The organism is Ruegeria sp. CDSB013, assembly GCF_059611165.1.
Genome location: NZ_JBXWPA010000002.1, coordinates 392,130 through 501,318, shown reverse-complemented (window position 1 = coordinate 501,318; position 109,189 = coordinate 392,130). Strand labels below are relative to the sequence as shown.

General features: G+C 56.8%; 120 protein-coding genes, 1 tRNA gene and 3 pseudogenes (2 of these 124 only partly in view). 65 read left to right on the top strand and 59 right to left on the bottom strand.

Annotation, left to right across the window (positions count from 1 at the left end):
- The 8 genes in view from AC2FJF_RS06040 to atpD are tightly spaced (at most 11 nt apart) and all read right to left on the bottom strand, a layout consistent with a single transcriptional unit that may run on beyond the window.
- Positions 1-1,194 carry the 5' portion of a F0F1 ATP synthase subunit alpha gene (locus AC2FJF_RS06040; protein ID WP_496723815.1) on the bottom strand. It extends 330 nt beyond the left edge of the window, so 1,194 of the gene's 1,524 nt are visible here — the first part of the coding sequence; its start codon is at positions 1,192-1,194; its stop codon lies beyond the left edge, outside the window.
- Entirely contained in the window at positions 1,184-1,921 is a 738-nt protein-coding gene (locus tag AC2FJF_RS06035; RefSeq protein WP_496723813.1) for a F0F1 ATP synthase subunit delta, read from the bottom strand. Before AC2FJF_RS06035 ends, AC2FJF_RS06040 begins: the two co-directional genes overlap by 11 nt.
- Positions 1,922-1,925: 4 nt before the next feature.
- Complete coding sequence (locus tag AC2FJF_RS06030; RefSeq protein ID WP_019953286.1) at positions 1,926-2,171, bottom strand: F0F1 ATP synthase subunit C; 246 nt, start codon at positions 2,169-2,171, stop codon at positions 1,926-1,928.
- Positions 2,171-2,884 carry a F0F1 ATP synthase subunit A gene (locus AC2FJF_RS06025; protein WP_496723810.1) on the bottom strand — a complete coding sequence of 238 codons (714 nt, stop codon included), beginning with the start codon at positions 2,882-2,884 and terminating at the stop codon, positions 2,171-2,173. Before AC2FJF_RS06025 ends, AC2FJF_RS06030 begins: the two co-directional genes overlap by 1 nt.
- Complete coding sequence (locus tag AC2FJF_RS06020) at positions 2,881-3,171, bottom strand: N-ATPase subunit AtpR (protein ID WP_496723808.1); 291 nt, start codon at positions 3,169-3,171, stop codon at positions 2,881-2,883. The genes AC2FJF_RS06025 and AC2FJF_RS06020 overlap by 4 nt, the downstream gene beginning before the upstream one ends.
- A complete protein-coding gene (locus AC2FJF_RS06015; RefSeq protein ID WP_496723806.1) occupies positions 3,168-3,461 on the bottom strand; it encodes an AtpZ/AtpI family protein in 294 nt (97 codons plus the stop codon). The genes AC2FJF_RS06020 and AC2FJF_RS06015 overlap by 4 nt, the downstream gene beginning before the upstream one ends.
- Entirely contained in the window at positions 3,458-3,853 is a 396-nt protein-coding gene (locus AC2FJF_RS06010; RefSeq protein WP_496723804.1) for a F0F1 ATP synthase subunit epsilon, read from the bottom strand. The genes AC2FJF_RS06015 and AC2FJF_RS06010 overlap by 4 nt, the downstream gene beginning before the upstream one ends.
- Positions 3,854-3,864: 11 nt before the next feature.
- Complete coding sequence (atpD, locus tag AC2FJF_RS06005; RefSeq protein ID WP_496723879.1) at positions 3,865-5,325, bottom strand: F0F1 ATP synthase subunit beta; 1,461 nt, start codon at positions 5,323-5,325, stop codon at positions 3,865-3,867.
- 329 nt (positions 5,326-5,654) lie between these two features.
- On the opposite strand from atpD, the gene AC2FJF_RS06000 reads away from it, so the two are divergent.
- Positions 5,655-7,475, top strand: a complete 1,821-nt coding sequence (locus AC2FJF_RS06000) for a PHA/PHB synthase family protein (RefSeq protein WP_496723802.1) — start codon at positions 5,655-5,657, stop codon at positions 7,473-7,475.
- Positions 7,476-7,683: 208 nt separating this feature from the next.
- Here the strand turns inward: AC2FJF_RS06000 and AC2FJF_RS05995 are convergent, their stop codons facing one another.
- The 4 genes and pseudogenes from AC2FJF_RS05995 to AC2FJF_RS05980 form a co-directional block, all read right to left on the bottom strand.
- A complete protein-coding gene (locus AC2FJF_RS05995) occupies positions 7,684-7,866 on the bottom strand; it encodes a hypothetical protein (protein ID WP_496723800.1) in 183 nt (60 codons plus the stop codon).
- Between the two features lie 86 nt (positions 7,867-7,952).
- Positions 7,953-8,549 (bottom strand): annotated as a pseudogene (locus tag AC2FJF_RS05990) (TCP-1/cpn60 chaperonin family protein); the annotation flags it as partial.
- A 44-nt stretch (positions 8,550-8,593) separates the two neighbouring features.
- Positions 8,594-8,881 (bottom strand): co-chaperone GroES, encoded by a 288-nt coding sequence (locus tag AC2FJF_RS05985; RefSeq protein ID WP_496723798.1) that lies wholly within the window; start codon positions 8,879-8,881, stop codon positions 8,594-8,596.
- Positions 8,882-9,014: 133 nt separating this feature from the next.
- Positions 9,015-9,251, bottom strand: a complete 237-nt coding sequence (locus AC2FJF_RS05980; protein ID WP_496723797.1) for a hypothetical protein — start codon at positions 9,249-9,251, stop codon at positions 9,015-9,017.
- 149 nt (positions 9,252-9,400) lie between these two features.
- Here AC2FJF_RS05980 and AC2FJF_RS05975 point away from each other — a divergent pair, with 149 nt between their 5' ends.
- Complete coding sequence (locus AC2FJF_RS05975; protein WP_496723796.1) at positions 9,401-10,135, top strand: Crp/Fnr family transcriptional regulator; 735 nt, start codon at positions 9,401-9,403, stop codon at positions 10,133-10,135.
- A gap of 56 nt (positions 10,136-10,191) precedes the next feature.
- On the opposite strand, the gene AC2FJF_RS05970 is transcribed toward AC2FJF_RS05975, so the two are convergent.
- The 3 genes from AC2FJF_RS05970 to AC2FJF_RS05960 all read right to left on the bottom strand — a co-directional run bounded on the left by AC2FJF_RS05970 (position 10,192) and on the right by AC2FJF_RS05960 (position 11,430).
- Positions 10,192-10,380, bottom strand: a complete 189-nt coding sequence (locus tag AC2FJF_RS05970; protein WP_496723794.1) for a hypothetical protein — start codon at positions 10,378-10,380, stop codon at positions 10,192-10,194.
- A 214-nt stretch (positions 10,381-10,594) separates the two neighbouring features.
- Positions 10,595-11,008 carry a hypothetical protein gene (locus tag AC2FJF_RS05965; RefSeq protein ID WP_496723792.1) on the bottom strand — a complete coding sequence of 138 codons (414 nt, stop codon included), beginning with the start codon at positions 11,006-11,008 and terminating at the stop codon, positions 10,595-10,597.
- Positions 11,005-11,430: a hypothetical protein gene (locus tag AC2FJF_RS05960; RefSeq protein WP_496723790.1), complete on the bottom strand. Its 426-nt coding sequence runs from the start codon at positions 11,428-11,430 to the stop codon at positions 11,005-11,007. The genes AC2FJF_RS05965 and AC2FJF_RS05960 overlap by 4 nt, the downstream gene beginning before the upstream one ends.
- A gap of 274 nt (positions 11,431-11,704) precedes the next feature.
- On the opposite strand from AC2FJF_RS05960, the gene AC2FJF_RS05955 reads away from it, so the two are divergent.
- From AC2FJF_RS05955 to AC2FJF_RS05935, 5 genes are all read left to right on the top strand, one after another.
- Entirely contained in the window at positions 11,705-12,019 is a 315-nt protein-coding gene (locus tag AC2FJF_RS05955; protein WP_496723788.1) for a hypothetical protein, read from the top strand.
- Positions 12,016-12,360, top strand: a complete 345-nt coding sequence (locus tag AC2FJF_RS05950; protein ID WP_496723786.1) for a hypothetical protein — start codon at positions 12,016-12,018, stop codon at positions 12,358-12,360. Before AC2FJF_RS05955 ends, AC2FJF_RS05950 begins: the two co-directional genes overlap by 4 nt.
- A gap of 107 nt (positions 12,361-12,467) precedes the next feature.
- Positions 12,468-13,535 (top strand): FtsH protease activity modulator HflK, encoded by a 1,068-nt coding sequence (hflK, locus tag AC2FJF_RS05945; RefSeq protein WP_496723784.1) that lies wholly within the window; start codon positions 12,468-12,470, stop codon positions 13,533-13,535.
- Positions 13,532-14,620, top strand: coding sequence for a protease modulator HflC (hflC, locus tag AC2FJF_RS05940; protein ID WP_496723782.1), 1,089 nt, complete (start codon positions 13,532-13,534; stop codon positions 14,618-14,620). The genes hflK and hflC overlap by 4 nt, the downstream gene beginning before the upstream one ends.
- Positions 14,621-14,890: 270 nt before the next feature.
- Entirely contained in the window at positions 14,891-15,370 is a 480-nt protein-coding gene (locus tag AC2FJF_RS05935; RefSeq protein WP_496723780.1) for a hypothetical protein, read from the top strand.
- A gap of 10 nt (positions 15,371-15,380) precedes the next feature.
- Here AC2FJF_RS05935 and AC2FJF_RS05930 read toward each other — a convergent pair whose 3' ends face one another.
- Positions 15,381-15,506, bottom strand: a complete 126-nt coding sequence (locus AC2FJF_RS05930; RefSeq protein WP_496723778.1) for a hypothetical protein — start codon at positions 15,504-15,506, stop codon at positions 15,381-15,383.
- A gap of 231 nt (positions 15,507-15,737) precedes the next feature.
- Between AC2FJF_RS05930 and AC2FJF_RS05925 the strand changes: the two genes are divergently transcribed.
- The 3 genes from AC2FJF_RS05925 (at position 15,738) to AC2FJF_RS05915 (ending at position 17,390) form a co-directional block, all read left to right on the top strand.
- The gene (locus AC2FJF_RS05925) at positions 15,738-16,544 is read left to right on the top strand and encodes a transglutaminase-like domain-containing protein (protein ID WP_496723776.1); all 807 of its coding nucleotides are present in this window, start codon (positions 15,738-15,740) and stop codon (positions 16,542-16,544) included.
- Between the two features lie 86 nt (positions 16,545-16,630).
- Complete coding sequence (locus tag AC2FJF_RS05920; RefSeq protein WP_496723774.1) at positions 16,631-16,801, top strand: hypothetical protein; 171 nt, start codon at positions 16,631-16,633, stop codon at positions 16,799-16,801.
- Positions 16,802-16,877: 76 nt separating this feature from the next.
- The gene (locus tag AC2FJF_RS05915) at positions 16,878-17,390 is read left to right on the top strand and encodes a hypothetical protein (RefSeq protein WP_496723772.1); all 513 of its coding nucleotides are present in this window, start codon (positions 16,878-16,880) and stop codon (positions 17,388-17,390) included.
- Positions 17,391-17,440: 50 nt separating this feature from the next.
- Here AC2FJF_RS05915 and AC2FJF_RS05910 read toward each other — a convergent pair.
- The 3 genes and pseudogenes from AC2FJF_RS05910 to AC2FJF_RS05900 form a co-directional block, all read right to left on the bottom strand.
- Positions 17,441-18,013 (bottom strand): annotated as a pseudogene (locus AC2FJF_RS05910) (tyrosine-type recombinase/integrase); the annotation flags it as partial.
- 204 nt (positions 18,014-18,217) lie between these two features.
- Entirely contained in the window at positions 18,218-18,565 is a 348-nt protein-coding gene (locus AC2FJF_RS05905) for a hypothetical protein (RefSeq protein WP_157707882.1), read from the bottom strand.
- 82 nt (positions 18,566-18,647) lie between these two features.
- On the bottom strand, positions 18,648-18,965 hold the full coding sequence (locus tag AC2FJF_RS05900) for an HPF/RaiA family ribosome-associated protein (RefSeq protein ID WP_157707881.1): 318 nt from the start codon (positions 18,963-18,965) through the stop codon (positions 18,648-18,650).
- Between the two features lie 365 nt (positions 18,966-19,330).
- Here AC2FJF_RS05900 and AC2FJF_RS05895 point away from each other — a divergent pair, with 365 nt between their 5' ends.
- From AC2FJF_RS05895 to AC2FJF_RS05795, 21 genes are all read left to right on the top strand, one after another.
- Positions 19,331-19,642 (top strand): hypothetical protein, encoded by a 312-nt coding sequence (locus tag AC2FJF_RS05895; protein WP_496723769.1) that lies wholly within the window; start codon positions 19,331-19,333, stop codon positions 19,640-19,642.
- On the top strand, positions 19,639-20,502 hold the full coding sequence (locus AC2FJF_RS05890) for a hypothetical protein (protein ID WP_496723767.1): 864 nt from the start codon (positions 19,639-19,641) through the stop codon (positions 20,500-20,502). Before AC2FJF_RS05895 ends, AC2FJF_RS05890 begins: the two co-directional genes overlap by 4 nt.
- 139 nt (positions 20,503-20,641) lie before the next feature.
- Complete coding sequence (locus tag AC2FJF_RS05885) at positions 20,642-20,893, top strand: helix-turn-helix domain-containing protein (protein ID WP_496723765.1); 252 nt, start codon at positions 20,642-20,644, stop codon at positions 20,891-20,893.
- A gap of 1 nt (position 20,894) precedes the next feature.
- Positions 20,895-22,196, top strand: a complete 1,302-nt coding sequence (locus tag AC2FJF_RS05880) for a type II toxin-antitoxin system HipA family toxin (protein WP_496723763.1) — start codon at positions 20,895-20,897, stop codon at positions 22,194-22,196.
- 73 nt (positions 22,197-22,269) lie between these two features.
- On the top strand, positions 22,270-23,343 hold the full coding sequence (locus AC2FJF_RS05875) for a cell envelope integrity TolA family protein (RefSeq protein WP_496723761.1): 1,074 nt from the start codon (positions 22,270-22,272) through the stop codon (positions 23,341-23,343).
- A gap of 249 nt (positions 23,344-23,592) precedes the next feature.
- Complete coding sequence (locus AC2FJF_RS05870) at positions 23,593-23,790, top strand: hypothetical protein (protein WP_496723759.1); 198 nt, start codon at positions 23,593-23,595, stop codon at positions 23,788-23,790.
- A 145-nt stretch (positions 23,791-23,935) separates the two neighbouring features.
- On the top strand, positions 23,936-24,874 hold the full coding sequence (locus AC2FJF_RS05865) for a WYL domain-containing protein (RefSeq protein ID WP_496723757.1): 939 nt from the start codon (positions 23,936-23,938) through the stop codon (positions 24,872-24,874).
- A 3-nt stretch (positions 24,875-24,877) separates the two neighbouring features.
- Positions 24,878-28,441, top strand: a complete 3,564-nt coding sequence (locus tag AC2FJF_RS05860) for a DUF8742 domain-containing protein (protein WP_496723755.1) — start codon at positions 24,878-24,880, stop codon at positions 28,439-28,441.
- Between the two features lie 89 nt (positions 28,442-28,530).
- A complete protein-coding gene (locus tag AC2FJF_RS05855; protein ID WP_496723753.1) occupies positions 28,531-29,202 on the top strand; it encodes a hypothetical protein in 672 nt (223 codons plus the stop codon).
- Between the two features lie 13 nt (positions 29,203-29,215).
- Complete coding sequence (locus AC2FJF_RS05850) at positions 29,216-31,948, top strand: DUF1156 domain-containing protein (RefSeq protein ID WP_496723752.1); 2,733 nt, start codon at positions 29,216-29,218, stop codon at positions 31,946-31,948.
- 12 nt (positions 31,949-31,960) lie between these two features.
- A complete protein-coding gene (locus tag AC2FJF_RS05845) occupies positions 31,961-35,299 on the top strand; it encodes a DUF499 family protein (RefSeq protein WP_496723750.1) in 3,339 nt (1,112 codons plus the stop codon).
- Positions 35,300-35,814: 515 nt separating this feature from the next.
- Positions 35,815-36,693, top strand: a complete 879-nt coding sequence (locus tag AC2FJF_RS05840; protein ID WP_496723748.1) for an ArdC family protein — start codon at positions 35,815-35,817, stop codon at positions 36,691-36,693.
- Positions 36,690-36,893, top strand: a complete 204-nt coding sequence (locus tag AC2FJF_RS05835; RefSeq protein ID WP_496723746.1) for a hypothetical protein — start codon at positions 36,690-36,692, stop codon at positions 36,891-36,893. The genes AC2FJF_RS05840 and AC2FJF_RS05835 overlap by 4 nt, the downstream gene beginning before the upstream one ends.
- Positions 36,890-37,114: a hypothetical protein gene (locus AC2FJF_RS05830; protein ID WP_446719156.1), complete on the top strand. Its 225-nt coding sequence runs from the start codon at positions 36,890-36,892 to the stop codon at positions 37,112-37,114. Before AC2FJF_RS05835 ends, AC2FJF_RS05830 begins: the two co-directional genes overlap by 4 nt.
- Entirely contained in the window at positions 37,101-37,382 is a 282-nt protein-coding gene (locus tag AC2FJF_RS05825; RefSeq protein WP_496723744.1) for a hypothetical protein, read from the top strand. Before AC2FJF_RS05830 ends, AC2FJF_RS05825 begins: the two co-directional genes overlap by 14 nt.
- Positions 37,383-37,556: 174 nt before the next feature.
- Positions 37,557-38,147: a hypothetical protein gene (locus AC2FJF_RS05820; RefSeq protein ID WP_496723742.1), complete on the top strand. Its 591-nt coding sequence runs from the start codon at positions 37,557-37,559 to the stop codon at positions 38,145-38,147.
- On the top strand, positions 38,134-39,942 hold the full coding sequence (locus AC2FJF_RS05815) for a relaxase/mobilization nuclease domain-containing protein (protein ID WP_496723740.1): 1,809 nt from the start codon (positions 38,134-38,136) through the stop codon (positions 39,940-39,942). Before AC2FJF_RS05820 ends, AC2FJF_RS05815 begins: the two co-directional genes overlap by 14 nt.
- On the top strand, positions 39,935-41,827 hold the full coding sequence (locus AC2FJF_RS05810; RefSeq protein ID WP_496723738.1) for a type IV secretory system conjugative DNA transfer family protein: 1,893 nt from the start codon (positions 39,935-39,937) through the stop codon (positions 41,825-41,827). Before AC2FJF_RS05815 ends, AC2FJF_RS05810 begins: the two co-directional genes overlap by 8 nt.
- A gap of 250 nt (positions 41,828-42,077) precedes the next feature.
- Entirely contained in the window at positions 42,078-43,781 is a 1,704-nt protein-coding gene (locus AC2FJF_RS05805) for an ATP-dependent nuclease (protein ID WP_496723735.1), read from the top strand.
- Entirely contained in the window at positions 43,774-45,180 is a 1,407-nt protein-coding gene (locus AC2FJF_RS05800; RefSeq protein WP_496723734.1) for a UvrD-helicase domain-containing protein, read from the top strand. Before AC2FJF_RS05805 ends, AC2FJF_RS05800 begins: the two co-directional genes overlap by 8 nt.
- A gap of 178 nt (positions 45,181-45,358) precedes the next feature.
- Positions 45,359-46,228, top strand: coding sequence for an OST-HTH/LOTUS domain-containing protein (locus AC2FJF_RS05795; RefSeq protein ID WP_496723732.1), 870 nt, complete (start codon positions 45,359-45,361; stop codon positions 46,226-46,228).
- 101 nt (positions 46,229-46,329) lie between these two features.
- Here the strand turns inward: AC2FJF_RS05795 and AC2FJF_RS05790 are convergent, their stop codons facing one another.
- The 14 genes from AC2FJF_RS05790 to AC2FJF_RS05725 all read right to left on the bottom strand — a co-directional run bounded on the left by AC2FJF_RS05790 (position 46,330) and on the right by AC2FJF_RS05725 (position 57,145).
- Positions 46,330-47,328: a TrbL/VirB6 family protein gene (locus tag AC2FJF_RS05790; RefSeq protein ID WP_496723730.1), complete on the bottom strand. Its 999-nt coding sequence runs from the start codon at positions 47,326-47,328 to the stop codon at positions 46,330-46,332.
- A gap of 20 nt (positions 47,329-47,348) precedes the next feature.
- Positions 47,349-47,525, bottom strand: coding sequence for a DUF4177 domain-containing protein (locus tag AC2FJF_RS05785; protein WP_496723728.1), 177 nt, complete (start codon positions 47,523-47,525; stop codon positions 47,349-47,351).
- A complete protein-coding gene (locus AC2FJF_RS05780; RefSeq protein ID WP_496723726.1) occupies positions 47,518-48,513 on the bottom strand; it encodes an ATPase, T2SS/T4P/T4SS family in 996 nt (331 codons plus the stop codon). The genes AC2FJF_RS05785 and AC2FJF_RS05780 overlap by 8 nt, the downstream gene beginning before the upstream one ends.
- Before the next feature lie 2 nt (positions 48,514-48,515).
- Positions 48,516-49,829, bottom strand: coding sequence for a TraB/TrbI/VirB10 family type IV secretion system protein (locus AC2FJF_RS05775; protein WP_496723724.1), 1,314 nt, complete (start codon positions 49,827-49,829; stop codon positions 48,516-48,518).
- Entirely contained in the window at positions 49,822-50,517 is a 696-nt protein-coding gene (locus AC2FJF_RS05770; protein ID WP_496723722.1) for a TrbG/VirB9 family P-type conjugative transfer protein, read from the bottom strand. Before AC2FJF_RS05770 ends, AC2FJF_RS05775 begins: the two co-directional genes overlap by 8 nt.
- Positions 50,518-50,520: 3 nt before the next feature.
- Positions 50,521-51,171, bottom strand: coding sequence for a VirB8 family type IV secretion system protein (locus AC2FJF_RS05765; RefSeq protein WP_496723720.1), 651 nt, complete (start codon positions 51,169-51,171; stop codon positions 50,521-50,523).
- A gap of 4 nt (positions 51,172-51,175) precedes the next feature.
- Entirely contained in the window at positions 51,176-51,955 is a 780-nt protein-coding gene (locus tag AC2FJF_RS05760; RefSeq protein ID WP_496723718.1) for a type IV secretion system protein, read from the bottom strand.
- A complete protein-coding gene (locus AC2FJF_RS05755; protein WP_496723716.1) occupies positions 51,952-53,100 on the bottom strand; it encodes a lytic transglycosylase domain-containing protein in 1,149 nt (382 codons plus the stop codon). The genes AC2FJF_RS05760 and AC2FJF_RS05755 overlap by 4 nt, the downstream gene beginning before the upstream one ends.
- Complete coding sequence (locus AC2FJF_RS05750; RefSeq protein WP_496723714.1) at positions 53,093-53,251, bottom strand: hypothetical protein; 159 nt, start codon at positions 53,249-53,251, stop codon at positions 53,093-53,095. Before AC2FJF_RS05750 ends, AC2FJF_RS05755 begins: the two co-directional genes overlap by 8 nt.
- Positions 53,244-55,610 carry a VirB4 family type IV secretion/conjugal transfer ATPase gene (locus tag AC2FJF_RS05745; protein WP_496723712.1) on the bottom strand — a complete coding sequence of 789 codons (2,367 nt, stop codon included), beginning with the start codon at positions 55,608-55,610 and terminating at the stop codon, positions 53,244-53,246. Before AC2FJF_RS05745 ends, AC2FJF_RS05750 begins: the two co-directional genes overlap by 8 nt.
- Positions 55,600-55,878 (bottom strand): VirB3 family type IV secretion system protein, encoded by a 279-nt coding sequence (locus AC2FJF_RS05740; protein WP_024096577.1) that lies wholly within the window; start codon positions 55,876-55,878, stop codon positions 55,600-55,602. Before AC2FJF_RS05740 ends, AC2FJF_RS05745 begins: the two co-directional genes overlap by 11 nt.
- Before the next feature lie 7 nt (positions 55,879-55,885).
- Complete coding sequence (locus AC2FJF_RS05735) at positions 55,886-56,176, bottom strand: TrbC/VirB2 family type IV secretion system protein (protein ID WP_114885057.1); 291 nt, start codon at positions 56,174-56,176, stop codon at positions 55,886-55,888.
- Positions 56,176-56,754 carry a lytic transglycosylase domain-containing protein gene (locus AC2FJF_RS05730; RefSeq protein WP_496723877.1) on the bottom strand — a complete coding sequence of 193 codons (579 nt, stop codon included), beginning with the start codon at positions 56,752-56,754 and terminating at the stop codon, positions 56,176-56,178. Before AC2FJF_RS05730 ends, AC2FJF_RS05735 begins: the two co-directional genes overlap by 1 nt.
- Positions 56,755-56,818: 64 nt before the next feature.
- Positions 56,819-57,145 carry a hypothetical protein gene (locus AC2FJF_RS05725; protein ID WP_496723709.1) on the bottom strand — a complete coding sequence of 109 codons (327 nt, stop codon included), beginning with the start codon at positions 57,143-57,145 and terminating at the stop codon, positions 56,819-56,821.
- A gap of 163 nt (positions 57,146-57,308) precedes the next feature.
- Between AC2FJF_RS05725 and AC2FJF_RS05720 the strand changes: the two genes are divergently transcribed.
- Together AC2FJF_RS05720 and AC2FJF_RS05715 are read left to right on the top strand one after the other, a co-directional pair.
- Complete coding sequence (locus AC2FJF_RS05720) at positions 57,309-57,593, top strand: hypothetical protein (protein WP_496723707.1); 285 nt, start codon at positions 57,309-57,311, stop codon at positions 57,591-57,593.
- A gap of 284 nt (positions 57,594-57,877) precedes the next feature.
- Positions 57,878-58,312 carry a hypothetical protein gene (locus AC2FJF_RS05715; protein ID WP_496723705.1) on the top strand — a complete coding sequence of 145 codons (435 nt, stop codon included), beginning with the start codon at positions 57,878-57,880 and terminating at the stop codon, positions 58,310-58,312.
- A 471-nt stretch (positions 58,313-58,783) separates the two neighbouring features.
- On the opposite strand, the gene AC2FJF_RS05710 is transcribed toward AC2FJF_RS05715, so the two are convergent.
- Positions 58,784-58,996 carry a helix-turn-helix domain-containing protein gene (locus tag AC2FJF_RS05710; protein WP_496723703.1) on the bottom strand — a complete coding sequence of 71 codons (213 nt, stop codon included), beginning with the start codon at positions 58,994-58,996 and terminating at the stop codon, positions 58,784-58,786.
- A 157-nt stretch (positions 58,997-59,153) separates the two neighbouring features.
- Here AC2FJF_RS05710 and AC2FJF_RS05705 point away from each other — a divergent pair, with 157 nt between their 5' ends.
- Positions 59,154-59,795, top strand: coding sequence for a hypothetical protein (locus tag AC2FJF_RS05705; RefSeq protein WP_496723701.1), 642 nt, complete (start codon positions 59,154-59,156; stop codon positions 59,793-59,795).
- On the opposite strand, the gene AC2FJF_RS05700 is transcribed toward AC2FJF_RS05705, so the two are convergent.
- On the bottom strand, positions 59,792-62,638 hold the full coding sequence (locus tag AC2FJF_RS05700) for a UvrD-helicase domain-containing protein (protein WP_496723699.1): 2,847 nt from the start codon (positions 62,636-62,638) through the stop codon (positions 59,792-59,794). The two genes, AC2FJF_RS05705 and AC2FJF_RS05700, sit on opposite strands and share 4 nt — an antisense overlap.
- Positions 62,639-62,678: 40 nt before the next feature.
- Complete coding sequence (locus tag AC2FJF_RS05695) at positions 62,679-63,017, bottom strand: Arc family DNA-binding protein (protein ID WP_496723696.1); 339 nt, start codon at positions 63,015-63,017, stop codon at positions 62,679-62,681.
- Positions 63,018-63,101: 84 nt separating this feature from the next.
- Between AC2FJF_RS05695 and AC2FJF_RS05690 the strand changes: the two genes are divergently transcribed.
- The 3 genes from AC2FJF_RS05690 to AC2FJF_RS05680 all read left to right on the top strand — a co-directional run bounded on the left by AC2FJF_RS05690 (position 63,102) and on the right by AC2FJF_RS05680 (position 64,539).
- Positions 63,102-63,296, top strand: a complete 195-nt coding sequence (locus tag AC2FJF_RS05690; protein ID WP_496723694.1) for an Arc family DNA-binding protein — start codon at positions 63,102-63,104, stop codon at positions 63,294-63,296.
- Between the two features lie 23 nt (positions 63,297-63,319).
- On the top strand, positions 63,320-63,511 hold the full coding sequence (locus AC2FJF_RS05685) for a hypothetical protein (protein WP_027259529.1): 192 nt from the start codon (positions 63,320-63,322) through the stop codon (positions 63,509-63,511).
- An 80-nt stretch (positions 63,512-63,591) separates the two neighbouring features.
- Complete coding sequence (locus AC2FJF_RS05680) at positions 63,592-64,539, top strand: site-specific integrase (protein ID WP_496723691.1); 948 nt, start codon at positions 63,592-63,594, stop codon at positions 64,537-64,539.
- Positions 64,540-64,607: 68 nt separating this feature from the next.
- Here AC2FJF_RS05680 and AC2FJF_RS05675 read toward each other — a convergent pair.
- Positions 64,608-64,681 (bottom strand) — tRNA-Cys (locus AC2FJF_RS05675).
- A 228-nt stretch (positions 64,682-64,909) separates the two neighbouring features.
- Here AC2FJF_RS05675 and AC2FJF_RS05670 point away from each other — a divergent pair.
- From AC2FJF_RS05670 to AC2FJF_RS05660, 3 genes are all read left to right on the top strand, one after another.
- On the top strand, positions 64,910-65,563 hold the full coding sequence (locus AC2FJF_RS05670) for a protein-L-isoaspartate O-methyltransferase family protein (RefSeq protein WP_496723689.1): 654 nt from the start codon (positions 64,910-64,912) through the stop codon (positions 65,561-65,563).
- A 95-nt stretch (positions 65,564-65,658) separates the two neighbouring features.
- Positions 65,659-67,077 carry a TolC family outer membrane protein gene (locus AC2FJF_RS05665; RefSeq protein ID WP_496723687.1) on the top strand — a complete coding sequence of 473 codons (1,419 nt, stop codon included), beginning with the start codon at positions 65,659-65,661 and terminating at the stop codon, positions 67,075-67,077.
- Positions 67,078-67,151: 74 nt separating this feature from the next.
- The gene (locus AC2FJF_RS05660) at positions 67,152-67,916 is read left to right on the top strand and encodes a hypothetical protein (protein ID WP_496723685.1); all 765 of its coding nucleotides are present in this window, start codon (positions 67,152-67,154) and stop codon (positions 67,914-67,916) included.
- A gap of 3 nt (positions 67,917-67,919) precedes the next feature.
- On the opposite strand, the gene AC2FJF_RS05655 is transcribed toward AC2FJF_RS05660, so the two are convergent.
- On the bottom strand, positions 67,920-69,377 hold the full coding sequence (locus tag AC2FJF_RS05655) for a cobyric acid synthase (protein ID WP_496723683.1): 1,458 nt from the start codon (positions 69,375-69,377) through the stop codon (positions 67,920-67,922).
- A 60-nt stretch (positions 69,378-69,437) separates the two neighbouring features.
- Here AC2FJF_RS05655 and AC2FJF_RS05650 point away from each other — a divergent pair, with 60 nt between their 5' ends.
- Entirely contained in the window at positions 69,438-70,007 is a 570-nt protein-coding gene (locus AC2FJF_RS05650) for a cobalamin biosynthesis protein CobQ (protein WP_496723681.1), read from the top strand.
- 67 nt (positions 70,008-70,074) lie between these two features.
- Here the strand turns inward: AC2FJF_RS05650 and AC2FJF_RS05645 are convergent, their stop codons facing one another.
- Positions 70,075-70,395, bottom strand: a complete 321-nt coding sequence (locus AC2FJF_RS05645) for a DUF6280 family protein (RefSeq protein WP_008757056.1) — start codon at positions 70,393-70,395, stop codon at positions 70,075-70,077.
- 218 nt (positions 70,396-70,613) lie between these two features.
- Here AC2FJF_RS05645 and efp point away from each other — a divergent pair, with 218 nt between their 5' ends.
- Positions 70,614-71,177, top strand: coding sequence for an elongation factor P (efp, locus tag AC2FJF_RS05640; protein WP_496723679.1), 564 nt, complete (start codon positions 70,614-70,616; stop codon positions 71,175-71,177).
- A 58-nt stretch (positions 71,178-71,235) separates the two neighbouring features.
- Here efp and AC2FJF_RS05635 read toward each other — a convergent pair whose 3' ends face one another.
- Together AC2FJF_RS05635 and ygfZ are read right to left on the bottom strand one after the other, a co-directional pair.
- The gene (locus tag AC2FJF_RS05635; RefSeq protein WP_496723677.1) at positions 71,236-72,219 is read right to left on the bottom strand and encodes an ABC transporter transmembrane domain-containing protein; all 984 of its coding nucleotides are present in this window, start codon (positions 72,217-72,219) and stop codon (positions 71,236-71,238) included.
- Positions 72,220-72,286: 67 nt separating this feature from the next.
- Positions 72,287-73,024 carry a CAF17-like 4Fe-4S cluster assembly/insertion protein YgfZ gene (ygfZ, locus tag AC2FJF_RS05630; RefSeq protein ID WP_496723675.1) on the bottom strand — a complete coding sequence of 246 codons (738 nt, stop codon included), beginning with the start codon at positions 73,022-73,024 and terminating at the stop codon, positions 72,287-72,289.
- A gap of 74 nt (positions 73,025-73,098) precedes the next feature.
- On the opposite strand from ygfZ, the gene AC2FJF_RS05625 reads away from it, so the two are divergent.
- On the top strand, positions 73,099-73,773 hold the full coding sequence (locus tag AC2FJF_RS05625; RefSeq protein WP_496723673.1) for a TIGR04283 family arsenosugar biosynthesis glycosyltransferase: 675 nt from the start codon (positions 73,099-73,101) through the stop codon (positions 73,771-73,773).
- 7 nt (positions 73,774-73,780) lie between these two features.
- Here the strand turns inward: AC2FJF_RS05625 and AC2FJF_RS05620 are convergent.
- Together AC2FJF_RS05620 and AC2FJF_RS05615 are read right to left on the bottom strand one after the other, a co-directional pair.
- Positions 73,781-74,536, bottom strand: a pseudogene (locus AC2FJF_RS05620) (hypothetical protein); the annotation flags it as partial.
- Between the two features lie 78 nt (positions 74,537-74,614).
- On the bottom strand, positions 74,615-75,502 hold the full coding sequence (locus tag AC2FJF_RS05615) for a MurR/RpiR family transcriptional regulator (RefSeq protein WP_058275859.1): 888 nt from the start codon (positions 75,500-75,502) through the stop codon (positions 74,615-74,617).
- Between the two features lie 115 nt (positions 75,503-75,617).
- On the opposite strand from AC2FJF_RS05615, the gene AC2FJF_RS05610 reads away from it, so the two are divergent.
- The 10 genes from AC2FJF_RS05610 to AC2FJF_RS05565 all read left to right on the top strand — a co-directional run bounded on the left by AC2FJF_RS05610 (position 75,618) and on the right by AC2FJF_RS05565 (position 87,065).
- Complete coding sequence (locus AC2FJF_RS05610) at positions 75,618-76,394, top strand: N-formylglutamate amidohydrolase (RefSeq protein ID WP_496723670.1); 777 nt, start codon at positions 75,618-75,620, stop codon at positions 76,392-76,394.
- Between the two features lie 8 nt (positions 76,395-76,402).
- Positions 76,403-76,975, top strand: coding sequence for a TRAP transporter small permease subunit (locus AC2FJF_RS05605; protein WP_496723875.1), 573 nt, complete (start codon positions 76,403-76,405; stop codon positions 76,973-76,975).
- Positions 76,972-78,291 (top strand): TRAP transporter large permease, encoded by a 1,320-nt coding sequence (locus AC2FJF_RS05600; protein ID WP_496723668.1) that lies wholly within the window; start codon positions 76,972-76,974, stop codon positions 78,289-78,291. The genes AC2FJF_RS05605 and AC2FJF_RS05600 overlap by 4 nt, the downstream gene beginning before the upstream one ends.
- A gap of 50 nt (positions 78,292-78,341) precedes the next feature.
- A complete protein-coding gene (locus AC2FJF_RS05595) occupies positions 78,342-79,376 on the top strand; it encodes a TRAP transporter substrate-binding protein (RefSeq protein WP_058274157.1) in 1,035 nt (344 codons plus the stop codon).
- Between the two features lie 148 nt (positions 79,377-79,524).
- Entirely contained in the window at positions 79,525-81,210 is a 1,686-nt protein-coding gene (locus tag AC2FJF_RS05590) for a Na/Pi cotransporter family protein (protein ID WP_496723666.1), read from the top strand.
- Between the two features lie 50 nt (positions 81,211-81,260).
- A complete protein-coding gene (locus AC2FJF_RS05585; RefSeq protein ID WP_496723664.1) occupies positions 81,261-82,622 on the top strand; it encodes a glutamine synthetase family protein in 1,362 nt (453 codons plus the stop codon).
- A 94-nt stretch (positions 82,623-82,716) separates the two neighbouring features.
- Positions 82,717-84,099 (top strand): aldehyde dehydrogenase family protein, encoded by a 1,383-nt coding sequence (locus AC2FJF_RS05580; protein WP_496723662.1) that lies wholly within the window; start codon positions 82,717-82,719, stop codon positions 84,097-84,099.
- 67 nt (positions 84,100-84,166) lie between these two features.
- Complete coding sequence (locus tag AC2FJF_RS05575) at positions 84,167-85,312, top strand: iron-containing alcohol dehydrogenase (protein ID WP_496723660.1); 1,146 nt, start codon at positions 84,167-84,169, stop codon at positions 85,310-85,312.
- Between the two features lie 74 nt (positions 85,313-85,386).
- Positions 85,387-86,226, top strand: a complete 840-nt coding sequence (locus AC2FJF_RS05570; RefSeq protein ID WP_496723658.1) for an EamA family transporter — start codon at positions 85,387-85,389, stop codon at positions 86,224-86,226.
- Positions 86,227-86,294: 68 nt separating this feature from the next.
- On the top strand, positions 86,295-87,065 hold the full coding sequence (locus AC2FJF_RS05565) for an alpha/beta hydrolase (RefSeq protein WP_496723656.1): 771 nt from the start codon (positions 86,295-86,297) through the stop codon (positions 87,063-87,065).
- A gap of 18 nt (positions 87,066-87,083) precedes the next feature.
- Here the strand turns inward: AC2FJF_RS05565 and AC2FJF_RS05560 are convergent, their stop codons facing one another.
- From AC2FJF_RS05560 to AC2FJF_RS05545, 4 genes are all read right to left on the bottom strand, one after another.
- Positions 87,084-87,365: a hypothetical protein gene (locus AC2FJF_RS05560; RefSeq protein WP_496723654.1), complete on the bottom strand. Its 282-nt coding sequence runs from the start codon at positions 87,363-87,365 to the stop codon at positions 87,084-87,086.
- 284 nt (positions 87,366-87,649) lie between these two features.
- The gene (locus tag AC2FJF_RS05555) at positions 87,650-88,420 is read right to left on the bottom strand and encodes a hypothetical protein (protein ID WP_496723652.1); all 771 of its coding nucleotides are present in this window, start codon (positions 88,418-88,420) and stop codon (positions 87,650-87,652) included.
- Positions 88,417-90,375 carry a DNA topoisomerase IV subunit B gene (parE, locus tag AC2FJF_RS05550; RefSeq protein WP_496723650.1) on the bottom strand — a complete coding sequence of 653 codons (1,959 nt, stop codon included), beginning with the start codon at positions 90,373-90,375 and terminating at the stop codon, positions 88,417-88,419. The genes AC2FJF_RS05555 and parE overlap by 4 nt, the downstream gene beginning before the upstream one ends.
- 159 nt (positions 90,376-90,534) lie before the next feature.
- A complete protein-coding gene (locus tag AC2FJF_RS05545; protein WP_496723648.1) occupies positions 90,535-91,089 on the bottom strand; it encodes an NYN domain-containing protein in 555 nt (184 codons plus the stop codon).
- A gap of 190 nt (positions 91,090-91,279) precedes the next feature.
- Between AC2FJF_RS05545 and AC2FJF_RS05540 the strand changes: the two genes are divergently transcribed.
- Positions 91,280-91,888 carry a carboxymuconolactone decarboxylase family protein gene (locus AC2FJF_RS05540; RefSeq protein WP_496723646.1) on the top strand — a complete coding sequence of 203 codons (609 nt, stop codon included), beginning with the start codon at positions 91,280-91,282 and terminating at the stop codon, positions 91,886-91,888.
- Positions 91,889-91,894: 6 nt separating this feature from the next.
- On the opposite strand, the gene AC2FJF_RS05535 is transcribed toward AC2FJF_RS05540, so the two are convergent.
- Positions 91,895-92,770: an alpha/beta fold hydrolase gene (locus AC2FJF_RS05535; protein ID WP_496723644.1), complete on the bottom strand. Its 876-nt coding sequence runs from the start codon at positions 92,768-92,770 to the stop codon at positions 91,895-91,897.
- Between the two features lie 126 nt (positions 92,771-92,896).
- Between AC2FJF_RS05535 and ppk2 the strand changes: the two genes are divergently transcribed.
- The gene (ppk2, locus tag AC2FJF_RS05530) at positions 92,897-93,820 is read left to right on the top strand and encodes a polyphosphate kinase 2 (RefSeq protein ID WP_496723642.1); all 924 of its coding nucleotides are present in this window, start codon (positions 92,897-92,899) and stop codon (positions 93,818-93,820) included.
- Positions 93,821-93,925: 105 nt separating this feature from the next.
- On the top strand, positions 93,926-95,290 hold the full coding sequence (locus AC2FJF_RS05525; RefSeq protein ID WP_496723640.1) for an MATE family efflux transporter: 1,365 nt from the start codon (positions 93,926-93,928) through the stop codon (positions 95,288-95,290).
- Between the two features lie 11 nt (positions 95,291-95,301).
- Here the strand turns inward: AC2FJF_RS05525 and AC2FJF_RS05520 are convergent, their stop codons facing one another.
- Both AC2FJF_RS05520 and AC2FJF_RS05515 read right to left on the bottom strand, forming a co-directional pair.
- Positions 95,302-95,703 (bottom strand): hypothetical protein, encoded by a 402-nt coding sequence (locus tag AC2FJF_RS05520; protein WP_496723639.1) that lies wholly within the window; start codon positions 95,701-95,703, stop codon positions 95,302-95,304.
- Between the two features lie 10 nt (positions 95,704-95,713).
- Positions 95,714-96,916, bottom strand: coding sequence for a pyridoxal phosphate-dependent aminotransferase (locus AC2FJF_RS05515; protein ID WP_496723637.1), 1,203 nt, complete (start codon positions 96,914-96,916; stop codon positions 95,714-95,716).
- 91 nt (positions 96,917-97,007) lie between these two features.
- On the opposite strand from AC2FJF_RS05515, the gene AC2FJF_RS05510 reads away from it, so the two are divergent.
- The 3 genes from AC2FJF_RS05510 to AC2FJF_RS05500 all read left to right on the top strand — a co-directional run bounded on the left by AC2FJF_RS05510 (position 97,008) and on the right by AC2FJF_RS05500 (position 98,230).
- Complete coding sequence (locus tag AC2FJF_RS05510) at positions 97,008-97,400, top strand: helix-turn-helix domain-containing protein (protein WP_058274142.1); 393 nt, start codon at positions 97,008-97,010, stop codon at positions 97,398-97,400.
- A complete protein-coding gene (locus tag AC2FJF_RS05505) occupies positions 97,397-97,654 on the top strand; it encodes a succinate dehydrogenase assembly factor 2 (protein WP_496723635.1) in 258 nt (85 codons plus the stop codon). The genes AC2FJF_RS05510 and AC2FJF_RS05505 overlap by 4 nt, the downstream gene beginning before the upstream one ends.
- Positions 97,655-97,732: 78 nt before the next feature.
- The gene (locus tag AC2FJF_RS05500) at positions 97,733-98,230 is read left to right on the top strand and encodes a MarR family winged helix-turn-helix transcriptional regulator (RefSeq protein WP_186437453.1); all 498 of its coding nucleotides are present in this window, start codon (positions 97,733-97,735) and stop codon (positions 98,228-98,230) included.
- On the opposite strand, the gene AC2FJF_RS05495 is transcribed toward AC2FJF_RS05500, so the two are convergent.
- The 3 genes from AC2FJF_RS05495 to AC2FJF_RS05485 are packed head-to-tail and all read right to left on the bottom strand — an operon-like array spanning position 98,231 to position 100,079.
- Positions 98,231-98,953: a DUF1194 domain-containing protein gene (locus tag AC2FJF_RS05495; RefSeq protein ID WP_496723633.1), complete on the bottom strand. Its 723-nt coding sequence runs from the start codon at positions 98,951-98,953 to the stop codon at positions 98,231-98,233.
- Complete coding sequence (locus tag AC2FJF_RS05490; RefSeq protein ID WP_496723631.1) at positions 98,950-99,654, bottom strand: DUF1194 domain-containing protein; 705 nt, start codon at positions 99,652-99,654, stop codon at positions 98,950-98,952. The genes AC2FJF_RS05495 and AC2FJF_RS05490 overlap by 4 nt, the downstream gene beginning before the upstream one ends.
- Positions 99,651-100,079 carry a VOC family protein gene (locus AC2FJF_RS05485; RefSeq protein WP_496723629.1) on the bottom strand — a complete coding sequence of 143 codons (429 nt, stop codon included), beginning with the start codon at positions 100,077-100,079 and terminating at the stop codon, positions 99,651-99,653. Before AC2FJF_RS05485 ends, AC2FJF_RS05490 begins: the two co-directional genes overlap by 4 nt.
- A 175-nt stretch (positions 100,080-100,254) precedes the next feature.
- On the opposite strand from AC2FJF_RS05485, the gene thyX reads away from it, so the two are divergent.
- On the top strand, positions 100,255-101,166 hold the full coding sequence (thyX, locus tag AC2FJF_RS05480) for an FAD-dependent thymidylate synthase (protein ID WP_496723627.1): 912 nt from the start codon (positions 100,255-100,257) through the stop codon (positions 101,164-101,166).
- A gap of 229 nt (positions 101,167-101,395) precedes the next feature.
- On the opposite strand, the gene AC2FJF_RS05475 is transcribed toward thyX, so the two are convergent.
- A complete protein-coding gene (locus AC2FJF_RS05475; RefSeq protein WP_010439113.1) occupies positions 101,396-101,602 on the bottom strand; it encodes a cold-shock protein in 207 nt (68 codons plus the stop codon).
- A 215-nt stretch (positions 101,603-101,817) separates the two neighbouring features.
- Between AC2FJF_RS05475 and AC2FJF_RS05470 the strand changes: the two genes are divergently transcribed.
- Complete coding sequence (locus AC2FJF_RS05470; protein WP_496723625.1) at positions 101,818-102,135, top strand: ArsC/Spx/MgsR family protein; 318 nt, start codon at positions 101,818-101,820, stop codon at positions 102,133-102,135.
- Between the two features lie 39 nt (positions 102,136-102,174).
- A complete protein-coding gene (locus AC2FJF_RS05465; RefSeq protein ID WP_496723624.1) occupies positions 102,175-102,543 on the top strand; it encodes a hypothetical protein in 369 nt (122 codons plus the stop codon).
- A 1-nt stretch (position 102,544) separates the two neighbouring features.
- Here AC2FJF_RS05465 and AC2FJF_RS05460 read toward each other — a convergent pair whose 3' ends face one another.
- From AC2FJF_RS05460 to thrS, 5 genes are all read right to left on the bottom strand, one after another.
- Positions 102,545-103,063, bottom strand: a complete 519-nt coding sequence (locus AC2FJF_RS05460; protein WP_282169248.1) for a DoxX family membrane protein — start codon at positions 103,061-103,063, stop codon at positions 102,545-102,547.
- On the bottom strand, positions 103,060-103,821 hold the full coding sequence (locus AC2FJF_RS05455; RefSeq protein WP_496723623.1) for an HvfC/BufC family peptide modification chaperone: 762 nt from the start codon (positions 103,819-103,821) through the stop codon (positions 103,060-103,062). Before AC2FJF_RS05455 ends, AC2FJF_RS05460 begins: the two co-directional genes overlap by 4 nt.
- On the bottom strand, positions 103,818-104,675 hold the full coding sequence (gene bufB / locus AC2FJF_RS05450) for an MNIO family bufferin maturase (RefSeq protein ID WP_496723621.1): 858 nt from the start codon (positions 104,673-104,675) through the stop codon (positions 103,818-103,820). Before bufB ends, AC2FJF_RS05455 begins: the two co-directional genes overlap by 4 nt.
- A gap of 70 nt (positions 104,676-104,745) precedes the next feature.
- A complete protein-coding gene (locus AC2FJF_RS05445; protein ID WP_058275886.1) occupies positions 104,746-105,048 on the bottom strand; it encodes a BufA1 family periplasmic bufferin-type metallophore in 303 nt (100 codons plus the stop codon).
- Between the two features lie 222 nt (positions 105,049-105,270).
- Positions 105,271-107,229, bottom strand: coding sequence for a threonine--tRNA ligase (gene thrS, locus AC2FJF_RS05440; protein ID WP_496723619.1), 1,959 nt, complete (start codon positions 107,227-107,229; stop codon positions 105,271-105,273).
- 195 nt (positions 107,230-107,424) lie between these two features.
- Here thrS and AC2FJF_RS05435 point away from each other — a divergent pair, with 195 nt between their 5' ends.
- The 3 genes in view from AC2FJF_RS05435 to AC2FJF_RS05425 are tightly spaced (each overlapping or abutting the next) and all read left to right on the top strand, a layout consistent with a single transcriptional unit that may run on beyond the window.
- Positions 107,425-108,174 (top strand): alpha/beta fold hydrolase, encoded by a 750-nt coding sequence (locus AC2FJF_RS05435; protein WP_496723873.1) that lies wholly within the window; start codon positions 107,425-107,427, stop codon positions 108,172-108,174.
- Entirely contained in the window at positions 108,171-109,166 is a 996-nt protein-coding gene (locus tag AC2FJF_RS05430; protein WP_496723617.1) for an alpha/beta hydrolase, read from the top strand. The genes AC2FJF_RS05435 and AC2FJF_RS05430 overlap by 4 nt, the downstream gene beginning before the upstream one ends.
- A protein-coding gene (locus AC2FJF_RS05425; protein WP_496723871.1) for a VOC family protein crosses the window boundary here: on the top strand, positions 109,166-109,189 show its 5' portion. 405 nt of this gene lie beyond the right edge of the window; the window shows 24 of its 429 coding nt (coding positions 1-24); its start codon is at positions 109,166-109,168; its stop codon lies beyond the right edge, outside the window. The genes AC2FJF_RS05430 and AC2FJF_RS05425 overlap by 1 nt, the downstream gene beginning before the upstream one ends.

Here is a 109,189-nt window from a genome sequence, read left to right as displayed (position 1 = left end):
GAACCGGGTGAAGACCTCGAGCTCCAGAAACTGCGCATAGTCGAGCCGCAGCGTGCCGGCCGCCTTGCGCAGCACGGGCGCCTGGGTCTTGCCGCCAACACGGCTGACGCTCAGCCCCACATCCACCGCAGGTTTCTGCCCCTGATGAAACAGGCTCGAAGCCAGTACGATCTGCCCGTCGGTGATCGAGATCAGGTTGGTCGGGATATAGGCCGACAGGTTCCCGGCATCAGTTTCCGCAATCGGCAAGGCGGTCAAAGACCCGCCGCCACGCGCCTTGGACAGTTTGGCCGCCCGTTCCAGTAGGCGGGCATGGATGTAGAACACGTCCCCCGGATAGGCCTCGCGCCCCGGAGATTGCCGGGTCAGTAGGGCGATCTCGCGGTGGGTGGCGGCGTGTTTGGACAGATCGTCGATCACCACGAGGGCGTGACCGCCCTGGTCGCGGAAATACTCCGCTATCGTGACGCCGGCATAGGGTGCTATCCATTGCAGCCCCGGCGCCGAGGCGGAGCCCGCGACAATCACGATGCAGCGCGCGAAATTCCCATGCGCCTGCAGCGCGTCGATGGCGCGGCGTACGCTGGATGTCTTTTGCCCCACCGCGACATAGACGCAGATCATGTCGCTGTCGCGCTGCGCGATCATCGTGTCGGTGGCCAGTGTCGTCTTTCCGGTGGAATGGTCGCCGACGATCAACTCGCGCTGGCCCCGGCCAAGCGCGAACAGTGTGTCCATCACGAGTATCCCGGTTTGCACCGGCTGGGTCACGAGATCTCGTTCGATGATCGACGGCGCCGGGCGCTCGATCGGCCACCGCTCTTCGGCCTCAATTGCCCCCTTTCCGTCCAGCGGGCGGCCGAGCGGGTCGACGATGCGCCCGAGCAGCGCCTCTCCGACAGGCACGCTTACCACTTCGCCAGTGCCGAAGACGGCGTCGCCCGCCTCGACCTTGGTCGCCGCGTCGATGAACACGCAGCCAATCAGATCGGGGTCCAGAACCCGTGCGAACCCGAATTGACCGCCCTCAAACCGCAGAACCTCGTCCAATCGCACGTCGCGCAAGCCCGAGATCATCGCCACACCGTCCCCGATCTCTTCGACACGGCCTCTGTGTTCGGGTCTCGGACCCAGTGCTGCGCGACGCACTGCGCCTTGCGCCGAGGTGAACCAGTCTGGCGCGTCAGGCGGCATTCTCGACCTCCTTCAGGATATTCTCCAGATCGGCCCGCCAGCTGTTGTGAAGCACGAAATGCCCACTGCGGAGTTCCAGTCCGGCGATCAGGTCGGGATCGGTGACAAGACGAACGCTGGGCGTGCCGTCCAACGCATCCTTTACCGCTTGTTCGATCTTGGCCCTTTCCGCGTCCTCCGGGTTTGTCGCGGTGATGATCTCGATGTCGTCTGCCGAGGCTATCAGCGCCGCGCGGTCGGATGCGGACATGTCCGCGATCGCCTCGACAAGTTGCGCAAGAAACGTCGCCTGAACCGCAGGCGTGTTGAACCGGCCCAGAAGCCGGGCTGCAATTTCGACCGACAATTCGGCGGCCCTCGTTGCGTTCTCTTTCCGCGCTGTGTTTCTGTCGCGGTCAATGGCGGTGCGCGCGGCAGCGATCATGGCGTCCGCCTTGGTTTGAGCATCCTTCAGCGCGGCTTTCGCGACTTTGTCCGCCGCCGCCTTGGCCTCGACAAGTATGGCATCGCGTTCCGCCGTGATTCCTGCGCGGGTCTCAGCGACCTCTGCCAGCGCGGCATCGGCCTTCGCTTGAGCTGTCTTGCCTTCCTCCAGCATGACATGCGCCGCTTCCTGCCGCCGGGTGATGGCCCCGGCTATCGGCCGCCAGAACACGCGGCTGAGCAGCCAGACGAGGATCAGGACGTTGATGGCCTGAAGACCCAGTCCCCACCAATCGAGGGTCATGCGCTCATGCCAGTAGCGGGTTGGCGAAGAGCAGCAGGAGCGCAATCACCAGACAATAGATTGCCGTCGTCTCGATCATCGCAAGCCCGACGAACAGCGTGCGCGAAATCGTGTTTGCGGCATCGGGCTGTCGGGCAATGGCATCCATCGCCGCGGCAACGGCGCGCCCTTCGGCAAGTGCGGGTCCGATAGCGCCGAAGGCCACTGCAAAGGCGGCGCAGAAGATACTGGCCAAGCTGAGATAGTCCATCATGACTCCTTTTTCGTTGGGGAAGGGGCAAGGTCGGTATTCGGTGGGGTCCGCGCGCCGTCTTCGACCGCAGAGGTAATGAACACCATCGCCAGCACCGCAAAGATGTAGGCCTGCACCAGCCCGGTCAGCAGATCGAGCGCCATCAATGGGATCGGTACCAGCAGGCCCGCCAGCGAGGCGACGATGCCAATGACGAATACGCCGCTCATCACGTTGCCGAACAGTCGGACGAACATGGAAAAGACCCGCGTCAGGCTTTGCAGGATGTTCAGCGGGATCATCACCGGATTGGGCGCGGCGAAAGTTTTCAGCCAGCCGCCAACGCCGCCCGCGCGTATGCCGAACCAGATCACGGACAGGAACACCAGAACGGCGAGGGCGGCGTCGGTTTCAAGCTGTGCGGTCGGAGGGTCGACGCCCGGGACAAGCGAGGACCAGTTCGCCACGAGGATGAACAGAAAGAGCGTGCCGATGAACCCGCGATAGGGTGTGGGCGCGGCGCCCGTTGTCTCGGTGATCTGGGTGTCGAGCGTGGCGACCATCAGCTCAAGCGCGGCCTGCCGCCGCGAGGGTCGCAGACCTAACCGGCGCGTCATGGCAAAGGCGCCGATCACAAGGATGGCCATGATCGCCCAGGTTGTGACGATGGCCTGCGTGATCGCAACCGGTCCGAGCTGGAACAGGACGGTGGATTCGAGCGGAGAGTTCATGGTTGGGTTCCCCGCAGGTTGCGCAGCATGATCCACCGAGCGCAAAGAACGCCCGCAAGGGTCGCCAAAAGGGCAAGGCCGCCTGCCAGCACGGCGATGAAGAACCCGGTGGCCAGAAGCGTGATGCGCGCGAGGGTCAGGACGACCGCCCTGAGCGGTTGGCCACCACCGACGATCAGGTTCGCGGTCTCGCGGAGTGCGCGGAAATAGCCATATCCGATGAATAGCCCACCCAGAAAGCAGACGGGAAGAAGGACGATTAGCGGGAGAGTGGAGGGATCGGTCATCGTGCGTTCATCCATTTCCAAGCGGTCCAGCCGCCTATGCAAAGCCCGAGCAGCATCATCGGGGCGCTCCAGAAAATGCCCGTCTCAAATCGCGTATCGAGCCAGCGTCCGAAGAACAGGCCCGCCAGAGTCGGCACCACGAAAATCCAGCCCAGCACGCCGATCTGCGCCAAACGTCGACCGACGGACATGTCACCTTCGCGCAACCACTGCTCGCGCCGGCTGCGATGCTTGCGGATTTCCTCGACCAGAGGATCGGTTTCTGGGGGCTCAGATTGGTCTTCGGTCACCGGAACTTTCCCGTGTCTGCGCCCCGGCGCAACCCGCTGATCATCTGGCGGATGGCGTTCATTTGCAGTCGCATCGTCTCGACATGTTCGACCCGTTCTTCGTCGGCGTCGGTCTGAAACCGGGTCAAAACCTCCGCATCCAGCGTGGCCAGATCGTCGCCCGCCACGGCCTCGCGGGTGGCGATCGCGACACTGCTACCGCCAGTCACGGTCAGCACCCCGCCGCGCAATGCGCAGAACCGTTCGAGACCGGCGGTCTTCCAACTGAGGATGGAAACCGTGAGCGCGGTCAGGAATGGGGCGTGGCCGGGCCGAATGCCGAAGCTGCCACTGGCGTCCTCGGCCCGCAAGCTTTCGGCCTCCTCGTCCACAACGACGGATAGGGGGGTCACGATCCGCAATCTCATGCAGCGGCCTCGGCGTCGGTGGCTTCCAAGGCATTTGCGGCGGCCTCTTTCTTTCTTGCGTCCTCCAGAGTTCCGATCATGTAGAGCGAGCTTTCGGACCACTCGTCGGCTTCGCCGTCCAGAATGGCGCGGCACCCCGAGAGGGTCTCGGTGAGGGGCACGCTGGCGCCCGGTGTGCCGGTAAAGGCCTCGGTCACCATGAAGGGCTGGGTCAGGAACCGTTGCAACCGGCGTGCGCGTTTGACGATCAGGCGGTCGGCGGTGCCCAGTTCCTCGACTCCAAGCAGCGAAATGATGTCAGTTAACTCGCGGAACCTTGCTAGCGCCTGCCGGACCGCCTCGGCGGTCTGGTAATGCCCGTCACCGACAACCAGCGGATCGAGCAGCATCGATGACGAGCCCAGCGGATCAATCGCCGGATAAAACCCCTCGGAGGCCTGAGCGCGCGACAGCATGATGACACAATCCATGTGGCCGGAAATCGTGGTCACGGCGGGGTCGGTAAAATCGTCGGCTGGCACATAGACCGCCTGAATGGCGGTCACGGCGGAGCCCGCCACTGACGCTATCCGTTCTTGCAGCCCCGCCACTTCCGTGGCGAGTGTTGGCTGGTAGCCCACGCGCGAGGGCAGGCGGCCCAGCAAGCTCGATACCTCGGCCCCGGCCTGGACGAAGCGGAACACGTTATCCATCAGAAGAAGGACGTTCTTGTGCTTCTGGTCGCGGAAGTATTCCGAAATCGTCAAGGCTGTCAGCGGAGCCCGCCAGCGCGCTCCGGGTGGCTCGTTCATTTGGCCGTAGACCAGCACGGTGCGCTCCAGCACGCCCGAGTCCTGCATTTCGGTCAGCAGCTCATGCCCCTCGCGAGATCTCTCACCAACGCCCGCGAAGACGGAGATACCTTCATATTTCTCGACCATGGCGCGGATCAGTTCCATCACCAGAACGGTCTTGCCGACCCCGGCGCCGCCGAACATCGCGGCCTTGCCGCCCTGCGCCATCGGCGTCAGCAGGTCGATCACCTTGATCCCTGTCTCAAATACGTCGGTGGCGCCAGTCTGGGATTTCAGAAGCGGCGGCAGGGCATGGATCGAGCGACGTGGTGTATCCTCAGGCAAGGCAGGCCCGTCGTCCTGCGGACTGCCCACCACATCCAGAAGCCTGCCGAGAACGGCTTCGCCCACAGGCACAGTCACCGGCGCGCCGCTGGCCTGCACCGGCACGCCTCGGGCAAGCCCCGCAGTAGATTGGAACGCCACCGCACGGACGGTTTTCTGATCGAGGTGGCTGTGGACTTCGAGAGTGAGGACGGTCGGGCGATCCCATTTCACCAACAGCGCAGAATTGATCGGCGGCAGGTCGGACCCGGCAAAGACGACATCCACCACCGCCCCCCGGACGGCATGTACGACGCCACCAAGCGGGGCGTCAGGGTCGTTCGGGATATGAGGCCGCATCCCACCGGGCAGATCAGGGTCACCCACATCCGCGCCCGTCCCGGCACGGATAGAGCCGTTGTTCCATGGTTGATCTACGCGTGTGGATGTCAAACAGGGCCTCATTGTTCGTCTGGCGGCGGCAGCCAGTCAGAAAGCACTGCCTGCGGGGAAAACTTGGAAGAAGCATAGAAAGCTTAGCAAAGCTGGACGCTGATCTGGATCAATGCGATCGCCACAGGTTTCTGCCACACAGGGCACATGCCCTGATGCGGTTTGTGCTAGCGCGATCACAGCGACCCCGAGACCGGCATTCAGCAAAAAGGCACATCAGCATAGGATAGGTTCAGATGACCAAGCGCACGGCGCAGCCCAAGACACCTGCGAAAGACGCGCAGCAGGTCCAGCTTCCCGCCAAGATCGTCCCGGCGTCGCAGCCCAATGCCGGGCCGAGCGCGGCGCATCCGCACGAAAACCTGGATCGCGCGTCCCGTGCGGCGGTCGCGTATATGTCGGCAGGCGTGTCGCCCCATGCGTTCATCGAAGCCTGGAGCGATTGGGCCTTGCACCTTGCGCGGGCGCCAGGCCGCCAGTTTGAACTGGCCGAGCGTGCGCAGAAAAACATGACAAAGCTGTTGGGCCAGTCGCTTTTGCCAAACAGCGACGCGGAACCGGCCTTTGTGCCAAAGGCCTACGATCATCGTTTCCGGCACCCCGGATGGGAAAAGCCGCCGTTCAGAAACATGCAGCAGGGGTTTCTCGCGGTGCAGGACTGGTGGGATTATGCAACCGACCATTTGCGCGGATTGCGCCCCGAGGATGCAGACAGGACCCGCTTCATGGCGCGCCAGATGCTGGACCTGGTGTCGCCGTCCAATTTTCCCGCCCTCAATCCCGAGATCATCGAGGAAACGCGCAAGAGCAGCGGCAAGAATTTGGCGGGGGGTGCGCGCAACTTCCTGCATGATTTTGTAAGCACCGTTGCTCAGGTCCATGACCCCGCTCCAGAGGGCTTTGAGATCGGCAAGGATCTGGCCTGTACACCCGGCGAGGTGGTGTTCCGCAACGATCTTTTCGAGTTGATCCAGTATGCGCCACAGACCGACAAGGTGCAGGCCGAGCCGATCCTGATCGTTCCGGCCTGGATCATGAAGTACTATATTCTTGACCTTTCGCCGCACAATTCAATGGTCAAACACCTTGTGAATCAGGGGTTTACCGTCTTCATGATGTCGTGGTGCAACCCGACCGCCGATCAGGCAGACCTGTCGCTGGAGGACTACCGCGAACGCGGCGTGATGGCGGCTCTTGATGCGGTGAATGCCATCGTGCCGGAGCGCAAGGTTCATGCGGTCGGCTATTGCTTGGGTGGCACAATCCTCGCGATCGCGGCGGCCACAATGGCGCGTGAAAACGACGAACGGCTTGCGTCGATCTCGCTCATGGCAGCACAGGTCGACTTTGCCGAGGCGGGCGAGTTGCTGTTGTTTCTGGATGAAAGCCAGATCGCATTCCTCGAGGACATGATGTGGGAGAAAGGCTATCTTGACCGGCCCCAAATGGCGCGCGCCTTTTCTGCTATCAGGTCGGAAGACCTTATCTATTCCCGTGCCGTGCGGCGCTATTACCTTGGGAAAGAGGACCTGCCGACCGACATGGGAGTCTGGGTTTCGGACACGACCCGGATGCCAGCCCGAATGCATTCAGAGTATCTGCGCGGCCTGTTCCTTGAAAACCGGCTGACGGCAGGCCGGTTTGCCGTCAAGGGACGAGTTATTGCGCTCAAGGATATCTCGGCCCCGATATTCGCCGTGGGCACAGAAACCGACCACATCGCGCCGTGGAAGTCCGTCTACAAAACCCAATTGTTTACTGACAGCGATATGACCTTTGTCCTGACAAGCGGCGGCCACAACAGCGGTATCATCAACGAGCCGAGGCTCGGGCGCGGTCACCATCGGATCTCGCGTCGTGCTGCCGGGGCGCTTTATGTCGGCCCCGAAGCCTGGGTTGCGCACAATACGCCCCAACCGGGTTCTTGGTGGTCCGCGTGGACGAGCTGGCTGGAAGAGAAAAGCAGTGGTGTCGCGGCGGCACCCTCCATCGGTGCGCCAGACAAGGGCCTCGTCCCGATCGTGCAGGCACCCGGCACCTACGTTCACCAAATCTGATCCCAAGCCCGCTTTTGGCGGTGGTATGCCGCAGTGAGTGCACGCGTCATCGGGCCATGAAACGAAGCGGCGCGATTCATGAACCCCGTGCTGAGAGCTTTCAACCAAAGGCGGATTCTGGCCGACCGCACCGCACAGCAGCGAAGTGAAATGCATCATGCTGCTAACGCCGATCAGTGCGGCCAAGATTTACCTGCGGCACACAGAGTCATGTCGTCCAGCCTGGCGATGAAATGAGCGGAGAGGCACCATGATCGGATATGTCGCGAACATCGAAGAACTGACAGAAGAGAAGATCCGGATCGTTCTCTTCAGCAGAATACTGTTTGCGTGTTGCCCACTTGATGTCTTTGACGATCTTCTCGCCGGGGCTCTTACTTGTCTTTCTCATCGTCCACTCCTCAGTGGTTACGATGAGCCAAGAACACTCTCTTATCAAATACCGCTATTTGGACCCATAGGCGCTGACGTCAGACAATAGCCGCGGTCGAACTGCATGCCCTCGACCACTTTAGTCTCGGTCTCCAGTCCCTTGTTCTCCTCGACGGTGATCACGCCTTCATTTCCGACCTTGGCCATCGCATCGGCGATCTGGCGGCCGATCGCGACCTCTCCGTTTGCCGAAATGGAGCCGACCTTCGCGATCTCGTCGCTGTCGCCGACCGGTCGGGACATTGTCTTGATCTCGGCGACAACCGCGGCAACGGCCTTGTCGATCCCGCGCTTGAGATCCATCGGGTTCATGCCGGCCGCGACCGACTTCATGGCCTCCCGGACAATCGCATGGGCCAACACGGTGGCGGTCGAGGTACCGTCGCCAGCCTCGTCATTGGTGCGCTGCGCGACTTCCTTGACCATCTGCGCTCCCATATTCTCGAAATGATCCGACAGCTCGATTTCCTTGGCAACGGTCACACCATCCTTGGTGATGCGTGGCGCACCCCAGGATTCATCGAGAATGACGTTCCGGCCCTTGGGTCCAAGGGTGATCTTCACGGCGTTGGCCAGAGTGTTGATGCCTTTCAGCATGCGGTCGCGGGCGTCGGTACTAAACCGAACTTCTTTAGCGGACATTTCTTGGGTTCCTTGGACTGAGGGTGCAATGAGGGATTATGGACTCATGCGATCATGCCGAGAATGTCGCGCTTCTTCATGATCATAAGGTCTTCGCCATCGAGTTTGATCTCTGAGCCGGACCATTTTCCAAACAGGATCTTGTCTCCGGCTTCGACGTCCATCGGGATGCGCTCGCCGTCCTCGCGTCTTCCGCCGGCACCAACGGAGACGACCTCGCCTTCTTGTGGTTTCTCCTTGGCGGTATCGGGAATGATGAGACCTCCCTTGGTCGTCTCATCGCCTTCAATGCGACGAACAAGAACCCGGTCGTGGAGGGGAATGAATGACATCGACGTGCTCCTTGTCGAGGATTGTCGGGCGTAAGTACGTTGTTCGAATGCCCGGCTTGGATGCGCGCAAGGCGGCGACAACCTAGTGGGGCTATTCTTCGAGATTGCGGATCAAGACCGCCGCAGTATTGCTTCACGAGCGTCGAACCGAGTTTCCGCCAGCGATGATCGCGTTGATCAATTCGGCGACGGCCCGGTGGCTTTCTATTTCGAGTTCGGTGCCAACGGCATTCTCATGGGTCGCCGCGGCGTCGCGAAGAACCCCCACGATCTCATGCTCCGGCAGCAGTCCGCCATCGTTCATTGCAAGCAGAAGTGCTTCGCAGATTGAAAGGGCGGCCTGTCCTGAATGCTCGTTCGCCGTAGACATCTTCGGAATTCCCTTCTTGTTTCGCGATCTAGGCTGAATTCGCGCCGGACCTATCCGTACTTCTCGCACGAAATGAGCTATGCTGGACTGATCGAGAGCAGTTGAAGAAACGATTTCCACGCGGCTGACGGACCTTTCAGGGAGAAGCTATGACACCATTCGCGACCAGCCCGCTCACCCGCAAGCTTTCGGCCTTTGTCGCTTTGTCAAAGGCGGAGTTGGATGTGCTCGAGCGCCTGCACCAACGTCGCCGCTCCTTCGTTGCGGGGCGTGATATGGTGCATCAGGGCCAGTCGACTCAGGCCGCCTATATTCTATCCGCAGGTTGGGTCTGTTCCTACAAGCTCCAGCCTGACGGGACACGCCAGATTGTCGATTTTCAGGTGCCCGGAGATTTCCTTGGCTTGCGCAGCTTGCTGTTGCGCACCTCGGATCACAGTTTCGAACCTATCGTGGAAATTGAGGCCGCTGAAGTGTTGAAGAGCGACCTTCTTAATGCGTTTGCGCAGACCCCTCGCTTGGCGACCGCCATACTCTGGGCGGCGTCAAGGGATGAGGCGATGGTGGTGGAACATCTCGTCGGGATCGGCAGACGTGATGCTGACGCCCGCATGGCGCATTTTCTGCTGGAGCTGGGATCGCGGCTTGCGCTGGTGGGCATGGGGACTGAGGATGGGTATGATTGCCCGCTGACCCAGTATCACCTGGCAGATGCCTTGGGGCTTAGTGCCATTCATGTGAATCGCGTCCTGCGGCAGCTTCGCGAGAACGGACTGGTGACCTTTCGGGACGGCCGCGTGACGTTTCACGACTATGAGGGGCTGGTGGAACTTGCCGAGTTCGATCCGGCGTATCTGGATCAGAGCGGCCCGCTCCTGAAATGAGAGGGCCGCCCTCCGCAAGGCGAGGGGCGGCCAAGGTTTGCATCAGGTGTCGGATGTCACGAGAGCTTATCGCTCGCCGCATCGAGTTCCTTGTTGGTCTCGGCGTCGTTCTTCGCCGTGTTCGCCTTCTCGGCTGCCTCGTAGTGCTTCAGCGCCGCGTCCTTCTTCGGACCAGCGGGCGCCTCGTCCCACGCGGCTTTCACGGAGGTCATCTTCTCGGCAGTCTTGTTCTGTTCGGGAGTCATTGGAATTGTCCTTTCCTGGACGTTCCGAGAATAAGAAGCGCGCCGACATGCCGACCCTTTGGGGATCGGCACGCCCACACGCTTCTCGGGTACTCGGAAAAAGATGCGCCACCAAATATTCGGCGGGCACGTCTCATCTAACCGTGCCAGGGCCTCGCCGCACTGACGCAGGTTAGTCCCGGCGCCCGCGGCAGGTCGATTGCCTCTGCGGTTCTTAAATCACCACAGTTTGCTGGTGGGAAATCCTCAGCCAGGTGTCCTCATCGTTGAGGTACGTTGAGGCGCAAAGCGCTTTGTAGATCGGCACGTCGGTTTTTTCAGCCGAGACCCGGTAAGTGAGGATCGCGATGTCACCGCATCGCGTCACGCGCCGTTCGGCCATGACGACGGAACGCCAGCCGGTCCTTTCGCGAAGATGGGGCCAGATCTGGTCGCCCTGGAGGATGCCGGGCGGATAGGGGAAGACCATAACGGCGTTGGTTGCTGTGGTCGCCTGCGCACTGTCGGCGCCGCTGGTCCAGAACTGTTCCTCCATGTCCCAGAGTTTGCCCTGTTCGTGTGGAGAAAGCGTACCGGACTTGTACGCTGCATGGTCCGGTCTCCTCGCGGTCGCGGTTGATACGGTCATTCGCCTGACCCCGACCCGCCAACCATGAACATCTGAAACAGCACAAAGATGATCGCGAGCACCGCCCAGATCGCTCCGCTTGTTCCCGGGCGGCCATCGGCCACCGTCGAGGCAGTGCGCTGCAGGGCACCTGACGTCCGGCCTTCAGGAAGCAGCTGGCTCAAGTCTCGTGCGACCCTGCCATGATCGCTTGCGAGCGAGGGAACATCCTGAAACCGGGCAAGCAGCGTTCCCAACCGCGCGCGCGCGCCGTCGCGCCCCAGCGTGACCAGTTCAGCGGTTTCGTTCCATGGATCGAGGCCAAGCCGCGCGAGCGTGGAGAGCACAGTCACGGCATAGCCGTTCCGGTCCTCGCCGACGGTAGCATGGAGAAACCGATCAAACTCGGGCGGGTGCGGGTTGAGAACATTGAGGTCGGCCATCGCCAATCCTTTCAAGGGTTGCAGGAACGCAGATCGCCCCTGTTTCCCAAAGGATACACGCAGGTCGGTCTCGCCGCCCTTACACAGGTCAGTGTGGGCGACTGCCCAAAGGACGGGGTCGCAGCCGGTTCGGTGCCCGGGACTAACATGCGTCAGCACCTGTCGGACGATCCCGAGGTACAAGATACTAAATCGTTCGACTGGTCCGTCCCGGACTCCAAGGGGCCGTCAACAGTGGTGAGCGACGGATCTGCCAACATCGCGGAGACCAGAGATGAACATGCGGTCGACCAGATCGATGGTGACGTTTTCAAACCCGTTCACCTTGCCGGGATACCCGGGCGATTTGCCCGCGGGCGACTATGAGGTTCTCGTCGAAGAGGAGCTTCTCCAGGGGTTGAGCTTCGAGGCCTATCGACGGACGGCGACTTATATGACGGTGCGCGGCAAGGGTGCTCACGCGGGGCGAAGTGAGCTCCGATTGACGACCGAGAGCGACCTTAAGGAGGCGCTGGGCCGGGACGCGGACACGTCCGAAACGAACAATCACAGCGAAGCGGCGCTTTCTCCGCAGGAGGACTTGAAATGAACACTCCCGAATGGCTCAAACCCGGCGTCTATGGCGCGCTAATCGGCGCCGCCTTTGTCGGCATCGTCGGATTTTCCTGGGGTGGCTGGGTGACCGGCGGCACCTCGAACGACAGGGCGATGGCGATGTCCCGCGACAACGTTGTCGCGTCAATGGTCCCGGTTTGCCTCGATATGGCGCGGTCAGATCCGGCGCGGGTGGACAAGCTTGCAACGATCCGGGCAGCCTCAACCTACCAGCGGCGCGACGCTCTCATGACAGCCGGCTGGGCGACGATGCCAGGAACCGATGCCCCAGACCGAGACATTGCGCAAGCCTGCCTGAAGGAACTGGACCTCTGAGGTCATGCTGTTCAGAGCCGACGATGTGATGGCGCAAAACGGTTCGCACCGTCAAACGCGCGAGCCACGCATCGCCCCGAGTGCCAAAACCGAAATAGGAGCTTGCGATGCCTTCTGATAACAATGGACCGGAAGATCGCGGACCTTGGAAAAACAAGCAGACCCGCGTTCCCCCTGAGGTTGACGCAATTCTCAGGCGGGGCCGGGATCGGCTGCACGGCATCCTGCCGGACGGTCTGCCACCGGTGAAGCGTCTTGCAATCGGGGCCGCCATTGCGCTTGCGGCATTTGGGGCGTGGTCCTCATATTACACGGTGCCGAGCGACTCCGTTGCGATTGTCCAACGGTTCGGGAAGTACGCGGCCGAGGTCCCTCCGGGGCTGCACTTCAAGATCCCGTTCGGGATCGACGTGACCACGTTGGTCCCGGTCAAGCGCCAGCTGAAACAAGAGTTCGGGTTCACGACTCCGGGTGCCTCCGATCCCTATCAGAGCCCGACGGACGGTCGCCGCGAGACCGAGATGGTGACTGGCGATCTCAACGCCGCGCTCGTGGAGTGGGTGGTGCAGTACCGGATTTCCGAACCCCGGAAGTTCTTGTTTGAAGTGCGCGAGCCAAGCGCGACCCTGCGTTACGTCTCGGAGTCCGTCATGCGCGAAGTTGTGGGAGACCGCACAGTCGACGAGGTGATCACCGTCGGGCGCCAGGAAATCGAAAGCGAAGCCCTGATGAAGATGCAGGCGCTCGCGACCAAATACGCGATGGGCATCAGCATCGATCAGGTACAGCTGAAGAACATCAATCCGCCCCAGCCGGTTCAGGCCTCGTTCAACGAGGTCAACCAGGCACAACAAGAGAAGGAGCGGATCATCAACGAGGCCCGCCGCGAATACAACCGCGTCATACCTCTGGCCGAAGGCGAAAAGGACCAGCGCATCCGCGAAGCCGATGGTTATCGCCTGAGAAGGATCAATGAAGCCGAGGGCGATGCGGCCCGATTCACGGCCCTCCTGACGGAATACCGTCTGGCGCCCGAAGTTACCCGGCGCCGGATCTACATCGAAACCCTTCAGGATGTTCTGCCGGGAATTGGTTCCAAGATCATTGTCGACGGGTCCACAGCAAGCATCCTCCCGCTTTTGAATCTGGATCGACAGACAGGAGATCAACCATGAAGACCCTTTCGCTTATTGCCTCGGGAATCGCGGTTGCCGGGGTCGTCGCTGTGTCATCCGCCGTCTACACGGTCGGCGAGGTCGAACAGGCCATCATCACCCAGTTCGGCAAGCCGGTCGGCGCGCCGATCACCGAGGCTGGTCTCAAGTTGAAAATCCCCTTCGTTCAGGAGGTTAACCGGATCGACAGCCGGGTTCTGGAGTGGGACGGCTCGCCATCGGACATGCCCACCAAAGACAAGCTCTATATCTCGGTCGATCTCTTCGCGCGCTGGAAGATCACCGATCCTCTGCAGTACTTTCTGCGCCTGCGCGACGAGCGCAGCGCCCAGTCGCGCCTCGATGATATCCTCGGTAGCGAGACGCGGAACGCCGTCGCCAAGCACGAACTCATCGAGATTGTGCGCACGACCAGGGGCCGGACGCCGCTTCGGGACACGCTTCTGACTGATCAGGAGCTTGCGCAGGACATTGGCGCACTGGTTCCCATCACGAAGGGGCGGGCGCTGGTCGAGCAGCAGATCTTCGAGGCGGCGGCGGAGAAGGTGCGCGTCTTCGGGATTGAGCTTCTCGACATTCGTTTCAAGCGCATAAACTACAATGAGAGCGTGCGACCCAAGATCTATGACCGCATGATCTCGGAGCGCCGGCAGATCGCCGAAAGATTCCTGTCCGAAGGCAACGGTGAAGCGGCCCGTATTCAAGGCAACAGGGTGCGGGATTTGAACAAGATCCAGTCCGAAGCCTATCGCGCCGTCGAGGAAATCCGCGGTGCCGCCGATGCCGCCGCAGCAGCAATCTATGCGGGCGCCTACAATGTCGATGCCGTTTCGGTCGAATTCTACGATTTCACCCGAACCATGCAGGCCTACGGCGACATGATCTCGGACGACACGACGCTTGTCCTGACGACGGACAGCGATCTGTTCCAGTTCCTGCGCGGCATGCAGGGCGAGGCAAACCCAATCCGCGATCCGGGCAGCGTCCCAAGCGACGATGGCGTGGCGGCAATCGGCAGGGCCCGACCAGTGCAAGACCCCGCGACGCCAATCGTGACACAGACGGAGGTCGAAGCAGGCCGATAGGTTCATGTTGGAAGGTTTCAAACATGATTAGAGGGTATCAATCGGGAAGCACGTCAATGACACCTGGACCACCGAGGTCGGTTTCTTTCCGCTTCTGAGCAAGACACACCCACTTAAATTCCGTGCCCCTAACCTGCGTCAGCACCCGATGTCCGCCTGGCTGTAAGGTGGATGGCAAGATCTGGATCGCGATGAGGCGAGGGCCTGCCTGCCCACACTCAAGGACACGACATCCAGCGTCGCACCGCGCAGCGAGGAGGACAATACGCTATGACATCAGTGAAAAATCTAACCAGGACGGCCGCAGAAACGACCGATCTTGAACGGCGCGTGCTGGCCCATGAACGGATCCTGCAGGCCCTGATCGCCTACATGGCCCGTACCGAGCCGCGTTTCGTCGACCACCTGCGAGAACGGTTCGTAGAACCGATGAGATTGACCCAGCACGAACATGACCACCGCGAAACCGACGACTACGCGGAAGAATTCATTCGCGCCGTGATGCTTCTCGGAGAGGAGCGCGCGCCCATCGCGAAGGAGTCGAAATTGACCGACAAGAAACCCGTGTCGGCGAAAGGCAGAGGAGAAAAGGGGTCTTCCATGAACTGGCCACCGCACCGCGGTGGAGTTCAGGTGCGCGAAAGGAACGGCATCTGGGAGTTTAAGGTTGATGGCAAGTTCCGCGGCGACTACCACCAGAAGGAACATGCTCTTGCCGCTGCGGCCCTGCACAAGTTGTCGCCCCGGTGACCGGTCGTACTCATCGGACAGTTCCGCCGGACTTCGCGATCCAGGTGGCCGAGAACGAAGGAATGCCATCCAGATCGAATTCCAGAGGCTCCCCGCCGCCGCCTGTGCCCAAGTGACGGCTGACTGGAACGCTCACGCTTGGGCTATCGAAGGCTCGCGCGCCAACCGGCGGACTCTGGTCCGCCAAGGAGCAAGCGGCGATGAGACACCCGCTGGCAAGGTTGATCTCGAGGCTGGCCATCTTGGCTGGAGTGATAGCGTCCCTGGCCTTCCCCGTCCTTGCGCAGGATGGCACCGGCCCGATGCCTCGGGACGCTCTTCCTTGCAAGATAATCATGACATGCCCAGGCGCGGCCGTGTGTCTGGCATGCGGGTCAGCATCGGGTGTCGTCTGCGATACAGCCTCCCGCAGCCGACGCCGCTGATTGCGATGCTGAACGTCCACTACTCGCGCTTTGGCGATCTGGAGCGTGCCGATTACCTCGTGACGTCGCCAAGCGTGCCGCTCGAAAGCTACCGCGACGGCTTCGGCAACTGGTGTACGCGCCTCCTGGCTCCGGCGGGCGACTTCGCGCTGTCAACGGATGGCATCTTCCGCGACTATGGCCGACCCGACCCCGCGTCCCCTGGCGCGCAGCAGCACGCGGTCCAGGATCTGCCTTTCGAGACCCTCGTGTTTCTTCGAGGCAGCCGGTATTGCGATACCGATCTTCTTTCGGAGGAGGCGTGGCGTCTTTTCGAGACCACGGACCCGGGATGGTCCCGCGTTCAGGCGATCTGCGATTTCGTGCATGGGCATGTCCGCTTCGACTACATGCAGGCGAAAGCGACGCGCACCGCATCGCAGTCAATGGCCGAGCGACAGGGCGTCTGCCGTGATTTTGCTCACCTCGCTATCGCATTGTGCCGCTGCATGAATATTCCGGCACGCTATTGCACCGGATATCTGAGCGACATCGGTGAACCTCTGCCACATCCGCCCGGGGACTTTGCGGCGTGGATGGAGGTCTTTCTCGCGGGTGAATGGCACATGTTCGACCCGCGGAACAACAAGCCTAAGTTTGCGAGAATTCTGATCGCGCGTGGCCGCGATGCCGCCGATGTCCCTCTGACCCAGACATTCGGTCAGAACACGCTGACGGAGTTCAAGGTTTGGACCGACGACTTGGTGTGATCGTTGTCTTCTTGGCGGCGCGCCATCGTAAATTGGGCCGCCAGCCCCCATATAGGTAGTACCGACGCCAAGCATCCCGGTCCATCATGGACGAGGAGTTGGCGCCGGCCAATCAAAGGATCGATGATATGTCCTTCAAGGACCTGACCGCCAGGGCTGCGGCCGCAATGAAGCCGAAGCCTGCGAAGACCCCTGCCAAAGAGAACGAGTCCAAGGCCGTTGGCAAGGAAGCGCCAGCGAAATCCAAGACATCTTGAGATATGCACCAGCCACGCGCCCCATTCTTAACGCGCGCGCGGACCACCCACAGCAACAAGGGGGAGGACCATACTAATGGAAGAATTGACGAGCAAGACCGTTGCAGTTTTTTCCCGCCCGTTCACCGTTCCGGGCTTTGACGAGACGCTTCCTGCGGGAGAGTACGAGATCGAAACGGAATTGGTTTCACCCCCTGATCAACGGGATCCCGCAGCATGGAAAGCCTCCGTCCTTGTGAAGCTTCATCCCCGGATATCTCATCCGGGACTTGCACGGACTCTGACTGTTTCCCTTGCCGATCTGGACTATGCCCGCGCCAGGGACAAGCTGACAGGCAGGGCGTTGACCGACTTCTTCCTTGAGGAAATGCTGGCTGATCCGATGGTGCGCCTCGTTATGGAGGCCGACGGGGTCTCCCAGGCGCATCTGAGACATCTCTACTCCGGGCACCGAACGCCCCAGTCTGACAGGGATGTCCTGGACCGGAACCCGGCGCGTCTAGGTGCACGTGACATGGCGTCAATCCATGCCGCTGAAAACGAGGGCATGCCTCCACGACCGACAGGGACGTCGGCTATGGGAGAGTGAAGACCACGTGGAAGTGCTCAACCGTCAGCAAGTCTTCGGCCCGTGCCCCGATCGGGGCATGCCTCGCACCAATAGTCGCACAAAAGGTCGAGCAATCCGGGCGACAGCATCACCTTGCGATCCTTCCGCCCCTTGCCTTGCACAACATGGATCAGCATCTGATCACTTTCGATATCGCAGGTGGTGAGATTGCAGACCTCGGAGGTCCGAAGCCCCGCGCCATAGGAAATGCTGAGCGCCGCGCGGTACTTGAGCCCCGGATCGGGGCCGACCGCCAGAAGATCAGAAACTTCCTCGACTCTGAGCACCGCAGGTAGTTTGCGCGGTTCTGTGCGAAACTGCATGTACCGCTTCATCTCATCCCGCCCGCAGGTCATCGAGAAAAAGAAACGCAGAGCGGTGATGCGCCTGTTGTAGACTGAGGGCGTGACCTCGGTGTAAGTCATGTGAAGCTGATACCCGCGAAGCTCCTCCGGCGTCGCCGTGTCGGGCGAGCGCCCCAGAAAACCGGCAAAATCCTTGATCGCCCGGATGTGCGCCTGCTGGGATTTGTTCCCCAGGCCCCGAATACGCATGTCTTCGATCATCCGCTCCCGCAGCGGTGTGGTTCTCTCGCTGACCATGAAATCCTCCTGTCTGTCGATTGAGAAACCTCAATCGTCAAACAAGTCAGCCAGATCACAAAACGCGCGGTCCCTGAAGCATCGTGCAACACTCGCAACAAGCGCCATTGCCGCGGCAGCGGCTTCGTCCTGTGCCCTAATCGGACGTTGACCGTTCGGAACGCCACAGTCGCACAGCAAGCCTGTACAGCGGCCGTGGAACAGTTATGCTATGGGGCTTTGTTGGTGCAAAACTCGAAGCCATTTGCCTTCATCCCGCAGGTAGGTGGAAGTGCAAAGGGCTTCGTAGATCGGTGTGTCCCCGCGTTCTGCTGAGACACGGTAGGCCAAAACGGTAACATTCTTTTCTTGTTTATAGTAGCGCTCCGAAAATACGACGGACCGCCACCTCTGCGCGACTAAGCTCTCGCGCCACACAGTGTCGCCTTGAAGTATTCCCGGCGGATAAGGGAGAACAAATACGGCGCCCTTTGTCGTCATCTTCCGCGCATTGTCAGCGCCTTCCGTCCAAAACCGCTCTTCAAGTGCCCAAAGCTTGTCTTCGTCTGTCATAATCTAACTCCATCATTGTCAGATGCCTTATTGCCCGAGGGTGTAGATCGATCGGTGAAATGAAAGATTGATGCCGAATATGTTAGCGACGGTCCGTTAGTTTCCCGAGAGTGCTTTCTAGTGCGCTTTTCATCTTGCCGGCTGCGCCCCTCGTTGCCTGTTCTAAACTCGAGGCCGAATCCGTGACGGCCATAGGCTGCTGGCCTTTGAGCCGTGCTTCCAGAACACATTTTATATCATCTGGGCCGGACTTGTCGGCGTTGGCATCACTGAGATGGACCTCGATTCTGGTTATATGTTCTGCAAGGTAGGCCAGGTCGTTCTGTACCAATCCCGTAATTTGGGCCGTGATGGCTTCACTCCCCTTGATGCTGTTATCTGTACTGACTTCGATATGCATTTTGGCGTCCTTCTAAAAATCCCAAAAAATGAAAGGGATAACGTTGTGGAGCTTACAACTCTATCACGACAGGCAGCGCCGTGCGTTGCTTTGAATCAAATGTCGGGCCAATGGAGCTTCCCTGATGGCAGGTTTGTCCTGCACCGGACATTCGTTTGTTTCTCGATCAACGGCAGGGATGCTGAGATATTGCTTAAGAAGTCTGTGTGTTGGTCCTTTGTTTGCCCGTCAAGAGAAGGCAATAGCCTCGATTTTTCACACATGCGCTTTCGTTGCGAGTTAGAGCGGCAGGGGCGGCTCGGCGCTATAATTTCAAATATCCGTGTTTGAAATTCACGTATAGCTACAAGAATTCGGCTAAGTGATTGTTTTTAAATGGAGGCGAGTACCGGAATCGAACCGGTGTACACGGATTTGCAATCCAGAAAGAGCGTAAGCGAAAACAATGGCTTAAGGGTGCAAAACACACCCTGACAAAAAGTGAACAAAAAGCGAAAGTTTCAAAGCCAATTTCGCCGGTTCAAAATGAAAAAGGCCCCGTCACAGCGGCAACTGTGAACCGGGGCCAAATAGAAAAAGCCTGTCAGCTTTCACTGCACATTAGCATGGGTCAGTGCCGTATCGCAAATGCTCAGTCGGCTTTCTCCTGGCCTCTGACCGATGAGGTGATTCAATGAGTTGGCGCATCGCAAACGAATGCGCCGAGCGCCGCTTTGGCAGCGCTGCACGCAAGCAGATCATCATGTTCCTGGCCGATAAGGCGAGCGATGACGGCTCAGGCATCTGGTGCTCGAAGGGGACCATCCAGCGTCACACAGAGCTTAGTGAGAGCACGGTCAAGCGCACCATCATCGACTTCCTACGCGAAGGCATCTTGATCGAGACCGGGCGGCGACAATGCAAGAACGGCTACACCGTCATCTACCGCATCGTTCTGGAGCGCGTGGCCGCGCTCGAACCCACGGCTGAGCCCGACATTGAGACGGGGGTCACCGTGAACCCCGTCCAGTCTGAACCCGGTACGGGGTCCACGGTGAACGGGGTACGGGGTTCACGGTGGACCCCAAACCATCCAAAAACCATCCATAAACCACCTACGCGCAAGCGCGAGGCGGCGGAGGAGGTTGAAGATCTTGAATCTGAGAAGATCTTAGCGGCCTATCCCGAAGACAGGATCCGAGACCGGCGGACCAGTCTGCGCCTGATCGCAGCAGCTGTGAAGGCCGGAGTGAAGCCCGATGATCTGAGGCATGCGGTCCAAGCCTATGCCAAGGAAAGCGAGGGCTACACGCGCAGCAAGGTCTGTTTTTCGGACAACTGGTTCAGGATGCGCCGGTGGGAGAAGGGACTGGCCCAGATCCAGGCCGACCGCGAGAAGGCGCGAGAGGCCGAAGCTAAAGGGCGCGCCAGCCTCGCCGAGTGGATCCACGAGCGCCATCCTCTATGCCGCCACATCACAAACCGGCAGATCGAGTATTTGATCGCGTCAAAACTGGTGACGCCCGAGCAGGTGCGGGCGGCGGGGCTGCAGGCGTGAGAGGAATGGCGGAGACAGTGATGCAGCTACCAATGCTGTCGAGAATTATGATGCTTAGGTCATACGGCGACTTTATGACTTGGGGGTCATATTGACAATTTATGATTTAGAGGTCATATCCAATGGCAGGAGAACCACCATGAAGCACCTCGTTAGAACATCAAAAAACTTGGGCCACGCAATTCGCGAGTCTCGGAAGGCAAAGAACCTTACTCAGAGGGAACTCGCCTCGATGAGCGGTGTATGGCAAGAGACAATATCCAAGATCGAGAACGGCAGCGGCGGAGCCAAGCTGGAAACGGTATTCGATTTGATCGCGGCCTTGGAGCTCGAGATTACGGTGGCCGAGCGCAGCAAGGGTACATCAGACGGGCTTGAGGACATTTTCTGACATGGGCCGCAAGCGCAGCTACACACCCCTGAACGTTTTCCTGAACTCGCGGCTCGTGGGTCAATTGGTACGTGAGTCCTCAGGCGGCGTCAGTTTTGCCTATGCACGAGACTGGCTCGAGTGGGAGCACCGGATGCCGGTGTCGCTATCGTTGCCATTGCAGGAGAACCGCTACAGCGGCGCACCTGTGATGGCCGTCTTTGACAACCTGTTGCCCGATAGCGATGTCATCCGTCGAAGGGTCGCGGAACGTGTCGGGGCCGAAGGCGTCGATGCCTTCAGCTTGCTGTCACAAATTGGGCGGGACTGCATCGGTGCGCTTCAGTTTCTGCTCGACGGGCAAGAGCCACAGCCAATGTCCGAGCTAACTGGAGAACCTGTCAACGAGGCGCAGATCGGGGCCATTTTGAGCGACCTCGATCTAGCACCACTGGGTATCCGCCGAGAGAATGATTTCCGCATTTCTGTCGCTGGTGCACAGGAAAAAACCGCGCTGCTTCGTAAAGATGGCCAGTGGATAGAGCCAACCGGTACGACGCCAACCACGCACATCATCAAGCCGCAAATCGGCAGATTGCCCAACGGCATGGACCTGTCCGACAGCGTTGAAAACGAATACCTGTGCCTGAAGTTGATGGAAGCGTTTGGGCTTCGGGCTGCGAATGTCGAAATGGCTCAGTTTGGCGATAGGAAAGCCTTGGTGGTAGAGCGTTTTGATCGGCGCTGGACGTCTGATGGCCGCTTGATCCGTCTGCCGCAGGAGGATTGCTGCCAAGCATTATCCGTTGTGCCCACGCAAAAGTACCAGAACGAGGGCGGCCCCGGGGTCTCGGACATCATGGAACTCTTGTTGGGTAGTGATGACCCCAACAAAGACCGGTACGATTTTTTCAAAGCGAATGTCCTTTTCTGGTTGCTGGGCGCGACAGACGGACATGGTAAGAACTTCAGCGTCAGCCTCTTACCCGGCGGTCGCTTTCGCATGACACCGCTTTACGACGTGCTGACGGTGCAGCCGACCGTCGACGCCCGGCAGATCGAGAGAAAATACTTCAAGCTCGCTATGAATTTCGGAAACTCAAACCACTACAAAGTGGCAAATATCGTAGGCCGCCACATCGTGGAGACAGGAGTTCAATCCGGCTTGTCCCGCGCGGTCGTGCAGGGCCTGTTTGAAGAGCTGCAGGAGACTTCGCACGCGATCGTTGAGGCTACATTTAATCAGCTTCCGGAAGGTTTCCCTGAGGCGTTGCTTGCTTCGATCGATGGCGCGCTGAGGAGTCGCCTAACTCTTTTGAAGTAGGGTTACAAAAAATGCCCGTTTAAGAGCAATCTTCGAAGGAGCTTAAGTAATTGATTTTTAAAGGCGGATGCCAATGAGTAGATCCAAATTTGAACTTAATCTCGATACCGTTCGAAAATTGTCGCTTTTCGTTTTGAACAGCTTGGCTGATCAGCCAAAAGAGTGGATTGCTGTCGGTAAGGCTTATCAGGAACTGCACGGCTTTGGCGACGATCCGATCTTCAACCAGGTTTTCGTGCGCCTCTTCACTGTGATGAGAGATGAAATGTGGGTCGGGTCTCCGCAAGAAGGACCGAAATTCACGGTCGGCCTGACCTTCAAAGGGCAAACCGTCATCCGCCACGAGGCGGAAATAGACTTGATCTACGAGCGACACTTTCATTCATGGGCAAAGGCTATCGAAACAGCTGCTAGAAAGCAGCGGCATATCGATCAACAACGGGCAGCCAAAGAGCAAAAAGTCCAAAAGAGGCTGGAAAAGGGAAAATCAAAAGAAGCTCGCAGAAAAGAAGAGGTGAAGCGGCAAGCAAAAGCTCGTCAGAAGCGAGAGATGTCATTACTCGTCGAAAGCGGAAAAAGAATTCGCTCTTCCCTGTCCAAGTCAAACAATGAGCAACTGTTAAACCTGTGGAAGGCAAACACATCACGTGCAGCCAATTCGACAGGCCAAAAGAAAAACGAACACCTTTTGATTGTTTCAGCTGTCGAAAAGGAGTGGAGGCGAAGAGTCCGAGATTTGCCCGAGGTGGAAGCCTTCAAATGGCCTACCACAGATGTTGGAAGTGGTCATGGTGGCGGTGATTTTGAGAGGGCTGAAGAAAGTTTTCTGAAAGTGCTCGGATATACCGTCGGGAAAACAAATGGCTTGCCAGCATCGACACGGCAGTTGATCCTGGACCGCTGCTTCTCGGGACATCTTCCACCAGTCGAAAGGATTTCGGCTCTTCGTATGTGGGGCGAACCAAAGTCTGCTTTGAGGCTTAGAAAAATCGCTTATCACATTGCCGGTCTAGCGAAAAACTTCAAAAAAATGCAGTCACGCGGCTACGAGGATGCGATTTCGGATTGGGAAGACGATCTGAAGTACATGCATGACAAATACTACGTCCGTCATTTTCGTTTCAGTTGGCCAGGCCGTGGTCTCTAGTTCTGGTTCTTTTGGGGTTTGTGAAATCTACGCAGCAGTATTTTGGGGTTGCCAGTTTTTCATTCTCAGTGCCGTGTTTCCGACTGCTGAACATAAGCGGGCAGCCGTAGCAGACGCGGGGCAAGCCCCGCTTCAACAAGAAAATTCCCCTGCGCCAGCGCATTCCTCGCGAGGCAAGTTTCTCGCTGACAGCCCCTTGGTACCAGCTTTGGTCATGTTCATCGAAACGCTCAAAGTGAGGATCAAAAAATGGCTACTCAAACTCTGAAACTGAAGGTCAAATCCGGTGAAAAAGACGGCAAGAACTTCTGGGACCGCTGCGGCGTCCTCTTCGTCAACACCGACGACGACGGCAACATCACATCGATCAACGTCAAACACAGCATGTTTCCCGACGTCGAAATGGTCGCCTTCCCGCGCCGCGACGATGATCCGGTCACCGAGTGACCTCAGCGCCAGGGTGGGTTCACCGCCCTGGTTCTTAACGGGTGGCAGTCAGCCAACGATGACAAGCATTGTCTGGGGGCCAGCCAATTGTGAAGTCTAAATTGTCCTCTCCTTCTTCCCTTTAGGGCGCGCAACTATGGCGTGAATGCAGTGGAAAATAACCATCTTATATCTAGACCCATCTGGAGATGCGGTGTATGTCATGGTTATGGTCGAAGTTGTACAACATCATAGGACGCAGTGGGTAACGTATCGCCGTCGTTCTTTCATGGAGCATAGGTTGTTTTGGTGCGGTCAACTCGGGCTTTCTGACCTTATGGATGCGTTTGATCTATCCAGAGCGCAGGCATCAAAGGAACTTAACGCCTACAAAAAAGCCCACCCCGGCAACATTTTTTATGACCTGAATGCAAAAACTTACGTTCCTAAGAGCAGTTTTATTCCTGAGTACGATACGCCAAATTCCGAAAGGTATTTGAACGATTTACTGGAAATGTCTCGCGGCAATGGAGTGGCGAATGCGGACTGGTACTCGCTACGCCCCGAGGTGTTTTCCCCGCCGGTTCCCGCGCGTGGCGTGAAGCCAGAAACTCTTCAGCCTGTCATGCGTGCTATCGACTCTAAACTACGCTTGTCTGTCAGATACCAATCAATGAGCTCTCCGATTCCCAAGACGCGTGAAATTGCTCCTCATGCGCTTTGTTTTGACGGATTTCGTTGGCACGCTAGAGCGTATTGTTTCGAGACCCGTGGTTTTCGCGATTTTGTGATCAGCAGAATGCTCGGTGTCCAGTTGGGAAGTGATGCGGGAATTGACCAGGCGGAGGATTCCGACTGGGGTACCAAAATTGAACTGGAAATAGTCCCGCACCCGGAGCTTTCGGTCTCACAGCGAAAAGTTGTGGAGCTTGATTATGGCATGGAGAACGGTAGTGCGTTCATCCAGGTTCGAAAAAGTATGCTTTTCTATGCGTTGAGGCGGCTTGGGCTGGATGACACTGCGCGTTCTCGTCCCGCGCATCAGCAGCACATCGTTTTAGCCGATCCTTCAAGTGTTCCGATTGAGGCAATGGGGGCGAAATGAAGAGTGGCACAGCAACAGTTTTTCAAAGAAGAATTATTCAGGAAATACCCGGTTATGACAAAGCTTGAAGACGTAAAGCCTGGTGGACGGGTTGAGGGTATGGTCCCTGGCACGCCTGTGGAAGTGGTTTCTGTCGAGTGGATTGGCAATCAAGCCATAAATGTCGTGTTTCGACAATCTAGCGGAGCGGTAGCAGAAACAACGGTTTATCGCGATGACGAGCATCGCCTTGCCATCCACGCGCATGGTAGGAATTGGTCGTTTGACGCAGACGGCTCTTTGTTGCGCCTGGTGACTGAAGCAAATCGAATAAAGCTCGCGCACTTTTTTGATCCCTATCTGGCCATCCATACAAGTCAGGTTGATCCTCTGCCTCACCAGATTTCGGCGGTCTATGGGGAGATGTTGCCTCGTCAACCGTTGCGGTTTTTGTTGGCCGATGATCCAGGGGCTGGAAAGACCATTATGTCGGGGCTGTTGATCAAAGAACTAATCGCACGCAGTGATCTCGAGCGTTGCTTAGTTGTGGCCCCGGGCAGCCTCGTAGAGCAATGGCAAGATGAGCTTTGGGAAAAATTTGGCCTAGAATTCGATATCCTTAGCCGGGACATGATCGAAAGTTCCAGATCAGGGAACCCCTTCAATGACAGCAACAGGATGATCGCCCGCTTAGACGTATTGGCTCGCAATGAGGATTTGCAGGAAAAACTGCTTAGTTCAACTGAGTGGGATCTAGTCATCGCAGATGAAGCACATCGTATGTCTGCGACGTTCTTTGGAAACGAAGCCAAATTCACAAAACGCTATCAACTCGGGCAGAAACTTGGGCAAATTTGCCGACACTTTCTCCTCATGTCTGCGACACCGCACAACGGCAAGGAGAAAGACTTCCAGCTCTTCATGGCGTTGCTGGATGGAGATCGGTTTGAAGGGCGTTTTCGCGACGGAGTGCATGTCGCGGATGTCGAAGACATGATGCGTCGTTTGACAAAAGAGGAACTTTTGCGATTTGATGGTCGCCCATTGTTTCCCGAGAGGCGTGCTTACACGGTAAAATATGAGCTCTCCCCGGAAGAAGCGGAGCTCTACACGGCGGTCACCGACTACGTAAGAGATGAGATGAATCGTGTCTTGCGTTTCGCCGAAAGCGATGGCCGGAAGAAGAACAATGTCGGATTTGCACTTCAGATTCTGCAGCGTCGCCTGGCTTCGAGCCCGGCGGCGATTTATCAGTCCCTGAAGCGCCGTAGAGAGCGACTTGAAGCGGAGCTGGGCGAGGCGCGTCTCTCAGAAAAGGGCGAAAAGGCAGGTTTTTTCCGTGCGAAGATCAATCAGGATCTTTTGACCAATACTGACGAGTACGGACAGGACGAAGTCGATGAGATGGAAGAGCTGATCTCGACAAGTGCGACGAGTGCTGAAACGGCAGAGCAGCTTGAAATCGAGGTGGATACCCTAAGGGGCTTGGAGAGCATGGCGCTCAGTGTCTTGCATTCCGGACACGACACGAAATGGCAGCAGCTCGATAAGATCTTGGATGACGAGCTGATGATGGACGCTGACGGAAGTCGTCGAAAACTGATCATTTTCACCGAGCCAAAAGATACGCTCGAATACCTTCGTGACAGAGTGACGGCACGCCTTGGCAAGCCTGATGCCGTTGATGTGATTTATGGCGGCGTAACTCGCGAGGAGCGACGCAAAGTGGTTGAGCGGTTCATGCAGGACCGCGATATGCTGGTCCTCATAGCAAACGATGCTGCGGGTGAAGGTGTTAACCTTCAGCGCGGACATCTAATGGTGAACTATGATCTGCCCTGGAACCCAAATAAAATTGAGCAGCGTTTCGGTCGTATCCACCGAATAGGTCAAACGGAGGTTTGTCACCTTTGGAACCTTGTGGCGAAAGACACACGTGAAGGCGATGTGTATGCCCGCCTTTTGGAAAAGCTCGAAGCTGCTCGAGAAGCTTTAGGTGGACGCGTCTATGATGTTCTCGGTGAATTATTCGAAGATCAGCCATTGCGAGAGCTGCTGCTCGAAGCGATCCAGTACAATGATGATGACGAAGTAAAAGCGCGCCTGTTTCAGACTGTTGATGGTGCTGTGGATCAAAGCCATTTGCTCAATTTGCTTCAGAAACGACAGCTTACCAATGACACAATGCCCGCGGCACAGGTTCAGGAGCTCCGAATTGCAATGGAGAAAGCGGAGGCGCAACGCCTTCAGCCACACCACGTGCAGAGTTTCTTCGTCGAGGCGTTTAAAAGGCTTGGAGGGCAGATAAAACGCCGTGAAGAAGGCCGTTGGGAAATTACTCACGTTCCCTTAGTTGTCCGTGAGCGCGATCGTCAAACAGGTACAGGCGCTCCGCTGCAAAAGAAGTATGAGCGGATATGCTTCGATAAAACCAAGATCAACCAGCAACCCATAGCTGCTTTCGTTTACCCCGGGCATCCGCTGCTTGACTCAGTTATCAGCATTGTCCGTGAGCAAAATGATCACCTGATGAAACAAGGCGCGGTTTTAGTTGATGATACCGATGATGGATCAAAAATCGAAGCGCTATTTCTGCTTGAGCACGCTGTGCAAGATGGCAGGGCCGGTCATGCAGGAAATGCAAATATCGTATCTCAAAAGCTTCAATTCGCGACTGTTGATCAGGATGGCGACGTCCGAAATGCGGGAATAGCTCCGCATTTGAATTTACGCGCGGCAACTGTCGAAGAAATTGAGGCAGTAAAAGATGATATCACCGCCTCTTGGCTCACCTCCGATCTGGAGAAACGTGTGGTGCAATACGCAACGATAGAACTAGCGCAGGGCCATGTTACAGAGGTGAAGGAACGCCGAGTTCCAGAGATTGATAAGGTCGAGCGTGAAGTCAAAGCTCGCCTGAAAAAGGAAATCAACTACTGGGATTCCCGCGCGGCCGAGCTCAAAGAGCAAGAGCGGGCCGGTAGAAAGAGCCGCTCGAATTGGCAGAACGCGGAACGTCGAGCGGAAGATCTGGCTGAGCGACTGCGCAAACGTATGGAGTTGCTTAATCAAGAGCGTTTCATATCTTCCCAACCACCAAGAATTCGTGGCGGCATGGTCGTAGTGCCGAAGGGGCTGCTAAAGGCGAAGGGCGCATTCTCTAGCTTCCCTAACGGTTTCTCCGAGGATCCCGTTGCTCGCCGTGAAATCGAGTTGAAGGCAATGGATGCTGTCATGAATGCGGAGCGCGCTTTGGGCAATGAGCCCGAGGATGTCTCTGCCCGCAAGATCGGCTACGACATCGCTTCGTTCGATCCGCGAACCAATCACATGCGGTTCATTGAGGTGAAGGGGAGGATCGATGGCGCTGACACGGTTATGCTGACGCGTCAGGAAATCATCACGTCGCTTCATGAACCTGATAAATTCATTCTGGCGATTGTGCAGGTCAAGGACGGATACGCCGTTGAACCGCGCTATCTTCGAGGGGCGTTGGACACCCGCGAGCCGCCATTTGATCAGAATGCGATCCAATTCAACATTAAGAAGCTGCTTGATCGGGCTGTTCCTCCAGGAGAGCTCAATTGAGGTACGCAGAAAAGAGCTTTGAGATTAGGTTTTGCGCCGCGTTCAGCGCTGCCATCATGCCGTTCAACCGAAACCCCAAATGGTTTGGTTTGACACAGGCGCAAGAGCGCAAAAAAGGGATCGATGCTGTTCTAGGAATTGGCGGCAGTTTGGTCCTCTTTCAGTTCAAAGCCCAGTCAGGGAGCCGGATCAAGATCGAGCGCGACCAGTTGACCAAGCTGGCATCTGTCGAAAAGAAATACCCGAACAGCACCTTCTACGTGTTTCCTGAAGCTGAGGATATTCACGCAGCGGCGCGTACTGATTGTATGTTCAAAGAAGCTTGGTGCTGCACGCCGTCTGCCCTCGACAAAGAGGTCGACAAGAAGGCGAAATCGGCTGCTTTCACCCTTGATGCAACAGCCTCGGCTCTTACTCAGGCTCGGCCAAAGAAATCGGTAGCTATCCAGAAGACGTGCAAATGCCTTGGGTGCTTTTGCTGTCCGCCCTATCCAACTCGACGGGACCCAAGGTGGCTTTCACGCCTCTTAAATTTCTATCTTGCAAGCGGTCGGGTTGACGGAGAGCTGCTCCATCCGTCTTTCGCTGAGCGCGGAATCGGGATACCCATCGGGCGGGATCTGCCGCGCGCTTCTATGGATCGCGGTGAGGACTCAGATACAAAAACAATAACAAGCGCAGAGATGTTTGAAGACCTGCTGGGCGAAGGGGCACATCAGAGCCTCGGCTCTGGTCTTCAGGCTCTTTTCATCGCGCAATAAACTTGGGGAAGCAATGACCTACAAAAAGAAACTGATCGAGGTCGCCATTCCTCTTGAAGCGATCAACGCAGCCTCAGCGCGGGAGAAATCAATCCGGCATGGGCATCCCAGCACGCTACATCTGTGGTGGGCGCGGCGGCCGTTGGCGGCGTGCCGGGCTGTGCTGTTTGCGCAGCTGGTGGATGACCCATCAAGCCATCCGGACAAGTTCCCAACCGAGGAGGCCGTGGAGGCCGAGCGCAAGCGGCTGTTTCAGATCATCGAAGATCTGGTGAAATGGGAAAACTCCACCAACGAAGAGGTGCTGGAGCGCGCGCGGGCCGAGATCCGCGCCAGCTGTGGTGGCGAGCTACCGCCGGTCTATGACCCGTTCTCGGGCGGAGGGTCGATCCCGCTGGAGGCGCAGCGGCTGGGGTTGCCCGCCTATGGGTCCGACCTGAACCCGGTGGCGGTGATGATCGGCAAGGCGATGATCGAGATCCCACCGAAGTTCAAGGACATGGAGCCGATTCATCCGGGCATCAAAGACCGGTCGTTCTATCGCAATGCCGAAGGTCTGGCCGAAGATGTGAAATACTACGGCGAATGGATGCGCGAAAAGGCGTTTGAACGCATTGGGCATCTGTATCCTTCAGCAGAATTACCTCAAGTTTACGGTGGAGGCTCAGCTCCAGTAATTGGCTGGATATGGTCAAGAACTGTGCCAAGCCCGGACCCTGCATTTTCTGACGTCCATGTTCCAATTGCGTCCAGCTTTCTGCTCAGCTCGAAAGCTAAGAAGGAGGCATGGCTTGAGCCAGTCATCGACAAAGTCGAAAAGAAGATATCTTTTCGCGTGCACAAAGGCGGCACGCGGGAGGAGATCGCTCGAGCCAAAAAGGGGAGTAAGGAAGGTCGTGGCGCAAACTTTAGATGCATTATCTCTGATTCCGCGATCACACCAAAATACGTGAAGGAATGTGCAAAATCCGGGAAAATGGGGAGAACACTTCTTGCGATTGTTGTCAGCACAAAATCCGGCCGTGCGTTTGCCGAACCCTCTGAAGAGCAAATAAGGATTGCAAACTCGGTAAAGCCAAGTTGGAAGCCAGAGACTAATCTCCCTAATCATTCTCAATATATTGGCGTCCTGGGGTATGGATATCAAACGTTCGGAGAGCTTTTCTCGGATCGCCAGTTAGTTGCACTAAATACCTTCGTCGACTTGCTTGATGAAGTTAAACAAGAGGTAAAAGGTACAGAAGAATACTCGTCAGCGGTAGCTACCTATTTGGCACTATCGATCAGCAGGCTAACCGACAGCTGCAATGCACATTGTCGATGGGCCGCTGACAAGGTTCAATTGAAAAATATGTTTGGTCGGCAAGCCATCCCAATGACCTGGGATTATTTCGAAGCGAACCCATTCTCAGGCACGGCCGGAGATTTCCTCATTAGCGCAACTACGGTTTCCAAAGTTCTCAATCGTTGGTCCGGTTCGTCGGTAGGAACGATTAGAAATAATGATGCGCAAAGCGTCCAGTACGATGGTGACATGGTCGTATCATCCGACCCACCATACTACGACAACATACCATACGCTGATCTTTCGGATTTCTTCTACGGGTGGCTACGTCGAATGTTGAGAGATCAATATCCTGAAATTTTCACCACAGTTGCCGTTCCCAAGATGGAAGAGTTAGTTGCGGATCGAATGCGACACAGCGGAACTGAGAAAGCAGAACAGTTTTTTTTGGAAGGAATGACTTCAGCTATTTCTCAAATGGCTGCGCGCTCGTCAGATTTGGTGCCTGCAACCATATATTACGCATTCAAGCAAAGTGAAATTGAGCAAGAAGGGATCAGTTCAACTGGTTGGGCTACGTTTCTGCAGGCGATTTTAGATGCTTCTTACTCAATTGTTGGTACCTGGCCTATGCGAACCGAGATGGCTAACCGAATGAGAGCCACTGGCTCTAATGCGCTTGCGAACTCGGTTGTATTGGTATGTCGTAAGAAGACAGAGACGGCTGAAATGGTTACGAGGGCCGAGTTTATCCGCGCACTGAAACGGGAACTGCCACCCGCGATTGAGGAGCTTCAGGCCGCCAACGTCTCCCCTGCCGACATGCCACAATCGGCTATCGGCCCCGGCATGGGCGTCTTCTCGCGCTACAAGGCCGTGCTCGAGGCTGACGATAGTCCGATGACCGTCAAGACCGCACTGCAGCTGATCAATACCGAACTCGATGAATATCTGAATGACCTGCATGGCGACTTTGATCCTGACACTCGCTTTGCCGCCACTTGGTTTGAGCAAAACGGCTATGACAAGGGCGAGTATGGCACCGCCAACAGCATCGCCACGGCGCGCGGCATCTCGGTCGAAAACGTCAAGCATGCCGGGATCGTCGAAAGCTCTGCCGGGAAGGTCCGTATCCTGAAACGCGCCGAGCTCGACCCTGATTGGGATCCTGAAGAAGACACGCATCTGACCATCTGGGAGTGCTGCCAGTATTTGATCCGGACGCTTGAGAACGACGGTGAATACGCTGCCGCCGAGCTGCTCAAAAAGATTGGAAGCGAGCGAGCCGAGACAGTCAAGGATCTGGCCTATTACCTCTATGACGTCTGTGGCAACAAACGCCAGGATGCGAAAGAGGCGACCTCTTACAACGGCTTGATCGCCGTTTGGACTGATTTGACCCGTCTGGCGGCCACGATCCACGTGACCGACAAAAACAGCCAGACCCGCATGGATATTTGAAGGTGATTTGAGATGGCAAAAAGTACGCGCCAATATGTGTTTGAAGGCATGGAACATATGCAGAAGGGCTTGCAGCCCTTTGTGATGCAGCGGCTTGAAGTGGGGCTTGGCAAGGGATGGCCGCAAGAGGTGATCGGTCGCTTCCCTCATTGGCGGCCCGAGGGGAACGGGAAGTTCACGCTCGACACCCAAAAGCTGTTGCAGATTATGGAGCGGCTTTGGAACGATGCCTTCCGCGATGTGCTGGACCGCACGCACCGGTCGATCGTCAACGAGCTTGTCGATGTGCGTAACAAGCTCGCCCACGACGGCAAGTTTACCTATGACGATGCGGAGCGTGCCCTGGATAGCATGCGCCGCATTCTGGATGCGGTAAGCGCCAGCGACAGTGCCGAGGAAATCGGCAAGATGCGAGAGTCGATCCTGCGCACAAAGTTCACGGAACTTGCGCGGAATGAGGAGCGTCGCAAGACCAGTACCACGACGATTTCAACCGAGACCCAAGCCGGGTTGCAGCCGTGGCGTGAAGTCATCGAACCCCATGAAGACGTGGCGACTGGTGAGTTCCAACAGGCTGAGTTTGCGGCCGATCTTGCGAAAGTTCACAAGGGGACCGCTTCGCCGGAATACTGTAATCCGCGCGAATTTTTCAGCCGTACATATCTAACGGAAGGTCTCAGTGCGCTCCTAAGTGGTGCAGCCAAGCGGTTGTCAGGTGGCGGCGGCGACCCGGTCGTGGAGCTGCAGACCAATTTTGGGGGCGGTAAAACGCACTCGATGCTTGCTTTGTACCATATGGCTGGAGAGACACGGGTTGGTGACTTGCCAGGCCTTGATCAACTGCTTTCGGGCAAGGGGTTGGACGTTCCAGCAAACGTCAGTCGAGCCGTTTTGGTTGGTACGTCACGTGATCCGATGAGCACAATCGAGCTGGAAGGTGGTCAGGTTATCAAGACAACCTGGGGCGAAATGGCATGGCAACTCGGTGGCCAAGCCGGGTTCGATATGGTTGCGCAAAACGATGAACGCGGGATCGCGCCGGGTTCTGATCTGCTTGAAGAGCTATTCAACAAATTTGCTCCCTGCTTGATTTTGATTGATGAATGGGTCGCGTATCTACGTCAGATTTATAAGGTGGAAGGGCTGCCATCTGGATCTTTTGACGCCAACCTCTCGTTTGTTCAGGCGCTGACTGAAGCGGTAAAGGCTTCTCCTCAGACGCTCTTGGTTGCCTCCTTACCTGCGTCGCAGATCGAAGTTGGCGGTGAAGGTGGGCATGAGGCGCTGGCCCGGCTGAAACAGACGTTCAGTCGTGTGGAAAGTTCGTGGCGTCCCGCTTCTCAGGAAGAAAGCTATGAAATTGTTCGCCGTCGCTTGTTTAAAGAGATACCGGGTGACAAGTATTTGCACCGCGACAACACTCTCAAACAGTTTTCCAAGCTCTATCGAGAAAATCCCAATGATTTTCCGCAAGGATGCGCCGACGAAGACTATCGGCGAAAATTGGAGAAGGCTTACCCGATCCATCCGGATCTGTTTGATCAACTTTACACGGCTTGGGGTTCTCTTGAGAAGTTTCAGCGAACGCGTGGCGTGCTGCGATTGATGGCCCAGGTCATTCACGAGCTTTGGATGTCTGGCGACCCTTCAGTAATGATAATGCCTGGAAGCGTGTCGATCAGCTCGGAGCGAGTAGAGCCTGAGCTTTTGCATTATTTGGACCCATCCTGGCAGTCGATAATCGCCGGGGATATCGACGGCACATCATCAACACCATATAAAGTTGATCAAGCAGCACCCAATCTCAATCGATATTCGGCGACACGACGTGTGGCCAGGACAGTATTCATGGGAACAGCGCCGCTGCACTCACAAGAAAACAAAGGTTTGGACGACAAACAAATTAACCTAGGCGTGGTTCAGCCAGGTGAGAAAATCGCAATCTTTGGTGACGCTCTGCGTCGGCTGACGAACCAGGCCAAGTTCATGCATGGAGACCTCGGCCGATACTGGTATTCTATGTCTGCCAGCCTCAATCGCGTGGCCGCAGATAGGGCGGGCCAACTAGAAGATGCATTGGTTCTGGTCGAGATCGACAAGGCTCTAGCGTCTTACATTAATGGGATTGCGGATCGCGGTCATTTCGACGCGGTACAAGTTGCCCCTGAAAGCTCCGCAGCGGTTCCAGACGAAGCTGGCGGCGTGCGCGCAGTTGTGCTCGGTGTAGAGTACCCACACAACGGTCGCGACAAGTCGGAAGCGATGGCGGAAGTTAAAGATATCCTACTACAACGCGGAAACACGCCACGCGTTTACCGAAACACGTTGGTCTTTCTAGCCCCCGATGCTCGTCAGCTTGAAAACCTCAAGGACGCAATGCGTTCTCTTTTGGCATGGGATGGGATTGTTCGCGATGCAAATAGTGGGCGTCTGGATCTGAAATCGAGCGAAATGTCCTTGGCTAAAGACAAGGCACAGGAAGCAAAAGAAACCGTGCAGACTAGGTTAAAAGAGACTTGGTCGTACCTTGTTTACCCTTATCAAGATAGCGCACAAACAGATGTTGGCTTTTCTTCGGCTCGAATTCCCGCGCAAGATGGGTTGCTTAGCCGTGCCAGTAAGAAGCTGGTGAGTGAAGAAGCATTACTCCCAGAGATTGGCCCTGAACGTCTCAATCGTGAACTCGAAAAGTACATCTGGAACGATCGTGAACACTTACACCTAAAAGATCTTTGGGAGTATCTGAACCGGTATACTTATTTGCCTAGGTTGAAAGATCGGGAGGTTTTAACTCGTTGTGTTCGTTCAGCAATTGGCGCGATGGTCCCTGGGCCTTTTGCATACGCTGAAGCTTTTGAACAATCGCGTGCTGAATATCGGGGACTCTTGATTGAAGGCGCTTCGGGGTCAACAGTGACAATCGATCCCGAGAGCCTAATTGTCCGCCCCGCAACGGCTGATGTTGCGCGGGAAAAACAAGCGCCCCCCAAAGGCAGCGAGCTATCACCAAGTGCGCCCGCAGCCTCAGGAGGCACTCAAGATCATCTTCATTCTTCAGGTAACGATGCGGTTGTCGAGGCTGGAAGCTCAGCGAAAAGTTCAGATGTGTCGCAGCCTCATGATCCAACGCGTTTTCAAGGAACAGTAATGCTGTCACCCGAGCGACCGGCTCGAGATATGGCCCAAATCGTTGAGGCGATTGTTGAGCAATTGACGACCCTTCCTGGTGCGGAAGTGACGTTGAAGCTAGAGATAGATGCCGAAGTCCCCTCTGGTCTAGAGCGCTCCAAGGTCAGAACTTTGACAGAGAACGCGACTACTCTGGGGTTTGTGGACAAGGCTATTTCTTAGTGACGAGACTTGGGTAAACAACATGATTTGTGTTTTCTTGCCCAAATAACGCTTTGATCTGGCGATGTCGCGCAAGCAGAGGAAGCAAATCTAATCCTATGAGGAGCCCGCGCTTTTGCGCGCGGGCAACATCTCCCAATGGACTGCATCAGGGCTCAACGGGCCGTTGGCCCGTTCACCCCAATCCAGGCATCATTCCTTTTTTGTCCGCCCAACATCCCTGACCGTGGCGGTCAACCTTAGTCCATCCCCAAAATCAGCCACCAATTTCCCCTGCCTCGCGAGCGAGCCATTCCTCGCGGGGCAAATTGGCGTCTGATTTTGGCGCAGACATTTTCTTCGCAAATGTGGCCGATTGACAGCCCCGTTCAGGGCCGTGGGTCGGGCTTTGCCCTCTCCCACTCTGTTCCGCCGAATACATGCGTATTCGGTCAGATCAGGTGGCCGAGGCGCAGCCCATCGGCGGAAGGGGGCGCGAAGCCTCACCCGCGTCACTTTGATCGAGGAGGCCACAAATGGCACCGAAGTTTGATGTTTATGCCCATATCACCGACACCATTATTGCAGAGATAGAGGAAGGCACACCGCCATGGCGCAAGCCGTGGACCGGAAGCGCGTCCGGCACTGCCTTGCCGACACGGCACAACGGCGAGGAGTATCGCGGGATCAATATCCTGATGCTCTGGGTCATGTCGGCCAAGCATGGTTATGTTTCCAGCCGCTGGATGACCTACAAACAGGCGCAGGAGCTGGGCGGCCAAGTCCGCAAAGGCGAAACGTCGTCAACCGTGGTCAAATACGGGACGTTTACCAAAGAGAACGAACTGGGTATTGAGGAAGAGTTGCCCTATGCGCGCGCCTATCGCGTGTTCAATGCCGATCAGATCGAGGGTTTGCCGGAGGACTACTACATCCGCCCCGAGGCCCCTCGCGATCTTGGCACGGCCGAAGATCCTGAGCTTGAGGCGTTTTTCAGCCGGACAGGGGCGGAGATCCTCACCAGTGATGACCCGCGCGCCTATTACAGCCCCGCAAAAGATCACATCCATATGCCACCAATTGCCACGTTTCACAATGCGGCAGGCTATTATGGGACATTGGCCCATGAATCTATCCACTGGACCGGTAGCGAAAAGCGGCTTGAGCGGATCAAGAAATTTGCGAACCGCGAGGCCTATGCCTTTGAAGAACTGGTGGCGGAAATCGGTGCTTGTTTCCTTGGTGCTCAGATTGGCGTCGCGCCGGAATTCGACCAAAGCGCCGCCTATGTTGAAGGGTGGTTGAAAGCGCTCAAGGAGGACAAGCGGGCGATTTTTCGCGCGGCGTCCGAGGCGCAGAAAGCTGCCGACTTTGTTTTGAACGCTGCAGGTCAAAGCAAGGAGGTGGCAGCATGATCTCTGATTATCACAGCGATGATTTTGCGACGGTGCGTCTGGACGATACCGTCAGCTTGCGAAGCGCCGCCCGTGAGGCCCGCGCCACGCTTTACGCGGTGTTGAACCGGCTGGAGCTGAACGATCTTGACGGCGAGGAGCAGCCCTACATCGACGATTGTCTCGGGGCTCTCGCAATCCTTGAGGAGGCGTTGCGATGACCTTGGAAGATATCAAAGCAGCAGTGGACGCGGGCAACCGCGTTCACTGGGTCAACAGCGGATATGTAGTGACGAGTGATGACCTCGGGCAATACCTCATCACCTTCACACGGAATGGGTCAGCTATCGGCTTGACCAGTCGGGATGGCACCCGCCTGAATGGCGAGCCTGACGAATTTTTCATCGGGGAAAGTGCAGAGGTTCGCCATGAGGTATTCTGACATCAGGCAGGCGGCCCGAGAGGGCCGCGCCAGCGTGCATCTCCACGGGTTCTGCAATCTGCCCGATGGCAGGCAGGAGTATTGTGATGATCCAGAACTGATTGATGGCTGGGCGATCTATGTCCGAGTTGAGACCCCGGAAGACCCGCAACAGCCCTTTGATCTGCAAGAGCTGCCCGATCATCAAACCTATGCCAGCGCTGAAGGCGCGGCCCGCGCAATAGCGCTGCAATTGCTTGGCGATGCTGAGGCGTGGAACCACGATTAGTGGTGCCATGCCTTGCGCATGGGGACGGGCTTTGCCCGGCGGTCGCAGCCTATGGCTGCTCCAAACGGAATACAGGCAGTTGATGCAATATTATAATATTGAATCAATTGTAGCGAAATGCCATAGCAGGGCTGCCTGTATGATGCTGGCAAGAAATAGGGGTGATTACTTCACATGGGCCGACCGCGCAGACCACGGCACAAGCGACTGACGCAGAACCAGCGTTTTGCCATCGTGCGCAAGCGTGCCGAGGGGGTGCCGATCGAGGATCTGGCCCGCGAATTCGGCGTCACGACCCGCAGCATCTTCTACACGTTGAAGGCCGATCAAAGCCGCAAGCTTGACGCGCGCGTGCGTTCAGAACTGGTGAATGTCCGGCTGACAACTAAAGAGCTTGCGGGTTTCGATGCGGTGCTGGCACGGCATGATATCACCAGCCGCGCGGAGGGATTGCGGCGGTTGATCCATGCCTCAAACGATCTCTTCGTTCCCGACGATGAACTCGCCAATCAGATGCAGGGGCTCTCGGCCTCGCTCAATCGAACCGGCAACAACATCAACCAGATCGCGCAGCGTCTGAACGAAGCAAAGCGACAGGGCAAGACGCCGCCCTATGGCAATTCTGCGCATAGCCAGGTCCGCGCCTTGGCCGGGCTGATCTTCGACATCGCTGACCAGGTTCAAGACATGGCGCAGCGCCGCCGAAGCGCGCTGTCTGGCGAGGTTGCCCGCGTACTGGGAGGCTTTGCCGATGGCCCGCAATAGCGCCGTTGCTGCCGCGCAAGAGGCCTTCTTCGATCGCGACTGGAGCCGCATTCGAGGAAGCGTCCCGCGCGCCCGTGCCAAGCAAATGGCCCGCGCCGCCATGGGGCATTCCCCTGCGATCTTCAAAGCCATTCGCGATGGCGGCACTCACAACAAAGCGCAGCTGCGCAACCAGCTGGAATACCTTACCACCAAGTCCAGCTTCATCATCGACAGCCGTGGCACCTATGATGGCCAAAGCGTTCTGTCAGCCAAAGAGATCGAGCAGGTCACGCGCCGATTTTCAGAGCAGTGGAATGAGGGGTTCCATCCCAAGCTGGGGCACACCTCGCATCTCTTGATGGCCTTTCCGATTGGCACGCGCGGCGAGGATGTTGCTGAGATCACGCGCGAGATCTGCGAGCGGTTCCTTCAGGGCGAAGGCAGCCACTTTGACTACATCGCCGCCGTGCATGAGGACCGGGATCACCCGCACGCCCACATCGTTTTGAACCGTCGCAGCAAGGACGGGGAGTTCTTCTTTCTGAAGGAAGGGCATCACTTCAACTACGACAGTTTTCGCGAAGCGATGGTGGAGGTATCGGACCGCTATGGGCTGCGCCTTGAGGCGACCCGAAAGCTCGAACGTGGGATCACGACGAAGAGGCCAAGCGATGCAGACCAGCGTCGCGCGGAAGCCACGGGCCAGAAGCTGACCGAACGTGAGCACGTGGGGCCGGAGCTTGACCGTGCCTTGGCTGAGGTGGCGCATAACGCGCGGCTTTATCGCGGCCTGGCCGCCGAGGCCTCTCGCGAGAACCAGCATGACATTGCAGCAGCCTTGGACAAGGCCGCGCGGCTCTTGGCGCATGGCAAACCGATTGAAGCAGATGGAAAGGTATATGGGATGGCCGAAGAACAGCATTCTTTTGATGAGGTCGTGGATGCATTCCATGAAAAGATCAACCAAGCTGAACGTATTGTGGCGGACGCCCCGGCGGAGCGGCGTGCCGCGCTAGAGCATGAGCTGAACGACATCTATCGCTCCTTGTCCCATCTGAGCCCAATGGGAACGCAGTCCCACACCTTGCTCGAAGATGCGTCCAAAAGTGGGATCTATTCCGCTGCGAATATACGGGCCGAGGCCCAAGGCGCTTTGCAGGATCCAGCTCTGGCAGACCGTCTGCAGCAGGCTTTGAAAGGCACCGGCATTGACGCGCAGGATGTGACGCGTCGCGTCGAAATCGGCGCAGGTAATGCCGCGCTAGAGAGGCAATGGCTTGGCCAGGACTTGAAGGCGATTGCCGAGAAGGAGGGTTTTGACCTGTCTCGCACCGATGAGCTCGAGAAAGCAATCGACCGTCTCGATCAGTTGCACAGTGACCTGGGCCGTTTGTTGGCCGATGGCGATGTTATCAAAGACAGTGGGGCGGTGGAGGCCGACCGGCAGGAAGCCATCATCGATCGGCTGCCGCCGACCACGGCTGAAATCCTGAGCCGTTTGAGAGATGATCCGACCGCAGAGCCATTCCGCAGCGATCTGGAGCGCGAGACCTTGAGGGCCGAACTGGAGGATCTGGTCGGTGAAGAAAATACCCCTGACTTGGCGATTGGCGATGAGACCGCGCTGGACGCACATATCGAAGACCGCCTGGATCGGCTCTATGCGGCCAAAGCCTATCTGCAGAGCGATGCCGCTCTGGCGAGCAGCGTGGCGATGGAGCACGTCCTAGACGAGATCGCCAATGAAGAAATTGATGTTCAACGCGAGCGGCATGTCGATGCCGACGGCGAAAAGGGCGTGACGCATGGGTAAGGCGCAGATCGCACTCGGCGTTATGAGCTTTGCTCTTCTGGGCGGGGTGCTGGGGTATGTTCTGGCGTCGGCCTTTCTAACGTTCCGCTGGTTCGGGGTCGGGGCGGATATCGATTTCCTGATGTTGGCGCGCAGCTATGGGGTTCTCCGAATGACCCATCCGGCCGATATGCAGATTGTTCACTTGATCGTGGGGATCAGCACTAGTGCCGGTGTTTTGCTCAGTGCGGTGGTGATGAACGATGCGCTGACCAAATTTGGGGAAACCCACTGGCAGCAGATGTCCGAGATGAAGCAGAACGGCTTTTTCGGCAAGCCCGGCCACGGCTTTGTCCTAGGCAAAATGGGCAAGCCTAAGAGCCGAAAGCCCTTTGTCATGTCCAAGGTTTTTCCCCATGCTTTGATCGTCGCCCCGACCGGACGCGGCAAGACGACGGGTTTCGTCATCCCGAACCTTCTGACCTATCAGGGCAGCGCGGTGGTGCTGGACGTGAAGGGCGAAAACTTCGAGGCGACGGCGCGCCACCGGGCTGCGCAGGGCGACAAGGTGTTTCGGTTCGCGCCGACGGATTGGAAGGACGGCCGCTCGCACCGCTACAATCCTTTGTTGCGCATATCGGCGCTCGAAAATGTCGACCGCCAGCAGATGGAGCTACAACTCTTGGCGTCGCTGTTCCTTCAGGCTGATAACGATCGGGTTCAGGGGCTCCTTGATGGCGGTATCGATCTATTCGTAGCGGCAGGGCTTTTGGCGTTTGAGCGCAAGCGGCCGACCTTGGGCGAGATCTACCGCATCACGGCCTCAGGCGGGGACAAGCAGAAGGAATGTCGCCGCCGCGCCGACGAAGTGGTCAATCCAGCCGCCAAGCTGATTTTCATGCGTATGGCCTCGACCAACAACGATACCCTGACCTCCTATCTGTCGCTTCTCATGACCTCGGGCCTCAAGCAGTGGTCAAACCCCGCGATCGACCGCGCAACCGTATCGTCAGACTTCGATTTCCGCGACATCCGAAAGACGCCGTTTTCGGTCTATCTCGTAGTCGAACCGCTGATGGTCAAACCGCTCGCGCCGCTGATCCGCCTGTTTTTCTCGGACTTACTGGCATCGTTGCAAGATCATGAACCTGATAAGGACGAGCCTTGGCCGGTCATGATTATGCTCGATGAGTTCAACCGCCTGGGCAAAATGCCGATCGTGCCCGACAGCATCGAAACCCTGCGATCTTACCGGGCCAATCTCGCGATCGTCACACAGACAATCCCGGCCTTGGACGAAATCTACGGCGAAAATGCCCGGCGTGCCTTGCAGGGCAACGCGGGTATCAAGCTCTACCTGACTCCCTCAGATGAAAAGACCATCGAAGAGCTCAGCAAAGCCGTCGGCAAAACAACCAAGCGCGTGGTGACCCGCTCGCGATCAGTCGGCCGTAACCCCTTCGCGGGGCGCAGCATGTCTGAACGGACCGAAGAGACCGCGTTGCTGCCCGAGGATGAAGCGCGGCGCATGGATCTTGATGACATCGTTCTGGTGGTCGACGCGCAAATGCCCGTGCGCGCCAAGCGAATCAAATACTATGAGGATCGGTTTTTTAAGCAGATCTTCGACAAGCAGACAGGCGATCTGCCATATCCCACAGCGGGGGACCAGATGCGCGGTCTGCAAGGGCAGATCAAGGCGCTGGAGGCAAAGATTGGAGCGCTTGAGATGCCGAAAGCGGTTTCAGGTGACGGGTCCGAAAGCGGAGGGACGCGGCGCGAAGAGATCTATGCTTTGGCCAATGAAGAGCGGGGTCCGGCGTCAGGCGAAAAGCCTGGTTTGGGCGAGTATCAAGCAGGAGCTGCACGGGTGGAGAGATTTATGGAGGAGGCAGCTCGGGGTTAAGGGCGGAGAGCCGATCTTCGCAGAAGCGCAATATTGTCACTTGCAAATAGGGAGGAAGACCTCGGCTGCGCGAAATCGAATTCTGCCTTGAGCATCATTCGATGCAAGGTTCTCTCAACGCTATTGAAACGTGTGAGCTTGTTCTTTCATTGTGCACAACCTAAAGTTAAGTGATTGAATTCGTGTGCTCTTGACAATCGATCGAAACCCTAAGCGTTTGGTGCTCATTGACCTTAATTAGGAACTTTAAATGGCTCGTATCCGAAAATTAGAAGTATACAATTTTAGAAGCATCCAGAAACTGGTTTGGTTTCCCTCCCCTAATATGAACTGTCTGGTCGGTCCCGGTGACAGCGGTAAATCCACAGTCTTGGACGCAATTGATTGGTGTTTGGGAGCTCGGCGCAACCTCCCTGTCACGGATGCAGACTTTTACAATATGTCAGTGGACAACGAAATTATCGTTCGAGCAACTATCGGTGACTTGCAGGATGGACTGAAAACGCTTGATACGTATGGCCCCTTTTTGTTGGGGCTCGACAAGGAGGGAAACCTTGAAGATGAACCCTCAGAGGGTTCGGAGACGGTCCTTACGGTTCAGCTAACAATTGGTGACGACCTAGAGCCACAATGGCATTTGAAATCTGACCGTGCGGAAGCTCAAGGCCTATCCAGAGGCCTGACATGGGGCGACAGGGTTAACATTGCGCCCAACCGTATAGGCGTTTTTGCAAATCAACATCTCGGATGGCAACGCGGCTCAATCTTAAACGCACTAACGGAGGAAAAAGCTGATGCATCTGCGGCACTGGCTGACGCAGCGCGGCAAGCTCGGAATAGCTTTGGTGACACCGCAGGAGACCAGTTGAAAGATACGTTAGGCATCATCTCAGGTGCGGCTCAAGCCCTTGGCGTTGATGTTGGGGATACAGTTCGAGCGATGCTGGACGCACACTCTGTGAATTTTTCAGGAAGCACTATTTCGCTGCATAGTTCAGAAGGTGTCCCGCTCAGAAAGTTGGGCCTTGGATCAAGTCGCCTGCTCGTCGCTGGACTGCAAAATCGGGTTGCCGAGACGGCGTCGATTGCGCTGGTCGATGAGGTGGAAATCGGGTTAGAGCCACATCGAATTTCGAAATTTCTTTTGGAGCTGGGTTCTAAGACCGAAGCAACGTTATTTCAGATATTTATGACGACCCATTCGCCCGTTGTTTTACGTGAGCTGAGCGGGCCGCAGCTCTACGTTATTAGACGTGGAGATGAGCATTCAGTTGTTCAAGCGGGCGTTGATGACGCAATTCAAGGTACGCTTCGCATCGCGTCTGAGGCCTTTCTAGGGACTAACGTGCTGGTTTGTGAGGGGGCAACCGAAGTCGGACTGGTTCGTGGTATTGACCGTTATCTGGCAGAGGGCGGGCACTCGACATTTGCCGCAGCAGGTGGCGTTTTGGTCGATGCTGGTGGCGTAAGCAAAATCTACCGATCTGCGATGTCTTTCCTGAAGTTGGGATATAATGTAGCTACCTTGCGGGATGATGACGTCCAACCCAAGGAAAAGGATGAGAGAGATTTTGTTGGCGTGGGTGGGAAGGTCTTCAAGTGGACGGAAGGCTGGGCAATCGAGGCTGAACTCTTTGATTGCGTTAGCGATGAAGCAGTCTTGCAGTTATGGTCATACGCGAAAGAACTTCATGGAGAGCAGCGGATATTAGATCATTTACGGACCGCATGCGAAGGACCGATCGATCTCAGCAACTGGTTCAATGAAATAACCGAAGAGAAACGCAGGCAGTTGGCGGCAGCTGCCGGTAGCGGTTCTTGGTTCAAGCGAATTTCCCACATGGAGGAGGCTGCCTATTCAATTATCGGTCCAGATTTAGATAACTGTGTTCACTCCGAGTTGCCGGATCTACTAAGCGAAATTCTCAAGTGGTCAGGGGCCATCGATGGCTGATGTTGATCTGCTAACTATCGAGCGTGGGATGGTTATCGCCCCCGCTGGGTGCGGAAAGACACAGCTCATTGTAGAGGCGCTTCGCAATAACCAATCCGACAAACCTATTTTGGTCTTGACCCACACGAACGCTGGGGTGGCAGCCCTGCGGCAGAGACTAGCTAAGGAGAAGCTACCAACTGGTGGTTACAAGCTGGCGACGATTGATGGTTGGTCGATAAGGTTGGTTTCGACGTTCCCCGAGCGTTCAGGATATGATGGGGGCGCAAACCCTAAAAAACCCAACTATCTAAAGATCAGGAAGGCCGCGTGGAGCCTTCTTAAGGCAAACCACATAACTGATGTGCTACAAGCAAGCTATTCGCGCATCTTGGTTGATGAGTATCAGGACTGCTCTCACAATCAGCACGGCATCATGTTTTATGCTGCGAAACATTTGCCCTGTTGCGTCTTGGCGGATCCGATGCAAGCAATATTCGGTTTTGGGAATGACCCGCTGGCTGATTGGGATAAGCATGTTGTAAAACATTTCCCAATAATTTCTGAGCTAGATACCCCCTGGAGGTGGCGAAATGCCGGAAACGAAGAGCTTGGGCAGTGGCTCTTGTCTGTGCGAAAAGCACTGCTTACAGGCGGTGCCGTTGATTTGGCGGCAGCCCCCAAATCAGTCAAATGGGTCAAATTGGATGGCGACAATGATCATTCAAAACTTGTTGCTGCGGCCCGATGTGCTCACAAAGCAAAGAACGAAACCTCGCTAGTAATTGGCGACAGCATGTCAGCAGCAAGCCGATATAGGGTTGCGAAAAATGTTCCCGGTATTGTCACAGTTGAACCAGTTGATCTCAAAGATCTCACCACGTTTGCAAATGGTCTAGATTTGTCTGATGGGTATTCAGTCCGCGAGACGTTAGATCTTGCTGAGAGCCTAATTACCAACATTGGTTCCGAGGGAGTCCAAAGCCGCATGAAAGCCATTAAAAGCGGTAAGGCGAGAACGGGTCCGAGCGAGCTAGAGTTACTTGCTCTAGAAGTTGAAAAAGCGCCTACCTTTTCTGGATTGGCTAGCATCCTGTCGTGTTGTTCGGCCCAAACCGGATCGCGTTGCTATCGGCCTGGCGTCTTGCGCGCAACCCTCCGTGCGTTGTCTTTGGTTCAGTCAAACGCGGCATTGACCTTTAGCGAGGCCGCCATTCAAATTCGCGAAGAAAACCGCGCCGTCGGGCGTCAACTCCCCTTAGCTGCTATTGGCTCGACGTTACTTTTGAAAGGGCTGGAGGCTGATCATGCTGTTGTTTTGAACGCCGATCAACTTGATGCACGAAACCTTTATGTTGCGATGACGCGTGGAGCCAGAACGATAACTATTTGCTCAAAAAATAGCTTGCTGAATCCGTGACAGTATTGAATGGCTGCTTTGATGAAGCTGCATCGGAATGTGTAAAACCCCAACAGATGCGGACTCTGCGCCGGTAACGCTAGATCTTTGGATTGTTTGTGGGGCAAGATGATCGAAAGCATCGCGTCTAAGGTCGAAATATGGTTGATATGACCGGGGCCAGAGACCGGATTTTACTATGACGATGTTAGGCAACGAAGACCTGCAGTCGCTTCAGCAAGAAGTTCAGCGGTTGCTGGGTCGATGCATGTTACGGCTACAACAGTATGAGCGGCTGATCAAAGCCATGGTGGCGCATCACAAGGTCTCAGGACCGTTTCATGTCTTGGAGCGGGCAAAGGCAACGCAGATTGACGAAGCGGCCCGCAAGACGCTCGGCACCTTGGTTGGTGATCTTCTTGGATCGTATGTCGTTGCCGATGAGAACGACCCTCCCGATATGACGCCAACCAGTTCTCCAGAGAACGTCAATTGGTTCGCCATGAAGATGTCACTTGGCTTGCCGGATGCAGAGTTCGTCCGCGTTGAGAGTGATCTGAGAGAAATGGTAGTTCTAAGGAACAATTTGGTTCATCACTTTATCGACCAACACGACCTCTGGAGCCCGGATGGATGTCGTGCCGCGCAAGATGCATTGATCAAGGCATACGACCGTATCGACCATCACTTCGGACAACTTCGTGAATGGGCCGAAGACATGGACAAAATACGGCATACGATGTCAGAATTCTTGCAGTCGAAGGAATTCGAAGAGCTATTTGTCAATGGAATTGCCCCCGACGGAAAAGTAATTTGGGACGCCTCGGGCATTGTGAGCGCGTTGCGAGAAGCATTCGGTGCGTTAGCTGTCGGTGGGTGGGTACCTGTGGCTGCAGCTGGCAAATGGGTTGCCAAGCGTTACCCCGAACAACTGCCCGCCAAGTATGGATGCCTCAGTTGGCGACAGGTTGTGCATAACGCACCCATCTTAGAGCTTCGGTATCTTGAAATGGATGGACAGCGCACCGCTTGTTATCGTGAGAAGGATAGTTCCGCGACGCAGCAATAATTTCGCTAACGTTGCATGATAACTATGTTTTATCCAACAGTCGCTTTGAAGTCTGCATGGCTACAAGTTTGATCTTGTGATTGCAGGGTAAGTGCGGAAACCTATTCTAGACGTTTCGCTCGATCTGCCACCCTCTGAACCAGTGAAACGGTCGCACCACCTGCCTGGCGCATCCCAGCCCCTGCAATCTCTGCATTTGATCGGGTCCCAAACCGTGCCCGCGCCCGTGACCCTTTGGTGCCAATCAAGCCCTTTGCGAACCCGCCGGGACCGGGAATGCTCGGTGGTCCGGCCATCATGAAGTTGCCTGAGATTGAGCGCACGATCAGCGGGGTCGCGATGATCATGCCGCCTGCGAGGAACATCATCATGAAGAAAGGCACCAGTGCGCCGATGTTGCTCGCACCAGAGGGATCACCGAGTTCGGTCATGAGCGAGCGTGACATGCCGACAACGGTGGAAAACACGCCCGCGATCACGAGAGGATAGAGCGCGTAGGACACAGTGCTGGACAGCCAGCGGTGGAAATAGTCCTTGCTGACGTCGAACAGCGACAGCGCGATCATGATTGGGGCGATGCCGATCATAAAGGCTAGCATGATCTTTGCGAAAATCAGGACAAGGCCGCAGAGCGCGCCGATGACGCCCAGGAGGAATGCGCCGATCGCGCCGATCAGGGCTCCGGCCATCCAATGCATGTTGTCACCAGCCGCGTTCAGGTAGTCGCCGAACTCTTCGATAAGATCGTCAAAGGCCCCGGCAAAGTAGGATGCACCTGCACCGCCCCCGCCAAGTCCTGCCACCATGCCGCCCGCGAGTTGGTCGAGCCCGTTGATGAGGGCGCTAGCCACGGCATTGAATTGGATCCAGTTCATGGCAAACAGAGAGATGAGCATGAGCTTGAGGGCAAACCAGAAAGCGGTCCGCCCATCCATGGACTTGTATTGAAACACCATGTTGAGGAAGACGCCGATCACCGCGAGGGTCGAAGCCACGGCAATGACACCACCCAGCTGACCAGCGACGTTGCCAAAGGTGGTTTGGGCCGCGTCGTCCAGAAAGTTGTCGGTTGTCTCTACCATCCAGGTGACGACGCCCATCGGATCCTCCTTGGTTGGATTTAGGCGCTCTCACCAGTGCGACGCTTCAAGAAGGCCTTCAGGATGTGTTCGCCGTCGAAATCCGGCACGACTGAGACCAGTTCCCAGCCATCCTGACCAAGGGCCGTCAGCTGCGCCTCGATCTTCGTTGGCTTGGTTTTCGCGGTGTTGATCTGTTCAATTTTGTATTCAAACATGGGCTGTTTCCGTTGAATGGGCGGGATCAACCGGCAGGTAGAATTCGGTGATGCCGCGCGCGCCTTCGTGGCGACCGGCCTGGATAATCACATCGATCGAGCGAGTGATGTAGTCGTTCATGTCCTGGTATGTCATGGGCACATCGGTTTTCAGGGCGGCGATGGCGAGGCGCTGCACAGCCAACTGAGGGGTTTCAGCGTGGAGCGTGGTGAGTGAGCCACCATGGCCGGTGTTTATGGCCTCAAGGAAGGTCATGGCCTCTTTGCCGCGTACTTCGCCCAAGACGATACGGTCCGGCCGCATCCGCAGGGTAGAGGTCAGCAGGACATCAGCGCTGCGTGTGGCTTCGTCGCGGTCAGACATCAGTGTGACGACATTGGGCTGCGTTGGACGTAGTTCGGCGGCTTCTTCGATGGTGATGATGCGCTCGTCGGCGGGCACAAAGGAGAGGATCTTACGCGCCGTGACGGTCTTGCCGGTCGAGGTGCCGCCGGAGACGATCATGTTGAGCTTGTGCGTGACGCAGAACTTGATCGCCGCATCGATGTCGCCGGTGGCCACGACATCGCGCAGCTCGGCGTTGCGCTTGCGCCGCGCACCTTCATTGTTGCGTTCTTTGCCGAAGAGATAAGACAGTTTGATCTGATCCAATGGCAGCTCCGCAAAGAACCGCAAAGAAATCGCGAAACCGCCCTCAACTGCCGGAGGCTGGATGACTTGCGCGCGGATGGGGCGGTCGCGGTAGGTAATGCTGACCGAGACGATGGGTTTCGTTCGGCTGAGCGTGGTGTTCGCGGCGGAAGCAATCTGATTGCCAAGGTCCTTGATCTCGTTTGGCGAGAGCTGTCGATTGACGGACCGCATAAAGTGATCACCCTGAAACTCCGCCCACAGCGTGCCGTCAGGGTTGATGCAAAGCTCGATCAGCTTGGGGTCACGCGCCTCGGGGATCTTGTCCATGGAACTTTGCAGATAGCTGGCAACCATGGTTAGAAAATCTCCAGATCACGATCGGCCATCACTGTGACGCGGGTTCCTTGGTCGACATAGATCACGGGCGCGACGGAGAGGTATTCGCCGATCACGCTTTGAGCGCTGTCTTGCAGGTCTTCGCCAATGCCTTCCAGAACTTCAGAAGTGATCTCATCTTCGGTGTTCTGGGCTGCCACGGCGGGCAAGGCTCCGATCAGCGATATCAGGGCGGCTGACCCAAACCGGGTGCCAAAGCGGCTGTCGACAAAGCCGGTCGTGCCAGACCGCCCCAGTTCATCACCACCAAAGGCGCTGATTTCGACGGTCTGGTTGCTGGGCAGAATGATCCGGTCCCAGGCGATCGTGACGCGTTGCTGCGCAATGTCGAGACCGGATTGATACCGCCCGATCAGACGTGCGCCGCGTGGGATCAGGATCCTCGAGCCGTCATAGGCGTGGACATCTTCCGATACCATCGCGCGGACCTGACCGGCGAGTGAGCTGTCGATTGCGGTCTCCAGAACAGCCTGGATCATCGTGCCCTGAACAACCGTGTTTGACGGGTTCACGATCAACCGGGCTTGCGTCACCTCAGCAGGTTCAGCGCCGTTGCGGACAAAGTCTGTATCGCCATCAAGTCGCCGCTGCTGCGCTGCGGTTTCTTTGTTGCCGTTACCCGAACCGCCAAAGGCGATGATAGGACTGGCGATGCGGGCGTGGAGTTCCTCAAGTTCTGCTTGCCGCCGCCGCTCGAGTTCCTGAACGCGCAGTTCTTCGGCAGTGGGGCCGGTTGGTGCGGGCGTGCGCGGCGTTTCCAGGCGCGCAAGCTCTAGATCATTCTGCAGTCGCTGGATTTGTCGGGCACGTTCTTCCAGCTCCTCGCGCAGGGCGGTTTGCGTCGCAGCGGCCTCACTGCGCAAGGCATCGATCTCTGCGCCCAAGGTGTCCAGCGCCTCTGTGTCGACGGCCGGAGCCTCAGGTGCAGGTGCGTTGCGCAGGGCTTCAAGCTCGGACCGCAAAGCGTCCATTTGCGTGCGCAGCTCTTCTGTCTCGTTGTCTGCTGGCGGCTCCGGCGGCGGGGTGGTGTCAATTGGTGCAGGCGTGGGCTCGAGCGCACCAAAGCCCGGTCCCGCTGCTTGGAACTCATCCGGGGACGCGGTTCCTAGGCTTTCGGGTTCAGCGCCACCAGAGAACAAGAGCAAGAGACCGCCAAGAGCCGCGATTGCCACAATTCCCACGGCAATAGTGACAACAGACGGTTGGAGCTTTCGGTTTTGTGGTTTGCCTTCAAGCGCTTCGAGGCGCTTCTTAAACTCAGCCGTTTCACTCATCGTGGTTTGCCTCGCTCATCTCTTGGACGCAGATCTCGTCCTCGCCGAGCCTGAGAACCCATCGATCGCTGACACCTGACACACGGATCACGCCGTCTGGCCGCGCGAGCGCATTCACGCTGCGCTCATTGCCGTTTGACCAACGAAAGATCGCAGGCAGCGGCGCGTTTGCGGTAAAGCGGAAGTAAGTGAAGATGCCGTCGTCCCAAACCTCGCGCGGAGTGATTTCGGACCGCGCGCTGACGCCATAGGCGTGGTTTGCTGGCGCGTTCGCTGCCACACGCGCTTGCCGAGGGGACGCCTCGGGATAGGTGAAGCGGATAACATAGAACGTCGGAGAGCTCGCCTCGGTCACGTTAAAATAATAACTGCGCCGGTTGGTGTAGACAGTGATGTTGGTATGCGCGCCGCGCGAAACCGGCTTGATCGCGAAGGCCTGACCACCGGGCACGCCGTCCAAAAGGAACCCTTCAGTGTCGCCCGCAATGATCGAGCGGATGGTCTCGCCCTGGCCAAACTCAATGCTGGTCACATGGGTCAGGCTGGTGCGGATACGGTAGACCTGCCCATCCTGATAGGTGGCCAGCCGGACGCGGGCATCAAAGGGGCCTTGGCGCGGCTGCGTTTCGGCATAGGCGGTGCCAGCAAGCGGAACAATTAAAGCGAGGATCAGGAATAGGCGGCGCATTGGTTACTCCAGACGATCTGAGCGGATCGCGTATTCGGTGACAGTGAAGCCGAAAGGGTTCTGCCAGACATCATCGATCGACCGGCTATTCTCGGGCCGAAACTCAAACATCAGGGTTGCGGTGAAGAGCCCGTTTTGAGTGCCGCGCGGCGAGTTCAAGCGCTTGCGCAGACGCACCTGGGCACGGTTGGCGCTGATATGGGTGATCGACAGAACCTCGACATCGAGCCGCGCATCTGTGCCGTAGCTGTCGGGCGGATAGGCTTCGTGGCCGCTGGTCCATAATGCGCGCAGCCCTGCAGCTGCCGCGCTGTCCGACTGGTCCAGGACCCGCCGCACACGCACATCATTGTCGAGCTGATTGTATGTCTCTCGATCGATGACATAGCGGTAGACCTGCGCCTCGATGATAGCGGGGCGTTCCGTGAGTGAGACCGCTTCAACCACGGCATTGGGGAGGGCCATGCCGGTTTCGCTATCAAAGGGCACGATCATGGGCGGCGGGTCCACGTCGAACAGAGCGACAAGAGCAGCGGCGAGACAACCTGCCATGCCAAACGCCATGCCTGTCAGCCCCAATTTCTGCCACATGAGCTCGCGTCGTCTTGCGCCGTAGACGAGCTCTTCTTCGATGACTTCGGCCTCGCTGTTCATGGGGTCAGTCCGCGCGAAGCTCTGGCAGGGTGAAGTCCATGTAGCGGCGCTCTTCGGCCAGCGTGGCGGCATCCACCACGCCGGATTGACCTGCGCCGACAGTCTGAATGGCTTCGAGCTCCCACATGCGTGTAATGGCAATCGCCAGCTCTGCAGTGACGCGGGTGTTGTGATCGACGGCTTCTTTGAGCGTTTCCATATCGGGGATCAGCGAGACCAGCTGATCGACCCGTTCGAGTGATTGCGCGGCCTCTTCATAGCTGTTTTCGGCCGCCGCTGACATCACCGCCCCGGTGCCTGCCTGGCTGGCAATGCGCTCAGCCCCTGGATTGCCGCTGCTGGCCATGTCGGAGAGGGTATCTTGATCAAAGCCTGCATCTTCCAGGGCTTGCGTCATGCGGCCTTCCATCTGTGGGGCCGCATTGCCGATCAGGCCGCTGAAATCGCCGCTCTGGATTTGCCGGATGGTGCCGAGGAGATCGCCGAATTCTTGATCAAGCAGCCCGTCCAAATCGCCACCCATGGCCATCTCAATGATGTCCGTCGCGCCGGTCAAGGCCGCATAGGTCTCGTTGAGCGTGTCGAGTTGCTGCTGCACCAGATCGAGCTGTTCGAGAAGAGTGTCGAGCTGGTCGGTCTGAATCCCGAAATCCTCCAGCATTTGCTGTAGCTGGCGAATTTCCTGGGCGATGTTGCGCGTGTCGACCGTGGGGACACCTTGGGCAAATAGGGGTGAAGCAACCAACAGCGCGCAAGTGGCAGCGGTAGTAAGAAAGCGGATCATCGTAATGCCTCCAGATCGAATTGCATGAAGTCTTGTTCGCGTGCCTGCGCGGCCGCTATGGCCAGCTCTGCGGCGCTGAGCGGGCGGGTTTGGGCGGCCTTGAGGCGCGTGCGGATGGCGATCAGGCGAGCGACTTCGGCTCGCGCATAGGTGTTGAGCGACATGGCCGCGTGAATGTCGTCAGTTTCGCCAATGCGCCTGATGATGTCCTGAACGCGCTGCGCGGCCGCTTGCACCGAGACCATGGAATAATCGCCATAGACCCCTGCGCCGAAGGAGGTGAGGCTCATGGTCGAGTTTGCGAGCAAGACGGGATCGATGGTGCCGTGTGCGTCAACGCCGCCGACACGGGCAAGGTAGAGATTGTAGCGCTCAGGAATGATCTGAATGTAGTGCTGGGTCTCGGCAAAAGGCGGCACGCCACCGTAGCGCTGCACGTTGCCGGGACCGGCATTGTAGGCGGCTAGCCCGTGAATGATGTTGCCGTCAAACATGGCCAGCATCTGCGCCAGATACCGCGCGCCGCCTGTGACCTGGATGTAGGGGTTTTCATAGTAGGCTGGATAAATCCCGAGATCCTGCGCCGTTCCGGGCATGATCTGGGTCAGGCCGAATGCGCCAACAGGGGATCGCGCGCCGATGGTGAAGCGGCTTTCTTGCCAGATCAGGGCCTGCAATAGGCAGCGCCATTGCTTGGGCGACAGACCCGCCGCGCGCACGCCAGACATGTGGTGCGTTTCTTGCGCGGCACGAATTATCAGCTCTTCAATCGATCCCGAGGCATCGCCGAACATCTGGGCTGCGCCTGGGTTCGGGTCGACCGAACTATAGAGCGTCTCTGCAGCGCTTTCAGGTGTTGATCCAGCTTCCAAACTCGCGACCAGCGCGCCGGAACTCCCGCTGGCCAACGTCGCGGCATCAAGGATGTCTTCCAGGGCTTGAAGTTGCTCTTGCTCGAACTCTTCAAGCTCTTCTTCTTTGGTCAACCGATCCCGCTGGAGCGCTAGATCCTGTTCGCCTTGCTGCAGCACGCGCTCGCGCTGCAAAAACATGCCCGCATCAAATATGGGCACGCCTTGGGCATAGGCCAATGGCGCGGCGAAACAGACTAAACCCGCAAAGATATGCAGGCGGTGCTTACTCACCGAGACCACCAATCGGTCCAAGAAGCTCGAAATTGCAGTTGCTGCGGCTGACCTCAGCAAAGGAGTTGAAGCAGTCTGCTTCTGATGACCGGTATTCCGCGCAGGCTGTCAGGGTCAAAAGAGTGAGGGTCAGCACGAAAAGTCTACGCATTAATCTGTCTCCAAAAATCGGGGTTCTGGCGATAATCCGCGCCGACCAGCGCTTCGCCTTTTTCCATGCCGCCAAGGATCGTGAGGTAGGGGCCAAGGGCGCTCAGATCAGCGTCGATCACCACCGAGCCCTGATCATCGCGCACCAGCGCCAGACGAGAGTTGCTGCCTGTGCCGAGCAAAACGCTGAGCTCTTTCTCAGAAAGGCCCAGCATGGTGTAGTCACTGGCCGAGGCGCGGATGTTGGGAAGCAGGAGTTGCGTGGGCACAGCCTCAACAATCGTCTTGCCGGTGCGCGTTTTCTCAAGCTGGCTTGCGTATTGGGTCATCATCACGACAACCGCGTTCTGTTTGCGCGCCGTGACCAGCCAGTTGCTCAGCCGGTCTGCGAAATACGGATTGTCGAGTGCTTTCCACGCCTCATCGATGATGATTAATGTCGGCTTGCGATCTTCAATCACGCGTTCCACCCGCCGAAACAGATAGGACAGGACCGCCATGCGTTCTTTCTCGCTTTCGCTATCGAGAATGCCGGTCAGGTCGAACCCAACAATATCACCATCGAGCGAGAAGGTATCCTCAGCGCTTTGGCCAAAGATCCAGCCATAGCGGCCATCTGCGGTCCATTCCTGAATCCGTTCGAACAGATCGCCTTCGTCCGCCCCGGCCACAAATAGGGATGCCAGATCCTGCCAGTTGCGAAGGGCGGCATCGCTCGCCCCGGCGTTCTGGCGCACCACCTCTTGAATGCGATTGATTTGAACCGGGCTCAGGGGTTTGTCAGCGCGATGAAGCAGTGTGGCCAGCCAATCCGAAAGCCAGGCTTGCCCGCGCCCGTCGATTTCGGTGCGCAGCGGGTTCAGACCGGTTGCTTCACCTGCCTTGATGGCGCTGTAGCGCCCGCCATTGGCCCGCACGGCCATTTCCATGCCAGCGCGATAGTCGAAGACAAAGATGCGCGCGTCGCAGCGCCTGGCTTGGGTCATGAGAAAGGCTGACAACACCGACTTGCCGGAACCAGGACGACCGAGGATCAAGGTATGCCCGCCGGTCGGTTCTTTGTCTGGCTGACCCGTCTCGTGGTAATTGAAAAAGAAACCCGAGCGTTCAGGCGTTGGAAACAGGGTGATCGGTTTGCCCCAAGGCACTTTGTGTCCGGGTTTGCCAAGTTGACCGCGATGCAGCGCTGCGAGGTCAGCAAAGTTCGTGTTTGTGATGGCGGCCTTACGGCTGCGCATCTGCCCATTACCCGGATGCTGCGCGAAATAATGCGTCCGCGCTGCAAAGCTCTCGTTCACCAGATTTACGCCTTCACTGGCCGCGATATTGCGTACCTCAGCCGCGATGGCTTCCAGCTTTTCCTCGGTCTCGGCGAAAGCCGTGACCGTCATGTGATGATCGCCGAAGCTAAGCCGCTTGGATTCCAGTTCGTCAAGCGCGTCGACCAGTTCTTCGGCGAGGGAAATCGCGCCATCATCGCTTGCCTTCATCAGGCGCTGTTGGCGCTTGATCCGGCTGGCCATGATGTTGCTGTTGATCGGCGTGAAGGAATGTGTGACCACCATGTCGACAGGCAGGTTCAGCTCATCGAACATGGTGCAGTTGGTCTTGGCCGGGTAGGTCTTTATGGCAAAGCTGGTGCCAAACCGCTTGCCCGCCGTCCCATCGTCGAGCGTGAAGCCTCGCCCGTGAAACGTGACGCGCGTGTTGGCCACATCTTCGGCAATGATGCCAAAGCGGGATTTGGCGAAGAGCGGCCGTTCCTGGCCGATGTTGAGCGCGCCGAGGAAACCCAGCAGCTCGCCATTTTCGGCCCCAAGAAAGCGGGGATTCAGCTCAGCAAAAGACGACAGCAGAAAACCGACGACTTCCTCGAGCTTGCGCAACTGCTTGGCCGTTTGGTCTTTCAACTGAGAGAGAGAGTCTGCACGTTTCAGGCGCAGCCGTGCGCCGAGGGGAGGGCGTTTCAGCACCGTGAGTGTGAGTGTCTTGTCCCGCAGGCCCGCCTGCGCCATGGCCCGCTGCCAGCGGGTGTCCAGCGCTTGCGCAAACCCTTCCTCGCGAACCGGTGGCAAAGCAGTCTCAATCGCTTTTGAGACCTTGTGCACGTAGAAACTGTACTCTGGCCCGATCTGGGCGATGATCGCTGCGAAGAGCGCGCGGATCTTCTCCAAATGTGCGTCATCGCTGGTCATGCTGTTGACGCCATCAAGGCGCATGCACTGGAACAGCGCATTGCCGCGCGTACGGATCGTCACGTCATTCACGAGGCTGACATAGGGCAGCATGCTGGCCATCGGGCGCTCTTTGCGCGCCCAGTCCGGTAGCGTCGCAAGATCATCCGAGGGGTTATGGAGCATAGCTGTCCCCCGAATGGATCTTGCGGTTCGGGGTGGGCGGCGTTTCCTGCAGCGCTGTGACCATTACCTCAAGAAAGGCCGGATCCCAGTCAGCGGCTTTCCACAGCGCGGGATAAGCCAGAGCGGCGATGATGATCACCGGCCAGCTCTGAACCCAGAGAAACAGCAACACAAACCCGAAGAGCCACACCATGGCATACATGATCGGCAAGCCGATGAGCTTTGGCGGCCGGATCAGGCCGAGGAAGAGGCGGGTTTGCGTTGCCATGCTGAATTTACGCGCCCCAGATGGCGGTCACGATGGTCGGTGCTGCTGCGATGCCTGCAATGGCCACCAGTACCCAAAGGGCCTGGCGGAAATCCAGGATGCCGAAGAGCCAGGAGAGGAACACGCCGATCAGGGCCAAGGTGCCAATGACAATGCCCAGGGGGCCGGTGATCGTGTCGACAATGCCCTGCAGCAGGTTCTGGACCGGCGAGAGGTCGATACTTTGCGCAAGCGCGGGGTTGGCAATCATCAAGCTGGCCAGAGCCAGCGACAGGATCGTGCGGAATTGAATGTGCATCAGGAGGCTCCAGTCAGTCGGTCACGCACAGCCATGACGCGGCGCACGTGATTTTGGGTTTCTTGGTAAGGAGGAATGCCGCCATAGCGCGCGACCGCGTCTGGCCCCGCGTTATAGGCAGCGAGCGCTAGTTCGGGCGTGCCAAACTGCGCCAACATCATCAGAAGGTAACGCGCGGACCCGTCGAGGTTTGCCTGCCAGTCATGCGGATCGACGCCGAGCTGCGCGGCCGTCGCGGGCATCAACTGACCGAGGCCGATCGCGCCCGCCGAGCTGCGCGCAGTTGGTCGATAGGCGCTTTCGATCTCGATATTGGCTTGGAAGAGGGCCTGCCATTCCGTCACCGACAGACCCGCGCGACGCAACGCCGGGTGCCCGCCATATCGATGCGCGGTGCTTTCAAGGGCTGCGAGGATTTCTGGGCGGGGAACTGCCCGGGCGGATGCAGGAGGCGGGTCTACAGTCTCAGGCGCTGCAAAAACGATCAGCTCTGGCGAACTCGCACCAATCCCGTCGACATAGTTTTGTGCAAAACCTGATTGGGGCGCTTTGGTCTCCAGCTGGCCATCGGCGCGCATGGAGAGCACGAAGCCTTCAGAATAGGCGGGTGCAGCAATGTATGCTGCCAGAATGGCAAGTGGCTTAGCCCGCGTCGTCCAGCTTGTGTGAGGCAACCTTTCCTTCGAGCATCGGGATCGAGACGATCGAGACGCCCAGCCCTGCAAGGAAGCTGGATAAGCCGTTGATTGTCTTGAACTCTCGGGCAGCCATGTTGTTGCGCGCTGTAACCAGCAGGCGACGCGTCTCGCCATCAGGCGAGATGCAATGCACGGTCCAAACCCCGGACCACTGAGCACCTGTACGTTTGGGCGTAACCCGGCACACAACATCCGCCGAGTGCCCCTCGGCAAGCAGTGTGCGCAGCCCGTCTTCACTGACAACATTGGGGGCGTCTTGCATCAAATTCATAGGATCGAGCCTTGCAGAATTGTGCATTAGCCCGGCAGTCCCTCATGGACTACCGGACCGATACAATATTATAATCTTGCAATCAATAGGTGCAATTTGAGTTGTTGCGCCCTTCATGCGTTGAAACAAATTTACTGCAACGGAGTGGCTGAGCCAAGATAATATGGCGCTTTTGAAACAAACACGGGCGGTTTTGGTCGTTCTGAACTGGGGTTCTGCCGCGATCGCGGGCATTTGCCTGCCGCCTGCGCCGCCTTGGATGCCGACCAATGCCGACGACGTGCGGGAATATGCTGACCTGTTGAGGCGCGACGCGGAGACGTATTTCGCTGATGTTGAGCAATATTTCCGTTGCCTTGATCAGCAGCGCCGAGAGGTCTTCGAACAAGCGCGCGAGGTCAGCGCGGATTATGTACACATGCTAGAGAGCTTACAAGCCAAGGAATAAACACCGATGTCGATGCTAACGCAGCTTGGTTGAGCGTGACGCCAAGAATGCTAAACTCTCTTTCTTTCACGGGGCTACTCGGCCAGTGGAATGGGCAAAGCGTGCTTCGCACCCGGAGGCACATAGCCTCGAAAAAATGTTCAGTCTTCGATGAAATTGGTCATCCATTTGCCTTTAACAAACTGATACACTTTCAAGATTTAGTATTGGGTTGTACTGATCAACGGTAGATTTGAATTGTTTTGGAAGATTGAATGCTAAGGAGTAACCTTCGACTAGCTAGCTTGTTTCTGCTTGTAGCGCTCAACGTCTCCGCTTGTGCGGATCCGTTTTATAGTCGCGAATTAGAAGAGATTGGGAAGAGGGCTGACTTGTCGGTGGTCAACTCATCCGATCTGTGTGATGCGGCATCATATTTTACCTATGATACGAATCCTGAAAAGCGAGGAAATGCTAAACGGCTTTTGGCCGAGGTGCTCAGCCGAGGTGAATTGTCACGAAAAGACTTTAACAGCGCGTTAACTGGTGACGTTGAGCTCGGGATGACTGATTTGGCTGCCACTTGTGCTTGGGGGTTGCCTGACGAAGAAGAAGAATACTACCTTTCCGATGGCCGAAAGTACTCGCGTTGGACCTACAAATATGGCGACTACGGGCTCGAAGGAGACACTTTGGAATTTGTCAATGATCGAGTGGTCTCGATAAGAACGGGCAGCTGACAATGGAAGGCTTGTTTACAGCGCTTGTCGCCCTGTTTGCGCTTTTTGTCGTGCTTTGGCTGTATGTTCTACTTCCTGCGGGTATGGCAGGGCGCAGAAACCGCAGCCAGTTGATTTGGGTGCTTATCAGTCTTTTTGGATCGCCTATCCTGGCTTGCTTGCTTTTGTTGGCTTTGGGTGACGCGGAATAGTGGTGTTTAGCGTGCTACCAGCGCTGACAGGTTTCGTTAAGGAGCCCCGCTAGTCTGCTTGCTCATTCCGTTTTAGCCTTATCTAGACCCAGCTCGATGGCTGATTTCGCGTACCGCCTAGACATACCAGACTTCAAGGACTGGTTTTCCTCAAACAATGCTGCCTGTGTCTCACCGTTATCCCACTGGTACAGAAGGCCGATTTCTTCGCCTGTCTTGATGCACGTAATGCGGCCGATGGCTTCGGCCGTTGTGCGAACACTCGTAAATTCGGGCAATATCAGCCCCTCTTGTTAAATAACTCTTGTGGGTCGACTTCGAGAGCAAGCGCGATACGCTCCAGAACATCGACAGATGCTGAATTCTTGGCGAGTTCGATCTCGCTGATATAGCTGCGATCCACGTCGGCAGCCAACGCTAGCTGTTCTTGGCTCAATCCTCTGGAACTTCTTATATTCCGGACATTTAACCCTACTCGTTCCCGTAAATTCATGGCCTGTCTTCGGCCATACAACGAGGCTCTCTCTACGGAATATATTCCACAAAACGCGCGAGAGATGTTCTCGGCGGTTGCCCGCATATGGTGTGAAGGCAAAAATTGAGAGAATGTTGCAATACTATCCTTATGTTGACAAAAGGAGTTGTGAGGCATGGTGAGTAGATTGTTGGAAAACTGGTTCTGTGGATTGGTCGTGGCTGTCTTGGCCAGTTGGGTTCCGCAGACCGTGAAAGCTTACCAAGTTGACTGCGCCATTCTGCTTTGCCTGGCTGGTGGGTGGCCCGCGTCAGCAGAATGTGCCCATGCCCGCGCCGTGTTTATCCGTCGGATCACGCCCTGGCCGATTGAGCCGCCGTTGCAAATCTGGCGTTGCCCGATGGGCGTTTCTGAGCTTGCGCCTCTTCAAAGTACGATCCCAAGGATTTGGGAGGCCAGCGACCAATCAGGTCAGACTCTTGGCCAATTCATTCTGGCACAGGTGGTCGAAGGTGGTGCCGATATCGACATCAGTGGCTTGGAATTCGATTTCGTCCGCTCGATCCGCGTTTGGGACGTGCGGCACTACAGCCATCGCGAACGTGGCCGCGACGATGATTGTTCTGAGAGTTACAACATGCGCCTTGGCACCTACGGCACGCAGGGCGAATTCGGTTGGCAGCGCACGACACCAGCTGCTGCCCCGCAATGGGTTCTACCGTCACGGCGCTGTTCGTCGTCAAATTGGCGACGAGGCGTCGGTGTGGAATGGGAAGATCACGAAGGCAACCACGGATATGAGTGGGTGGCCTACTAATGCCTAATGCCCTTTTTTCCGTTCCCGTTTTGCCGTTTGGTGAATTGTGCTGTTGTTCGACAACGAGGGAACGAAGAGCACCCAAGGAAAGGTTCGTCGTTTTGCCCCAGTCGGAGAACCATGGTGCCTTGATAGCATGTAGGGCATTTCGCCCCTTCAGCTATGGGGTCTTTTAGTCGAATGGATTTCATCGATGAAGCGCTGCTTCTACCAACCGAAAGTAGTCGCTTGGTATAATCACATTCTGGATGCGCGCTGCACGCTTCAAACGGCCCAAATCGTCCGTTCTTTTGGCTCAGAGTGCCAGCCCCGCATTTTGGGCAGACCTTCAACGTAGCCTTTTCGCTTTTAATCTCGGTATGCCCGTCTTTGGCGAGCTCGACGACAAATCTCGAAGGCTTGTCCTGCAATGTGTAGATGCGCGTTTGTCGGCGGGCGCGAGTCAGGGCAACATAGAAAAGGCGGCGCTCCTCAGCCAGTGGAAAGTCATCGGGCTCTGGCATCGCGAGCTGCAATGCAGGGTCATCAACGATTTGGCTTGGAAAACCCATCAAGCCTTCGGTGACATTGAGAAGCATCACATAGTCAGCCTCGAGGCCTTTTGCGGCATGGGCAGTAGAATAACTGAGCTCAAGTTGATCGCCATAGGCGCGCTTCCAACTGTTGAAGCTGGCGGGCTTATCCTTGTGATAACGGCCCAAGAGCATGATCGTGATTTTGTTGCCGTTGGGAACGTCAAGCTGGCCATTTTTGGCGGCACCATGCAGCTGCCTAAGATCTTTCTCGATGCGCTCATGAGCGCCACTCATCGTCTCCGCTGCAAATGTATGAAGTCCGGCTCTTTCATAAGTGTTGGTGGTTTCAACAGTCTTTCTTATTTGGATGGGATTCTTCTGGATGAAGTCGCTGGATGCTTCGCACAAAACCTGAGGGCATCGGAACGTTTTGCTTAGTGTGAGCTGTGTGGCGTTCGGGAATGTTCGGTCGAAACCGGTCATGACAGAAATATCGGCACCAGCGAAACGGTTGATCCCTTGCCAGTCATCGCCAACAACGCACAAGCTTGCGGAAGTCCCTGCGCTTTCTATGAGGGCTTTGAGTAAACGCAACTTAGCCTGAGAAACATCCTGAAACTCGTCCGCAAGAACCATGTTGAAGGGGCTTTGATATTTACCTTCTTTCAGGTGCTTGATTGCATCGAGCAACATGTCATCGAAATCGATGCAGTTTTCGACGGCAAGACGCCGCTGCCATTCCTCGGCGACCCTTTCGTAGAGCTTAATGAAGCGCGTTAGCCGGTCGCGGTGGCCACGCTTATGATTAGAAATCTTCTGGTGCAAGTCCCTCGGGCTCAGTCCATTGCTTTTGACATGCTGCTGGAAAGCACGGATCGTCGAGGCTAGTTGCTTGGTTGGAATTGGCTCTTGGCCGGTGGGTTTGCGGTTCTCGTCGAACTCTAGAACTTCACCGTTTTTTTCCAGTTCGGATTTCAGCCGATCCAGGTCGTTACCGTTTCGCAAGCCATGCGAGGTGGTTTCGAATAGCTGGGTTCCTTTTTCGTCGTGTAGCTCCCTTTTCCAGAGGACACCCGAAACATAGTCGCCGGAAAAATGGGCCGGTGCCTTGCCATGCGCGTCCAGCGCAAAATGCTCGTGGTAGAGGTGCAAGCGGGGGTAATAAAAGTCAGGATGGTATTGGGAGTGCGCTTCTGTGGCAGTGTCGTGTTCGTATGCTCGTTCGTACTCATATGGCACGCCGTGGTAGAAGAGAAAATCGCAGATCATGCGCTCTTCTTGGCTCTTAACCAGTTTCCCGTCTGCAGTTGGAATGCTGCCTTTACCTATGACGTCGGTTTGCGGTTGCTTGAGCTTGTCCCACTCATCAATGCCGCGACCGTAGACCGTTCTGAACAGATCCCAGTCAAGCCGGAAGCGGGGATCGCGTTGGCGAAGATCTTCTACAATTTCTGAGACGGCTTGAACGTCTTTGCCTGGTTCAACCCAGTCAGCCAACCTTGGCTTTCGCCCGGTGCTCTTTCCGATTACCTCCAGGCCGAAAGCATTGAATGTCCTTACATTAATGCGTTGAACATTTGGAAAATCACCAAGGCGTTCTTTGATACGAGCTTCCAGTTCGTCCTTTACAGATCGGTTGAACGCAAGGATCAAAATCTCCTCAGGTGGGACCAAGCCCTCCATTAGGGCATACCCGACACGTGCAACGATAGTTGATGTTTTACCGGATCCTGCGGCGGCAACGATTTGAAGCGCGTTGTCCATGCAGATACAGCAATCCATTTGCTCATCTGTGAGCGGGTTCCGCTCGATCGACGAAAAAAAATCGCTCAACCGTTCTTTCTGTTTTTTGCCAAAAGCGGCGTTGGCCGCATCAAACTCCTTTGCAAGAGCCTTCTGAAAATGCGGATACTGCGAAGTGGGTTCAGCTTCTTCGCTCCCGTTCTTAGATGGTGGAAAGCGTCGGACAATGTTCTCGGCTTCACCTTTGGGGATCCATCTGTTCGGTTCAATGGATGTTGACCAAGCGCTGCGCCAATCTGAATACTCGGAACTGGGCCCAATTGCTGGGCCTCTCTTTGGAACGACCCTCGTTGAAGGGGAGGATCGCTCCACTTCTTGGTCGCCACCACCCCAGCCATTGATTTTGTTAAACCAGCTACCCAACGCCACTGTGATAGCAAGAACATGCGGCATAGCCGCGATCAAACAAATTGGATTGAGGCAAAAGCCGAAGAATAGAAGTTGATTGAGGACCATCACAACTATGAAGGTCCAAGTATAGGTTGAGGCAACGTGTTTCGTGCGCTGCCAAAGTGTTTTGGGCATTTTTTTCTCGGCAGATTCTGGAGGTTAAACGTTAAATTCGCTAACCATTGCCGCCTTTCTGATTGCTCTGATGAATCGCCTCCATCCGAGCGGTAATGTCGCTCGCGATGCTCTCGTACAGCGCCGCTTGGCGCTCTCTCGCTGAGCCCGGTTTAGGCGCTCTGCGTCGTATTCTTTTGGCAAGCCAAAAAAGAAGCCTTGCAGCCGGATCGGTGACGTTTTCCGGTACAGGGGCCGGATAGTTTTCTTCGAGGAGGGCAACGACCTCAGCATTCATGCTGCGATGGTTAGCCTCAGCCGCGAGGCGTATTCGATCGCGCAAGCCGTCTGGCAGACGCACGATGAATTTATCCTGATTTTGAGAGCTATGTTCTGGCATAGTGGCACTGTGCCATAAAAAGCAATTGACGCAATAGTGGCTAAGTGCCACTAACAGGTTGTGGTTTCAACCTGGAGGCGTTTCATGAAAAGTCGTAAACCAATGCAGCTGCGGCTTCCGCAAGAGCTCAAAGAGTGGATCAAGGCGGAGTCAGATCGCAATGGAAACTCCCAAAATTCAGAAGTGATCCGCGCCATTCGCGCGGCGAAAGACAGGCGGTCCACACTCGGATCAGTTGGAAATATCGATATGAGTCAGGGTGATAGTGCGCGTTGTTGACGATTAAGAGAGGTGTCGATCAGATGACCAAAGCAAGTGTACAGACAAAGGCTAGACAGGCAGCCTCCGCCTTCATCCGCGAGGCGCGGGAGGCAGGTTGGCAGCGGGCAAAATTTGAGATCAAGCCTGATGGCAGTGTCATCGTCGATGCCAACATGGTCGCGCCAGAGGCGGCAGACGACTTTCTCAACAGTGACCTGAGAATGGGCGAATGACTCGCAAGAGCTTGCCCAAATACGTCTACAATGACCGGGGGTATCTCCGGTTCATCCGGCGTTCGCGCGGTATCTCGGTCATGATGCACGAGGAAGCGGGCACGCCGGAATTTTGGGATCACTACAATCGCTTGCTAAAGGGAAAGCCAGCGCCTGCGCCGGTGAAGCGCAATTTTGAGGCGCTGATCCTGAGTTACTACGAGAGCGACGCCTACAAGAAGCTGAAGCCCCGAACTAGGTCCGATTATCGGCGGTACATCAGCCACATTCGTGAGATCTGGGCCGACAAAGACCCGGCGAGGATCGAAACCCATCACATTTACGAATTGCACCGCGCCAATGCGGATCACTGGCGGCAAGCCAACTACCTTGTCCAGGTCATGGTCGTCTTGATGAATCACGCCCGATTGATCGGCTTCATCAAGAAAGAGCACGGCAATCCGGCGAAGGGTATTCCGCTTTTCAAGCAGCAGAGCGACGGCTGGGAGCCGTGGCCAGATGATGTTCGGGAAGAGTTCGAAGCGCTGGCTTCAAAACGGGCGCGGCTGGTCTACGAGCTTTGCGTTGGCACAGGCCAGCGCATTGGCGATGTCGTGAAGATGAAGTGGGAGCACTTCTCCGATGAAGGATTCGATTTCACGCAGGGCAAAACCGACAAGCCTCTTTGGATCCCGCTCACCGACCGCCTGAAAACCCACCTCGAAGGCATTGCGCGAACAGACGGCACTGTCGTGACCGACACCAAGGGGCAGCCAGTGAGCTACCGGATCGTTGCGGAGGAAATGCGCACCATCAAAAAGAAGATGAAGCACGAGAAGGCGAGCTACTACAAAACGCACGGGCTGAGGAAAAATGCGACGATCGAGCTGTATCTGGCTGGATGTGATGACGAAATGGTCAAGGCGGTCACCGGCCATTCAGGCGTTGAGATGCTGAAAAAGTACGGTGGGCCGATCCGGCAAAGAGAGCTCGCCAAGCGCGCTCAAGAGGCAAGAAATCAAATGGAACGAAGCAAGACCGAAACGTGAAAGTTTCAACGGTTGTTTCAAAAATGGCAGTGAAGGAGAGTAGGGATGACGCAAGTCATTGATTTTATTGGAGGCGAGTACCGGAATCGAACCGGTGTACACGGATTTGCAATCCGCTGCGTCACCACTCCGCCAACTCGCCTTTTCAAGTAAAATCAAATACTTGCCGTGGTGTGATCGGCGTTTTAGCAGCTTTCGACAGGAGCGTCCAGAGGGGGGGAGCGCAAATTTCAGGGTCGGGTGCAAACTTAGTCTTCCGTTGCGACGTTGTATCTTGTGAAGATTGGAAAGTTTCCGTGTCTGGGCCGTTGCTGGTTTTTCAAGGATGTGGCAGAACTCAATCACCCAAGGGAACAAGATGAGCGATCCAATGACAGATTTCGCAGCCCGCCGCCGAACGATGGTCGATACCCAGATACGTCCTTCTGATGTTACGAAGTTTCCCATCATAGACGCGATGCTTACCGTCAAGCGCGAGAATTTCGTGCCGGATGCACAGCGCGAGGCCGCCTATGTCGAGGGATTGATCGAGCTGGGTGACGGGCGCTGCATGCTGGAGCCGCGGACCCTGGCTAAGATGCTGGACATATTGAACATTTCCAACGACGAGTCGGTTTTGGATATTGCTCCGGCCTTGGGGTATTCGACCGCTGTGGCTGCGCGCATGGCACAGCTGGTTGTCGCCGTAGAGGAAGACGAGAGCCTTGCGGCCGAATCCCAGTCCATTCTGATGGAGGCGGAGGCAGACAATGCGATTGTCCATGTCGGTCCGCTTGAGCTGGGTGCCCCTGAACATGGACCCTATGACGTGATCATGATCCAAGGCGGCGTTGAACAGGTTCCCGATGCTTTGATCGCACAGCTTAAGGATCATGGGCGAATTGCCTGCCTTTTTGTCCAGGGTGCGCTGGGGGTCGTCCGTATCGGCCATAAATCAGGGGGTCGTGTGACCTGGCGGGATGCGTTTAACGCCAATGCACCGATTTTGCAGACATTTTCCAAAAATCGTGTATTTTCGCTATAGTTTGATAGCTGATTTTTCTGCCGCCTTGATTAGTTTAACGCAAACGCGCAAACTATAGGCAGAGCAGGGTAAATTCGATTTGAGAGGATTTCGTTATGGGTTCTATGGCGGGAGGGAAGCTGGTCAAAGCGCTGGCGCTGACTGCAGGGGTCGCACTTAGCTTTGTGCCGGGACGGGCCGTTTGGGCCGACAATATAACTGACGCATTCATTGGCGCTTACAATACCAGCGGTTTGTTGGAACAAAACCGCGCCTTGTTGCGTGCAGCAGACGAAGACGTGGCAATCGCGTTGTCGGCGCTTCGACCGATCATCAACTGGACGGTTGCAATTAGCCACGACTACACGCGTCGCGAAATCAACAATGTGGTGACAAGACCCGACCCGAACAACTTCTTCACGGGGCTGACCCTCAGCCAGTTGCTTTACGATGGTGGGGCTGCTGTTCTGGGCAAGCAATCGGCGCAAGAAACGGTGCTGTCCACTAGGCAGACCCTTATTGATATCGAACAACAGGTTCTGTTCCGCGGAGCCAATGCTTATCTCGAAGTTCTTTTGCAGGAAGAAACCGTACAGATTCGCCTGAACAACGTCGACGTATCGGCCGAAGAACTGCGCGCATCGCAGGACCGGTTCGATGTAGGCGAGGTCACGCGTACGGACGTTGCGCTGTCACAAGCCCAGCTTGCAAGCTCGCAAGCTGATCTGGCTGTTGCGCGCGGTAACCTCGATACGGCACAGGCGGAATATGTGAATGCCGTTGGCAAATCGCCCGGACGCACGGCCGGTCAACCGAGCCTGCCAAACCTGCCAAACTCGGAACCGCAGGCCGTCAGCCTTGCGCAGCGTAATCACCCGGCCATTCTTTCGGCTCAGCACCAGGTGCGTGCCTTCGATCTGATCGTGGCGCAGCAGCGCGCCAACCTGGGTCCGAATGTCAGCCTGAATGCCGATGCCGGTATCACCGAGAGCTATGACAACGACGACAACACCAGAGACGGCACGGTTTCGTTGAATTTCAACCAGCCGATTTATGCTGGTGGCCGTTTGGCCGCAAGCGTGCGCCGCGCCATGGCCACACGGGATGCATCGCGTGCCAACCTGTTGAATGTGCAAAAAGATATCACTCAGGGTGTGACCGAAGCCTATGCCCGTTTCCAGGCAGCATCTGCAAGCCTGCGGGCATCAAGCGAACGGGTGCGCGCATCGAAGGTGGCGTTTGACGGTATTCGCGAAGAGGCCACTTTGGGTGCACGGACCACGCTGGATGTTTTGAACGCCCAGCAGGATCTGCTGGATGCGCAGCTGGCCGAAGTCGCGTCGCGGATCGAGCGTTCGCGCGCCGCCTACCAGCTGTTGCAGGCACAGGGTCTGCTGACTGCAGAACGTCTGGGGCTGGCGGTGCAGATCTATGATCCGACGCTGTATTATAACCTGGTCAAGAAAGCGCCGGCTCAGGTCAGCAGACAAAGCAAGGACCTGGATCGCGTTCTCAAAGCACTGCGCCGCGACTAAGAGCCAATACTATCTGTTGTGACGCCCGGCTTGTTTGGCTACACTCAATCCTGAGGATAGAGCGGTAGAGAACAATGACGGAAAAAGTCGTGAACGGCAGAGTAGAGGACGTGCTGTCCTCGATCAAACGGCTGGTCGGTGAAAGAGGTGAACAAACCTCAGAGCCGACGCCTTCAATCGCCCGCAAGCCCGGGCGATTGGTGCTTACCGATGCATTGCGAGTCGGCGGAACGTCCAGCATTCAAGACAGCCCGGAGATTGAAGCCGAAGCCAAAGCAGGCTACACGGCCGACGCGTCGGTCAAGCCGATGCTTTTGCGCGCGTGCGACATTGTAAATCGTGAAGATCCCGCCAACAAAGAACAAGCCGCGCCAGAGCCGCCCAAAAACCCGACCAATAGTCTAAGCGCAAAGATCGAAGCCCTAGAGGCGGCGATTGCACGCACTGAGGACCAGTGGGAGCCGGACGGCGACAGCGAAGACGAGTACTCCGGTACTCCGGCGAAAGCTCTTGAATTCAGCGCACGCAAAGAATTTTCGGATACCGCGGGAAAGAAAGCCGAACCCACTCAGGCAAAGGCTAAAGAAGCTGTGGCAACGACCAAGGCAACTTTCATTCGCGACCCCGAGGTGATCACCGCACAACCTGCTCACCCTGTCGAAGCAGCAGCGGAAGATTCTGCGATAGCTGGCATAAGCGAAGACGCATTGCGCAAAATGATCGCCGAAGTTGTTCGTGAAGAATTGCAGGGTGTTTTGGGCGAACGCATCACCCGCAACGTCCGCAAGATGGTTCGGCGCGAAATCTACAAGGCCCTGGCCGAGCAGGACCTAGAGTAGCGCTCAGGCCCTTTGGGGCGTTTTTGCAAGCGCCAGCAGGCGGTCCAGATCCATATTCTGTTCAAGGTGATCCGCCAGCGCGTCCAGTGTCTCGTCAACCCCGTCTTCATAGGCCAAGTCCGAGGTCACGCCCAACTGCGACAGGTAAGACGCGCGGAATGCGTCCGAGCTGAAGATACCATGCAGGTAACTGCCACGGATACGACCAGAGGCGTTTGCGGCACCTTCTGGCCGCCCCTCGACCTCAAGCCAAGCGCGGGCGCAATCAGGGCCTTCGGTACGGCCCATGTGGATTTCGTAGCCTGAAACCGGTTCTCCTCCGTCTAGGGCGCGGGCCGATGTGAGTGTTACCTGTTTCTTCCCTGCCATCACGGTCTCAACATCCAGCAGGCCCAACCCTTCGACCGTCCCCGGTTGCCCGTCGACGCCATCTGGATCAGCGATCGTCTTGCCCAGCATTTGATAGCCGCCGCACAGGCCCAGAACATGGCCGCCTCGGCGGACATGCGCATATAGGTCGATGTCCCAGCCCTGCGCCCGGAAGTAAGCCAGATCACCGATGGTGGACTTGCTGCCGGGCAGCAGTACCAAATCGGCATCACCGGGCAGGGGGCGTCCTGCTGGCACGATCTCGACCGAGACACCGGGTTCGGCAGACAAAGGGTCGAGGTCGTCAAAATTGGCCATGCGTTCCAACTGCGGAACAACGACCTTGCAGGCCCCGCCAGAGTGGGACCGAATATCCATCATATCCTCGGCTGGCAGTTTCCACGCATCATGGAACCAGGGAACGACACCCAGACAAGGCCATCCGGTACGTGCAGCGATTTCATCGCGACCTTCGTCGAAAAGGGATACGTCGCCCTTGAACCGATTGACGGCAAAACCCCGGATCATCTCAAGATCGCCTGCATCCAATACCGCCTGGGTGCCCACGATCTGGGCAATGACCCCCCCGCGGTGAATATCACCTACCAGAATAACCGGTACGCCTGCAGCGCGCGCAAATCCCATATTGGCGATGTCACCCTTGCGCAGGTTGGTTTCGGCCGGGCTGCCCGCACCTTCGATCAGGACAAGATCCGCGTCACTGCACAAGCGGTCAAAGCTTTCAAGTGCCGCGCCCAGCAGTTTGGATTTATCCTTGCGGTAATCGCCCGCTTTCATCGTGCCCGCGCGTTGGCCTTGTACGATGATCTGAGCGCCAGTGTCGGTTTCCGGTTTCAGCAGAATCGGGTTCATGTCCGTATGCGTCGCACGCCGCGCCGCCAACGCTTGCAAAGCCTGTGCGCGCCCGATCTCTCCGCCATTTTCGGTGACGGCGGCATTGTTCGACATGTTCTGTGGTTTGAACGGTGCAACACGTAACCCGCGCCGGGTGAAGGCCCGCGCCAGACCGGCCACTAGAACCGATTTCCCAACATTGCTGCCGGTGCCCTGAATCATGATGGACCGAACCATGGCCTGTCTCCTATGTTGACGCGCAGATGACCTGATTTGCGGGCAAAGGAAAAGCCAAAGTTGAACACGCCAGCGCATCTTTTGATCGGAGCTGCCGCCTTTGCCCGCCCAGCCCAGGGACGTATCCTGTGGGCCGCTCTGTTGGGTTCGCTATTGCCGGACCTGTCGCTCTACGTGATGGCAGGTACATCCCTTTTCGTGCTTGGGATAGCCCCAAGCGTGGTCTTCGATCAGATTTACTTTTCTGACGGCTGGCAGACGGTGTTTGCGATCGACAATTCCTTTGTCCTTTGGGGGCTTGCCTTGCTTGTTGGAGTTTGGATGCGCTGGAAGGTCTGGACCGTTGGGGTGTCCGCCGGGTTGCTGCATCTTTCGATGGATTTTCTTCTGCATGCCGGGGACGGGCGGCCACAGTTCTGGCCAATCAGTAATTGGGTGTTTCACAGCCCCGTCAGCTATTGGGACAGCACACATCACGCCTTATGGGTGGCACCCTTTTCAACCGTGCTTTGTGTCGCGTGTTACGCCGTTTTGTGGCGTCGCGGTGTGTCCAACTGGGCGAAAACGTTCTTTGCCGTGCTGCTGATGGCCGAACTGTGGGTCGCGCGGCAATGGCTGTTGTTCTTTTGATTGATGGCATAAGAAAAGCGCGCTCCCAGTTAGGGAGCGCGCTTTTTCATGCGAAAGTCACCTTGGATCAGGCGGCTTCTGCTTGTTGGGCCGCGTTGCGACGTTCGCTTTCTTCACGCGACAGTGCAACCGAGGTGCGTACACCGCGTCCAACGAACTCCATCAGTCCGCCAACAACGCGCTCATTCGGGTCGATACCCGCGCACGACAGTACTTCGCGACCATCACGAGAACGCGCCCAACGGGCGATTTGTTCCGGGCCATTGCCATACTTCTTGTCGTCGGCAATAGCGTCATCCAGCGCAGCCAGTACGACGGCCGCGAAAAGTTTGCGTGCACGATTGCCTTGCTCGTTGTTAAAGGCAGTGCCGTCAACGAAATCTCTCATCTCGTCTTCCTTGTTGTTCTTGCTCTTGCATTTTCGGCGTGACGGTTCTTATGACCGATTAAGTGCGATTCGGATACACTTAAAATGCATAGTTGCGTTGCGTCATTTGCATAGCTTGCTGCAGGTGCAGCACTAGGTCTCGTCATCTTGTCAGGTGTGTTCCCGCCAGATATAGGAGCGGGAACTGACGCATCAACCGTTTGTGAAGGATTTAAGTCATGCCCAAGATAAATGGGAACGAAATTCGCCCCGGAAATGTGCTTGAGCATAACGGCGGGCTGTGGGCCGCAGTCAAAGTTGACCACGTAAAGCCCGGTAAAGGCGGCGCTTTTGCGCAGGTCGAACTGCGTAATCTGCGCAATGGCTCGAAGTTGAACGAGCGATTCCGCTCGGCGGACAAAGTGGAACGCGTGCGTCTTGAACAGAAAGATCAGCAATTCCTGTACGAATCTGACGGCATGCTGGTCTTCATGGATTCCGAGACGTATGAGCAGATCGAACTGCCCGCGGAACTGCTGGGTGAACGCCGCCCGTTTCTGCAGGACGGCATGACAATTGTAGTCGAATTTTATGAAAGCGAGGCTCTGAACGCCACGGTGCCTCAGAAAGTGACCTGCAAGATCGTAGAGACCGAGCCTGTGGTCAAAGGTCAGACCGCCGCGAATTCGTTCAAGCCAGCCATTCTGGACAACGGCGTCAAAGTCATGGTGCCGCCATTTGTCGGTCAGGATGAGATGATCGTGGTGAACACCGAAACCATGGAATACTCCGAACGCGCCTAACCACGCGTTTGCCAGAGTAAAGAAAAACCGCGTGGACTGGTGCCACGCGGTTTTTTTGTCAGCTGCCCCGTCTGATTTGGCGATACCGTTCGGGGTTGGGGCCAAACAGTTCAAGCATCAGTTCATACTTGATGCGATTGGCGCTGACCTGCCGGTAAAAGGCGATCAGGAATGCCGTGGGCCCCTGAATGCGGCTGAGGCCGCTTGTGGCGGCGACAACAGTGCCGACATCCGTTTTCCCGTTCAGAACCAAATAGCCACCCAGCATCAGCACGCCAACGGTTCCCGCTCCGTTTATGACGCTCAGTAGAAACTTGGCAGAAAGCTTCCAGATGAACATCCTGCGCCGTGTTTCGTAGATCTCGTCGAACTGCGCCTCAACCTCGCGCGCGATTTCGTTGATCCGCTCGACATTCAGCTTATCGTTGGCTCCGCGTAATATCCGGACACGTTCGGCGACAAACACGTTCACCTTGCGTTGGGATACCAGCACGATGATGATCTGTGGCACGATCATCGAAAAGGCGATCATGCCCAGCCCCGGTTGCGTTGACGAGATATAGCCGATCACACTGATCAACGTGCCGATCTGAACGACCGGGTCCGAGAAAGCGCCGCCCGCGAATTTCCCCAACTCTTCTGCCTCGGCTGAAATCGCCGTGGTCATCGTGCCCTTGCGAATCGTTTCGCCCGAGACATTGATATCTGAGGCGCGCAGCAGCAGCCTTTGGCGGATCATGCGGATCAGGTCTTCGCCCAACGTTCCTGCGCGATAGCTCAAAAGCCACTTTAGGGCGAGGCTGAGTAAGATGACCGACATCATTCCAGCACCCAGGTAGATCAGCTTGTCCGTAGTTACGTCGGCTGAGGTCAGGTGGTTGATGATGTCGCGCTGAAACTCCAGCGGAACTGCAGCCAGACCCGCGATCGCGATGGACAGAACGATGAGGATGGTCTGCCGTCCGGCGCTGGCGCGCCAGATTGCCCTGTATAGCTGGAACATACGTGCATCCGGATTGCTGAATTCAAACCAGTGTGACATCGCACTTGGCTATGTTCAAACCACGCCAATTCAGTCAGCTGGTCAGCCGTGCCGGTTCGGCAACACGTTAAGTGTCCAACTGTATGGTGGCGTCACCAGCCTGCATGTCGTCACCCACGCGGTCCAATCGCAAATAGGCGATCCCGCGGCCATTGGATTGGGTGAACAATGTACCGGCCGGTTTTCCGCCAGAAGTAATTGCAGTTCCAACTGGTGCTGAACCACTGACGCTGACGCCACGCAAGCCTTTGCGCAGCTCGGTCTTGTGTTTCATCCTCGCGGTGACTTCTTGCCCGACATAGCAGCCTTTCTTGAAGTCCACGCCGTTTAGCGTCTCGAACCCGGCCTCAAGGATATAGCTGCCGGGGGTCAGTTCGATGCCGGTTTCCGGAATGCTGTGTCGCACGCGGATTGCATCCCAATCTGTATCGTCGTCGTTTTCCGCACCCGCAGTATAGGCCCGCCACCCCATGTCTGGATGGCGCGGGTCGGGTAGGGCACCTTCGGGGGCAGGGCCAGTACCGCGCTGCAGGTTCAGGCCACTGTCTTCGATGCTGACATCTGCACGCAGTTTGTACATGCCCAACCGTTTGGCAAATCCATCGGCAAGGATTTCGGCAACATCCAGTAAAACCGCGTCGCCCTCGCGCTTCAGGAAGAAGTCCGCCAAGTATTTGCCTTGTGGGGTCAGCAGAGCGGCGTAGACCAGCCCATTGTCTAATCCTGCGATGTCGTTGGTGATCAACCCTTGAAGAAAGCTGTCGGTGTCCGAGCCGCTCAGGCGCAATATACGGCGGTTGGGCATCTGGGTTTTCCTCGTCATTTCCTCGGACCTCGTGATATAGGGGTTTCCGCTGCCATGACCAGAGGGTTTCCGCCGTGCCTGCGCCGATTAGCATCGTTATCCCGACCCTGAATTCGGAAGGAACCCTTCCCGCGACCCTTGCGGCCTTGATGGAAGGCCTGCATGCGGGGCTGATCCGCGAATTGATCGTCTCGGACGGTGGGTCGACTGATCAGACTTTAAAGATTGCGGATGGGGCCGGCGCTGAGATCGTGACCGGGCCACCTTCGCGCGGGGGGCAATTGGCCAGAGGATGCGCAGCAACCAAAGGGGACTGGCTGCTTGTTTTGCATGCCGACACGGTTTTGCAAGCGGGGTGGAGCAAAGTTGTAGGCGACCACCTTGGCACCGGAACCCCGGCAGCGTTTCGTCTGGCGTTTCGGGCGTCAGGCTTTGCACCGACATGGGTGGCGGGTTGGGCCAATTTGCGCAGTCGTCTGTTTGGTCTGCCTTATGGCGATCAGGGCCTGTTGGTCCCGAGTGAGATGTATCGAAAGGCGGGGGGCTTTCCCGATCAACCCTTGATGGAGGACGTCGCTTTGGTCCGCAGCTTGCGCGGCATCACTTTGCTGCCCAGCCGGGCAGTTACGAGCGCGGATCGCTATGAGCGTGCGGGCTGGTTGCGTCGGGGAGGGCGGAACCTGTGGACTCTGACGCGGTATTTTCTGGGGGCAGATCCTGCGAAGCTGGCGCAGGACTATCGGCGCTGAGCGACGCGCGCAGCTCGACTACGGACTTGCCCAGCCGGAACGGCGCCGCGAAACTGACCAGACATAACGCGATGATCTGCAGCACAAGTATATGGGCATTGTCTTGCAGGTATTCCCATTCGTCCTTCAACTTGCCGACCTGTTCCACCAGATCATCATAGCTTTGCGCCAGGATCAGATAATCTCCGGCAATCGCGGGGACTTTGCGGCGCATGTTGTCGATCGCGGCCTGTGTCATGTCGTCCAGAGTGGTAAAGACAAGGAATTGATCGATGTTGAACGCATCAGCCTTGTCGGCCATTGCGCGCATTTCGTCCTGTTCGTCTTTTGCCTGACTGCCAAACAGAAAATGCAGCCCCTGCAATGGCGCGACCTCATTTGTGACTGCAATGAACAATGGCAGGTCGGCATTGCTGGCGGTTGAGGCCGACAGGAATTCAACCTTTTCGCACAGAATAGCAGTATCCGGGTCAAAGGCCGGATCGCAAAACCGCAGCCGGAACCGCGCGGCATCGCGGTCAAAGGCCAGCCCGGCGGCGTAAGCCACGTCTATCTGGCGGTCCAGTCGCGAGCTATCCGAAGTGTAAAGCCCGGCCAAAACCGCGACCAGCGCGCCAACGCCACCCAGCACGACCCAGACGAGGTCCGCGAGTTTCCAGGCACGATGCCCGGCGGGTTTACGGAAAAGAAAGGCGGTGCCAATCGATCCAATCAGAAAGAAAAGGATCAAGAGCGGCAGTTGGTTTTGGGTCACGAAACTCATGCCTTCAAAGTGACGGCCTGCCATGCGGCTGGCAACACTCCTCACGCTCAGTTGTTCCGTTTGGGTGGTAAAAAGCCGTTATGAGCCCGAGCTTTGACCGAATTTTCGGAACAGTTTGGTGCGGTCAAAAGCTTGTTCCAGCTCATCCGTGCGCTCTTTAACCGAATCCCACAGCCTTTCTTGTACTTCGGCGATGACGCATTCCATCAGAACCAGAATGGCCGCCATTGAATCCCACGCCGACGGCACGGCAATGCGTGCTGCAAAGGTGTGCTTTGCCAAACGGTGAATGGGTGAGCGCCATTGATCCGTGAATAGGACGATTTCGGCCTCGCGTTCATGACACAGCTGGCCAATCAGCAGGGATGCGTTTTCATATCGGCGAACATCCAGTGCGATCAGCACATCGTCTTTGCGAACGTCCAGCAAGTCATGTGTCCACGATGCTGCAACGGGCAGCAACCGCACGTCGGGGCGGATCATCTGCAGGTGCAGGTACAGGTATTGGGCCAGCGTGCCGGTAATGCGGCCACCGGTGATAAAGATGCGCCGGTTGGGGTCACATAACAAGTTGCAGAAACTGTCGAACTCGTCTGGATCGACCTCATCAATCGTGCGTTTCTGATTGGCGAGTGTCTGTTGGGAATACCGGTTCAGGATATGCTCTTCAGGCAGGTCGTTTTGCCACAAGTCACGTTTGGCGACCGGCCCCGAGATCATTTCTTTCACTTCGCCCCGCAGGGCGGCCTGAAACTGCGGATAACCTTGAAACCCGGTCTTTTGCAGCATCCGCGCGACTGTCGTGGTGGACACCGAGGCCGCGCTGGCCAGTTCGGTGATGCTGCCGAGACCGGCCATAGGGTAGTCGTCCAGCAATACACTGACCAGTTGACGCTCGGATGGGGTCATCTTGTCTTTGTGGGCCAGCAGCCTGTCCGTCACCCGCACGCGGCGTTCCTCCTGCATCTTTTCGATCTTAGTGTGAATAATTTTTCAGCAAGATCAAGAGTGGTGAAATTTATACAGGAAAAATATTGACAGGTTAAGGTCTCTTGTGGAAATTTTTCCACACGCATCTTAATTGGAATCGCAAGGCGGTATTTTGGACTTCGGAACAGTCGTTCACACGGACACAGTGGATGGTCCCCTTTCGGTAATGCTGGTCTGCGAACACGCGTCCAGCCGCATTCCCGCGTTCTTGGGGGATATGGGATTGCCTGTGGGCGCGCTGCAAAGCCACATCGCGTGGGATCCCGGGGCATTGGCTGTGGCCAAGCTGATGGCGGCACGCCTGTCGGCACCTCTGGTGTATGGCGGGGTGTCCCGGCTGGTCTATGACTGCAATCGCCCGCCTGAAGCCGCAGGGGCCATGCCGACGCGCAGCGAGGACTATCAAATCCCAGCGAATGTCGATCTGTCCGAGGAAGAGCGTGAAAGCAGGATTGAGAGCATCTACCGGCCCTTCAGCAAGGCACTGTCTGACCTGATCTCCCAAAATGGGCATACGCTTGAACTTATGGTGACGGTCCACAGCTTTACACCAGTCTACCATGGGCAGACGCGTGAGGTGGAACTGGGCATATTACACGGGGTGGATGACCGGTTCGCCCGGGCAATGATGACGACAGCACCCGCCGACCAACCCTATGAGACTCGCTTGAATGAGCCGTATTCGGCGGCGGACGGGGTTGCCCATACACTTGACGCGCAGGCGCTGCCGAAAGGGCTGTTGAACGTCATGATCGAGATCCGCAATGACCTGATACAAACGCCCGAGCAGCAGGAGGCCATGGCCGATTGCCTGGTTTTCTGGATCGCGCGGACCCTTGCAGATTTTCAGAAAGGGGGCGCAGCGTGATCAAAACGATGGCGTCATATGTGCGGGTCGTCGATGCGGTGAATTACCGGATCGGGCGGGTCATGATGTGGGGCCTGTTTGTGATGATGGGCATCCTGCTGTGGTCCTCGATTTCCAAAACCTTCTTTCTGCCATCGCTCTGGACGCTAGAAATGGCGCAGTTTGCGATGGTGACCTATTATATCATGGGTGGGCCGTACTCGATCCAGTTGGGATCGAACGTACGTATGGACCTGTTTTATCACAACTGGAGCCCACACCGGAAAGCGTGGTTCGATGCCTTCACGGTGCTGCTGCTGATCTTCTACCTGGGCGTATTGTTTTATGGCGGGCTTGGGTCAACGGCCTACAGCCTTGGCTACTGGGGCGATGAACCGGTTTCCTATTTCATTGGTCTTCTGACAGGCAGCGAGGAAATCGGGCGGCTTGAACGCTCATCAACGGCGTGGCGGCCGTATATCTGGCCAGTCAAAGCTATCATGGTGTTCGGCTTCTTCCTGATGCTGCTGCAGGCGATATCGGAATTCTTTAAAGACATAGCCCGGATCAACGGGCAGGAAATCGGGGTCTCACGGGCATGAGCCAGGAATATATCGCCATCTTCATGTTCGCCTTGATGATGCTGATGCTGTTTACAGGTCAGCGTGTCTTTGGCGCGATTGGCGCGGTGGCAACAATTGCCGCTTTGGCGCTGTGGGGAACAGGCGGGCAAGACATCACGTTTTCGGCCGCGATGAAGCTGATGAAATGGTATCCGCTACTGACATTGCCGATGTTCATTTTCATGGGCTATGTCCTCAGTGAAAGTCGGCTGGCCGATGACCTGTACAAGATGTTCCACGTCTGGATGGGCCCCATCAATGGTGGTCTGGCCATCGGCACCATCGGGTTGATGGTGCTGGTCTCGGCCATGAACGGCCTCAGCGTTGCGGGTATGGCCATTGGTGCGACCATTGCACTGCCGGAACTGCTTCGGCGCGGTTACGACAAGACGATGGTGACCGGGGTCATTCAGGCCGGGTCCAGTCTTGGTATTCTGGTTCCTCCCTCGGTCGTTCTGGTCCTCTATGCGATGATCGCGCGCCAGCCTGTAGGGCAACTTTGGCTGGCCGGTATCATCCCAGGCCTGCTGATGGCTGCCATGTTCATTCTGTACATCTGGATCCGCTGCCGCATTCAACCCGAGCTAGGACCGGCGATGGAAGACGCGCATGAAGTGCCGCGGGCCGAGAAGATCCGGCTTCTGGGGGCAGGGGCGCTGCCGCTGATCATCTTTGCGGCCATGATGGTGCCGTTTGTGAATGGCTGGACGTCGCTGGTCGAAAGCTCGGCCATCGGAGCGCTCACCGCTTTGGCTGTGTCCGTAATCAAACGGCGGATGACTTGGAAGATATTCGAGGACTGCACCAAGCGGACGTTGGCCATTTCCTGCATGTTCATGTGGATCATTCTGGCCGCGCTGGGCTTTGGGGCCGTATTTGACGGTCTCGGCGCCGTAAAAGCCATCGACAACCTATTCACAGACCAACTGGGCCTGTCGCCCTGGATGATCCTGATCCTGATGCAGCTAAGCTTTATCGTCATGGGCACGTTCCTGGATGACACGGCAATGCTGGTCATCGTGGCACCGCTTTATGTCCCGCTGGTCGGCGAGTTGGGCTTTGATCTGATCTGGTACGGGGTGCTTTATACGATCACGACGCAGATCGCCTATATGACGCCGCCCTTCGGCTATAACCTGTTCCTGATGCGCGCGATGGCCCCGCCCGAGATCACCCTGCGGGACATCTATGGTTCGATCTTTCCTTTTGTCGCGGTGATGGTGCTGGCGCTGACAATCATCATGATTTTCCCGGAAATCGCTCTGTGGTTGCCCGGGTATGTCTATGGAAACTAATAAGAATGCTCGGTGAACGGGCACAGAAACTTTAACGGAGAGGAATTGACATGACGACAAGACGTAAGTTTCTGAAAACCGCTGGGGTTGGCGTTGCTGCCGCACCACTGGCGACGCCTGCCTTGGCGCAGAACACGATCACATGGCGGATGCAGACCTATGCAGGTCCTGCGCTGGCTGAGCATGTGATTGATCCTGCGATCAAGATGTTCAACCAGATCGCCGGTGACCGGATGCAGATCGAGCTGTTCTATGCCGATCAGCTGGTCCCGACGGGCGAGTTGTTCCGTGCGATGCAGAAAGGCACCATCGACGCGGTTCAATCGGACGATGACTCGATGGCGTCGCCGACCGAAGTCACCGTGTTTGGCGGCTACTTCCCGTTCGCCTCACGCTATTCGCTGGACGTGCCTGTGCTGTTCAACCAGTGGGGCCTGAACGAGATCTGGGACGAGGAATACTCCAAGGTCGGCGTCAAGCACATCAGCGCCGGTGCATGGGATCCGTGCCACTTTGCGACCAAGGACCCGATCAACTCGCTGGCGGATATGAAGGGCAAACGCATCTTCACCTTCCCGACGGCGGGGCGCTTCCTGTCTCAGTTCGGCGTCGTGCCGGTAACCCTGCCGTGGGAAGACATCGAGGTTGCGGTTCAAACGGGCGAACTGGACGGTATCGCGTGGTCGGGCATCACCGAAGACTACACCGTCGGCTGGGCCGATGTGACCAACTATTTCCTGACCAACAACGTGTCGGGTGCCTGGGCGGGTCACTTCTTTGCCAATATGGACCGCTGGAACGAACTACCCGAAGATCTGCAGACCCTGTTCAAGGTTTGCTGTGATCAGTCACATTACTACCGTCAGTGGTGGTATTGGGGTGGTGAGGCCAACCTGCGCGTCAACGGCACCAAGATGCAATTGACCTCTATCCCGGACGAAGAATGGGTAACCGTTGAGGAAGCCGCCGTGAAGTTCTGGGACGAAGTCGCAGCCGAGTCCGAGACCAAAGCGAAAGTTGTCGACATCTTCAAGCGTTACAACGCCGAGATGCTAAAGGCTGGTCGGCCCTATCGTTACACCTAAGAAACCCTTCTTCCCGACGCGTGGGGCACCCCGTGCGTCGGGATTGGACATCAATAAGCGACATCATTTATGCTCTCGTCTGTTCCAAGAATAGAAAAACAAAACCGGAAGCACATTTGTGCGCACCGGTCAGACGAGGTGTGAACATATGGCTATCGCGAGCTTTTTGATTGAGATTTTTGCCGCAACCATGTTGCTGCTATTCGCCGTACGCTTGGTTCGTACCGGTATCGAACGGCGCTTTGGTGCGCTGTTCCAGTCGATCCTGACACGCCACTCCAACAGCTTTGTTGCAGGGGGGGCTGGCATGGTTCTGGCCACGATCCTGCAAAGCTCGGCCGCCGTTACGGTTTTGCTGACCGGTTTCGCTGCGGCGGGGATGGTGACGTTTGGAATGGCGCTGGCGGGTGTTCTGGGCGCGGATTTGGGCGCCGCTTTAGTCATTCAGGTTCTGTCCTATGATCTGGGCTGGCTTCAACCCGCATTGCTGGCGTTGGGCGGTTGGCTGTACCTGAAATCCGAACGGTCGAATGTACGGCTTATGGGCCGGATCGTTCTGGGCGTCGCCTTTATCCTGATCTCGCTTCAATTCCTGCGCGAAGCAGTTGAGCCGATCCGCGAAAGCGCGTTTTTGCCCGCAATCGCGGGGTATCTTGAGACCGATTATTTCAGCGCCTTCATTGTCGGCGCAGTGCTGGCCTTTGTCATGCACAGCTCGGTCGCGACGATCCTGATGTGCGTGGCCTTGGTTCAGATCGGTGCAATTCCCTTTGCCGCCGGGTTGTCGCTGGTGCTGGGAGCAAATCTGGGTTCGGCCTTTATTCCAATGTGGCTGACGCGCGATATGACCGTCTCAGCGCGGCGTATTCCTCTGGCCAACCTCTTATTGCGGGGAAGCGCGGCGCTGGTAATGCTGATCGTCGTGAATGTTGGCGGGTTGCAAGAGGCGCTTTTGGTGACGAGCCCGGCGCAGTCTCTAATTTTTGCACATATCGGATTCAATTTGGCAGTATTCCTGCTGGCCACAGGCTTCGTGAACCAGTTGGAACAGCCGATGGCCGTTCTGATGGCGGAGCCCAAAGCCGAGGCCAATGCGCTGGATCAGTTTTCGGATGCGCTGACACCGCTGGGGGACCCCAGCGGCGAAAGGGCCAGCGTTGCGATGTCCTCGGTGCGTCACGAGCTGTTGCAGATGATCACGCAAGTCGAGCGTATGTTCCGACCCGTTTTGGATATCTACGAACAGGATGACAGTGACGCGATTTCAGCGCTTTGGCAGCAGGACGAGCGGGTGAATACGCAACTGACCGAGATCCGCCGTTTCGTCGCGCGCATGCCGCGGCAGAATATGAGCAAAGGGCAGGTCAAAGCCGCACGAGGGTTGGTCGAATATGCCATCCGTCTTGAAGCTGCGGGCGATGTCGTCTCCAACCGGATGACCCGGACGGCGCAGATCAAACACACCGAACGTTCGGAGTTCTCAGCGCAGGGCTGGAAAGAGCTGAAAGATTTGCACGCGGCCATTCTGGAAAGCTTCTCGCTGGCGCGTCACGTGCTGTTGGTGGACGACATGGATTGTGCCCGACGGCTGGTGTTGGACAAGGCCGAGGTCAAGCGGATGTCCCGCAATAGCCGCAAGGCGCACCTCAAACGGTTGGAGCGCGGTCAGACTGAGAGTTTCCAGTCCTCCGATCTGCACCTGGAAACGCTGCGGTCCATGCGGGACCTGCACGGGCATATCGCGGCCATAGCCTATCCGATCCTCTACAAAAGCGGTCAGGTTCTGGAAACGCGCCTGGTGATGGAAATGGAAAAAGAAGCCAACGATGACTGACGGCAGGTAATCGAAACCGAGGTCTCTGCAAGTGACAAAGGATACCAATGATGGGCAATGATGCGATTTTGGCTGATCTGAAAGCCAAATTCGAGGCGGGCGAGGTCGACACGGTGCTGGTCTGCATGGTGGACATGCAGGGCCGCCTGATGGGTAAGCGGTTTCACGCAGGCCATTTCGTGGCGGGCGCATGGGAAGAGACACATTGCTGCAACTACCTGCTGGCCACAGATCTGGAGATGGCGACACCCGACGGCTATGCCTCGACCAGTTGGGAGCGGGGTTACGGCGATTATGTCATGAAGCCGGACCTGAGCACGCTGCGCCCAGTGCCGTGGCTGGAAGGCACGGCACTGGTGATGTGCGATGTGCTGGATCACCACACCCATGAAGAGGTTCCACACGCGCCTCGGTCTATTTTGAAGAAGCAGGTCAACCGGCTGAAGGCCATGGGCTATGACGCGATGTGCGCCACCGAGCTGGAGTTTTTCCTGTTCGAAAAAAGCTTTGACCAGATCCGCAAGGAAGGCTTCCGCGATCTGGAGCCGATCTCGGGCTATAACGAAGATTATCACATCCTGCAGACCACCAAGGAAGAGCATGTGATGCGCCCAATCCGCAACCATTTGTGGAACGCGGGGATACCGGTTGAGAACTCGAAGGGTGAGGCCGAGACCGGGCAGGAAGAGCTGAACATCAAATACGCCCCGGCGATGGACACGGCCGAATACCACTCGATCGCCAAGAACGCGGTGAAAGAGATCGCCTGGCAACACGGTCACGCGGCGACGTTCCTGCCGAAATGGCATCACGACAAAGTCGGCAGCTCGTCCCACGTGCATCAGTCGCTTTGGGCGGATGGCAAGCCAGCGTTTTATGATGCGGATGACGCGTTGGGTATGTCGGCGCTGATGAAAAGCTATATGGCGGGTCTGCTCAGATATGCCGCTGACTATACCTATTTCATGGCTCCCTACATCAACAGCTACAAGCGGTTCATGAAAGGCACCTTTGCGCCGACAAGGATTATCTGGTCGGTGGACAACCGAACGGCTGGCTTCCGTCTGTGCGGCGATGGGACTAAGGCCGTGCGGGTTGAGTGTCGTATTCCGGGCTCAGATATGAACCCGTATCTGGCGATGGCTGGCATGTTGGCCGCCGGGATTGCCGGTATCGAAGAAGGCCTGGAACTGCAATCGCCCACCACCGGTGATGTCTATCAGGGAGACACCGGTATGATCCCCGGCAATCTGCGTGCAGCACGCGATGCGTTGCACGGGTCATCGATGCTACGCGCGGCTATGGGTGATGATGTGGTCGATCACTATGCCCGTGCAGCGGAAGTCGAGATTGAGGAATTCGAGCGCGTCGTGACTGATTGGGAAGTTGCCCGCGGGTTTGAGCGGGCTTGAGATCGGGTCAGGCTGGGGGCGCTGCCCCCACGCCCCCGGGATATTTTTAGCCAGACGAAACAGTGATCCTGTTTTTTTCGGAAATGGAGTTGTTATGGGGCAGATGTTGAAATGTGTCTCGCCGATTGATGGATCGGTTTTTGCTGAACGTGAGGTGTTGTCACGGGATGCGGCGTTTGAAGCGGCAGCGCGATCGCGGGCGGCACAGGCAGAATGGGCGGCGCGACCGTTGCAGGAACGTATTGATCTTGTCATGGCCGGTGTGGCTGCGGTTGGGGCGGTGAATGACGAGATTGTGCCCGAGTTGGCGCACATGATGGGGCGTCCGGTACGTTATGGCGGTGAGTTCGGCGGCTTTAACGAACGTGCGAGCCATATGGCTCAGATTGCCGAGGCGTCTCTGGCTGATATCGCAGTGGGCGAGGACGAAGCCTTCAAACGCTATATCAAGCGCATTCCGCATGGCGTGGTCTTTGTGGTGGCGCCCTGGAACTATCCCTACATGACCGCAATCAACACTGTGGCCCCGGCGCTGATCGCGGGGAACACTGTGATCCTGAAACATGCCACGCAGACGCTGCTGGTGGGCGAGCGCATGGCGCAAGCGTTTCATTCCGCGGGTGTGCCCGAAGATGTATTTCAGAATGTCTTCCTGAGCCATGACGTGACCAATGACCTGATTGCAGGCAATGCGTTCGACTTTGTGAACTTCACCGGTTCAGTAGGTGGTGGCCAAGCGATGGAGCGCGCGGCTGCAGGGACATTCACCGGTGTTGGCACCGAGTTGGGTGGCAAAGATCCGGGCTATGTCATGGACGATGCCGATCTGGATGCTGCCGTGGATACGTTGATTGACGGCGCGATGTTCAACTCGGGCCAATGCTGCTGCGGGATCGAGCGGATTTACGTCCACGATAGCCTGTATGATGCCTTCGTCGCCAAGGCGGTTGAGGTTGTGAAAGGCTATAAGCTGGGCAATCCTCTGGACAGCGATACAACGAATGGTCCGATGGCCAATGTGCGCTTTGCCAAAGAGGTGCGCGCGCAGATCGCCGAGGCTGTTGCGGCCGGGGCGGTGGCTCATATCGGCACGTTCCCCGAAGACGATGGCGGGGCCTATCTGACACCGCAGATCCTGACCAACGTCACCCATGACATGCGGGTGATGCGGGACGAGAGTTTCGGCCCTGTGGTCGGCATTATGAAAGTGTCTTCGGACGACGAAGCCATCGCCTTGATGAATGACAGTGAATTTGGTCTGACCGCCAGCCTGTGGACCCGCGATGTAGAACGGGCCGCACGCGTGGGCGATGCGATCGAAACCGGAACCGTGTTCATGAACCGTGCTGATTATCTGGATCCGGGCCTTTGTTGGACTGGCTGCAAGAATACCGGCCGCGGCGGCGGTTTGTCCGTCATTGGCTATCACAACCTGACACGTCCTAAATCCTACCACCTGAGAAAGGTCACGGGCTAAGGGCAACGGCCTGCCCGGTTCAGACCCCCTCGGCCGGGCAGGTCTCAAATCACAAAGGAAACCTGACATGTCACTTGTTGGAAACTGGTCCTATCCGACCGCTATCAAATTCGGCGCAGGCCGCATCAAGGAATTGCCCGAGGCATGTGCTGCCGCTGGTATGAAAAGGCCGTTGTTGGTCACCGACAAAGGGTTGGCCGATCTACCGATCACCGCGGCGACGCTGGATATCATGGAGGCCGCAGGGCTAGGGCGCGGGTTGTTCAGCGATGTGGATCCGAACCCGAACGAAAAAAATCTTGAGGCAGGTGTCGCGGCCTACAATGCGGGCGGCCATGATGGTGTGATCGCTTTTGGCGGCGGTTCCGGGTTGGATCTGGGCAAGATGGTTGCCTTTATGGCAGGGCAGACGCGCCCGGTTTGGGATTTCGAGGATATCGGCGATTGGTGGACTCGCGCCGATGCCGATGTCATCGCGCCGATTATCGCTGTGCCGACCACAGCCGGGACCGGGTCCGAGGTCGGGCGCGCCAGTGTCATCACGAATTCCGAAACCCACGCGAAAAAGATCATATTCCATCCCAAGGTTCTGCCGACCGTGGTGATCTGCGACCCAGAGTTGACGGTTGGCATGCCCAAGTTCATCACGGCGGGCACAGGTCTGGATGCATTTGCGCATTGTGTCGAGGCGTATTCCAGCCCGCATTATCATCCGATGAGCCACGGCATTGCGTTGGAAGGTATGCGGCTGGTCAAGGAGTACCTGCCACGCGCCTATGCAGACGGCACAGATATCGAGGCCCGCGCGCAGATGATGAGCGCGGCAGCAATGGGAGCGACCGCCTTTCAGAAAGGCCTAGGCGCGATCCACGCCATGAGCCACCCGATTGGCGCGGTTTTCGACACTCATCACGGCACCACCAATGCGGTTTGCATGCCCACAGTGCTGGAATTCAATGCGCCAGCTATCGCTGACCGGTTTCAGTCAGCGGCGGCCTATCTGGGAATTGATGGCGGCTTTGACGGCGTCCGCGGCTTTGTGCAGGAGTTCAACGACTCGCTGGGTATCCCAACCAGACTGTCCGAACTGGGTGTGACCGAAGCTGCAATCCCGGAACTCGTGCAAGGCGCGATCATCGATCCGTCTTGTGGGGGTAACCCAATCGAATTGACTGAGGACAATCTGACCGCTCTGTTCAAGGCTGCATTGTGATCGGTCTTGCTCTGTGCAAGTAACGAAACCGGCCCGTATCTTGGGCCGGTTCTCTCTGCGCGAAAGGTTCGGACGTGACTCTGTTTGTCATCGCCATCATTTTGACGGCTGCGTTGCTGCATGCGGTGTGGAACGCCATCGTCAAAACAGCCGCCGACCGAACGACCACTTTGGGCCTTGTCGCATTTGGGCATGTCATCCCTGCGACAGCGATGATCCTGCTGCTGCCTCTGCCCAGCGCTGAAAGCTTTCCATACATCCTGATCTCGACCGTCGTGCATTTTGGGTACTACTACATGCTCGGCAAAGCCTATCAGCATGGGGATCTGAGCGTCGTCTACCCGATCGCCCGTGGTATCGTGCCTGCGTTGGTCTCGCTCTGGGCGATGATACTGGTGGGCGAGGTTCTGCCGCTACAGGCATGGGGCGGGATTGCGCTGATCGCGCTTGGTATTCAGCTCAGCAGTTGGACGGCCTTGCGGTCCGGCGTCGGGCGCTGGGCGCTGTGGTTTGCACTGGGTACGGGGTTTTGCATCTCAATCTATTCGGTGGTGGACGGCATCGGCGTGCGGTTGTCGGGCAATACGCTTAGCTACTGGGCCTGGGGCGCGTTCCTGCACCTGTTCATTGCCGGGTTTGTTGGCATCAAAAAGCGGGATACGTTGGCACAGCTTCCGACCAAGGTCTGGATGATCGGAATCCTGGGCGGGCTGGTGTCGATGACGGCCTATGGTCTGGTGCTTTACGCCAAGAATTTCGCGCCACTGGGTGCGGTTTCAGCACTGCGCGAGACTTCGGTGATCTTCGCTGCGTTGATCGGGTTTATCTTCCTGCATGAGGGCAACTGGATGCGTCGCCTTGGTGCGGCCTTACTGATGGCCGTTGGCGTAGCCCTGATCGGTATGTCGGTCTGATCCCGGCGGCCTTGCCGCGCGCGCCTGTCGTCTCGCATAGTGGGGGCAAGTGACGAGAGGGCGTTTTGATGACCAAAGAGATTGTTCTGATCCACGGGGCCTTTGCCGGACCTTGGTGCATGGCGGACTACGCGGGTTTCTTCCGCGCGCGCGGCTGGACGGTGCACACCCCTGCACTGCGCTTTCATGGCGGGGACCCCAAGGCCGAACCTGACCCCGGGCTTACGGATACCAGTGTCGCGGATTATACCAATGATATTGCCGAGTTCGTACAGGGCTTGGACAGCAAGCCTGTCATCCTCGGCCATGCCATCGCGGGCGTGGTGGCGCAGCAGGTGGCCGAGCGTGGGTTGGCCAGTGCCATTGTCTTGATCAACCCGAACGCGCCGTGGGGCACCTTGCCCGAAACCGACGATGAGCGCGCCATCCCGCGCGCGCTGATGGAGGGCGGGGCGTTCTGGAAACAGCCCATGCATGTCGAGTTCGACCTGATGGCCCCTTTTGCGCTGAACAAGATGCCCGAGGCGCAGCAGCGTGAAGTGTTCGACCAGCTGGGTGCAGAAAGCGGGCGGGTGATGTTCGAGATGTTCTTTTGGATGTTCGACGATCACCACGCGATGAAGGTCGATATCGACAAGGTCGATTGCCCGGTGCTGATCGTCTCGGGAACCGAGGACCGCGCCGTCAACCCCGACACCTGCCGTGCTCTGGCCAATCTGTACGGGGATCGCGCGACGTTTATGCCAGTGGAAAACCACGCGCATTTCCTGTTCATGGAACCCGGCTGGGAACACCCCGCCGGCCAGATCGCGGACTGGCTGGAGGGGAAGGTGGGCTAGAAGGCCCGACCTTTCAATTCAGCGATTGATCTGAATACCGCTCTCTGGTTTCCACTTCATGACGCCGTCGCCGCCTTTGATACAACGCAGAAGGTGTTCTTCGCGCGCACTGGACGTTTCGGTCACGGTGTTGTTGCCAGAGATCACAACATAGGCGTCCACCGAATAAGCGAGGCCGTTGTAATAGCAGAACCGTAACTCTGCCCCGACCGGAATAGGTGATGCGCCGATCAGCGACTGCTGCGCGCCTGCCTGACTGGCCAGCAAAGCACAGGCCAGCCCGAGGGTTAGTGATTTCATGTCGTCCTCCCGTTCGAAAATTTGTTCGTTCAAATTGGGTCTTGGACGCTCGGATCCTCAGAATTTGTTCTTGGATGACAATTGCGCGCAAGTGTGAACGGGATCAACGGGTTAGGCAAGGGGGGTGATTAGGGTGCATATGTGGGGGCGCCTCGCGTTATCCATCCAATACTTGATGCGAGGCATCAACAATGCGTCCGACCTGCGCTCAAGGGCGGGCGCGTTCCGAACCGACCTAAGGGCCGGGCACGAGGGTTGTATGGGGCTAGAATGGGCAAAATGGCCTAACTTGTTAGAGCATGGTCAAAAAAACGTCTTAGACGGCTTAACGGCAGAAAATGAAACTGATCCTTGGAAGCCTCGGTAACGATACCCGCCATGAAAACCTTTAAATGTAAGTCAGACAAATGCACACCAAAAACAGGGCTTCCGCTCATTCCCTTAGGTTCGTACTCAAGTGAGTTTATTGGTTTGAAGCTGAGCCTATCACCGATACATGGCAGAGTCTCTGTGCCAATGACCTCATTTGGACCGATAGAAAACTGGAAGCTGCCGTAGTCAATCTCGTTGCGGCAACCAGGGTAGCCAATTGCGAATACTGCAATGGCCGACCTAGTACTCGCAAATGACAGATCGTATTCTGCATCGTACCAACCATTCCGAGATAGGTTACCCTTCAATACCGGATCGGTGAATTCGCAAAGCACACAGTCGATGCAGTCGGCGCTTTCATTTGATTGAATAGGAAACACGGCTTTTTGCGCCGTTACCATTGTATTTGTCACGTAATTGAAAAGACTAATTTGCTCCAAGTCGAACTGACCTTTCTTGACTTGATGCAAAGACAATAGGGCGAAATATCTATCGCCAATTTTCACTTTGGCCATGCTGCCGCCAAGGCCCATGTTGTATTCGCCACAATCATCTGCAGCAAATACAGCTGGTTCCGAGTAGGATTTCAAATGCTCGCTTAGGCTGTTTGCAGGAATAAAAAGTCCATTGATGTCAGCGCTTGTAGCAATCCTTGAACCGAGGATTGTCTTCAGCGAACTCAAACATCCAACTCCTCCACAAACCGCGCGTTTTCCTGAATGTATTGGAACCGCAGTTCGGGTTTTTTGCCCATCAGGCGCTCGACCAGATCGCCGGTTTCGCCGGGTTCATCCTCGTCGATGGTGACCCGGATCAATTTCCGGGACGCGGGGTCCATCGTGGTCTCTTTCAGGTCCTTGGCGTCCATCTCACCCAGACCTTTGAAGCGGGAAACGTCGATCTTGCCCTTGCCGCCCAGACCTTTCTCAAGCCACTCATCCCGCTCGGCCTCGTCCAGACAGTAGACGCGTTTAGCGCCTTGGGTCAGGCGATACAGGGGCGGACAGGCCAGATACAGGTGGCCCGTGTCGATCATCGGCCGCATCTGGGTAAAGAAGAACGTCATCAGCAGCGCCGCGATATGCGCGCCGTCCACATCCGCGTCGGTCATGATGATGATCTTGTCATAGCGCAGGTCATCGACGTTGAACTTGGTGCCAAGACCGACACCCAGCGCTTGCGTCAGGTCGTTGATCTCGGCATTGGTGCCCAGTTTCGAACTGGCCGCGCCCAGCACGTTCAGGATCTTGCCGCGCAAGGGCAGCAGGGCCTGCGTTTTGCGGTTTCGGCCCATTTTTGCAGAACCGCCCGCAGAATCTCCTTCGACGATGAATAATTCTGTTCCGTCGCGTGTTGAACTAGAACAGTCCACCAACTTGCCGGGAAGACGAAGTTTTTTAGTGGCGGACTTACGTTGTGTTTCTTTCTCGGCGCGTCGGCGCAGACGTTCTTCGGACCTCAGAATGAGGAAATCGAGAATAGCTCCGGCGGATTTCGTGTCCGCGGCCAGCCAGTTATCGAAATGGTCGCGGACCGAATTCTCTACCAACCGCTGCGCCTCGACCGTCGCAAGGCGATCTTTGGTCTGGCCGACGAATTCCGGCTCACTGATGAAACAGGACACCAGCGCACAGCCACCGGTGATCAGGTCGTCGCGGGTGATCTGCGCGGCCTTCTTGTTGTTGATCAGTTCGCCATAGGCCTTGATCCCCTTGAGGACCGCAGCCCAGAAGCCAGCCACATGAGTGCCGCCTTCGGGGGTGGGGACGGTGTTACAATAGGACTGGATGAACCCGTCGCGCGATGGCGTCCAGTTGATCGCCCATTCGACCTTGCCGGGGGTGCCGAACTTTTCCCGGAAGTCCACGGTGCCTGCAAAGGGTTGCTCGGCATAGGTGGACGAGCCGTTCATCGTTTCCTTCAGGTAGTCCGATAGACCGCCGGGAAAGTGGAAGCTGGCTTCGGTTGGCGTTTCGCCGTCGTCGATATGGGATTTCCAGCGAATTTCGACGCCCGAGAACAGGTAGGCCTTGGAGCGGATGGATTTGAACAGCCGCGCCGGTTTGAACTTGTGGTGGCCAAAGATCTCTTCATCTGCGTGGAATGTCACAGTGGTGCCGCGCCGGTTGGGTGCCGCGCCGACTTTTTCGACAGGGCCCAGAGGGATGCCGCGTGAAAAGCGCTGTTCGAACAGCTGTTTGTCACGCGCCACCTGAACGACCATCGAATCCGACAGCGCGTTCACAACCGACGCACCCACACCGTGCAGACCGCCCGAGGTCTGATAGGCCTTGCCCGAGAACTTACCACCCGCGTGCAGGGTGCACAGAATGACCTCTAGCGCCGACTTGTCGGGGAATTTCGGATGCGGATCGATCGGAATGCCGCGTCCGTTGTCGCGCACGGTCAAGGCGTAATCGGCGTGTAGTTCCACTTCGATCCGGTTGGCATGACCGGCGACCGCCTCATCCATCGAGTTGTCGAGGATTTCGGCAACCATATGATGCAACGCACGTTCATCCGTGCCGCCGATATACATGCCGGGGCGTTTGCGGACCGGTTCCAAACCTTCAAGCACCTCGATTGAGGAGGCGTCATAGGTATTGGTCGCTTCTGGCGTCAACAGATCGTCGGGCATGGGTGCTGCTCTTGTTTTTGGGTTTGGTCCCATTATGGCAGGGGATGTGGTCCGGGGGAAGGGGCGCGCGAAGTGTTGTGTGCGGTTTGTCAGCTATGATGCGCCGTGATTGGGAACTGAAGTTGACACGCTACATGTTTGACCGGGCTGGACCCATGGTCACAACGCCAGCCAGAGAGCCCCATTCCGATAGCCACCCTGCACAAGCTCTTTGGCCTGCAGCACATTCGGATAATCGTCAATCCAGTCTCGAAAACGGTCATTTGTGACAATGGTAGCCCCTAGGTCGCGAGCGACCTGTAGAACAAGCGGGTCGGCTGGCGTTCCCTTGGGTGCGACCATAACGCGGTCTACGGGCAACCCAAGCAGTGAGGCAAGGGTTTTGTCGTTCATGTAGCGATCCGAGATTTTGTAGCCGACATTTGCATCGAACACGACGCCGGGAGTCAGGCCGGAGGTGGTCAAAGCGTCGACAACTTCGCGCACGGTGGCAATACCCGGAATGCCCTCTCGCCAGTGCAAAATATTTGACCCATCAACCACGGCCCAGTTCTTCGGGGCTTTCGATCTGCGCAACCATTTTCCAAGCAGCAATATCGCGCTTGCGATGGTGCAAGGCCCCGCGACCATTGCCCAATCAGAGAGAGCAGAGTGGAACAGTGCCGCAAACAGGCCGCAGATTGACAGGACAAACAAGAACAGAGGAAGGCGCATCGCTGAAAATTCAAAATAGTGAAACGGGGGGTCGGCAGTTCTTTATCATGTGGCGGTGGAGAATGCCCAGAGTGATCTCATTGCAGTCGGGTGAAATGTTCCAGGTAGACGCGGCCGCCAAGGCCTCGCATTGTTTCTACAATCTGTTTAGGTTTGGCTGCAAAAGCAAATGGATACGGGAGGCAAAGAGATGAGCTGGATCAGAACCATCCCTTTTGATGAAGCAACAGGAAAACTCCGGAAACTGTACGACCGTGTTACCGGCCCCGGCAACAATGTCGACAACATCATGATGGTGCATTCCTTGCGGCCACATTCGATGGAAGGTCACATGGCCATGTACAAGAACGTGCTGCACCATTCGGCCAACACGATCCCGAAGTGGTTTCTTGAGGTGCTGGGCGTGTGGGTCAGCGCGTTGAACAAATGCAGTTATTGTGTTGAGCACCATTACAGCGGTCTGCAGCGCTTGTTGGGCGATCCGGAGCGTAGTCAGGCAATTCGCGCGGCGATTGAGGCTGGCTCGCCAAAAGAGGCCCCGTTGGATGCGGCCCAGATTGAGGCCATGCGGTACGCGCGCAAACTGACCGAGACCCCGGCGGAGTTGAAACAGCAAGACGTGGAAGCCCTGCGCACGGCCGGATGGGACGATGGTGAGATCCTCGAAATCAATCAGGTTTGCGCGTATTTCTCTTATGCGAACCGGACCGTTTTGGGGCTGGGGTGTTCCACAGATGGTGACATATTGGGCCTGTCACCCAACAACTCGGATGACCCGGCGGATTGGGGGCACCGGTAAACGGAATTAGCGCGCCATCCAGCCCATGATTGCCTGCGCCACCGCTTTGGGTTGTTGGTGATGCAGCCAGTGATCAGCGTTCGGAATGTCGATGCGCGTCAGGTCGGGCGCGTAGTCTTCCAGCCCCTCAGTCGACTCTGACAGCAACGCCTTGTCTTCACGCCCCCACAGCAACAGGTGGGGGCAGCGAACCATCAACCGGTCCTTCGGCAACTCTGGCAGATCCGTGCGCGGTGCGCCGGGTTTCGCAACCACCAGCGGTGACGCGCGGTACCAGTTCAGCATAGTCTCCAGCCGCCCGGGCCGGGCCCATTCTGTACGATAGACCTGCATTTGCTGGTCCGTCAGCCAGTCTGTACCCATCCCGAAACGAAAGAACTGTTCGAGTTTGGCGAAATTGTCCGCCGACAAACGCTCTGCCGCGTCTGGTGCGCGCAGGGCATTGATGTATTGCGAAGCCTCGGATTGCGCGCCTCCTGCTGCCATGGCCCGTTGGAAGGGCGCTGGGTGAACGCCGTTGGCGATGATCAACCGGTCCACCAGATCAGGGCGGAACATGGCCAAACCATAGGCCACGGACGCTCCCCAATCGTGGCCAAGAACACAAACCGGACGGGCGAACCCCTCAATCAGCGTCACCATATCCGAGACCAGTCGCGACAGCGCATAATGGCCAACGCCTTCCGGCGCCCAGCTTTGCCCGTAACCGCGTTGATCGGGGGCGATGCAATGAAAGTCGGAAGACAAATGCGGGGCCAGGTCCTGCCACGCGCCGCCATACTCGGGAAAACCGTGAAGCATTAACAAGGGCGGAAGGTCGGGGTCCCCCCAGCTGCGCAGTAGGAACCTCTGGCCGTTAAGATCAATGAACTTGTTTTCCATAGCCGAAGCCCTTTGTTGTACCTGAAGCACACGCCCAGAAAGATGTAGAAATTTGACACCAATCAAAGCGTGTTTTTCACCCGACTGCTAGGCGTTTTTCCGGACAGTGAGACAAGGAGAACCTGAATGGAAGTAGTGACGCAGATCGAGGATGTGCTAGACCCTGCCAACCTGTCGGCGATAGCCAAAACCTCACCGGCTGAGCCTAGCCCCGAGAGAATTCGTCAGGCCTTTGAAAGCGGCAAATATCCTTATGACCGCAAGATGGCGCGCAAAGCGTATGAGGCGGAAAAGGCGAAGCTGCAGGCAGAATTGCTGAAGGTGCAGCTGTGGGCGCAGGAAACCGGGCAGCGATTTGTCCTGCTGTTCGAGGGCAGGGACGCCGCAGGCAAAGGTGGAACGATCAAACGCTTTATGGAGCACCTGAACCCACGCCAAGCGCGTGTCGTTGCGCTGAATAAACCCACCTGGGAAGAGAAAGGGCAGTGGTACTATCAGCGTTATGTTCAGGAATTGCCCACTGTGGGTGAAATGGTTTTCTACGACCGATCCTGGTACAACCGCGCCGGGGTTGAACGGGTGATGGGTTTCTGTTCGCCCAACGAATATCTCGAGTTCATGCGTCAAACGCCCGAGCTGGAGCGGATGCTGGTGCGCTCGGGCATCCAACTTTACAAATACTGGTTCTCGGTCACGCAAACCGAACAGCAACGCCGGTTCAAAAGCCGCGAAACCGATCCTCTGAAACAGTGGAAACTGTCACCGATCGACAAAGCGAGCCTTGATAAATGGGACGATTATACCGAGGCCAAAGAGGCGATGTTCTTCTATACCGATACCGCCGACGCCCCGTGGACCATCGTGAAATCGAACGACAAAAAGCGCGCGCGCCTGAACTGCATGCGCCACTTTCTGTCCACGCTGGAGTATCCGGACAAGAACCATGAAATCGTCGACAGCCCTGATCCTTTGATCGTCGGGCAGGCACATCACGTGATCCAGCATTCGGAACATATTCTGGGCAATTCACTGCATCCTGAAACGGTGTGACAATAGTCCTCTTAGGTAACATTTGAACCTGCGGGTGTAGTCTCAAGGTGAAATTTCGTCGTTCGCCTCTTGTCCCGGCCTCGGGCCGGGCATAAGGCTGTTCGGATGAGTAAGGTGATGACATATGGTGGCCACTTCCGGGCCATTTCTGTACTGGGCCTGCCGCTGATCGGCGGGCACCTGGCCCAATTTGCTATTGGGTTGACGGATACGGTCATGCTGGGTTGGTACGGTGTCGAGGCGCTGGCCGCCGTGACCTTGGCCAGCAGCTATTTCTTTGTGTTGTTCCTGTTTGGGGCCGGATTCGGTTTGGCCGTCATGCCGATGGTGGCGACAGCAGCGGCTGAAGAAGACGAAACAAGTATTCGCCGTACAACGCGCATGGGGTTGTGGTTGTCGCTTATCTATGCGGCCGTCATGATGCCAATGCTCTGGTGGTCGTACCCTATTTTCCTTGCGTTGAAGCAGGACCCGCAAGTCGCTGAAACCGCGTCCCAGTACCTCAGGGTTGCTGGGTGGGGCCTAATTCCGGCGCTTTTGGTGATGGTGCTGAAATCCTATCTGGCCGCGTTGGAGCGGACCCAGATCGTTTTGTGGATCACCGTGGCCGCGGCAGTGGTCAATGCGATCACCAACTATGCCCTGATCTTCGGCAATTGGGGTGCCCCTGAACTGGGCGTGATGGGTGCCGCCATCGCGTCGGTTGTCACTCAGATCGTATCGTTGGTTTGCGTGGTGATATACGCCATGCGCGTTTTGCCCGAACATAGCCTGTTCCAACGGTTCTGGCGCCCGGATTGGGAGATGTTTCTGAGCGTTCTCCGCCTTGGCGTCCCGATTGGCCTGACAACCCTGTCCGAGGTCAGCCTGTTCGCAATGTCAGCGATCATGATGGGCTGGCTGGGTCAGGTTCCGCTGGCGGCACATGGCATTGCACTTAATTTGGCATCCGCGACGTTCATGGTGCATCTGGGGTTGTCAAACGCTGCGACGATCCGGGCAGGGAATGCGTTGGGCCGGAAAGATAGGCCACATCTGGAACGCGGCGCGATTGCGGTGACGGGGATGTCTTTGGTGATCTCGGTCGTGACTGTTATCCTGTTCCTTGCCTATGCCGAGCCTTTGATTTCCCTGTTCATGGAACCGGATGACCCGCAGCGTCCGGAAATTATGATGATCGGTACAGGTCTGCTGGCCATGGCGGCTTTGTTCCAATTGGTGGACGGCGCACAGGTCATTGCGTTGGGGCTGCTGCGCGGCTTGCAGGACGCAAAGGTCCCGATGGTCATGGCCGCACTCAGCTATTGGGGCGTGGGGATCACGTCGTCGTATTACTTCGGCTTCGTCTTGGGCATGGATGGAATCGGAGTCTGGCTGGGCCTTGTTCTGGGCCTGGCCTGCGCAGCGGTTATGCTGATGGCGCGGTTCTGGATGCGGTCCGTCCGCGAGGTCGGTGTGCCCGCCGAGTAAGATTCGGCGGGTCAGTCTTTGCTGAAGCGGTCTGCCTTTTTTCGCACCAGGACAGAACGTAGATCATGCATGGCCAGCAGCAACCGGTCGGTAACGTCTTCCAGCTGCTCTGGTGTTGCCTTGGATTGCGCCCATTGCGTGGTGAGGTTCAGATAATCGACAGCCCGATGAATGTCGTCGATATCGCGCTGGGCAAGCAACGTTTTTCGCGCCTCCATCCAACGGGCAATCTCGGCCTTGTCGGCGTCGGACAACGTGCGTTGGCCTTGCGGTTTCACCTCGCCATTGCGGATGTTGATGACCGCGATCTGATCCATCTCGATCCGGCGCTGGCGGTTTTCAGTGTCGATCCTGAAAACCGCCGCACCATTCTCGCGAACGCGGAAATAATATTCGGGCAGTTCCGACGTCATTTGCACTTACTCAAGTCAACGACGCGCAAAAGCGCTGGATGCGGGTGCAAGCTTCGGTCAGCGCCTCGTCGGAGGTCGCATAGCTGACCCGAAAGTTTGGCGACAGGCCAAAGGCCGCACCGAACACGACGGCCACGTCCACCTCTTCCAGCAATGCGGTGGCAAAAGCCTCATCCGAGTCGATCACAGTGCCTGCGGGGGTGGTTTTGCCAATTAGCCCGGCAATGGATGGATAGACGTAGAACGCCCCCTCGGGCGTCGGGCAACTGATGCCGTCGATATCGTTCAACATGCGCACAACAAGATCACGGCGGCGTTTGAACGTTTCGTTGTTAGGGGCCAGAAAGGACTGCGTGCCGCTCAGTGCCTCCACCGCCGCCCATTGGCTGACCGAGCAGGGGTTCGAGGTCGATTGCGATTGAATCTTGCGCATTGCGGCGATGATTTCGACCGGTCCTGCTGCGTAGCCAATGCGCCAACCGGTCATGGCATAAGCTTTGGAGACGCCATTGCAGGTCAGCGTCCGGTCATACAGGCGGGGCTCGACTTCGGCCGGGGTGCAGAATTCGAACCCGTCATAGGCCAGATGTTCATACATGTCGTCGGACATGACCCAGACATGCGGATGACGCAACAGAACATCGGTCAGTTCTTTCAGCTCTTCACGGCTATAGCCTGCACCGGTGGGGTTCGACGGTGAGTTGAAGATAAGCCACTTGGTCTTTGGCGTGATCGCAGCCTCAAGCTGATCTGCAGTCAGTTTGAAGTTGGTCTGGATCGAAGTTTCCGCGATTACCGGAGTGCCTCCGGCCAAAAGCACCATGTCGGGATAGCTAACCCAATAGGGTGCAGGGATCACAACCTCATCGCCCTCGTTCATCGTGGCCATCAGGGCATTGTACAAAGTTTGCTTGCCGCCGGTGCCAACCGAAATCTGGGCAGGCGTGTAATCCAGGCCGTGGTCACGCTTCATCTTGGCGCAGGCGGCTTGCTTTAATTCTGGGATGCCGTCAGGCGCTGTGTATTTGGTCTTACCGGCTGCGATGGCCGCTACTGCCGCGTCCTTGATATTCTGCGGAGTGTCGAAATCGGGCTCGCCCGCGCTTAGGCCGATGACATCGCGCCCGGCAGCTTTCAATTCGGCCGCTTTAGCGGTTATCGCAATGGTGGGCGATGGCTTCACGCGTGACAGTGTCGCAGAAAGGAAACTCATGGTCGGCCTCGATTTGTATGTTCAGCTTGACTGTCATAGGGTGCGCTCGAATGACGATCAAGCGATATGAATTATGGAATTGGAGAGCCCGATGAACGATGAGAATGACTGGTACGGACCGGACTCTGCGACATTCGGGGACAGGCTGGCAGGGGCACGCGAAGCGGCTGGTATGACCCAAGCCCAGATGGCCCGCCGGCTTGGCGTAAAAAAGACAACAATTGCAGCCTGGGAAAATGATCTGTCCGAGCCACGCGCGAACCGTCTTTCCATGATGGCAGGCATGGTAAACGTGTCGATCATGTGGTTGCTGACCGGTGAAGGCGAAGGCATGGATGCCCCCGTCGAAGCGGAAGAGGGCGCACCCGAGCTTGCGGATGTCGTGGCTGAGCTGCGTTCCATTCGCGGTGAAATGCGCGCCAGCGCCGAGCGGGCCGCGAAGCTGGAGAAAAGGGTGCGTCTGATGCTGGAGCAAGGTCGGTGAACGAACCACGGGACGTTCGAATAAAGCGGCTGAAAATGCGATCCATGCGGCGTGGGATCAAGGAAATGGATCTGATCCTGTCGGCCTATGCCGACCGAAATCTGACGGCCATGGAGCCGTCGGATATGGATAACTATGATGCGTTGCTGCAAGAAAACGACCAGGACCTTTATCAGTGGGTCACAGGGCAGGTGCAGCCGCCCGAAACCTATTCTGCATTGATATCGGACATCGCGCAGACCTTTCAAAAATAAAAGAAAACCCGGCTTAACCGATTTTTCGGGATTTCCATTCATCCTGCCTGAAACAGCGCGACTGAATCGGAGGATCGGATGAGTATGGAAATGCAGGTCTCCGCGCCGGGAACCAAAGGGTTCATGACCAGCTATCTTGAGGCACTTGCCTTGGTGGAACGGCTGCACCGGTTGCTATTGGACGTCATCAAGGATGAGTTTGAGCGTGTCGGCGTATTGGAAATCAACGCCGTGCAGGCCTTGCTTTTATTCAATATCGGCGACCATGAAGTCACCGCGGGTGAACTGAAAAGTCGTGGGTATTATCAGGGCAGCAACGTCAGCTACAACCTGAAGAAACTGGTCGAAATGGGGTACATGCACCATCAAAGATGCGAGATCGACCGCCGTTCCGTAAGGGTTCGATTGACCCCACGCGGTCGTGAAATACGCGATGTCGTATCCGAGTTGTTTTTACGCCACGCTGAGGGGCTGCAAAATCGCGGCGTGTTGGGGCTGGAAGGCATCGACGACATCACCACATCCCTGCGTCGGGTCGAGCGGTATTGGACGGACCAAATCCGGTACATCTATTGATCAGGGGCGCAGGGAATCTGTGGCGTCGGACAGGGTTAGCCCCTCCAGCTCGCGTATCAGTTTTCGGGTCATCGCGTCCTCATAGGCCTCAAAGCCCAAAGCGACTTCGACGAAGGCTCCGGGCCCCAGAATAACCCATGTGTTGTAATAGGCGGAAAGCTCACCGACTTGGACATAGCGTTTGTCGCCATGACTAGGATCGTCTGCTCCGATCACGAGCCCGTTGATCGTGATGCCGGTGTTTTCCAGTTCGGCCTTCACGCTGCGTGGATGAGGGCCCAGATTGTGCTTGCCGTCCCCTGACAGATCCAATGTGCGTTTCCAGCAGTTCCGTTGTTGTGACAGTAGATTAGCGCCGAACCGCATTGCCGACCCAACAGCCGTGCCCTGTGGTGCGTTACCCCGCGCGACAGTCTTCAATTGGCCGCTGATCCGTGCAAGATCTTGTGCCGTGCGGATCTCTGTCCAGTTCACCAACATGCGTTGATGGCGGGTCTCGCTCCATTCGTAGATTGCCAATCGCATAGGCGCGCCGATGTCGGACAGGATCAGTTGAACAACTTCAGGGCGTTGCAAGGCCGCAGCCAGACCGCCGGTTTGCATCCTATACTCGGCGCTGTCGACCGAACCGGACACGTCCAGCCCCAACGCCAGTGCTTGCCTGCATTCCGACGCAGCGGCGCTGGCGAACATGGAAATTATCGCGGCCAGGAGGCGGATCATTGATGTGCACCCTCCTTCAACGCACCGATCTGCAACCCTTTCAATTCTCGTTCCAGCTTGCGACGCATCGCGCGCTCAAAATCCTCGAACCCTTGCGCGATTTCCAGAAACGCGCCGGGGCCGTGCAGAACGTTGTTCTCGAAGAACGGGATGAGGAAAAGCTCTCCTTCAAAGTCCGCAGCGTTGATCACCAACCCGTTGACCACGACGTTTTGAAAGGGAAAGTGCCGGTATGCCGAATCCGGCCCATAGCCGTCATTGTTTGAGCCATCCCCTGACAGATCGATAGTTTGGAACAGGCAGGGCGGTGCTTGCTGCATCAAAGTCGCGCCAAATGCCAAGGCATAACCCATTGCCGTGGCCGAGGCGCTGTCCGAGCGAACCGATTGCTGCACCGTTGAGGCGGCAACCAGCAGGTCGGCTTCGGTGTTGATCATGGTCCAGTTCAGAATAACGCGTTGGGTGGTGCGTCCGCTCCACTCATACACGGCCAGCGCGACCGGTGCGGGCGAGGAAAAAAACGCCTCGACCACTTCCGGCGCGATCAATGCAGCCGCCAGACCCTGCCGCTGCAAAACGTCTTCGTTCTCGTCCACGGAGGTCGAGATATCCATGGCGAGCGCCAGTGCAAGCCGGCAGGTCTCGGCCCGTAAGGGTCTGGCCAGAACGGCCAGACCCAGTGCTATCAGCCAGCGGATCACCAGGTGCCGGTGCTTTCCATGCTGGCCCAGGGTTCAGCTGGTGCCAGCGCTTCGCCGTTTTGCAGCAGTTCGACTGAGATATTGTCCGGAGACCGTACAAACGCCATACGACCATCGCGCGGCGGGCGATTAATTGCGACGCCGTTGTCCTGCAGGTGCTGACAAACTTCGTAGATGTTATCCACGCCGTAGGCTAAGTGCCCGAAATGGCGGCTGTCGCTGGGCAGACTATCGTCGCCGTCCCAGTTGTGCGTCAGTTCGATAGGCCGATCCTCTTGCCCCGGGGGCGCCATGAAGATCAGCGAAAACCGGCCCTGCTCGCTGTCATAGCGGCGGGTTTCCTTCAGGCCCAGCAGTTCATAGAACGCCCTCGACTTCTCCAGATCCTTCACGCGGACCATGGTGTGAAGATATGTCAGCCCCATTGTGGCTTCCTTTCTATTCAGGTGATGGGCTGCAGCTTAGCGCGCGGGCCAAGCGTGTCGAGGGGCAGGGTGGACACAATTTGGAAATTGCGACGCTTGGTGCACATGTCGCGGTTCCTGTCTGTGAATTGCCGATATATAGTGGTGAGCGACTCATTGCTGGAAAGGAACTTTCATGCCGCTGTCCTCTGACCAACTGGCCGAGATCGAAGCGCAACGGGCGCAATCGCATCCAACACGCCGCGTTGTGGCTGAGGGGATGGAAGACCACCTCTATACCGCGCATCAGGTGCTGGATCACGGCTTTGTACGCGTCATTGACTACATGGGGGATGACGCAGCAATTTGTCAGGCGGCACGCGTATCTTACGGCAAAGGCACCAAATCGGTGCAGAATGACGAGGGGCTGATCCGCTATCTGATGCGGCACTGGCACTCTACCCCGTTCGAGATGTGCGAGATCAAGCTGCACGTCAAACTGCCGGTCTTTGTCGCCCGACAGTGGATTCGTCACCGGACCGCAAATGTGAATGAGTATTCTGCGCGGTATTCTATTCTGGATCGAGAGTTTTATATCCCTGCACCGGACCACGTGGCCGCACAATCCGAAGTGAACAATCAGGGCCGCGGCGACGCCCTGCAAGGCGAAGAGGCAGCCCGCGTTCTGGAAATGCTCAAGGCCGACAGCGCGCGGTGCTATGACAATTACGAAGCCATGATCAACCAGGATGGTCAGCAGGGGCTGGCGCGAGAATTGGCGCGCATGAACCTGCCTGCGAATATCTACACGCAGTGGTACTGGAAGGTGGATCTGCACAACCTGTTCCATTTCCTGCGCTTGCGGGCCGATCCACATGCTCAGTACGAAATCCGCGTTTACGCCGACATGATGTGCAAGATCGTCGCCGACTGGGTGCCCTTCGCGTATAGAGCGTTCGAAGATTACCGTTTGGGCGCGGTCAACCTTTCGGCGCAGATGGTTGATAGCCTGCGGCGCATGTTGGCCGGCGAAGCCGTGACGCAGGAAAACTCGGGCATGACAACACGGGAATGGCGCGAGTTCGAGGCAGTCATTCGCGAGGGTTAAAACCGACAAGACTCTTTCTTCTGATGTCATGATGCCATTTCGAGCGGCTCATGACATCAGTCATCAGTGTTATGTGTGAACGCTCGGAAATCGTGGTGTTCGGCGAAAACTAAAACACTCATGCCGATTCCAAACCGGCGCGAGGGTAAGGTTTCAAACCCTTGAGAATGGACAACGGCCGGAAATTGGCCGTTGGCCTGCTTTTAGTACCCGCAGATGACGGGGTGTTTTATAACGGCTTCAAATCAGAGGCCATTTGTCGGCCGTCGCGTCCGTCTTCCAACTCATACGAGACTTTCTGATTGTCAGCGAGTCCGGTCAGACCGGACCGTTCTACGGCCGAGATATGAACAAAAACGTCCTTGCCACCTTCGTCAGGGGCAATAAACCCATAGCCTTTCGTGGTATTAAACCATTTCACGGTGCCAGTTGGCATTTCCCGTGTCTCCTTCTACTTACACGTTGTCCCACAAATTGGTGGGGGCAGTGGTTGACGTAACCACAACACATCACCGCTTCGCCCACACGACGCGGCCCGAATTGTGTGTTTCGTCTTTTTCAACATTGCACGGTGAAGTAAAAAATCAAGAATTACTGGAAGCAGCAGGCAAAAATGCCCAAAATTCATACTAGTACAGGAACGGTCCCAAAATGCGTCTATATGGCCTGAAAAATTGCGATACGTGCCGTAAGGCATTAAAAGAAATAGAAAATATAGAATTTGTAGACGTTCGGACGCAAGGTGTTCCCGATTCTGTCCTGACAGAGGCGTTTGATACGTTCGGCGAAGCTTTGCTCAATACCCGGTCAACAACTTGGCGTGGATTGGACGCGGAACAACGCACGCGACCACCTTTGGAGCTGCTGAAGGAACACCCGACTTTGATGAAGCGCCCCTTGATCGAAAATGACGGTACGTTGTCGTTGGGCTGGACCGCAAAAACCAAGGCAAGTCTTGGCGTTACCTGATTGGGCGCTTATGTGTCTGACGTAATTATGAGGGTTTAAATGCGCAACGCATCAATGATTTTGGGCGTCATTGCCGGTTTGATCGGAATGATTGTTGGCTTTTTTGGCTATGGCTATATCGAATTCATAGACCATTACGGTGAGATCGAAGGCCTTGCTGAACAAGTGGACAACGCACAGTTCATCCAGACTGCTTCCATTATTGCACCTTTGCTGGCCATCGCGGGGGGCGCAATGGCCCATGCGCGGGCTCTGATCGGTGGAATATTGCTGCTGATCTCAGCCGTCGGGATGTATTTCGCGTTTGGTTTCAACGTCTTTACGATGTTCCCGGTGGCCTTTGCCGCCGTGGCGGGCATCCTTGGGCTGGCCGCGGGAAAGCCGGACGAGCCCAAGGCACATTTCTAGTTCACTTAATGCGCAGGATTCGGTCGGCCGAGAGCGGACCTGCGCCATTAATGACGATGACGAGGAACAGGAAAGTCCACATCATGCGTTGGTCTATCAATGAGATCGCATTGTCGAACAGGCTGCCAAGTTTCACTCCGTGCCCGGTAACGTCAGTGGCGGTCTGAACCCAGATAAAACCGATCATGCCCAATGCTGCCAGGCGTGTAAGTAGGCCAACCAGCAGCAGCGCGGGCAGAACGAACTCTGCAACGGTACCTAGGAAAATCACGATACGCTGGACAATGGTCAGCTGAGAAATATCGTACAAGGCGGCTTCGGCCGCTTTTGGAAAGATCTGACCAAACGCGCCTGCAGACGGCGAGAATATCGAACCGTCGATTTTTGTCATTGCTGAATTCCAGAAATAGAACAGCAGAACCGCGATGAACACGACCCGCGCCAGGGTCGGCGTCAACCAGCCAGAGGTCAATTCCAACCTTCCCAGGGTATTGTTGTGCAATGAGATCAGGGCAGTCATGTTGCCAGCCTTTCGATAGTCACAGAGGTTATTGCGCCGCCCTGCAAAAGCAGCGCCAGAGTGGCCCCAAGGTCAAATTCGGGGAATTCGGCAGAGGTTTGTTCAAATGCCTCGCCAATGGTAAGTCCGGCCTGAACGTGCGCGATCCAGTCCGCTCCGCCTTTGGGCAGAAAATGCGGGGCCGGGTCGAATTCGGGCCGGGTGATCAGGATATCTTCGGATCCGGGGGCAGGTTTTGGTGCACCGTCTTCTGAATTGAAGCGCCAGATCGAAAACAGCGGCCAATCTGACCGAAGAACCTTCATGGATGGCGCAAATTCCAGCTTTGCCAGAACGATCTCTTCCGGTGGGATGGCCAGCGCATCAGGCGGTGCAGGTTGGCTGTCAGCAGAGTGGTAGGACCGGCGCAGCGCCAGTTCCAGACGCGCGACGTCGGCAAGGTAGCCAAGGTGTGACAGCTGCTCCATCCCGGCAAGGAACTCAGGAAATTCCTCACCGTAAAACATCATCAGCGGTGAAGACGGGGGGTGTTTGCGCAGGAAAAGCCCGGCAAGCCCATCCATGTTCTGCGTGCCTAACAGCCGTGCGATCACTGGAAAGGCTTGATGCATCGCTTCGGTCAACGAAACAGCCACGTTGTTGCGGTAAACGCTGAACCGCCGCCCGGCAGGGCGTTCTGCGGCATCCCACAAACCGTCCGGAACGGCCGCCGACGGGTCAAGCAGGGCTGCGCGGAACGTGGTTTGCGAAACGTTCATGCTGGGATGCGGTCCAGTGCCGCCTGCGCCCGATCTGCTTCAGCCCGAAGAACGGACCAGTCGGGTACGTCCGTATCCCATTCGATCAGTACGGGTTTCGGGCCGGAACGGTCCAACACGTAATCCAGCAACGTCCACACCGGATCAACGACTTCGCGACCGTGGCTGTCGATCAGCAAGGGACGGCCATGGTCGTCTTCGTCTTCGTCATGACCGCCAAGGTGGATCTCGTGGACGTTGTCCAGCGGGTAGGCGTCGATGTAGCTCTGCGGAGAGAAGTCCAGATTGGTGGCCGACACGAAGACATTGTTCACATCCAGCAAAAGACCACATCCTGTCAGACGTGAGATTTCCCGCAGGAAGTCAGGCTCGGACCATGTGCTTTCTTCAAAAGCCAAATAGCTGGACGGGTTTTCCAACAGCATTTGCCGCCCCACGGTTTCCTGAACCTGGTCAATATGGGCACAGATTCGCTCCAGCGTTTCGTCAGTGTAGGGCAGGGGCAGAAGATCGTTCAGGAAATGACTGTCATGGGTCGACCAGGCCAGATGCTCGGAAAAGCTGGCCGGATTCAGCCACCCCACCAAGTGTTTCAAGCGCGCCAGATGGTCGGGGTCCAAGGGGCCTTCTCCACCGATCGAGAGGCCAACGCCGTGGACGGAAATGGGAAATTTTTCAGAGAGGTGGCGCAATTGCGCAAGCGGCCTGCCGCCATCACCCATGTAGTTTTCGGCGTGGATTTCAAGCCAGCCGACCGGATGCGCATGGTCCAGAATCTGTTCATAGTGCTGAGGTTTGTACCCGACTCCCGGCACTGCGGGCAGCCTGTTCGATCGAAGTGAACTATCCAGCATGTGCAAATCCTCCGGTCACGAAAAGAGGCGGGCGATTGGGCCCGCCCCTCCGATTCTCAGATGCTTGGGCTTATGCCGGCAGGTCGCGCTCCAGCGGTTCCAGCGAACCTTCGCGCGCTGCACCGTCTGCCGACTTGGGCAGCTCGATATCGGCGCAGGTTCCAGCGTCGACTAGTGTCCAGGCATTGCCCTGATAGTCAACGGTCGAGGTGCCCGCGCAGGTGGTGCCGGGGCCAGCGGCACAGTCGTTCTGACCGGCCAGCGAAACGCCATAGCATTTCTCTTTGGCTTGTGCGGAGGCGGTTGTGGCGACGCCAGATACGGCTGCTGCAACTGCGCTTGCGATAACCAGGGTTTTTGCGGTGTTCGACATCTCGGTAATCCCTTTTGATGACTGCGTATGTCTTCTTGTGACAATGACAAAGGTAGTAGCTAAATCGGGGCAGGTGAATTCACGAGCCCGTGTCTCACAACCCCGTCAAAGAGCGTAATGCCCTCTTGAAGGTTAACAAACTGTTTTTGAAATGAAAAATGGAAAATGTTTCAATCCGGCCTCTAATTCGAGGCCGGATTTCGTGCAAATTATCGCCGAATGTTACAGAAGGTCGGGCGGGGTAGCCGCCAAAGACAACTCTTTTGTTACAGCCTCAAGCGATTGAACCTGTGTCTGTTTTTCGCCAAGTCGGCGCACACTTACCGTACGCTCGTCAACTTCGCGGTGACCGACAGCCAGAATGATCGGCACCTTGCCGACCGAGTGCTCACGGACCTTGTAGTTGATCTTTTCGTTGCGAATATCCGCCTCGGCCCGCACGCCAGCGGCCTTGAGCGTTTCGACAACTTCCAAAACATAGTCATCCGCCTCGGACGTGATCGAGGCGACCACCACCTGACGCGGGGCCAACCAGAACGGAAGCTTGCCAGCGTGCTCTTCGATCAGGATACCGATGAAGCGTTCGAACGAGCCCAATGTTGCCCGATGCAACATGAACGGACGATGCTTTGCGCCATCGGCTCCGATAAAGTTGGCATCCAGACGTTCGGGCAAGTTGGGGTCAACCTGCAAGGTGCCGCACTGCCATGTCCGGCCGATCGCGTCGGTCAAGGTGAATTCCAGTTTGGGGCCGTAGAACGCGCCTTCGCCTTCCAGAACCTCATAGTCATAGCCCGCTGCCCTACAGGCATCGCCCAGCGCTTTTTCGACCAGATCCCAGCTTTCATCCGACCCGATCCGCTTTTCTGGGCGAGTCGACAGTTTGATGGTCCAGTCATGAAACCCGAGGTCAGCATAGACCTTGGACAGGAACGCAATGAACTTGGCGGTCTCAGATTCGATCTGTTCCTCAGCGCAGAAAATATGGCCGTCATCCTGCGTAAAGCCACGGACCCGCATAATCCCATGCAAAGCGCCCGAGGGTTCATACCGCGCGCAAGATCCGAACTCGGCCATGCGCAGAGGCAGATCGCGATAAGACTTCAAACCCTGATTGAAAACCTGCACGTGACACGGGCAGTTCATCGGCTTCAGCGCGTTGATCGCCTTTTCGCGGGCGTGTTCTTCGTCCACTTCGACGATGAACATGTTCTCTTGATATTTGTCCCAGTGGCCAGACGCTTCCCACAGCTTACGGTCAACGACCTGTGGCGTGTTCACTTCGACATAGCCGTCGCGTTCCTGCATGCGACGCATATAGTCCTGCAGGGTGGTATAGATCTTCCAGCCGTTCGGATGCCAGAAGATCTGGCCCGGCGCTTCTTCCTGCATGTGGAACAGGTTCATCTCGCGGCCCAGCTTGCGGTGATCACGCTTTGCAGCCTCTTCCAGCATATGCAGATGCGCTTTCAGCTTTTCCTTGCCGGTGAAGGCCACGCCGTAAATGCGCTGCAGCATCGCGCGGTCGCTGTCGCCACGCCAATAGGCGCCAGCAATGCTCATCAGCTTGAAGGCGTCGCCCGGCAGTTGGCCGGTATGCTGCAAGTGCGGGCCACGGCAGAGGTCCTGCCAGTGGCCGTGCCAGTACATGCGAAGCGGTTCGTCACCCGGAATGGCTTCGATCAGCTCGACTTTATAAAGCTCGTTATTGGCCTTGTAGAATTCGATTGCGCGCTGACGGTCCCAGATTTCGGTGGTGACGGGATCGCGCTTGTTGATGATCTCCTTCATCTTTTTCTCGATGAGGCCGAGATCTTCGGGCGTGAACGGTTCTTCCCGGTCGAAATCATAGTACCAACCGTTGTCAATCACGGGGCCGATGGTGACCTTGGTTGCAGGCCAGATTTCCTGTACCGCGCGCGCCATCACGTGCGCCAGATCGTGACGGATCAGCTCGTTGGCCTGTTCCTCATCTTTCATGGTGTGGATGGCGATCTGCGCGTCAGATTCGATGGGCCACTGCAGGTCCCAGTGCTGGCCGTTCACGGTGGCCGAGATGGCCTTTTTGGCCAATGAGTTCGAGATATCAGCAGCTACCTGAGCTGGCGTGACGCCTGCGTCATAGGATCGTGCATTGCCATCGGGAAAAGTAAGGGAGACTGACTGTGAGTCCAGGGCCATATCGGCTCTCCTCGTCGGTTTGGCGCCCACTGAACGCCCGGTTGCGGGTTATGTGTGTTCGATCCATTTGGCAGTTGCAGCATGACCTGTCAAGCACCCAACCGCGCTGTGGCCGACGCGGCGGGAGGTTCGAATTCGGGAATTGCAGCCACCGGGCAGCCGTGCATGATGAACCGCAAAAGGAAAGAGGGTGACATGGCAGCGACGGATTTTCTGGAAACGGCGCAAGGGCGGCGGCTGGCTTATCACAAAAGCGATGGGGCAGGGCCGACGATTGTATTTTTGGGCGGGCTGAAGTCTGATATGGAGGGCACCAAGGCGGTGCATCTTGAGGCTTGGGCCAAGGCGCGCGGTCAGGCATTCCTGCGGTTCGATTACTCGGGCCATGGCGAGAGCTCGGGCAAATTTGAGGACGGATGCATCGGCGACTGGCACGAGGATGCTTTGGCCGCCGTGACTGAGTTGACATTTGGGCCGATGATCATTGTCGGATCGTCAATGGGCGGCTGGCAGGCGCTTTTACTGGCCAAAGCGATACCGGACCGGATTGCCGGTATGGTCACAATTGCCGCGGCCCCGGATTTTACCGAGGACGGGTATTGGGCATCGTTTTCTGACACGCAAAAACAGGTGTTGGAGACCGAAGGGTATGTCGAACTGCCCTCGGACTACATGGAACCCTACATCATCACGAAGCGTATGATCGAAGATGGCAGGCAGCGGTTGGTTCTGCGGGACGCAATGAATCTGCCCTATCCGGTGCGTTTTCTGCAAGGAACCGCGGATTCCGCCGTATCCACCGCAACAGCCGTTCGTTTGCTGGAACATGCCACTGGTCCCGACATGCGCCTGTTGTTGGTCAAAGATGCCGATCACCGCTTCTCTGACGGGCCGTGCCTTGAGATCATCGAAAACGCTGTTCTTGAAGTAATGGCCGCGCAATGATCCTGGTGTTCGGTAAAATCATCGGTCGCGTTCTTTTTGTGCTGATTGCAGCCGGCGCATTGATCTATTGGTTTGGTCCGCGCGAAGAAGTGAACCTGAACCCGACATTTGAACCGCGCAAGTTTGGCGAGGGGGTGCAGGTCTATTTCGAAAGCGTTGAATCCGCTTTCAATAACATCACTCCGAGTGTTGAGAAACGGGTTATCTGGCGGGACGGGTTCAAAGAACAGCGCACGCCAGTTTCCATCCTGTATGTGCACGGGTTTTCCGCTTCGTCCGAAGAAATTCGTCCGGTCCCCGATATGGTCGCAGAGGCGTTGGGGGCCAATCTGGTCTACACCCGCTTGCAGGGCCATGGGCGCGGTGGGGATGCAATGGCCGAAGGCACCGCCTCGGGCTGGATGCAGGATATGGCCGAAGGGTTGGCCGCCGCCCGTGCAGTGGGCGATCAGGTCGTCGTGATTTCAACCTCCACCGGCGGAACTCTGGCTGCGGCGGCAGCAATGGACGACGCGCTGATAGAAAATGTAGCCGGTTTGGTTTTTGTTTCTCCGAATTTTGGTGTGAACACGCCCGGTGCCTGGATACCGGGCCTTCCTTGGGCGCGAAGCTGGTTGCCATTGATCATGGGGGAAGAACGGGACGTCTCGGGGCCGGATCCCGAGAAGAACAAGTACTGGTCGTCGGTTTATCCGTGGGAGGCAGTTGTGCCTATGACCGCCCTGGTTGAGACTGTTTATGCCATGGACTTCTCTCAGGCGCGTGTCCCGGCGCTGTTTTGGTTCTCTGACGATGATCAGGTTGTGCGTCCAGACTTGACCCACAAGGTGGCCGATGCCTGGGGCGGGCCTGCAAGTGTTCAGACGGTAACGATGGGGCCGGGCGATGACCCATCGTCCCATGTCATTGCCGGACGTTTGATGTCTCCGGGACAGACCGATGCCGCCGTCGCTGGAATTCTGGCATGGTTGAAAGAGCAAGGGATCGAATGATGGAACAGCGCGTCAGCCTCATC

What these genes read in the sequence shown, in the direction of transcription:
- AC2FJF_RS06035 (WP_496723813.1), bottom strand. Translation starts at nt 1,921, where the DNA reads ATGACCCTCGATTGGTGGGGACTGGGTCTTCAGGCCATCAACGTCCTG.
- AC2FJF_RS06030 (WP_019953286.1), bottom strand. Translation starts at nt 2,171, where the DNA reads ATGGACTATCTCAGCTTGGCCAGTATCTTCTGCGCCGCCTTTGCAGTG.
- AC2FJF_RS06025 (WP_496723810.1), bottom strand. Translation starts at nt 2,884, where the DNA reads ATGAACTCTCCGCTCGAATCCACCGTCCTGTTCCAGCTCGGACCGGTT.
- AC2FJF_RS06020 (WP_496723808.1), bottom strand. Translation starts at nt 3,171, where the DNA reads ATGACCGATCCCTCCACTCTCCCGCTAATCGTCCTTCTTCCCGTCTGC.
- atpD (WP_496723879.1), bottom strand. Translation starts at nt 5,325, where the DNA reads ATGCGGCCTCATATCCCGAACGACCCTGACGCCCCGCTTGGTGGCGTC.
- AC2FJF_RS06000 (WP_496723802.1), top strand. Translation starts at nt 5,655, where the DNA reads ATGACCAAGCGCACGGCGCAGCCCAAGACACCTGCGAAAGACGCGCAG.
- AC2FJF_RS05995 (WP_496723800.1), bottom strand. Translation starts at nt 7,866, where the DNA reads ATGAGAAAGACAAGTAAGAGCCCCGGCGAGAAGATCGTCAAAGACATC.
- AC2FJF_RS05985 (WP_496723798.1), bottom strand. Translation starts at nt 8,881, where the DNA reads ATGTCATTCATTCCCCTCCACGACCGGGTTCTTGTTCGTCGCATTGAA.
- AC2FJF_RS05980 (WP_496723797.1), bottom strand. Translation starts at nt 9,251, where the DNA reads ATGTCTACGGCGAACGAGCATTCAGGACAGGCCGCCCTTTCAATCTGC.
- AC2FJF_RS05975 (WP_496723796.1), top strand. Translation starts at nt 9,401, where the DNA reads ATGACACCATTCGCGACCAGCCCGCTCACCCGCAAGCTTTCGGCCTTT.
- AC2FJF_RS05970 (WP_496723794.1), bottom strand. Translation starts at nt 10,380, where the DNA reads ATGACTCCCGAACAGAACAAGACTGCCGAGAAGATGACCTCCGTGAAA.
- AC2FJF_RS05965 (WP_496723792.1), bottom strand. Translation starts at nt 11,008, where the DNA reads ATGACCGTATCAACCGCGACCGCGAGGAGACCGGACCATGCAGCGTAC.
- AC2FJF_RS05960 (WP_496723790.1), bottom strand. Translation starts at nt 11,430, where the DNA reads ATGGCCGACCTCAATGTTCTCAACCCGCACCCGCCCGAGTTTGATCGG.
- AC2FJF_RS05955 (WP_496723788.1), top strand. Translation starts at nt 11,705, where the DNA reads ATGAACATGCGGTCGACCAGATCGATGGTGACGTTTTCAAACCCGTTC.
- AC2FJF_RS05950 (WP_496723786.1), top strand. Translation starts at nt 12,016, where the DNA reads ATGAACACTCCCGAATGGCTCAAACCCGGCGTCTATGGCGCGCTAATC.
- hflK (WP_496723784.1), top strand. Translation starts at nt 12,468, where the DNA reads ATGCCTTCTGATAACAATGGACCGGAAGATCGCGGACCTTGGAAAAAC.
- hflC (WP_496723782.1), top strand. Translation starts at nt 13,532, where the DNA reads ATGAAGACCCTTTCGCTTATTGCCTCGGGAATCGCGGTTGCCGGGGTC.
- AC2FJF_RS05935 (WP_496723780.1), top strand. Translation starts at nt 14,891, where the DNA reads ATGACATCAGTGAAAAATCTAACCAGGACGGCCGCAGAAACGACCGAT.
- AC2FJF_RS05925 (WP_496723776.1), top strand. Translation starts at nt 15,738, where the DNA reads ATGCGGGTCAGCATCGGGTGTCGTCTGCGATACAGCCTCCCGCAGCCG.
- AC2FJF_RS05920 (WP_496723774.1), top strand. Translation starts at nt 16,631, where the DNA reads ATGGACGAGGAGTTGGCGCCGGCCAATCAAAGGATCGATGATATGTCC.
- AC2FJF_RS05915 (WP_496723772.1), top strand. Translation starts at nt 16,878, where the DNA reads ATGGAAGAATTGACGAGCAAGACCGTTGCAGTTTTTTCCCGCCCGTTC.
- AC2FJF_RS05905 (WP_157707882.1), bottom strand. Translation starts at nt 18,565, where the DNA reads ATGACAGACGAAGACAAGCTTTGGGCACTTGAAGAGCGGTTTTGGACG.
- AC2FJF_RS05900 (WP_157707881.1), bottom strand. Translation starts at nt 18,965, where the DNA reads ATGCATATCGAAGTCAGTACAGATAACAGCATCAAGGGGAGTGAAGCC.
- AC2FJF_RS05890 (WP_496723767.1), top strand. Translation starts at nt 19,639, where the DNA reads ATGAGTTGGCGCATCGCAAACGAATGCGCCGAGCGCCGCTTTGGCAGC.
- AC2FJF_RS05885 (WP_496723765.1), top strand. Translation starts at nt 20,642, where the DNA reads ATGAAGCACCTCGTTAGAACATCAAAAAACTTGGGCCACGCAATTCGC.
- AC2FJF_RS05880 (WP_496723763.1), top strand. Translation starts at nt 20,895, where the DNA reads ATGGGCCGCAAGCGCAGCTACACACCCCTGAACGTTTTCCTGAACTCG.
- AC2FJF_RS05875 (WP_496723761.1), top strand. Translation starts at nt 22,270, where the DNA reads ATGAGTAGATCCAAATTTGAACTTAATCTCGATACCGTTCGAAAATTG.
- AC2FJF_RS05870 (WP_496723759.1), top strand. Translation starts at nt 23,593, where the DNA reads ATGGCTACTCAAACTCTGAAACTGAAGGTCAAATCCGGTGAAAAAGAC.
- AC2FJF_RS05865 (WP_496723757.1), top strand. Translation starts at nt 23,936, where the DNA reads ATGCAGTGGAAAATAACCATCTTATATCTAGACCCATCTGGAGATGCG.
- AC2FJF_RS05850 (WP_496723752.1), top strand. Translation starts at nt 29,216, where the DNA reads ATGACCTACAAAAAGAAACTGATCGAGGTCGCCATTCCTCTTGAAGCG.
- AC2FJF_RS05845 (WP_496723750.1), top strand. Translation starts at nt 31,961, where the DNA reads ATGGCAAAAAGTACGCGCCAATATGTGTTTGAAGGCATGGAACATATG.
- AC2FJF_RS05840 (WP_496723748.1), top strand. Translation starts at nt 35,815, where the DNA reads ATGGCACCGAAGTTTGATGTTTATGCCCATATCACCGACACCATTATT.
- AC2FJF_RS05835 (WP_496723746.1), top strand. Translation starts at nt 36,690, where the DNA reads ATGATCTCTGATTATCACAGCGATGATTTTGCGACGGTGCGTCTGGAC.
- AC2FJF_RS05830 (WP_446719156.1), top strand. Translation starts at nt 36,890, where the DNA reads ATGACCTTGGAAGATATCAAAGCAGCAGTGGACGCGGGCAACCGCGTT.
- AC2FJF_RS05825 (WP_496723744.1), top strand. Translation starts at nt 37,101, where the DNA reads ATGAGGTATTCTGACATCAGGCAGGCGGCCCGAGAGGGCCGCGCCAGC.
- AC2FJF_RS05820 (WP_496723742.1), top strand. Translation starts at nt 37,557, where the DNA reads ATGGGCCGACCGCGCAGACCACGGCACAAGCGACTGACGCAGAACCAG.
- AC2FJF_RS05815 (WP_496723740.1), top strand. Translation starts at nt 38,134, where the DNA reads ATGGCCCGCAATAGCGCCGTTGCTGCCGCGCAAGAGGCCTTCTTCGAT.
- AC2FJF_RS05810 (WP_496723738.1), top strand. Translation starts at nt 39,935, where the DNA reads ATGGGTAAGGCGCAGATCGCACTCGGCGTTATGAGCTTTGCTCTTCTG.
- AC2FJF_RS05805 (WP_496723735.1), top strand. Translation starts at nt 42,078, where the DNA reads ATGGCTCGTATCCGAAAATTAGAAGTATACAATTTTAGAAGCATCCAG.
- AC2FJF_RS05800 (WP_496723734.1), top strand. Translation starts at nt 43,774, where the DNA reads ATGGCTGATGTTGATCTGCTAACTATCGAGCGTGGGATGGTTATCGCC.
- AC2FJF_RS05795 (WP_496723732.1), top strand. Translation starts at nt 45,359, where the DNA reads ATGACGATGTTAGGCAACGAAGACCTGCAGTCGCTTCAGCAAGAAGTT.
- AC2FJF_RS05790 (WP_496723730.1), bottom strand. Translation starts at nt 47,328, where the DNA reads ATGGGCGTCGTCACCTGGATGGTAGAGACAACCGACAACTTTCTGGAC.
- AC2FJF_RS05785 (WP_496723728.1), bottom strand. Translation starts at nt 47,525, where the DNA reads ATGTTTGAATACAAAATTGAACAGATCAACACCGCGAAAACCAAGCCA.
- AC2FJF_RS05780 (WP_496723726.1), bottom strand. Translation starts at nt 48,513, where the DNA reads ATGGTTGCCAGCTATCTGCAAAGTTCCATGGACAAGATCCCCGAGGCG.
- AC2FJF_RS05775 (WP_496723724.1), bottom strand. Translation starts at nt 49,829, where the DNA reads ATGAGTGAAACGGCTGAGTTTAAGAAGCGCCTCGAAGCGCTTGAAGGC.
- AC2FJF_RS05770 (WP_496723722.1), bottom strand. Translation starts at nt 50,517, where the DNA reads ATGCGCCGCCTATTCCTGATCCTCGCTTTAATTGTTCCGCTTGCTGGC.
- AC2FJF_RS05765 (WP_496723720.1), bottom strand. Translation starts at nt 51,171, where the DNA reads ATGAACAGCGAGGCCGAAGTCATCGAAGAAGAGCTCGTCTACGGCGCA.
- AC2FJF_RS05760 (WP_496723718.1), bottom strand. Translation starts at nt 51,955, where the DNA reads ATGATCCGCTTTCTTACTACCGCTGCCACTTGCGCGCTGTTGGTTGCT.
- AC2FJF_RS05750 (WP_496723714.1), bottom strand. Translation starts at nt 53,251, where the DNA reads ATGCGTAGACTTTTCGTGCTGACCCTCACTCTTTTGACCCTGACAGCC.
- AC2FJF_RS05745 (WP_496723712.1), bottom strand. Translation starts at nt 55,610, where the DNA reads ATGCTCCATAACCCCTCGGATGATCTTGCGACGCTACCGGACTGGGCG.
- AC2FJF_RS05740 (WP_024096577.1), bottom strand. Translation starts at nt 55,878, where the DNA reads ATGGCAACGCAAACCCGCCTCTTCCTCGGCCTGATCCGGCCGCCAAAG.
- AC2FJF_RS05735 (WP_114885057.1), bottom strand. Translation starts at nt 56,176, where the DNA reads ATGCACATTCAATTCCGCACGATCCTGTCGCTGGCTCTGGCCAGCTTG.
- AC2FJF_RS05730 (WP_496723877.1), bottom strand. Translation starts at nt 56,754, where the DNA reads ATGCGCGCCGATGGCCAGCTGGAGACCAAAGCGCCCCAATCAGGTTTT.
- AC2FJF_RS05725 (WP_496723709.1), bottom strand. Translation starts at nt 57,145, where the DNA reads ATGAATTTGATGCAAGACGCCCCCAATGTTGTCAGTGAAGACGGGCTG.
- AC2FJF_RS05720 (WP_496723707.1), top strand. Translation starts at nt 57,309, where the DNA reads ATGGCGCTTTTGAAACAAACACGGGCGGTTTTGGTCGTTCTGAACTGG.
- AC2FJF_RS05710 (WP_496723703.1), bottom strand. Translation starts at nt 58,996, where the DNA reads ATGAATTTACGGGAACGAGTAGGGTTAAATGTCCGGAATATAAGAAGT.
- AC2FJF_RS05705 (WP_496723701.1), top strand. Translation starts at nt 59,154, where the DNA reads ATGGTGAGTAGATTGTTGGAAAACTGGTTCTGTGGATTGGTCGTGGCT.
- AC2FJF_RS05700 (WP_496723699.1), bottom strand. Translation starts at nt 62,638, where the DNA reads ATGCCCAAAACACTTTGGCAGCGCACGAAACACGTTGCCTCAACCTAT.
- AC2FJF_RS05695 (WP_496723696.1), bottom strand. Translation starts at nt 63,017, where the DNA reads ATGCCAGAACATAGCTCTCAAAATCAGGATAAATTCATCGTGCGTCTG.
- AC2FJF_RS05690 (WP_496723694.1), top strand. Translation starts at nt 63,102, where the DNA reads ATGAAAAGTCGTAAACCAATGCAGCTGCGGCTTCCGCAAGAGCTCAAA.
- AC2FJF_RS05685 (WP_027259529.1), top strand. Translation starts at nt 63,320, where the DNA reads ATGACCAAAGCAAGTGTACAGACAAAGGCTAGACAGGCAGCCTCCGCC.
- AC2FJF_RS05680 (WP_496723691.1), top strand. Translation starts at nt 63,592, where the DNA reads ATGATGCACGAGGAAGCGGGCACGCCGGAATTTTGGGATCACTACAAT.
- AC2FJF_RS05670 (WP_496723689.1), top strand. Translation starts at nt 64,910, where the DNA reads ATGACAGATTTCGCAGCCCGCCGCCGAACGATGGTCGATACCCAGATA.
- AC2FJF_RS05665 (WP_496723687.1), top strand. Translation starts at nt 65,659, where the DNA reads ATGGGTTCTATGGCGGGAGGGAAGCTGGTCAAAGCGCTGGCGCTGACT.
- AC2FJF_RS05660 (WP_496723685.1), top strand. Translation starts at nt 67,152, where the DNA reads ATGACGGAAAAAGTCGTGAACGGCAGAGTAGAGGACGTGCTGTCCTCG.
- AC2FJF_RS05655 (WP_496723683.1), bottom strand. Translation starts at nt 69,377, where the DNA reads ATGGTTCGGTCCATCATGATTCAGGGCACCGGCAGCAATGTTGGGAAA.
- AC2FJF_RS05645 (WP_008757056.1), bottom strand. Translation starts at nt 70,395, where the DNA reads ATGAGAGATTTCGTTGACGGCACTGCCTTTAACAACGAGCAAGGCAAT.
- efp (WP_496723679.1), top strand. Translation starts at nt 70,614, where the DNA reads ATGCCCAAGATAAATGGGAACGAAATTCGCCCCGGAAATGTGCTTGAG.
- AC2FJF_RS05635 (WP_496723677.1), bottom strand. Translation starts at nt 72,219, where the DNA reads ATGTCACACTGGTTTGAATTCAGCAATCCGGATGCACGTATGTTCCAG.
- ygfZ (WP_496723675.1), bottom strand. Translation starts at nt 73,024, where the DNA reads ATGCCCAACCGCCGTATATTGCGCCTGAGCGGCTCGGACACCGACAGC.
- AC2FJF_RS05615 (WP_058275859.1), bottom strand. Translation starts at nt 75,502, where the DNA reads ATGCAGGAGGAACGCCGCGTGCGGGTGACGGACAGGCTGCTGGCCCAC.
- AC2FJF_RS05605 (WP_496723875.1), top strand. Translation starts at nt 76,403, where the DNA reads ATGGCGTCATATGTGCGGGTCGTCGATGCGGTGAATTACCGGATCGGG.
- AC2FJF_RS05600 (WP_496723668.1), top strand. Translation starts at nt 76,972, where the DNA reads ATGAGCCAGGAATATATCGCCATCTTCATGTTCGCCTTGATGATGCTG.
- AC2FJF_RS05595 (WP_058274157.1), top strand. Translation starts at nt 78,342, where the DNA reads ATGACGACAAGACGTAAGTTTCTGAAAACCGCTGGGGTTGGCGTTGCT.
- AC2FJF_RS05590 (WP_496723666.1), top strand. Translation starts at nt 79,525, where the DNA reads ATGGCTATCGCGAGCTTTTTGATTGAGATTTTTGCCGCAACCATGTTG.
- AC2FJF_RS05585 (WP_496723664.1), top strand. Translation starts at nt 81,261, where the DNA reads ATGGGCAATGATGCGATTTTGGCTGATCTGAAAGCCAAATTCGAGGCG.
- AC2FJF_RS05580 (WP_496723662.1), top strand. Translation starts at nt 82,717, where the DNA reads ATGGGGCAGATGTTGAAATGTGTCTCGCCGATTGATGGATCGGTTTTT.
- AC2FJF_RS05575 (WP_496723660.1), top strand. Translation starts at nt 84,167, where the DNA reads ATGTCACTTGTTGGAAACTGGTCCTATCCGACCGCTATCAAATTCGGC.
- AC2FJF_RS05565 (WP_496723656.1), top strand. Translation starts at nt 86,295, where the DNA reads ATGACCAAAGAGATTGTTCTGATCCACGGGGCCTTTGCCGGACCTTGG.
- AC2FJF_RS05560 (WP_496723654.1), bottom strand. Translation starts at nt 87,365, where the DNA reads ATGAAATCACTAACCCTCGGGCTGGCCTGTGCTTTGCTGGCCAGTCAG.
- parE (WP_496723650.1), bottom strand. Translation starts at nt 90,375, where the DNA reads ATGCCCGACGATCTGTTGACGCCAGAAGCGACCAATACCTATGACGCC.
- AC2FJF_RS05545 (WP_496723648.1), bottom strand. Translation starts at nt 91,089, where the DNA reads ATGCGCCTTCCTCTGTTCTTGTTTGTCCTGTCAATCTGCGGCCTGTTT.
- AC2FJF_RS05540 (WP_496723646.1), top strand. Translation starts at nt 91,280, where the DNA reads ATGAGCTGGATCAGAACCATCCCTTTTGATGAAGCAACAGGAAAACTC.
- AC2FJF_RS05535 (WP_496723644.1), bottom strand. Translation starts at nt 92,770, where the DNA reads ATGGAAAACAAGTTCATTGATCTTAACGGCCAGAGGTTCCTACTGCGC.
- ppk2 (WP_496723642.1), top strand. Translation starts at nt 92,897, where the DNA reads ATGGAAGTAGTGACGCAGATCGAGGATGTGCTAGACCCTGCCAACCTG.
- AC2FJF_RS05525 (WP_496723640.1), top strand. Translation starts at nt 93,926, where the DNA reads ATGAGTAAGGTGATGACATATGGTGGCCACTTCCGGGCCATTTCTGTA.
- AC2FJF_RS05520 (WP_496723639.1), bottom strand. Translation starts at nt 95,703, where the DNA reads ATGACGTCGGAACTGCCCGAATATTATTTCCGCGTTCGCGAGAATGGT.
- AC2FJF_RS05515 (WP_496723637.1), bottom strand. Translation starts at nt 96,916, where the DNA reads ATGAGTTTCCTTTCTGCGACACTGTCACGCGTGAAGCCATCGCCCACC.
- AC2FJF_RS05510 (WP_058274142.1), top strand. Translation starts at nt 97,008, where the DNA reads ATGAACGATGAGAATGACTGGTACGGACCGGACTCTGCGACATTCGGG.
- AC2FJF_RS05500 (WP_186437453.1), top strand. Translation starts at nt 97,733, where the DNA reads ATGAGTATGGAAATGCAGGTCTCCGCGCCGGGAACCAAAGGGTTCATG.
- AC2FJF_RS05495 (WP_496723633.1), bottom strand. Translation starts at nt 98,953, where the DNA reads ATGATCCGCCTCCTGGCCGCGATAATTTCCATGTTCGCCAGCGCCGCT.
- AC2FJF_RS05485 (WP_496723629.1), bottom strand. Translation starts at nt 100,079, where the DNA reads ATGGGGCTGACATATCTTCACACCATGGTCCGCGTGAAGGATCTGGAG.
- thyX (WP_496723627.1), top strand. Translation starts at nt 100,255, where the DNA reads ATGCCGCTGTCCTCTGACCAACTGGCCGAGATCGAAGCGCAACGGGCG.
- AC2FJF_RS05475 (WP_010439113.1), bottom strand. Translation starts at nt 101,602, where the DNA reads ATGCCAACTGGCACCGTGAAATGGTTTAATACCACGAAAGGCTATGGG.
- AC2FJF_RS05470 (WP_496723625.1), top strand. Translation starts at nt 101,818, where the DNA reads ATGCGTCTATATGGCCTGAAAAATTGCGATACGTGCCGTAAGGCATTA.
- AC2FJF_RS05465 (WP_496723624.1), top strand. Translation starts at nt 102,175, where the DNA reads ATGCGCAACGCATCAATGATTTTGGGCGTCATTGCCGGTTTGATCGGA.
- AC2FJF_RS05460 (WP_282169248.1), bottom strand. Translation starts at nt 103,063, where the DNA reads ATGACTGCCCTGATCTCATTGCACAACAATACCCTGGGAAGGTTGGAA.
- AC2FJF_RS05455 (WP_496723623.1), bottom strand. Translation starts at nt 103,821, where the DNA reads ATGAACGTTTCGCAAACCACGTTCCGCGCAGCCCTGCTTGACCCGTCG.
- bufB (WP_496723621.1), bottom strand. Translation starts at nt 104,675, where the DNA reads ATGCTGGATAGTTCACTTCGATCGAACAGGCTGCCCGCAGTGCCGGGA.
- AC2FJF_RS05445 (WP_058275886.1), bottom strand. Translation starts at nt 105,048, where the DNA reads ATGTCGAACACCGCAAAAACCCTGGTTATCGCAAGCGCAGTTGCAGCA.
- thrS (WP_496723619.1), bottom strand. Translation starts at nt 107,229, where the DNA reads ATGGCCCTGGACTCACAGTCAGTCTCCCTTACTTTTCCCGATGGCAAT.
- AC2FJF_RS05435 (WP_496723873.1), top strand. Translation starts at nt 107,425, where the DNA reads ATGGCAGCGACGGATTTTCTGGAAACGGCGCAAGGGCGGCGGCTGGCT.
- AC2FJF_RS05430 (WP_496723617.1), top strand. Translation starts at nt 108,171, where the DNA reads ATGATCCTGGTGTTCGGTAAAATCATCGGTCGCGTTCTTTTTGTGCTG.